Source organism: Streptomyces sp. CA-142005, assembly GCF_050942335.1.
GTDB lineage: Bacteria > Actinomycetota > Actinomycetes > Streptomycetales > Streptomycetaceae > Streptomyces.
Window position 1 is genome coordinate 280129 of the sequence record NZ_CP192078.1, and the last position, 111713, is coordinate 391841.

General features: G+C 68.7%; 104 protein-coding genes and 14 pseudogenes (2 of these 118 only partly in view). 56 read left to right on the forward strand and 62 right to left on the reverse strand.

Annotated features, from left to right (window positions below):
* Positions 1-1091, forward strand: the 3' portion of a protein-coding gene (locus tag ACQPXS_RS01460; protein ID WP_433446148.1) for an aldehyde dehydrogenase family protein. The gene continues 616 nt to the left of window position 1, outside the view; the window shows 1091 of its 1707 coding nt (coding positions 617-1707); the start codon falls outside the window, past its left edge; it ends in the stop codon at positions 1089-1091.
* Between the two features lie 17 nt (positions 1092-1108).
* Positions 1109-2590 carry a long-chain-fatty-acid--CoA ligase gene (locus ACQPXS_RS01465; protein WP_433446150.1) on the forward strand — a complete coding sequence of 494 codons (1482 nt, stop codon included), beginning with the start codon at positions 1109-1111 and terminating at the stop codon, positions 2588-2590.
* 105 nt (positions 2591-2695) lie between these two features.
* On the opposite strand, the pseudogene ACQPXS_RS01470 reads toward ACQPXS_RS01465, so the two are convergent.
* Positions 2696-2899, reverse strand: a pseudogene (locus ACQPXS_RS01470) (amino acid permease); the annotation flags it as partial.
* Positions 2900-3555: 656 nt separating this feature from the next.
* Here ACQPXS_RS01470 and ACQPXS_RS01475 point away from each other — a divergent pair.
* From ACQPXS_RS01475 to ACQPXS_RS01485, 3 genes are all read left to right on the forward strand, one after another.
* Complete coding sequence (locus tag ACQPXS_RS01475; protein ID WP_433446152.1) at positions 3556-4833, forward strand: vanadium-dependent haloperoxidase; 1278 nt, start codon at positions 3556-3558, stop codon at positions 4831-4833.
* Between the two features lie 182 nt (positions 4834-5015).
* A complete protein-coding gene (locus ACQPXS_RS01480) occupies positions 5016-5348 on the forward strand; it encodes a multicopper oxidase domain-containing protein (protein WP_433446154.1) in 333 nt (110 codons plus the stop codon).
* Between the two features lie 93 nt (positions 5349-5441).
* Positions 5442-6671, forward strand: coding sequence for a multicopper oxidase domain-containing protein (locus ACQPXS_RS01485; RefSeq protein WP_433446156.1), 1230 nt, complete (start codon positions 5442-5444; stop codon positions 6669-6671).
* Positions 6672-6696: 25 nt separating this feature from the next.
* On the opposite strand, the pseudogene ACQPXS_RS01490 reads toward ACQPXS_RS01485, so the two are convergent.
* A pseudogene (locus ACQPXS_RS01490) lies at positions 6697-7922 on the reverse strand (RNA-guided endonuclease InsQ/TnpB family protein).
* A 510-nt stretch (positions 7923-8432) separates the two neighbouring features.
* Between ACQPXS_RS01490 and ACQPXS_RS01495 the strand changes: the two are divergent.
* The 4 genes and pseudogenes from ACQPXS_RS01495 (at position 8433) to ACQPXS_RS01510 (ending at position 12385) form a co-directional block, all read left to right on the forward strand.
* A complete protein-coding gene (locus tag ACQPXS_RS01495) occupies positions 8433-8966 on the forward strand; it encodes a carboxymuconolactone decarboxylase family protein (protein WP_433446158.1) in 534 nt (177 codons plus the stop codon).
* 137 nt (positions 8967-9103) lie between these two features.
* Positions 9104-9754: a nitroreductase family protein gene (locus ACQPXS_RS01500; protein ID WP_433446160.1), complete on the forward strand. Its 651-nt coding sequence runs from the start codon at positions 9104-9106 to the stop codon at positions 9752-9754.
* A gap of 796 nt (positions 9755-10550) precedes the next feature.
* Positions 10551-11195 carry a plasmid pRiA4b ORF-3 family protein gene (locus ACQPXS_RS01505; RefSeq protein WP_433446162.1) on the forward strand — a complete coding sequence of 215 codons (645 nt, stop codon included), beginning with the start codon at positions 10551-10553 and terminating at the stop codon, positions 11193-11195.
* A 230-nt stretch (positions 11196-11425) separates the two neighbouring features.
* Positions 11426-12385: pseudogene (locus ACQPXS_RS01510) on the forward strand (IS481 family transposase).
* A 919-nt stretch (positions 12386-13304) separates the two neighbouring features.
* Here ACQPXS_RS01510 and ACQPXS_RS01515 read toward each other — a convergent pair.
* The 7 genes and pseudogenes from ACQPXS_RS01515 to ACQPXS_RS01545 form a co-directional block, all read right to left on the reverse strand.
* Positions 13305-14768, reverse strand: a complete 1464-nt coding sequence (locus ACQPXS_RS01515) for a dihydrolipoyl dehydrogenase family protein (protein WP_433446164.1) — start codon at positions 14766-14768, stop codon at positions 13305-13307.
* A 118-nt stretch (positions 14769-14886) separates the two neighbouring features.
* Positions 14887-15141, reverse strand: coding sequence for a hypothetical protein (locus tag ACQPXS_RS01520; RefSeq protein ID WP_433446166.1), 255 nt, complete (start codon positions 15139-15141; stop codon positions 14887-14889).
* 36 nt (positions 15142-15177) lie between these two features.
* Positions 15178-15261 (reverse strand): annotated as a pseudogene (locus tag ACQPXS_RS01525) (carboxymuconolactone decarboxylase family protein); the annotation flags it as partial.
* A gap of 42 nt (positions 15262-15303) precedes the next feature.
* On the reverse strand, positions 15304-15477 hold the full coding sequence (locus ACQPXS_RS01530) for a hypothetical protein (RefSeq protein WP_390684859.1): 174 nt from the start codon (positions 15475-15477) through the stop codon (positions 15304-15306).
* A gap of 218 nt (positions 15478-15695) precedes the next feature.
* Positions 15696-16160 (reverse strand): pyridoxamine 5'-phosphate oxidase family protein, encoded by a 465-nt coding sequence (locus tag ACQPXS_RS01535; RefSeq protein WP_433446168.1) that lies wholly within the window; start codon positions 16158-16160, stop codon positions 15696-15698.
* A 370-nt stretch (positions 16161-16530) separates the two neighbouring features.
* Positions 16531-17439 (reverse strand): NADP-dependent oxidoreductase, encoded by a 909-nt coding sequence (locus tag ACQPXS_RS01540; protein WP_433446170.1) that lies wholly within the window; start codon positions 17437-17439, stop codon positions 16531-16533.
* A gap of 79 nt (positions 17440-17518) precedes the next feature.
* A complete protein-coding gene (locus tag ACQPXS_RS01545; protein WP_433446172.1) occupies positions 17519-18067 on the reverse strand; it encodes a carboxymuconolactone decarboxylase family protein in 549 nt (182 codons plus the stop codon).
* Positions 18068-18209: 142 nt separating this feature from the next.
* Here ACQPXS_RS01545 and ACQPXS_RS01550 point away from each other — a divergent pair, with 142 nt between their 5' ends.
* Together ACQPXS_RS01550 and ACQPXS_RS01555 are read left to right on the forward strand one after the other, a co-directional pair.
* Positions 18210-18863, forward strand: coding sequence for a TetR/AcrR family transcriptional regulator (locus tag ACQPXS_RS01550; protein WP_433446174.1), 654 nt, complete (start codon positions 18210-18212; stop codon positions 18861-18863).
* A gap of 316 nt (positions 18864-19179) precedes the next feature.
* Positions 19180-21630 (forward strand): SpoIIE family protein phosphatase, encoded by a 2451-nt coding sequence (locus ACQPXS_RS01555; RefSeq protein WP_433446176.1) that lies wholly within the window; start codon positions 19180-19182, stop codon positions 21628-21630.
* 135 nt (positions 21631-21765) lie between these two features.
* Here ACQPXS_RS01555 and ACQPXS_RS01560 read toward each other — a convergent pair.
* From ACQPXS_RS01560 to ACQPXS_RS01580, 5 genes and pseudogenes are all read right to left on the reverse strand, one after another.
* Positions 21766-21979, reverse strand: a pseudogene (locus ACQPXS_RS01560) (transposase); the annotation flags it as partial.
* Between the two features lie 422 nt (positions 21980-22401).
* Positions 22402-23346: an NADP-dependent oxidoreductase gene (locus ACQPXS_RS01565; protein WP_433446178.1), complete on the reverse strand. Its 945-nt coding sequence runs from the start codon at positions 23344-23346 to the stop codon at positions 22402-22404.
* A gap of 105 nt (positions 23347-23451) precedes the next feature.
* A complete protein-coding gene (locus ACQPXS_RS01570; protein WP_433446180.1) occupies positions 23452-23958 on the reverse strand; it encodes a GNAT family N-acetyltransferase in 507 nt (168 codons plus the stop codon).
* A gap of 39 nt (positions 23959-23997) precedes the next feature.
* A complete protein-coding gene (locus ACQPXS_RS01575; RefSeq protein ID WP_433446182.1) occupies positions 23998-24453 on the reverse strand; it encodes a GNAT family N-acetyltransferase in 456 nt (151 codons plus the stop codon).
* Between the two features lie 1284 nt (positions 24454-25737).
* Positions 25738-26037 (reverse strand): transposase, encoded by a 300-nt coding sequence (locus ACQPXS_RS01580; RefSeq protein ID WP_433446184.1) that lies wholly within the window; start codon positions 26035-26037, stop codon positions 25738-25740.
* Between the two features lie 342 nt (positions 26038-26379).
* Between ACQPXS_RS01580 and ACQPXS_RS01585 the strand changes: the two genes are divergently transcribed.
* From ACQPXS_RS01585 to ACQPXS_RS01600, 4 genes are all read left to right on the forward strand, one after another.
* The gene (locus ACQPXS_RS01585) at positions 26380-27522 is read left to right on the forward strand and encodes an MFS transporter (protein ID WP_433446186.1); all 1143 of its coding nucleotides are present in this window, start codon (positions 26380-26382) and stop codon (positions 27520-27522) included.
* 399 nt (positions 27523-27921) lie between these two features.
* The gene (locus ACQPXS_RS01590; protein ID WP_433446188.1) at positions 27922-28521 is read left to right on the forward strand and encodes a sulfite oxidase-like oxidoreductase; all 600 of its coding nucleotides are present in this window, start codon (positions 27922-27924) and stop codon (positions 28519-28521) included.
* A complete protein-coding gene (locus tag ACQPXS_RS01595) occupies positions 28491-29234 on the forward strand; it encodes a ferredoxin reductase (protein ID WP_390684792.1) in 744 nt (247 codons plus the stop codon). Before ACQPXS_RS01590 ends, ACQPXS_RS01595 begins: the two co-directional genes overlap by 31 nt.
* 13 nt (positions 29235-29247) lie before the next feature.
* Positions 29248-29559, forward strand: coding sequence for a DUF6510 family protein (locus ACQPXS_RS01600; RefSeq protein ID WP_433446190.1), 312 nt, complete (start codon positions 29248-29250; stop codon positions 29557-29559).
* A 137-nt stretch (positions 29560-29696) separates the two neighbouring features.
* Here ACQPXS_RS01600 and ACQPXS_RS01605 read toward each other — a convergent pair whose 3' ends face one another.
* From ACQPXS_RS01605 to ACQPXS_RS01615, 3 genes are all read right to left on the reverse strand, one after another.
* Positions 29697-30026: a hypothetical protein gene (locus ACQPXS_RS01605; RefSeq protein WP_351812083.1), complete on the reverse strand. Its 330-nt coding sequence runs from the start codon at positions 30024-30026 to the stop codon at positions 29697-29699.
* Between the two features lie 284 nt (positions 30027-30310).
* A complete protein-coding gene (msrB, locus tag ACQPXS_RS01610; protein ID WP_433446192.1) occupies positions 30311-30811 on the reverse strand; it encodes a peptide-methionine (R)-S-oxide reductase MsrB in 501 nt (166 codons plus the stop codon).
* Between the two features lie 590 nt (positions 30812-31401).
* On the reverse strand, positions 31402-32067 hold the full coding sequence (locus tag ACQPXS_RS01615; RefSeq protein ID WP_365334762.1) for an RraA family protein: 666 nt from the start codon (positions 32065-32067) through the stop codon (positions 31402-31404).
* Between the two features lie 653 nt (positions 32068-32720).
* On the opposite strand from ACQPXS_RS01615, the gene ACQPXS_RS01620 reads away from it, so the two are divergent.
* The 6 genes and pseudogenes from ACQPXS_RS01620 (at position 32721) to ACQPXS_RS01645 (ending at position 37142) form a co-directional block, all read left to right on the forward strand.
* Positions 32721-33029 carry a transposase gene (locus ACQPXS_RS01620; protein ID WP_433446195.1) on the forward strand — a complete coding sequence of 103 codons (309 nt, stop codon included), beginning with the start codon at positions 32721-32723 and terminating at the stop codon, positions 33027-33029.
* Entirely contained in the window at positions 33026-33898 is an 873-nt protein-coding gene (locus ACQPXS_RS01625) for an IS3 family transposase (protein WP_433446197.1), read from the forward strand. Before ACQPXS_RS01620 ends, ACQPXS_RS01625 begins: the two co-directional genes overlap by 4 nt.
* Positions 33899-34717: 819 nt before the next feature.
* Positions 34718-35182 (forward strand): YkgB family protein, encoded by a 465-nt coding sequence (locus ACQPXS_RS01630; protein ID WP_433446199.1) that lies wholly within the window; start codon positions 34718-34720, stop codon positions 35180-35182.
* A gap of 390 nt (positions 35183-35572) precedes the next feature.
* Positions 35573-35713, forward strand: a pseudogene (locus tag ACQPXS_RS01635) (IS701 family transposase); the annotation flags it as partial.
* Between the two features lie 203 nt (positions 35714-35916).
* Positions 35917-36795, forward strand: a complete 879-nt coding sequence (locus tag ACQPXS_RS01640; RefSeq protein ID WP_433446201.1) for an NAD-dependent epimerase/dehydratase family protein — start codon at positions 35917-35919, stop codon at positions 36793-36795.
* 224 nt (positions 36796-37019) lie between these two features.
* Positions 37020-37142 (forward strand): hypothetical protein, encoded by a 123-nt coding sequence (locus ACQPXS_RS01645; RefSeq protein WP_433446203.1) that lies wholly within the window; start codon positions 37020-37022, stop codon positions 37140-37142.
* A gap of 197 nt (positions 37143-37339) precedes the next feature.
* Here ACQPXS_RS01645 and ACQPXS_RS01650 read toward each other — a convergent pair whose 3' ends face one another.
* Positions 37340-38107: an SDR family oxidoreductase gene (locus tag ACQPXS_RS01650; RefSeq protein WP_433446205.1), complete on the reverse strand. Its 768-nt coding sequence runs from the start codon at positions 38105-38107 to the stop codon at positions 37340-37342.
* 186 nt (positions 38108-38293) lie between these two features.
* On the opposite strand from ACQPXS_RS01650, the gene ACQPXS_RS01655 reads away from it, so the two are divergent.
* The gene (locus ACQPXS_RS01655) at positions 38294-39166 is read left to right on the forward strand and encodes a helix-turn-helix domain-containing protein (RefSeq protein ID WP_433446207.1); all 873 of its coding nucleotides are present in this window, start codon (positions 38294-38296) and stop codon (positions 39164-39166) included.
* Between the two features lie 45 nt (positions 39167-39211).
* Here the strand turns inward: ACQPXS_RS01655 and ACQPXS_RS01660 are convergent.
* Positions 39212-39505 (reverse strand): annotated as a pseudogene (locus ACQPXS_RS01660) (transposase); the annotation flags it as partial.
* A 380-nt stretch (positions 39506-39885) separates the two neighbouring features.
* On the opposite strand from ACQPXS_RS01660, the gene ACQPXS_RS01665 reads away from it, so the two are divergent.
* Positions 39886-41088, forward strand: a complete 1203-nt coding sequence (locus ACQPXS_RS01665; RefSeq protein WP_433446209.1) for a PP2C family protein-serine/threonine phosphatase — start codon at positions 39886-39888, stop codon at positions 41086-41088.
* A gap of 232 nt (positions 41089-41320) precedes the next feature.
* A complete protein-coding gene (locus ACQPXS_RS01670; RefSeq protein ID WP_433446211.1) occupies positions 41321-41662 on the forward strand; it encodes a hypothetical protein in 342 nt (113 codons plus the stop codon).
* Positions 41663-41905: 243 nt separating this feature from the next.
* On the opposite strand, the gene ACQPXS_RS01675 is transcribed toward ACQPXS_RS01670, so the two are convergent.
* The 10 genes from ACQPXS_RS01675 to ACQPXS_RS01720 all read right to left on the reverse strand — a co-directional run bounded on the left by ACQPXS_RS01675 (position 41906) and on the right by ACQPXS_RS01720 (position 50701).
* Complete coding sequence (locus tag ACQPXS_RS01675) at positions 41906-42625, reverse strand: hypothetical protein (RefSeq protein ID WP_433446213.1); 720 nt, start codon at positions 42623-42625, stop codon at positions 41906-41908.
* A 469-nt stretch (positions 42626-43094) separates the two neighbouring features.
* On the reverse strand, positions 43095-43922 hold the full coding sequence (locus tag ACQPXS_RS01680; RefSeq protein ID WP_433446215.1) for an alpha/beta fold hydrolase: 828 nt from the start codon (positions 43920-43922) through the stop codon (positions 43095-43097).
* Positions 43923-44445: 523 nt separating this feature from the next.
* Positions 44446-45516, reverse strand: coding sequence for an MBL fold metallo-hydrolase (locus tag ACQPXS_RS01685; protein WP_433446217.1), 1071 nt, complete (start codon positions 45514-45516; stop codon positions 44446-44448).
* Between the two features lie 102 nt (positions 45517-45618).
* On the reverse strand, positions 45619-46074 hold the full coding sequence (locus tag ACQPXS_RS01690) for a carbonic anhydrase (RefSeq protein ID WP_433446219.1): 456 nt from the start codon (positions 46072-46074) through the stop codon (positions 45619-45621).
* Positions 46075-46440: 366 nt separating this feature from the next.
* Entirely contained in the window at positions 46441-46596 is a 156-nt protein-coding gene (locus ACQPXS_RS01695) for a hypothetical protein (protein WP_433446221.1), read from the reverse strand.
* A 140-nt stretch (positions 46597-46736) separates the two neighbouring features.
* Positions 46737-47084 (reverse strand): nitrile hydratase accessory protein, encoded by a 348-nt coding sequence (locus tag ACQPXS_RS01700; protein ID WP_433446223.1) that lies wholly within the window; start codon positions 47082-47084, stop codon positions 46737-46739.
* Positions 47081-47680: a nitrile hydratase subunit alpha gene (gene nthA, locus ACQPXS_RS01705; RefSeq protein ID WP_433446225.1), complete on the reverse strand. Its 600-nt coding sequence runs from the start codon at positions 47678-47680 to the stop codon at positions 47081-47083. The genes ACQPXS_RS01700 and nthA overlap by 4 nt, the downstream gene beginning before the upstream one ends.
* The gene (gene nthB / locus ACQPXS_RS01710; protein WP_365334904.1) at positions 47677-48348 is read right to left on the reverse strand and encodes a nitrile hydratase subunit beta; all 672 of its coding nucleotides are present in this window, start codon (positions 48346-48348) and stop codon (positions 47677-47679) included. The genes nthA and nthB overlap by 4 nt, the downstream gene beginning before the upstream one ends.
* Positions 48349-49107: 759 nt before the next feature.
* The gene (locus ACQPXS_RS01715) at positions 49108-49752 is read right to left on the reverse strand and encodes a dihydrofolate reductase family protein (protein WP_433446227.1); all 645 of its coding nucleotides are present in this window, start codon (positions 49750-49752) and stop codon (positions 49108-49110) included.
* A 694-nt stretch (positions 49753-50446) separates the two neighbouring features.
* On the reverse strand, positions 50447-50701 hold the full coding sequence (locus ACQPXS_RS01720; RefSeq protein ID WP_433446229.1) for a hypothetical protein: 255 nt from the start codon (positions 50699-50701) through the stop codon (positions 50447-50449).
* A 30-nt stretch (positions 50702-50731) separates the two neighbouring features.
* Between ACQPXS_RS01720 and ACQPXS_RS01725 the strand changes: the two genes are divergently transcribed.
* Positions 50732-51031 carry a hypothetical protein gene (locus tag ACQPXS_RS01725; protein ID WP_351812630.1) on the forward strand — a complete coding sequence of 100 codons (300 nt, stop codon included), beginning with the start codon at positions 50732-50734 and terminating at the stop codon, positions 51029-51031.
* Between the two features lie 42 nt (positions 51032-51073).
* Positions 51074-51367 carry a hypothetical protein gene (locus ACQPXS_RS01730; protein WP_433446231.1) on the forward strand — a complete coding sequence of 98 codons (294 nt, stop codon included), beginning with the start codon at positions 51074-51076 and terminating at the stop codon, positions 51365-51367.
* A 206-nt stretch (positions 51368-51573) separates the two neighbouring features.
* On the opposite strand, the gene ACQPXS_RS01735 is transcribed toward ACQPXS_RS01730, so the two are convergent.
* A complete protein-coding gene (locus ACQPXS_RS01735; RefSeq protein ID WP_433446233.1) occupies positions 51574-51738 on the reverse strand; it encodes a hypothetical protein in 165 nt (54 codons plus the stop codon).
* Positions 51739-52459: 721 nt separating this feature from the next.
* Complete coding sequence (locus ACQPXS_RS01740; RefSeq protein ID WP_433446235.1) at positions 52460-54124, reverse strand: alpha/beta hydrolase; 1665 nt, start codon at positions 54122-54124, stop codon at positions 52460-52462.
* 585 nt (positions 54125-54709) lie between these two features.
* Here ACQPXS_RS01740 and ACQPXS_RS01745 point away from each other — a divergent pair.
* Both ACQPXS_RS01745 and ACQPXS_RS01750 read left to right on the forward strand, forming a co-directional pair.
* A complete protein-coding gene (locus tag ACQPXS_RS01745) occupies positions 54710-54883 on the forward strand; it encodes a hypothetical protein (protein ID WP_433446237.1) in 174 nt (57 codons plus the stop codon).
* A 172-nt stretch (positions 54884-55055) separates the two neighbouring features.
* A pseudogene (locus tag ACQPXS_RS01750) lies at positions 55056-55463 on the forward strand (hypothetical protein); the annotation flags it as partial.
* Between the two features lie 580 nt (positions 55464-56043).
* Here ACQPXS_RS01750 and ACQPXS_RS01755 read toward each other — a convergent pair.
* Positions 56044-56757, reverse strand: coding sequence for a sigma-70 family RNA polymerase sigma factor (locus ACQPXS_RS01755; protein WP_433446239.1), 714 nt, complete (start codon positions 56755-56757; stop codon positions 56044-56046).
* A gap of 931 nt (positions 56758-57688) precedes the next feature.
* On the reverse strand, positions 57689-60181 hold the full coding sequence (locus ACQPXS_RS01760; RefSeq protein ID WP_433446242.1) for a SpoIIE family protein phosphatase: 2493 nt from the start codon (positions 60179-60181) through the stop codon (positions 57689-57691).
* A gap of 1690 nt (positions 60182-61871) precedes the next feature.
* On the opposite strand from ACQPXS_RS01760, the gene ACQPXS_RS01765 reads away from it, so the two are divergent.
* Positions 61872-62327, forward strand: coding sequence for a VOC family protein (locus ACQPXS_RS01765; RefSeq protein ID WP_433446244.1), 456 nt, complete (start codon positions 61872-61874; stop codon positions 62325-62327).
* Between the two features lie 26 nt (positions 62328-62353).
* Here the strand turns inward: ACQPXS_RS01765 and ACQPXS_RS01770 are convergent, their stop codons facing one another.
* The 5 genes from ACQPXS_RS01770 to ACQPXS_RS01790 form a co-directional block, all read right to left on the reverse strand.
* Positions 62354-62494: a hypothetical protein gene (locus tag ACQPXS_RS01770; RefSeq protein ID WP_433446246.1), complete on the reverse strand. Its 141-nt coding sequence runs from the start codon at positions 62492-62494 to the stop codon at positions 62354-62356.
* Positions 62495-62630: 136 nt separating this feature from the next.
* Positions 62631-63002 carry a transposase gene (locus ACQPXS_RS01775; protein ID WP_433446248.1) on the reverse strand — a complete coding sequence of 124 codons (372 nt, stop codon included), beginning with the start codon at positions 63000-63002 and terminating at the stop codon, positions 62631-62633.
* Positions 63003-63005: 3 nt separating this feature from the next.
* A complete protein-coding gene (locus ACQPXS_RS01780; RefSeq protein WP_433446250.1) occupies positions 63006-64475 on the reverse strand; it encodes a PLP-dependent aminotransferase family protein in 1470 nt (489 codons plus the stop codon).
* Positions 64476-64711: 236 nt separating this feature from the next.
* The gene (locus ACQPXS_RS01785) at positions 64712-64921 is read right to left on the reverse strand and encodes a hypothetical protein (RefSeq protein WP_433446252.1); all 210 of its coding nucleotides are present in this window, start codon (positions 64919-64921) and stop codon (positions 64712-64714) included.
* The gene (locus tag ACQPXS_RS01790) at positions 64918-65049 is read right to left on the reverse strand and encodes a hypothetical protein (RefSeq protein WP_433446254.1); all 132 of its coding nucleotides are present in this window, start codon (positions 65047-65049) and stop codon (positions 64918-64920) included. The genes ACQPXS_RS01785 and ACQPXS_RS01790 overlap by 4 nt, the downstream gene beginning before the upstream one ends.
* Here ACQPXS_RS01790 and ACQPXS_RS01795 point away from each other — a divergent pair.
* Together ACQPXS_RS01795 and ACQPXS_RS01800 are read left to right on the forward strand one after the other, a co-directional pair.
* A pseudogene (locus ACQPXS_RS01795) lies at positions 65042-65871 on the forward strand (Mu transposase domain-containing protein); the annotation flags it as partial. The gene ACQPXS_RS01790 and the pseudogene ACQPXS_RS01795 sit on opposite strands and share 8 nt — an antisense overlap.
* A 246-nt stretch (positions 65872-66117) precedes the next feature.
* Entirely contained in the window at positions 66118-67215 is a 1098-nt protein-coding gene (locus tag ACQPXS_RS01800) for an alpha/beta fold hydrolase (RefSeq protein ID WP_433446256.1), read from the forward strand.
* Positions 67216-67481: 266 nt separating this feature from the next.
* Here ACQPXS_RS01800 and ACQPXS_RS01805 read toward each other — a convergent pair whose 3' ends face one another.
* Both ACQPXS_RS01805 and ACQPXS_RS01810 read right to left on the reverse strand, forming a co-directional pair.
* Entirely contained in the window at positions 67482-68186 is a 705-nt protein-coding gene (locus tag ACQPXS_RS01805; RefSeq protein WP_433455656.1) for a dihydrofolate reductase family protein, read from the reverse strand.
* Between the two features lie 170 nt (positions 68187-68356).
* A complete protein-coding gene (locus ACQPXS_RS01810) occupies positions 68357-68788 on the reverse strand; it encodes a MarR family winged helix-turn-helix transcriptional regulator (RefSeq protein ID WP_433446258.1) in 432 nt (143 codons plus the stop codon).
* 117 nt (positions 68789-68905) lie between these two features.
* Here ACQPXS_RS01810 and ACQPXS_RS01815 point away from each other — a divergent pair, with 117 nt between their 5' ends.
* The gene (locus ACQPXS_RS01815; protein ID WP_433446260.1) at positions 68906-70390 is read left to right on the forward strand and encodes a DHA2 family efflux MFS transporter permease subunit; all 1485 of its coding nucleotides are present in this window, start codon (positions 68906-68908) and stop codon (positions 70388-70390) included.
* A 299-nt stretch (positions 70391-70689) separates the two neighbouring features.
* On the opposite strand, the gene ACQPXS_RS01820 is transcribed toward ACQPXS_RS01815, so the two are convergent.
* Both ACQPXS_RS01820 and ACQPXS_RS01825 read right to left on the reverse strand, forming a co-directional pair.
* Entirely contained in the window at positions 70690-71055 is a 366-nt protein-coding gene (locus tag ACQPXS_RS01820) for a hypothetical protein (protein ID WP_433446262.1), read from the reverse strand.
* Entirely contained in the window at positions 71056-71820 is a 765-nt protein-coding gene (locus ACQPXS_RS01825) for a class I SAM-dependent methyltransferase (protein WP_433446264.1), read from the reverse strand.
* Between the two features lie 711 nt (positions 71821-72531).
* Between ACQPXS_RS01825 and ACQPXS_RS01830 the strand changes: the two genes are divergently transcribed.
* From ACQPXS_RS01830 to ACQPXS_RS01850, 5 genes are all read left to right on the forward strand, one after another.
* Positions 72532-74700, forward strand: coding sequence for a SpoIIE family protein phosphatase (locus ACQPXS_RS01830; protein ID WP_433446266.1), 2169 nt, complete (start codon positions 72532-72534; stop codon positions 74698-74700).
* Positions 74701-74950: 250 nt separating this feature from the next.
* Positions 74951-75196, forward strand: a complete 246-nt coding sequence (locus tag ACQPXS_RS01835) for a DUF308 domain-containing protein (protein WP_433446268.1) — start codon at positions 74951-74953, stop codon at positions 75194-75196.
* Positions 75197-75760: 564 nt separating this feature from the next.
* The gene (locus ACQPXS_RS01840; RefSeq protein WP_433446270.1) at positions 75761-76183 is read left to right on the forward strand and encodes an Hsp20/alpha crystallin family protein; all 423 of its coding nucleotides are present in this window, start codon (positions 75761-75763) and stop codon (positions 76181-76183) included.
* A gap of 245 nt (positions 76184-76428) precedes the next feature.
* Positions 76429-78954 carry an ATP-dependent Clp protease ATP-binding subunit gene (locus ACQPXS_RS01845; protein WP_433446272.1) on the forward strand — a complete coding sequence of 842 codons (2526 nt, stop codon included), beginning with the start codon at positions 76429-76431 and terminating at the stop codon, positions 78952-78954.
* 148 nt (positions 78955-79102) lie between these two features.
* The gene (locus ACQPXS_RS01850) at positions 79103-79486 is read left to right on the forward strand and encodes a hypothetical protein (protein ID WP_433446274.1); all 384 of its coding nucleotides are present in this window, start codon (positions 79103-79105) and stop codon (positions 79484-79486) included.
* Positions 79487-79690: 204 nt separating this feature from the next.
* On the opposite strand, the gene ACQPXS_RS01855 is transcribed toward ACQPXS_RS01850, so the two are convergent.
* The 5 genes from ACQPXS_RS01855 to ACQPXS_RS01875 all read right to left on the reverse strand — a co-directional run bounded on the left by ACQPXS_RS01855 (position 79691) and on the right by ACQPXS_RS01875 (position 84217).
* A complete protein-coding gene (locus tag ACQPXS_RS01855; protein WP_208030453.1) occupies positions 79691-79843 on the reverse strand; it encodes a hypothetical protein in 153 nt (50 codons plus the stop codon).
* 76 nt (positions 79844-79919) lie between these two features.
* A complete protein-coding gene (locus ACQPXS_RS01860) occupies positions 79920-80645 on the reverse strand; it encodes a dienelactone hydrolase family protein (RefSeq protein WP_433446276.1) in 726 nt (241 codons plus the stop codon).
* 180 nt (positions 80646-80825) lie between these two features.
* A complete protein-coding gene (locus tag ACQPXS_RS01865) occupies positions 80826-82046 on the reverse strand; it encodes an RNA-guided endonuclease InsQ/TnpB family protein (RefSeq protein ID WP_433446278.1) in 1221 nt (406 codons plus the stop codon).
* 638 nt (positions 82047-82684) lie between these two features.
* Complete coding sequence (locus ACQPXS_RS01870) at positions 82685-83485, reverse strand: phosphotransferase (RefSeq protein WP_433446280.1); 801 nt, start codon at positions 83483-83485, stop codon at positions 82685-82687.
* Between the two features lie 57 nt (positions 83486-83542).
* Positions 83543-84217: a formylglycine-generating enzyme family protein gene (locus ACQPXS_RS01875; protein WP_433446282.1), complete on the reverse strand. Its 675-nt coding sequence runs from the start codon at positions 84215-84217 to the stop codon at positions 83543-83545.
* 115 nt (positions 84218-84332) lie between these two features.
* On the opposite strand from ACQPXS_RS01875, the pseudogene ACQPXS_RS01880 reads away from it, so the two are divergent.
* A pseudogene (locus tag ACQPXS_RS01880) lies at positions 84333-84462 on the forward strand (IS3-like element ISMyma3 family transposase); the annotation flags it as partial.
* Between the two features lie 580 nt (positions 84463-85042).
* On the opposite strand, the gene ACQPXS_RS01885 reads toward ACQPXS_RS01880, so the two are convergent.
* Entirely contained in the window at positions 85043-85501 is a 459-nt protein-coding gene (locus ACQPXS_RS01885; RefSeq protein ID WP_433446284.1) for a carboxymuconolactone decarboxylase family protein, read from the reverse strand.
* 86 nt (positions 85502-85587) lie between these two features.
* Between ACQPXS_RS01885 and ACQPXS_RS01890 the strand changes: the two genes are divergently transcribed.
* Positions 85588-86463: a sigma-70 family RNA polymerase sigma factor gene (locus ACQPXS_RS01890; protein ID WP_433446286.1), complete on the forward strand. Its 876-nt coding sequence runs from the start codon at positions 85588-85590 to the stop codon at positions 86461-86463.
* A gap of 798 nt (positions 86464-87261) precedes the next feature.
* The gene (locus ACQPXS_RS01895; protein ID WP_433446288.1) at positions 87262-87447 is read left to right on the forward strand and encodes a hypothetical protein; all 186 of its coding nucleotides are present in this window, start codon (positions 87262-87264) and stop codon (positions 87445-87447) included.
* A 102-nt stretch (positions 87448-87549) separates the two neighbouring features.
* Here ACQPXS_RS01895 and ACQPXS_RS01900 read toward each other — a convergent pair whose 3' ends face one another.
* Entirely contained in the window at positions 87550-87714 is a 165-nt protein-coding gene (locus tag ACQPXS_RS01900) for a hypothetical protein (protein ID WP_433446290.1), read from the reverse strand.
* Between the two features lie 354 nt (positions 87715-88068).
* Between ACQPXS_RS01900 and ACQPXS_RS01905 the strand changes: the two genes are divergently transcribed.
* From ACQPXS_RS01905 to ACQPXS_RS01930, 6 genes and pseudogenes are all read left to right on the forward strand, one after another.
* Positions 88069-88431, forward strand: a complete 363-nt coding sequence (locus ACQPXS_RS01905) for a MarR family winged helix-turn-helix transcriptional regulator (protein WP_433455658.1) — start codon at positions 88069-88071, stop codon at positions 88429-88431.
* The gene (locus tag ACQPXS_RS01910; RefSeq protein ID WP_433446292.1) at positions 88428-89861 is read left to right on the forward strand and encodes an MFS transporter; all 1434 of its coding nucleotides are present in this window, start codon (positions 88428-88430) and stop codon (positions 89859-89861) included. Before ACQPXS_RS01905 ends, ACQPXS_RS01910 begins: the two co-directional genes overlap by 4 nt.
* Before the next feature lie 33 nt (positions 89862-89894).
* The gene (locus ACQPXS_RS01915; protein ID WP_433446294.1) at positions 89895-90188 is read left to right on the forward strand and encodes a DUF1330 domain-containing protein; all 294 of its coding nucleotides are present in this window, start codon (positions 89895-89897) and stop codon (positions 90186-90188) included.
* A 29-nt stretch (positions 90189-90217) separates the two neighbouring features.
* Positions 90218-90390, forward strand: a pseudogene (locus ACQPXS_RS01920) (2Fe-2S iron-sulfur cluster-binding protein); the annotation flags it as partial.
* 13 nt (positions 90391-90403) lie between these two features.
* Positions 90404-90744, forward strand: a pseudogene (locus tag ACQPXS_RS01925) (FAD binding domain-containing protein); the annotation flags it as partial.
* A 190-nt stretch (positions 90745-90934) separates the two neighbouring features.
* The gene (locus tag ACQPXS_RS01930) at positions 90935-91303 is read left to right on the forward strand and encodes a VOC family protein (protein WP_366808804.1); all 369 of its coding nucleotides are present in this window, start codon (positions 90935-90937) and stop codon (positions 91301-91303) included.
* Positions 91304-91955: 652 nt separating this feature from the next.
* Here ACQPXS_RS01930 and ACQPXS_RS01935 read toward each other — a convergent pair.
* Positions 91956-92534 (reverse strand): GNAT family N-acetyltransferase, encoded by a 579-nt coding sequence (locus tag ACQPXS_RS01935; RefSeq protein WP_433446296.1) that lies wholly within the window; start codon positions 92532-92534, stop codon positions 91956-91958.
* Between the two features lie 273 nt (positions 92535-92807).
* Here ACQPXS_RS01935 and ACQPXS_RS01940 point away from each other — a divergent pair, with 273 nt between their 5' ends.
* Both ACQPXS_RS01940 and ACQPXS_RS01945 read left to right on the forward strand, forming a co-directional pair.
* Complete coding sequence (locus ACQPXS_RS01940) at positions 92808-93077, forward strand: hypothetical protein (RefSeq protein WP_433446298.1); 270 nt, start codon at positions 92808-92810, stop codon at positions 93075-93077.
* 98 nt (positions 93078-93175) lie between these two features.
* Positions 93176-93442: a hypothetical protein gene (locus tag ACQPXS_RS01945; RefSeq protein ID WP_433446300.1), complete on the forward strand. Its 267-nt coding sequence runs from the start codon at positions 93176-93178 to the stop codon at positions 93440-93442.
* A 107-nt stretch (positions 93443-93549) separates the two neighbouring features.
* Here ACQPXS_RS01945 and ACQPXS_RS01950 read toward each other — a convergent pair whose 3' ends face one another.
* From ACQPXS_RS01950 to ACQPXS_RS01960, 3 genes and pseudogenes are all read right to left on the reverse strand, one after another.
* Positions 93550-94203, reverse strand: coding sequence for a methyltransferase domain-containing protein (locus tag ACQPXS_RS01950; protein ID WP_433446302.1), 654 nt, complete (start codon positions 94201-94203; stop codon positions 93550-93552).
* Positions 94204-94286: 83 nt separating this feature from the next.
* Positions 94287-94653: pseudogene (locus tag ACQPXS_RS01955) on the reverse strand (hypothetical protein); the annotation flags it as partial.
* Between the two features lie 173 nt (positions 94654-94826).
* Complete coding sequence (locus ACQPXS_RS01960; RefSeq protein WP_433446304.1) at positions 94827-95393, reverse strand: TetR/AcrR family transcriptional regulator; 567 nt, start codon at positions 95391-95393, stop codon at positions 94827-94829.
* Positions 95394-95545: 152 nt separating this feature from the next.
* Here ACQPXS_RS01960 and ACQPXS_RS01965 point away from each other — a divergent pair, with 152 nt between their 5' ends.
* From ACQPXS_RS01965 to ACQPXS_RS01975, 3 genes and pseudogenes are all read left to right on the forward strand, one after another.
* Positions 95546-97015 carry an MFS transporter gene (locus ACQPXS_RS01965; protein WP_433446306.1) on the forward strand — a complete coding sequence of 490 codons (1470 nt, stop codon included), beginning with the start codon at positions 95546-95548 and terminating at the stop codon, positions 97013-97015.
* Positions 97016-97275: 260 nt separating this feature from the next.
* A complete protein-coding gene (locus tag ACQPXS_RS01970) occupies positions 97276-97950 on the forward strand; it encodes a CatB-related O-acetyltransferase (RefSeq protein ID WP_433455660.1) in 675 nt (224 codons plus the stop codon).
* Positions 97896-98075 (forward strand): annotated as a pseudogene (locus ACQPXS_RS01975) (hypothetical protein); the annotation flags it as partial. The gene ACQPXS_RS01970 and the pseudogene ACQPXS_RS01975, both read left to right, overlap by 55 nt.
* On the opposite strand, the gene ACQPXS_RS01980 reads toward ACQPXS_RS01975, so the two are convergent.
* The 5 genes from ACQPXS_RS01980 to ACQPXS_RS02000 form a co-directional block, all read right to left on the reverse strand.
* Positions 98072-98467 carry a VOC family protein gene (locus ACQPXS_RS01980; RefSeq protein ID WP_433446308.1) on the reverse strand — a complete coding sequence of 132 codons (396 nt, stop codon included), beginning with the start codon at positions 98465-98467 and terminating at the stop codon, positions 98072-98074. The pseudogene ACQPXS_RS01975 and the gene ACQPXS_RS01980 overlap by 4 nt on opposite strands.
* A 120-nt stretch (positions 98468-98587) precedes the next feature.
* Positions 98588-99727 carry an XdhC family protein gene (locus tag ACQPXS_RS01985; RefSeq protein ID WP_433446310.1) on the reverse strand — a complete coding sequence of 380 codons (1140 nt, stop codon included), beginning with the start codon at positions 99725-99727 and terminating at the stop codon, positions 98588-98590.
* Positions 99720-101858: a xanthine dehydrogenase family protein molybdopterin-binding subunit gene (locus ACQPXS_RS01990; protein WP_433446312.1), complete on the reverse strand. Its 2139-nt coding sequence runs from the start codon at positions 101856-101858 to the stop codon at positions 99720-99722. The genes ACQPXS_RS01985 and ACQPXS_RS01990 overlap by 8 nt, the downstream gene beginning before the upstream one ends.
* Positions 101855-102847 (reverse strand): FAD binding domain-containing protein, encoded by a 993-nt coding sequence (locus ACQPXS_RS01995; protein WP_433446313.1) that lies wholly within the window; start codon positions 102845-102847, stop codon positions 101855-101857. Before ACQPXS_RS01995 ends, ACQPXS_RS01990 begins: the two co-directional genes overlap by 4 nt.
* Entirely contained in the window at positions 102844-103425 is a 582-nt protein-coding gene (locus tag ACQPXS_RS02000; RefSeq protein WP_433446314.1) for a (2Fe-2S)-binding protein, read from the reverse strand. The genes ACQPXS_RS01995 and ACQPXS_RS02000 overlap by 4 nt, the downstream gene beginning before the upstream one ends.
* 277 nt (positions 103426-103702) lie before the next feature.
* On the opposite strand from ACQPXS_RS02000, the gene ACQPXS_RS02005 reads away from it, so the two are divergent.
* Entirely contained in the window at positions 103703-104272 is a 570-nt protein-coding gene (locus tag ACQPXS_RS02005) for a TetR/AcrR family transcriptional regulator (protein ID WP_433446316.1), read from the forward strand.
* Positions 104273-104712: 440 nt separating this feature from the next.
* Here ACQPXS_RS02005 and ACQPXS_RS02010 read toward each other — a convergent pair whose 3' ends face one another.
* The 3 genes from ACQPXS_RS02010 to ACQPXS_RS02020 all read right to left on the reverse strand — a co-directional run bounded on the left by ACQPXS_RS02010 (position 104713) and on the right by ACQPXS_RS02020 (position 107908).
* Positions 104713-105009: a hypothetical protein gene (locus ACQPXS_RS02010; RefSeq protein WP_433446318.1), complete on the reverse strand. Its 297-nt coding sequence runs from the start codon at positions 105007-105009 to the stop codon at positions 104713-104715.
* Positions 105010-105110: 101 nt separating this feature from the next.
* The gene (locus ACQPXS_RS02015) at positions 105111-106340 is read right to left on the reverse strand and encodes a S53 family peptidase (protein ID WP_433446320.1); all 1230 of its coding nucleotides are present in this window, start codon (positions 106338-106340) and stop codon (positions 105111-105113) included.
* A gap of 1085 nt (positions 106341-107425) precedes the next feature.
* On the reverse strand, positions 107426-107908 hold the full coding sequence (locus ACQPXS_RS02020) for a hypothetical protein (RefSeq protein WP_433446322.1): 483 nt from the start codon (positions 107906-107908) through the stop codon (positions 107426-107428).
* A gap of 497 nt (positions 107909-108405) precedes the next feature.
* Between ACQPXS_RS02020 and ACQPXS_RS02025 the strand changes: the two genes are divergently transcribed.
* The 3 genes from ACQPXS_RS02025 to ACQPXS_RS02035 all read left to right on the forward strand — a co-directional run bounded on the left by ACQPXS_RS02025 (position 108406) and on the right by ACQPXS_RS02035 (position 110453).
* Positions 108406-108741 carry a hypothetical protein gene (locus tag ACQPXS_RS02025; RefSeq protein ID WP_433446324.1) on the forward strand — a complete coding sequence of 112 codons (336 nt, stop codon included), beginning with the start codon at positions 108406-108408 and terminating at the stop codon, positions 108739-108741.
* A gap of 106 nt (positions 108742-108847) precedes the next feature.
* The gene (locus ACQPXS_RS02030; RefSeq protein ID WP_433446326.1) at positions 108848-109852 is read left to right on the forward strand and encodes a helix-turn-helix domain-containing protein; all 1005 of its coding nucleotides are present in this window, start codon (positions 108848-108850) and stop codon (positions 109850-109852) included.
* A gap of 211 nt (positions 109853-110063) precedes the next feature.
* The gene (locus ACQPXS_RS02035) at positions 110064-110453 is read left to right on the forward strand and encodes a hypothetical protein (protein ID WP_433446328.1); all 390 of its coding nucleotides are present in this window, start codon (positions 110064-110066) and stop codon (positions 110451-110453) included.
* A gap of 213 nt (positions 110454-110666) precedes the next feature.
* Here the strand turns inward: ACQPXS_RS02035 and ACQPXS_RS02040 are convergent, their stop codons facing one another.
* Positions 110667-111035: an ATP-binding protein gene (locus tag ACQPXS_RS02040; protein ID WP_433446330.1), complete on the reverse strand. Its 369-nt coding sequence runs from the start codon at positions 111033-111035 to the stop codon at positions 110667-110669.
* A gap of 39 nt (positions 111036-111074) precedes the next feature.
* Between ACQPXS_RS02040 and ACQPXS_RS02045 the strand changes: the two genes are divergently transcribed.
* A protein-coding gene (locus tag ACQPXS_RS02045) for a leucine-rich repeat domain-containing protein (protein ID WP_433446332.1) crosses the window boundary here: on the forward strand, positions 111075-111713 show its 5' portion. The gene runs 81 nt beyond the window's last position; only the first 639 of its 720 coding nucleotides appear in the window; its start codon is at positions 111075-111077; its stop codon lies off the right edge, out of view.

A 111713-nucleotide genomic window follows, 5' to 3' on the forward strand; every position in this document is an offset into this window, starting at 1 on the left:
AGCGGATCTTCGCCGAGTTCACCGAGCGCGGCTGGCTGCGGTTCGTCGACGGCGGCCCGGCCGAGGGCACGTACCTCACCAGCCACGAGGGCGTGGACTCCATCCACGTCACCGGCAGCGACCGCACCCATGACGCCATCGTGTGGGGCACCGACGACCGGGCCGAACAGCGCCGCCGCGACGACCAGCCGCTGGTCGACAAGCCGTTCACCAGCGAGCTTGGCGGAGTCAGCCCGTGCATCGTGGTGCCGGGGAAGTGGAGCGCGGCGGACTTCCGCTTCCAGGCCGAGCACATCGTCACCAGCAAGATGAACAACTCCGGCCATAACTGCATCGCCAGCCAGGTACTGGTGCTGCCCCGCTCCTGGGCCGGCACCGAGCGGCTGCTCGACGAGATCCGCGAGGTGCTGCGCGAACTACCCGCCCGCAGCGACTACTACCCCGGCGCCGACCGGAGGCTGGCCGCGGTCCGCGCGGCACATCCGGAGGCCGAGAGCTACGGCGACGGCTGCCGGCTGCTGGTGCCGGACATCGCCGACCACGACGACGTGCTGCTCGGCGGTGAGGTGTTCGCCAGCGCCCTCGGCGTGGTACGCCTGCCCGGCGAGACCCCGGCCGAATTCCTGGGCGGCGCCGTCGGCTTCGCCAACGGCACCCTCCCCGGCACGCTCGGCGCGACCCTGATCGTCCACCCGGCCACCGAGCGGGCCCACCGGGCCGTGGTGGAGGCGGCCGTCGCCGGGTTGCGCTACGGCACCGTCGGCGTCAACTGCTGGTCCGCCGTGGGTTTCCTGCTCGGCTACACGCCCTGGGGCGCCTACCCGGGCAACACCCGGCAGGCGATCGGCAGCGGCATCGGCTTCGTCAACAACGCCTTCATGCTGGAGGACGTCGAAAAGACCGTGGTGCGCGCGCCCTTCGCGCCCGCCCCGCGTGGCCTGTTCACCGGCTCGCCCTCGCTGTCGCCCCGCCCCCCGTACTTCGTCACCAACCGCACCGGGCGCACCACCTTGCGACGCGTCACCGGCTTCACCACCGCACCCCGCATCACCCGACTGCCCGCCATCTTCGCCTCCGCACTCCGCGGCTGACAGGAAGCGATCCCCTCATGAACCTCAACGACTTCCTCGTCCACGCCGCCGCCGAGCACGGCCACCGCCGTGCGGTCGAGCTCGGCGACCAGGGGCTGAGCTACGCCGAGCTGGCCACCCTCGCCGGTCGCATCACCGCACTCCTCGCCGACCATGGGGTCGGCCCCGGCGACCGGGTCGGCCTGATGCTGCCCAACCTGTGCGAGTTCCCCGTCCTCTACTACGGCGTGCTGGGCGCCGGTGCCGTCGTGGTGCCGATGAACCCCCTGCTCAAGCCGCGGGAGATCGCCCACCAGGTGCGCGACTCCGGTATGGCGCTGCTCCTGGCCTGGGACGGCGCCGCCGTCCAGGCCCGGGCCGGCACCGACGACACCGCAACCCCGGTGGTGCCGATCGTGCCCGGTGGGCTTCAAGCGCTGCTGGCCGAGTACCCGGACCCGGCAGCAGCCGTCCCGCGGAAGGACGACGACCTCGCCGTCATCCTCTACACCTCCGGCACCACAGGCGCGCCCAAGGGCGCCATGCTCACCCACGCCGGGATGGCCCGCAACGCCGAGATCGGCGGGCGCACCCTGCTCCGGCTCACCCGCGATGACGTGGTGATGGGCTGCCTGCCGCTCTTCCACGCCTTCGGACAGTCCTGCGCCATGAACGCCGCCGTGGCGACGGGCGCCCGACTCACCCTGCTCGCCCGCTTCGACCCGGGCCAGGCCCTGCGCGCCATCCACGAGCGACAGGTCACCGTCTTCGAGGGCGTACCGACCATGTACGCCGCCATACTCGCCGAACACGAGCGCGGCACCGAGAAACACGACGCCAGCTCGCTGCGGCTGTGCGCCTCCGGTGGAGCCTCACTCCCGGTGGAGGTCCTCCACGCCTTCGAGGCCGCCTTCGAATGTCCGGTCCTGGAGGGCTTCGGCATGTCCGAGACTTCCCCGATCGCCTCCTTCAACCACCCCGACCGGCCCCGCAAGCCCGGCTCCGTCGGCACACCCGTCGAGAGCGTCGAGATGTGCCTCCTCGACCCGCAGGACGGCGTCGGTGAGCTCTGTGTCCGCGGGCACAACGTGATGGCCGGCTACTGGAACCGTCCCGAGGCAACCGCCGAGACCATCGTCGACGGCTGGCTGCGCACCGGCGACCTGGCCCGCGTCGACGAGGACGGCTACTACTTCATCGTCGACCGCAAGAAGGACCTCATCATCCGCGGCGGCTACAACGTCTACCCGCGCGAGATCGAAGAGGTGCTGTACGAGCACCCCGCAGTGGCCGAGGCCGCAGTGATCGGCATACCACACGTCACGCTCGGCGAGGAGGTCGCCGCCGTGGTCGCGCTGCGCCACGGCAACTCGGCTGGCCCGAACGAGCTGCGGGAGTTCGTCCGCGAGCGAGTGGCGGCCTACAAGTACCCGCGTGAGGTCTGGCTCGTCGACGCTCTGCCCAAGGGCCCCACCGGCAAGATCCTCAAGCGCCAGATCACCGCCCCGGAGAGCCGCTGAGCTGAGGCCGGACACCCGACCAGCATCCGTGCGCCGTCCCAAGGCGCACGGGCATCGGCCCAGATACCGATTCAAGGGAGAAGGGGCGCGACTACGTAGGTCTTACGAGGACGTGGCGTTGCAGTACGCCACCACAGCGGCGACGGCCAGTCCCACGATCAGCCCTGACCCCGCCGCCCGCGCGGCCGGCGCTAGGGCGGCGAAGACCCCCGCGCCGATCATCGAGCCCAGCCCGATGACGACGGCATCGAAAACGCCCAGCCTCCGCTCCAGCACAGCGGCTCCGCCGCTCTGCGACGCCTGGCTCACTCCGCAGCACCATCTGTCGATATCCGGGATCGCGAGACGATAGCTGTCGCGGATGAACTTCAGGTGGCACGCGTCGTAATCCTCAACTGCCGAAGACTCGAACGCGATGAGCAGGGCGTGCGCCGTGCCCGTACACATCAATTGCCGGTGCGTTGCGGATACGGAGACGTAGCCTGGGCGGACAGGGGGTACCCCGGCCGACGGCGGCGTCGTGAAGTCCGGGCCGAAGCAGGCCGCCTTGACTGCGTAGCGTGATGCCGGAGTTGCGGCGTGGATCGGGTACCGGCAGGCTGGATCTGGCAAGCGACCTTGATGACATGAAGAGGTGATCGGGTTGCGGGACGATGCGCGCCCGGTCAGCCCTCCGAGACGCTGGTGTGGATGACGCGTACCGCCTCATGAACCGGTATCCCGGTGAGTCCAGTCGTGATTCTTCAACGGCCGGCCCAGGCCAGGCATCAGTCGGGCGCGAACCGGCTTCGCCATCCCCGTCCCACTCCGAAGTGAACGTCCGGAGCGCTTCTTTGTGGCACGCGCTGCGGACCACCGCTAGACCGGTGGTGTGCGCTGACCTGGTGGTCCGCCCCGGCCCGAATGGGTCACGTGTACGACCACGGCCGCCACAGCCCGCCACCAGCGACAAGGAGCCGCAGAGCATGGGTGGAAAGCAGAAGACACTCGCCATACTTGCCGGAACCGCGCTGGCAACCGGACTCACCAGCCCCGCCTTCGGGGCCGGCGCCGCTCACTCACCGGCCCTGCCTACCGCGGCCACGGGATCAGGGACGTCGGTCGTGGAATGGAACCGCGAACTCATCACCATCCTCGGCGATCCGAAGGCGCAGCCGGCCACCGTCCAGCCCACGCGCAGCTTCGCGCTCCTCCAGGCTGCCGAGTACGACGCGGTCGTATCGATCACCCGGTCCGGCCCCGCCTACCTGTTCTCGGTGGCGGCGCCGCGAGGCGCCCGTGCGGATGCCGCAGCCGACCAGGCGGCCCACGATGTGCTGGTCGCCCTGTACCCGGCCAAGCGCGCACACGTGGACCAGCGGCTGAGCAGCCAACTGTCCGCCATTCCGGCCGGCCCGGACAAGCAGGCGGGCACGACGGTCGGAGCCGAAGTCGCCCGCCGACTGATCAGTCTTCGGTCGAACGACGGGTCCTCGGCGGAGCCGTCGCGGTTCCGCGCCGGCGACAAGGCCGGTAACTACCGGCCCACCCCTCCCGACTTCCCGGCACCGGTGTTCACCGACTGGGGCTCGGTCAAGCCGTTCGTACTGACGAGCGGACGTCAGTTCCGCCCGTCAGCACCGCCGCCCGTGAGCAGCGCCGTGTACGCCACCGCCTTGAACGAGGTCAAGAGCGTGGGGAGCAAGTCCAGTACCACCCGCACCCCCGATCAAACCGCGGCCGCGAAGTTCTGGGCGGCGGCACCCGTCTGGAACGTCTGGAACCAGATCGCGCAGGGCCTTGTCACCGCCCAGAACGCGAGCCTGGAAAAGGCGGTGAAAGTCTTCGCCCGGCTCGACCTGTCCCTCGCCGACACCACGATCGCGATGTACGACGCCAAGTACGCCTACCGCGTATGGCGGCCCGTGACGGCGATTCGTCTCGGCGGTACGCACTACAACCCTCGCATCGTCGGGGACCCCCACTGGTCCCCCCTGCTGACGACCGCCCCGGATCCGTCCTATCCCAGCGCCCACGCCGCCCTCAGCCAGGCGGCGGCCACGACGCTCACTGGGTTCTACGGCGCGCGGCATCGCCTCACGGTGACATCGAAAGGCGTCAGCAGAACCTTTGCCGGCTTCCAGGACGCCGCCACCGAAGCGTGGCTCAGCCGGACCTGGTCCGGCCAGCACACCTCGATCGACAACCGCGCGGGCCAGCAACTCGGCACCCGGGTAGCCGACTTCGTGTCAGGGCACCTCTGACCGTCCGCACCGGGCGACATGCGCAGCCACACACCTGCCCGTCTGAATCAGCCGGGTCGGGAAGCGGAGAAGGGAACAGATCCGTGCCCATCTCTCGTCGCGACGCCCTCAGGCTGGGTGGCGCGTTTGTGGTGGCCGGAGCGGGTGCCGGTGGGGTTGGAGGCTGCGACTCGCAGGCGAGGATGAGCGCGGTTGTCCCCTCGGGAAAGGCGGACTACACGGTGCGGATCGCGACCGGGACCATCGAACTCGCCCCGGGCACGGTCGTCTCCACCACGACGTACAACGGCCAGTTCCCCGGTCCGCTGCTGCGGTTCGCCGAAGGCCGCCCCGTCGCGGTCGACGTCCACAACGACACCAGTACTCCCGAGCTGCTGCACTGGCACGGCCAGCGAGTACCCGCCGACGTGGACGGGGCCGCCGAGGAGGGCACCCCGTACATCCCGCACACGGCATGCGGCGCCTGTCGTTCACTCCCGGACCAGCCGGTTTCCGCTACTACCACACCCATGTGACCGCACACGGTGACCTGACCCGCGGCACGTACTCCGATCAGGCGGGCCCGGTCTACATCGAGCCGAACGCCAACCCCGGAGCTTACGACCAGGATGTTCCTGACCTTGAAGGAGTTCGAACCCTCCCTCAGCCACGGCGGGGACATCCCGCAGACCTTTCTGGCCGGCTCGCCGGTGCCGGACCTGAAGCACATGGGCGAGAAGGCCACAGCCGACTCGCTGGCCCGGGGCATGCCGCGCGGCTACGAGGTCGGCTACCGCGCCTTCAGCGTCAACGGCCGCAAACTCGGCCACAGTCAGCCGATCACGGTCACGACCGGGCAACGCGTGCTGTTCCACGTCCTCAACGCCAGCGCCACCGAGATGCGCAGCCTCGCCCTGCCCGGCCACACCTTCACAGTCGTCGCCCTCGACGGCAACCCCGTACCCCGCCAAGCCAGTGTGCCCGTCCTGTGGACCGGCACCGCCGAACGCGTCTCGGCGGTCGTGGAGATGAACCACCCAGGTGTCTGGGTGCTCGGAGACACCTCGGACGACGACCGCAACGCCGGTATGGGCACCGTCGTGGAGTACGCCGGACGCAGTGGCACTCCGCAATGGATCGCGCCACCCTCATTCACCTGGGACTACCGCACCTTCGCCGACATCGGCTCCACGAATCAGCGACCCGACCACACGATCGACCTGCTGGTGGAGAAGCGCAACGCCGCCGAGAAGGGTTTCAATATCTGGCCCCTCAACGGCGTCCCCATCTCCCCGGACACCAACAAGCCGGTGCTGGACGTCGAGCGCGGCAAGCGATATCGGCTCCGGCTGCGCAACGCCTCCGATGACATCCACCCCCTCCACTTGTACCGCCACACCTTCGCGGTCACCAACTTCGCCAGCACCGCCACCCATGGCCTGCACAAGGACGTCGTCATGCTAGGCGGCTACCAAAGCCTCGACCTCGACTTCACCGCCGACCAGCCAGGACTGTCGCTGTTCCACTGCCACCAGCAAGCAGCTCCACATGGACTACGGGTTCATGATCCTTTTGCGCTGCTCCTGACGTGGCCTTCGGCTCCGGATGGGGTCGGTGGTGCCGGGACGTCCCACATCGGCTGCATGAGGCGGCGGATAGGTCTCATTGCCTTGCACGTCTCCGAGTTGGGTCTTGTTTGGTGGGAGCCGGGCTTTCAGTCCCGCCATGACGCTGCGGCCGGCCGCCATGAGCTCCTGTGCAACCCCCAAGGCCACTACGTGGTCGGCATGTACACAGAGCTGGACGAGCAGCTGGGCAGCTCCTCCTGGGCTGGGAGGCTGGCTGGTGGGAGGACGTGACTCGGTGATTGACATCCTCGCCCACCTAAAGGAGGGCGATTCCCGTCTGCCGCGCCGTTGTCGGGTGCGGCTCCGGGCGGGTTCCTGCTTCATCGCGCTGTGCCGGTAGGGGTCCCGGCCTTACCTGCGCTCCACGGGCTGACACGGCCAGTCCGGCCGCGTTCGCGACGGTGACCGCCGCGTTGATGTCTCGGTCCAGAACGGTCCCACAGGTCCCGCAGGTCCACTCGCGGACGGCAGGGGTTTGGGGCCGTCCTTGACGCCGCAGGCCGAGCAGACCTGAGAGGTGGGCTCGAAGCGTCCGATGCGCACGAACGTGCGCCCGTACCGGCTGGCCTTGTACTCCAGCATGGTCACGAACTGCGACCATCCGGCGTCGTGCACGGACTTGGCCAGGCGTGTGCGGGCGAGTCCCTTGACCGCCAGGTCTTCCACCGCGATGGCTTGGTTTTCGCGGATCAGCGTGGTGGAGAGCTGGTGGTGGAACTCCCGCCGTGCGTCCGCGACGCGGGCATGCGCCCGTGCGAGGCGAACCCTGGCCTTGTTCCGGTTGGCGCTGCCCTTCTCCTTGCGGGACAGGGCGCGCTGGGCCTTCTTGAGCCGTTTCTCGGCCCGGCGCAGGAAGCGGGGACTGTCGATCTCCCGGCCGTCGGAGAGGACGACGAAGTGCCCCAGGCCAAGGTCGATGCCGACCTCGGGTATTGCCGGCATCAGGACTTCTTCGGGGCCGGTCTCGATGACGAACGAGGCGAAGTACCTGCCCGCGCTGTCCTTGATCACGGTCACCGTGGACGGGGTGGACGGCAGGGTACGCGACCACTTCACCGTCAGATCGCCGACCTTGGGCAGACGCAGCTTTTTGCCGGGTGTGATCTTCCACCCGGCGTTCGCGGTGAAGCGGATCGCCTGCCGGGTGTCCCGCTTCGACTTGAAACGGGGCGGCCCCATCCTGGGACGCTTGCCCTTGAGGGAGCCGAAGAAGTTCCGGTAGGCGGTGTCCAGGTCCCGAAGGGACTGCTGGAGGATCACCGACGACACTTCGGCCAGCCACGCCCGTTCGGGCGTCTTCTTCGCGGCCGTGAGCCGCTTGGAAAGCTCACCGGAAGTGACGAACGGCAGCCCGGCCACGCGGGCGTCCTCGCGGACGCGCAACGCGTCGTTGAAGACCACCCGAGCACACCCGAACGCCCTGGCCAGCGACTGCCGTTGACCGGCGCTCGGGTACACGCGGAACGAGTACCGAAGCCGCATGGCGATCATCATAGATACCCACGCTGGACTCCACATCCCGATGTACGCGCGGGTCGTCACGTCATCTACAGCCTTCATGTGCACTTGGTTTTCGTCCTACTGCGCCGGCAGCTGCGCAGGGGCGCCCCTGACCGTCGTGAAGCAGTACATCGAGAATCAGAAGCGCCCCGTGGGCTGAGGTGAACAGTGCGGACCCGTGCCCCTGGTGCGGGTCAGAGCAGGTCTGAGATGGCCTTCACCCCCGGCGTAAACGCCGGAGCACTGGCCAAGATCAAAGGTAGATCAAGTCCGCGGCGTGCTCGAGGATGCGACCTCGCGTCGCCAGCCCCTTGCCCGTGCGCCCGCGAAGATCACGCGATCCATCGTTCATCTGCGTGTCACCACCCTATCCCGCAGATTGGGCTCAGCAGCCCAACACGAGCTGAATTGGGCTTGACAGCCCATTCTTCGTCGCGTTCACTGTGAGTGGGCCAAACAGCCCAGAATGATACCGACCCGAGGACCGCCACCATGTCTCGTCTCAGCACGCCCGAGCTCACCGACATCGACGCCAAGACGCAGGGCACGCTCGACACCATCGCCAAGCAGTTCGGCTTCGCTCCGGGCATGTTCACCACGCTCGCCGCCAACCCGAGGGTCCTCGAGATCGTGATGGGCCTGCAGGGCAGCATCGCTAAGCTCCTCGACGCCAAGACCCGCCACACGATCGCGCTGGCCACGTCCCGCTCCAACAACTGCGACTACTGCTCGGCGCTGCACGGATACATCTCCGCGAACCTCGCAGGCATGTCCACCGAGGAGATCGAGCTGGCCCGCACCGGCGGCTCCACCGATCCCAAGCATGCCGCCGTCGCCCGCTTCTCCCAGCAGGTGATCGAGACCCGCGGTCAGGTGGACGACGAGGACATCGCCGCCGTTCGCGAGGCCGGATACACGGACCCCGAGATCCAGGCGATCGTCACCGTCGTCGTCGTCACGCTGCTCACGAACTACCTCAACAACGTCAACGACACCGTCGTCGACATCCCCGGTGCGGGCGCGTAACCAGCCACCTCGCAACCGAGTCGACCGGCACGACGGCCAACCAGATGAAAACGACGTTCACCACGCACTGACATAAGCCCAACGCCCAAAAACCATCTCCTGACCCGATCTGCCCGAACACGAAACGAAAGCCAGACATGGATCTCAACAATCTGATCACCAAGCACCTCACCCGCTACTTCGACCCGAACAAGAAGATCCCGGAGGAGACCTTCCAGCTCCTGCTGCGCTACCTGCGCACCTCGCCGACGACGATCAACATCCAGCCGAACCACTTCCATGTGCTGGAGACACAGGCCGGCAAGGACAAGCTCGCGGACGCTCTCGTCGGCCGCTTCGAGGACAACCAGGAGAAGGTCCGCAACGCATCGCACGCGATCGTGTTCACGACCCGCAAGACGATTCCCGACGAGCACTTGCAGGAGATCTTCGCCAAGGAACGCGCGGACGGCCGCTTCGCGGACCCTGAGATCCAGAAGGGATGGGAGGCCGGAGCGTCCCACTTCGTGAAGATCCAGACGGAGAACTATGGCGGCGACGTGCTTCACTGGCTGGAGAAGAACACCTACCTGGTGGTCGGCGCGACCATGATGGCCGCCGCTTCTCTCGGAGTCGACGCCACCCCGTTCGAAGGATTCGACCGCGCAGCGATCGACGAAGCGTTCGGCCTCACCGACACCGACTACACCACCACGCTGATCATGGCGCTCGGGTACCCGGACGAGACGCGCGTCTCCCGCCAGCCGGTCTCGCGTTTCGACGCCGAGAAGATCTTCACCCACATGTGACGAACCGAGCGGGCGCGCCATCGGCGCGCCCGCTCGGCTCCGGGGGACTCGACCGCCCGGCGCCCGCACCTCTCCTCGACGGACGCCGGGCAGTCGACCTCCACTGACCTCGAGGAGGCCAAGATGCACGCAGGCAGGACAGTTCAAAACCGCGCGGCCGCGCGCGGCAGAGCTCCCGGGTTCAGAGCACACGCACCAGTGCACCGGCGACTGGGAGGTGTGGAAAGTCGGTGGCAAGGTGTTCATGCTGCAGACATCGATGCCCGGGGAGCCGGTCGTGATCCTCAAGGCCGATCCCTCAGATGCGGAGCGCTCCGCGCGTCGCACACGAGCATCTCTCGCGGCTACCACATGAACAAGAAGCACTGATCACCGGCAAACCTGGTGCGGATATCGGGCAGGCGTTGGTGGACAGCCTCGTGACCGAGTCGTACCTGCTCGTCGTCGCGGGCCTTCCCAGACACAGCCGCCCGGTCGACCCCGACACTTTCAGCTTTCTGCCGTCTGCCGACTGACCGACGCGGCGCCAGACAAAAAAAGCCGGCTCTTCGCCGATCCGGTGGGGATCACGGCGTGAGTCCGCTGGCGGCTAGCTAGTGCAGCAGCGTATTGATCTTGCGAGGGTCATGCGGCTTTGAGCGGGGTTCCGTCGTAGGTCCAGCGGAACGGTCGGGCCTCGACTTGCCGCCGGCACGCGACCCACCCCTTCGAATCCATGTATCGCGTTGATCATTGCTGTGGTCGGCGGGAGACGTTCCACCGGAGCAGGTCGAATACGGGTGGCAGGATGGCCGCCATGGCGAACAGCAGGAGCGCAAGGGCCCCGCGGACGGCGCCGGTCAAGACCGTGCACAAAATCAAGATCACCTTGCGGGAGTCCCGGCCTCCGGTCTGGCGCCGTCTGGAGGTGCCGTCCGGCATCACCTTGCGAGAGCTGCACGACGTCATCCAGGCCGCCTTCGGCTGGGAGGACTACCACATATGGGCCTTCGAAAGCGGCCGGGACCGATATAGCGTCGCTGACCGCGACCTGGGAATCGGCAGCGCCGCTTCCACGCGGCTCGGCCAGGTGGCACCCCACACCGGCGACCGGCTCCACTACACCTACGACTTCGGCGACGACTGGGAACACGACATCCTCATCGAGGACGTCACCGCCCCGGAGGCCGCGACCCTCGATGCCTCACCGGCCGCCGAGCCTGCCCGCCCGAGGATAGCGGCGGCATCTGGGGATACGACTACCTCATCGAGATCCTCGCCGACTCCCGCCACGAAGAACACAAAGACCGCCTGGAATGGCTGGGCCTCGACTCTGCCGACCAGTGCGACCCCGCAGCGTTCGACGCAGCCGAGGTCAACTCCGCGCTATCCCCTCTCGCGACCGTGCTCATCAAGTACTGACGCATCACCGCCCGACGTTGGCAGCCCGCGTCGCCGCTGACGGCGGGCACCTGACCCCGCAAGATCAATGCGGCGCTGCACCAGGCGAGCAGTTGACTCAGGGCCGCTTCGTTGGACTCGGGCGGCCGGGTGCGCCACTCCCCCAGTGTTTCCCATACGGTCTGCGCAACCGCGTACGCGTGCCGAGCCAGGCCGTCGTCCAAGTCGGCGACTTTCTAAAACTGACGATCATCGTTGACACCTGGGTCTCCGATCACTACGGAGATCCACATGCCGAAGTCCATCCCTGCCACCTCGCGGCTTGACCGTGAGGCCAAGCGGCGCCTGGCCGTCATCCGTCACGTCGAAGAGGTCACCAGGAACGTCGTGATGTCCTGCCGGTACTTCGGGATCAGCCGGCAGGCGTACTACACCTGGTACCGCCGCTACCAGGCCGAGGGCACTGAGGGCCTGCGGACCCGCTCCAAGGCCCCGAAAACGTCCCCGAACGCGACGCACGTCGAGGTGGCCGGGAAGATCATCCAGCTGCGGCAGAACTACCACTTCGGCCCCGAGAAGATCGCCATGTACCTCAAGCGGTACCACGACGTCACCATCAGCAAGTCCGGCGTATGGCGGATCCTCAACCGCCTGGACATGGGCCGCCTGCCGGCCTCCCAGCGCTACAAGCGCCACGACCGCCGATGGAGGCGCTACGAGAAGCAACTACCCGGCCACCGCGTCCAGATCGACGTCAAGTTCATCGAGCCGCTCGCCTCGTTACCCCAAGGCCGCCGCGGCGGTGGCAACAAGTACTTCCAGTTCACCGCGAGCGACGACTGCTCCCGCCTGCGCGTCCTGCGGATCTACCCGACGCTGAACCAGGCCACCGCCATCCAGTTCCTCGACTACGTGCTGCAGCGCCTGCCGTTTCAGGTCGGGGTCATCCAGACCGACAACGGCGCCGAGTTCCAGTCCGCCTTCCACTGGCACGTGCTCGACCAGGGCATCGCCACACCTACATCAAGCCCCGCACACGGCGGCTGAACGGGAAAGTCGCACGCTCCCACCGCATCGACGCCGAGGAGTTCTACCGGCTTCTGGACGGCGTCATCATCGACGATGCCGAAGTCTTCAACGACAAGCTGCGCGAGTGGGAGGGGTACTACAACTGCCATCGCCCCACACGGCGGCCTCGGCGGCCAGACACCCCACGAACGCCTCAAGCAGAAGACCACGGCCCAGGCGTAATCGGTGATCGTCAGTGGCACAAACTGGGGATTCCGTCCTCCCGCGTGACCGCCGCGCCGGCACGGTCAGGGGCTTGACCGGCAGGAAGCGCACCGGGTCCGCGCCCGGCAGTCCGCCCACCGTTCCCCGCACTTCCCGCATCTGCCTGCCAGCCGCGCGCAGGAGCGGCGCCACGGCCAGGCGCATCCGCTGGGCACGGGCAGACTCACGTCGACCGCCTGCATGCAGCCGCCCTTCGGCCGGCTCAGGACCTGAGCCTGCGCTGCAGGCGCCGCTCCGGTCGCGCCGATGACCACGGCCTGGGTGGTGTGGCGGTCGCGCCACACCACCCAGCCCGAGGCAAGGCCGGCCGCATACGGTGCGTCGGTCCGCTGGCCCCACCAGACCCTCCACCCCGGCGAGTGCTCCGACCCGCATAAGGGCCTGCCCGCGGCCTCGCAGGTCGGCACTGCGCAGGGTGGCTGGCCGCCCTCGACCAGACGCAGCAGCTCGGTGCGGCGCTCGGTGTACGGGCGGGGCCGCCGGTCGGTGTCACCGACAGCGAGGATGTCGAGGAGGGCAACCTGGACGGTGAAGTCGGCGCCGCGTCGGTAGGCCACGGCGGCCGGCTCGGCTCTGCAACCGCTCGAAGGCCACGCCAGTGCCGTCGATGAAGACCGCGACGAGCTGCCCGTCGAGGACGGCGTCCGGCAGGCCGACGGCAGCGTCTGCGACGTTAGAGAACGGGCGGGACAAATCAGTGCCGTGCCGGCTCCACACCCGTCGGGTCGCGGCGTGAGTCTGACGTCTCCAGCCGTCGTTCTCCAGACTTCGCCGTGTCTCGTGAGACACGGATGTGGGGGTGCTGGCTCGCTTTGAAGATGGACGAGACGGGCGTGCATCACCCGGACTGGAGGCGAGGGTGTCGGGTGGCGGTGGTCTATGGCGTCTCCTGATCGTGCTGGTAGGCGGCGAGGAGGAAGAGCCAGATCTCGCTGACGGTGGGGAAGGGGGCGATCGCGTGCCTGAGCCGTTTGAGCGGGACCTCGCCGGCGACCGCGACGGTGGCCGAGTGCAGGAGCTCGCTGACGCCGGGGCCGACGAAGGTCACGCCGAGGAGGACTTCCCGGTCGAGGTCGACGACCAGCCGGGCGTGGCCCTGGTAGCCGTCGGCGTAGAGGTTGGCGCCCTGGGCGGCGTTGAAGTCGAGGTCGACGGTCTTGATGCGGTACCCGGCGCGCTCGGCCTGTTCGGCGCTCAGGCCCACCGCGGCCGCCTCGGGGTCGCTGAAGAAGACCTGGGGTACGGCGTGCTGGTCGGCGGTGGTGGCGTGGTCCCCCCAGGGCGTGTCGTCCAGAGGGCGGCCGGCGGCGCGGGCGCCGATGGCGTCGCCTGCGGTCCGGCCTTGGTACTTGCCCTGGTGGGTGAGCAGGGCTCGGTGGTTGACGTCGCCGAGGGCATACAGCCAGTGGCCGTCGACACCCCGCACCAGGCAGGTGGTGTCCACGTCCAGCCACGAGCCGGGGGTGAGGCCGACCGTGTCCAGGCCGATATCGTCGGTGGCCGGGGTGCGGCCGGTGGCGACCAGGACCTCGTCGGCCTCCAACTCGCCGCCGTCGTCGAGGGTGAGGGTGACCGGTCCCTGCGGGTCCGGGCGGCGCAGGGCGGTCACCTGGACGCCGATCCGCACATCCGCGCCCGCCTCGCTCAGTCCCTGGGCGACCAGTTCGCCGGCGAAGGGCTCCATGCGGGGGATCAATCGGCGCCGGGCGAGCAGGGTGACCTGGGCGCCGAGGCCCTGCCAGAGAGTGGCCATCTCGATGGCGACTCCGCCGCCGCCGATGATGGCGAGGCGGGCGGGCACGGTGCTGGAGTCGGTGCCGTGCCGGTTCGTCCAGGGACGGGCCTCGGCGATGCCCGGGATGTCGGGCAACGCCGGCCGGCTGCCGGTGGCGATGGCCACCGCGTGCCGGGCCGTGAGGATCTGCCGGGCGCCGTCGTCACGGGTGACGCTGACGCGTCGGGGCCCGTCGAGACGGCCGTGGCCACGGAAGAGGTCGGCTCCGATGGACTTGACGAACAGGGCCTGTCGGGAGTCGTCCCAGTCGGAGACAGAGCGGTTGCGGCGGGCGAAGACGCCATCGGTGTCGATCCGGCCGGTGACGGCCTGCCGGGCACCGTCCACGCGGCGTGCGTCGGCGACCGCGAGGACCGGCCGCAGCAGCGCCTTGCTGGGCACGCACGCCCAGTACGAGCATTCACCCCCGACCAGTTCCCGTTCCACGACCGCTACGGAGAGACCGGCGGCACGGGCGCGGTCGGCGACGTTCGCACCGGTCGGGCCCGCGCCCAGCACGACCACGTCGTAAGACACGTCTGTGGGGGTTTCGTGCGGTTCGCTCATGTTCTTCCTCGCATTCCTGGGAGTGCCTGACGACGGTCGAGGCGGTGCTGACGCCGCCCGTCGGGCCTGCTCGGTCGGGCCTGGGCGGGGGCTCCCCGACCAGGCCAGGGCGCGTCGGTCAGGCGTCGGTGTGCGGGGTGACGACCGGCCATTCGGTGTCGGTATCGACGAGGACATCGAAGTAGTTCGTGAGGATGTTCAACGCCGGATTGCCCACGACCTCGGCGATCTCGGCGTCGGTGACGCCCGCGGCCCGGGCAGCCATGAGCTGCGTCTCACCGATGTGGCCGCGGCCGCGGGCAATCGCGTGGGACAGGTCCGACAGTGCGGCGGCGTCGGGGTCGGCGGACTCCGCGTGGCGGGCAAGTTCCAATCCCCCGGCGCCGACCTTGGCGACGCGCGCCCCTATGGAGGTGTGGGCGGAGAGGCAGTACGTGCAATTGTTGTACTCTGCGGTGGCAATCGCCAGCCGTTCCCCGACCGGGGCCGTGATGAGGGTCCCCGGTCCACCGCGAGGGCAGCATCCTCCCGGCGATCACCATGAGCAGCCGGACACCATCACCCAGACCGGCAGCCGGCCCGTCTGCCCATGGCCGAGCGGGATGTCCGCCTCGAAGAACCACAGGTCACACTGAGCAGGCTCGCCCGGCCGATACGTCGTCCGGGACACCGGGTCCACCGGCAAACACGCCGGTCTGAGCTCACGCACAACACGTTCCTTGAGAATCGTCATCCCCCGCTGCCAGCCGAGCCGCTCCACCAATCACCGTCGCCGGCATCGTCGGCATCTCCCGCAAAAGCTTGCGGAGCTGCACCCTGACCGCGTCCACCGCCGAGCCCCTCAGCGGACCCTCGTACCTCGCCGGCCGGCCGGCCGCAGACCACGGTCTGCGGTCGGCCCTGCGTTACAGACGTCCCGATGTGTCATCAAAGGTATGCCACACCATAGTTGGCGGCCCACTCATGCTTCAGGTCGTCCTCGTTCGCGTGCCCGAACGTGTACGCGGGAGAGTCCACCCGCAGCGCCCGGTCCACCCTGATCAGTACGGCCTCGTGGCACGGGTAGATGGGATCGCCGTGGGTGTTCAGCACCCACTGGCGGGACCAGTCGAACACCGGGTCGCCTTCCCCGCGGATCTCGGCCGTTCCCTTGAAGCGGTACCCCCGCCGGAGCAGGAAGTCGATCACGTTGACCTCAACCTGCGGATTGCGCCGCAGGTTCTCCACCGTGTTGGGCGAGGCCATGTTCATGAATACCAGGTGATCGTCGTCGTAGACGCGGACGGACCCCTTCGGCGAGAGGTTCGGAGAGCCGTCCTCGCAGACCGTCGCAACGAACGCCAGCTTGGCGCTGGTGACGATCTGCCGCATGTCCTCAGTGATTATTCCCATCGCTCCTCAACCTTTCCTGCCACTTCTGCGTGCCCCACCCTCCTGGGCCGTCACGACGCAGCCCTTTTCGAGTGCGCCCACAACAGGCCGATGGCCTGGTCCGCCGAAGCCCCGGCGCTCGCTCCGCGCTGTTGCGCGCCCTCCCCGATCGCGTTGGGCGCCCGTGTCCGCCGACACCCCGGTCAGTGATCACATCCGCGCGGACGGCCGTTCCGGGGACCGTGTCCCGGAGCCCGGAGCCCGACCGGCGGTCGGCGCCCACGGTGCCACCGTGAGCCGGCCCGACCGCCTGATGTGCCCCGCGTCTGGTGGGTACGGCCGGTGCCATGAGTCGGTGTCAGGACGGGACGGCACCCCGTCGTGGACGTGCTCAGGTCAGCACGAGCTTCTTGCCACCGGCCCGCCCGGCGGACACCCGGGCGAAAGCGGCCGGCCCCTCACGCAACGGGATCGCTTCCACGTTCTGCTTCAGCTTTCCCTCCACGACCGCCTCCGCCAGATGGGCAAGCTGAGCGGCATCAGGCCGGACGTAGAGATCCGTACTGGTGATACCACGCTCCCCCGCCGGCGCGTCCGAGGTCAGCGACACCAGACGCCCACCGTCCCGCACCAGCGACAGCGCGGCCCGCGCCGTACCACCAGCAGCGATCAGCACACCATCGAACCCACCACGGACCCGACCCGCCCAATCCGAGTCGTGGTAGTCGACGACGGCCGACGCACCCAGACCACGCAGGCGCTCGGCAGCCGAAGCGGACGCCGTCACCGTCACCTCGATCCCCTGAGCAGCAGCAATCTGCAACGCCAGCACACCGGTCGCCCCACCACCATTGGTGATCAGAAGCCGCTCGCCCCGGCTCAGCCCCAGTGCCTCCAGCGACTGGTGCGCCGTTAGCCCGGCAACCGGCAGCGCCCCCGCCTGCACCGGATCCAGCCCAGCCGGGCAAATCGCAGCACTGGCCGCAGTGATCAGCACCCGCTCAGCCCAGAAGCCACTGCCACCGGGCAACGGGGCCTCATGCGCAAGCACCCGGTCACCGACAGCAAAGCCCTCGACATCAGGACCCACAGCCACAACCCGGCCCACGCCCTCCACACCCAGCGCCGCCGGCGGACGCAGCCCCACATCCCAGCCCGCACCGTTCAGCAACCGATCCCACGGGCCGACACCGGCCGCCTCCACCTCCAGCACAAGCTGACCAGCACCAGGAGCCGGCGGCTCAGGCACCTCCAGGAGGACGACGTCCGCGTCGGGTCCGGACACTCCGCTTGCCTTCATGGTTATCCCTTCACTCGCTCCGGCCGGCCGACGGTAGGTACAGGCCGGCCGCCACAACTTCAGTCTGGGGTTTCGGCCCTCAACCGGGCGTACCGACCGAGTCGGCGGAGGGGATGTCGATGTCGGTCTGGTTGACGTTGTTGAGAAAATTGGTCAGCAGGGCCTGCACTGCGACCGTGACGATCGCCAAGATCTGCGGGTCGGTGTAACCGGCGCCGCGCACAGCCGCGAGGTCTGCGTCGCTGACTCGCCCGCGGCTCTCGACCACCCGTTGAGCGAAGCGAGCGGCCGCGGCGCGCTTGGGGTCCACCGAGCTCCCGGCGCGAGCCAGGTCGATGTCGTCGCTCGACATTCCGCTGAGTTCGGACGACACGTACGTGTGAATCGCCAGGCAGTAAGCGCAGCCGTTGGCCTCCGAGACCGCGAGCGCGATGGTGTGCCGCGTCTTCGCGTCCAGAACGCGACTCATGGTGCTCTGCAGCGTCACGACGGCGTCGAGAACGGTCGGGTTCGACGCGATGGTCTTGAACATGTTCGGGACGAAGCCGAGCTGTGTGCCGATGTTGTCGAGGATGCCTTGCGCTCCCGCGGGGACATCGTCGGAAGAGGGAGCGTTCAGTCGTGCCATAGCAAATCAACCTCCGGTAGGCGTGCGAGTAGTCCCCGAGCCAGGTCAGACCGAGCATTTTTTGGGCCGTGCGGCCCACTTCTCAGAGCTAACACCGCTCAAGACTGGGCTGTCAAGCCCACCTTGCGGTATCGTGCGACGTATGGAAGCCACGACACGAGCTCGGGTGCCTCGCAAGCTCACGGACAAGGGCCAGGCGACGCGTACCCGGATCCTGGAGCATGCCGCGGAACTCATCTACACGAAGGGTGTCCACGCGACGAACAACGAGCAGCTCCGTCGCGCAGCCGGCGTCAGCGGGTCACAGCTCAACCACTACTTCCCGACCAAGGAGAGTCTCGTCCTGGCAGTCATCGCATGGCAGGCCGATCGCGTCCTCGCATTCCATCGCAGTGAGCGATTCGCCTCCTTCAACGATCTCGACGCGTTCCGGGAGTGGGCGGATTTCTACGTCGGCTACGAGCGCGCCTACCAGGAAGGCTGCAGCCTCGGCTCCCTCGCGAGCGAGATCATCAAGACCGACCTCGACGTTCACGATGAGCTCGCGAGTGCGTTCGATCAGTGGCGGGACATCTTCCGCGACGGGCTCCAGCACATGCAGCGACTCGGCCGCATCAGCACTGACGCGGATCCGGCGCAGCTGGCCAATCTGCTGCTTTCCGCATTCCAGGGCGGCAGCCTCCTCGCTCAGGTCGCACGGGACATCACCCCGCTCAAGGACGCGTTGCAGGCAGCGATCGATTACGTGGAGACCTTCGTAAGGTCTCCCGAAGTCGACGTAGCGCAGGTTCGCTAGCCGCCGACGGTCTGAGACGGCCCATCGAACGGCGGAACGACCGCACCCTGCGCTTCCGCTTCCCCCGACGCTGAACCGGGCAGAGCAGACCTCAATCAAATTTCCGCACCGAGAATCGAGGCTGACCCACTCCCAAGCGTGGCGTCCCGAACATGCGACGTGGCGCTTCGCGGTGCAACCGATCCGACAGGCGGCGCCCGGGGCCCGCCTGGCCGTTCGGCGCGAAATGGTCCGGTCTTTTGCTCAGAGAATGGTCCACACGTGTGGGCAGACGCGCGCATACGGTCGGGTCGCGAGGCATCTGATGGGAACCACGATGATGAGCACTGACCAGACCCCGCTCCTGGAGCCGCTGGGGCTCCGCGAGATATCCGACGCAGCGATAGCGATGCTCGACGAGCAAGGGACGGTGGTCGCGTGGACGCAATCCGCTCAGCACCTTGTCGGATACTGCGCTGAGGACGTGGTGGGTCGATCCGCCACACTCGTGCTGCCGTCATCCCAGGAGGCGCTGGGGGTATCAGCGTTCGCTGAGCAGTGCCGTGCCCAAGGTGGCTGGTCCGGCACCGCGGCGGTCCGCCACCGCGACGGCCGCACGCTCAACTTGCGCGTGCGCCTCTCGCTGCTGCGGGGACAGGACGCAACCCACCGCTGGCTGGTATCCCTGACCGACGTAGGCGCGCTCTCCTCGGGGATGGTGAACGGATCGGTGCGGGAGTCGCTGTTTGCCCGCGCGCCGGTCGGCATCGCCATTCGTGACCCGCAGCTGCGCTGTACGTGGATGAACGACACGATGGAGCATGACGGCATTTCCCGTGACCGGAGGTTCGGACGCCGCCTGAAGGATTCACTTCCCGGCTTCGAGGCCGAGGCCCTTGAAGCGGTGATGCGGCAGGTGCTGGCGAGCGGCACTTCCGCGGTCCACGAGTACCGGGCATGGCCTCCGGAAGATCCGCGCCGGGAGCACGCGTTCTCGGCCTCGTTCTTCTGCCTCCAGGACGTGGACGGCAAGGCACTGGGGGTCTGCTCCTTGACCGTGGATGTCACCTGCAACCAGCGGGTGCGCGAGCGCCTTGCGATCCTCAGCCAGGCCAGCGCGCGCATCGGGAGCACCCTGGACGTCATGCAGACCGGACAGGAACTGGCCAGCCTGGCCGTGCCCCTGTTGGCCGACTACGTCACCGTCGACCTGGCAGAATCGGTTCCACTCGGCAAAGAGCCCTCTGCCCGAATCGACACGATGTACGATCACTCCCGCGTGTTCCGACGTGCCGGTTTGGCCTCGATCCACCCAGGGACCCCAGAGTCGCCGTTTGCACGAGGGGAGACAATTTCCGTCCCCTCAAGCTCGCCACTCGCCAGCGCACTGCGCACGGGAAGGTCCCACCTGGAACCGGTACTGGACGCCACCCCTGGGACATGGATCGACCACGACCCGGCACGGGCGCAAAAGATCCGTGAGAACGGGGTGCACTCCCTGATGATCGTGCCCATCCGTGCCCGGCAATCCGTGTTGGGCGTGGCCGTGTTCGCACGCACCGAGGACCCGATGCCATTCCAGCAGGATGACCTACTCATGGCTGAGGAACTGGTCACCCGGGCCGCGCTGTCCTTGGACAACGCCCGCCAGTACACTCGCGAACGCAGCACGGCCCTCGCCCTCCAGCGCAACCTGCTCCCGCACCGTTTGAGGGGCGGCGTCGCCGTCGAGGCGGCCGGGCGCTACTTGCCGGCCGACACGGACGCCGGTGTCGGAGGCGACTGGTTTGATGTGATCCCGCTGCCTTGTGCCCGGGTGGCCCTCGTCGTCGGTGATGTGGTCGGACACGGCATCAACGCCGCGGTGACCATGGGTAGGCTCCGCACCGCCGTCCGCACACTCGCGGACCTGGACCTGCCCCCCGACGAACTGCTGAACCACCTCGATGACAGCGTCCGGCGGCTGACCGGGGAAGATGACGACGCCCCGGATGAGATCCCCGCGATTATGGGCGCGACCTGTGTGTACGCCGTCTACGACCCGGCCACCCGACAGTGCACGATGGCACGGGCCGGGCACCCCCCGCCCGCGATAGTCGACGCACAAGGCCAGGTCACCTTCCCCGACCTGCCCACCGGAGCCCCACTCGGCCTCGGCCTCGGGCTGGTCCCCTTCGACGCCGTGGAGGTGGAACTGCCCGAAGGAAGCCTGCTCGCGTTCTACACCGACGGGCTGGTCGAATCCCGTGACGACGACATCGAGGTCGGCATGCACCGCCTCGGCACCGCCCTGGCACAACCCGAACAGTCCTTGGAAGACTTGTGCTCCTCAGTGATGGAAACCGTGCCGACTCAGGCAGCATCTGACGACGTCGCCTTGCTCCTTGCCCGGATCCACACACTCAAGCCGGCCGACATTGCCTCCTGGGACCTGCCAACCGAGCCGGCCGTCGTCAGCGACGCCCGGCACCTGGCCGCCCATCAACTCAGCGAATGGGGACTGGAGCATCTCGTGCCCACCACGGAGCTGATCATCAGCGAACTGGTCACCAACGCCATCCACCACGGCGCCGGCCCGATCCGGCTACGGCTCATCAAGCACCAAGTCCTGACCTGCGAAGTCTTTGACAGCGGAAAGTGTTACCCACGCCTGCGCCACGCCCGCACCGTCGACGAAAACGGCCGGGGACTGTTCCTGATTGCCCAGTTGTCCAGCAAGTGGGGCTTCCGCTCCGCAACGGCCGGCAAGCTCGTCTGGGCCGACCAAGAGCTCCCGTCCACGCTGTAAAGCGGGGATCGATGAGGGCTTCCCTCTCGGTCCCCACCGCCCGCGTACCAATGCCGCCGCGGAGATCCCACCCCCGGGCTGGTGCCGTTGAACCAACCTCCCGTACCGCTTCAGAACGCCTGTGGGCCGACCAGATGCCGGGCGCGGCTTGCCCTTGGACACGACCACCGGCTCGAACTCGGACCCCTGCGATCGCGTGGCACGTCCATGGTGGCGGACCGGCCACTGTGGTCACCGTCCTGAAGCAGCTGTCATTGCGGGAGTGGCCCGAGCACCGTCCGGCGGGATCTCCGGCCCAGCAGCCGAGGTGGTCGGCCATCTCCGCCTGCAGGGCTCGCTCCAACACCGCGTTGAATCGGGATCGCGTACATGCCGATCACCTCGCCGCCGACGCGTCCGAGCGTTCGGCGGGTCCTCCTCGATCGCGGAGTGCCCGTCCAAGCCGCTGACGGTGTCGGCTACGTATACGGCATCGGCCTCCACGGCCAGAACGGCTACGCGAAGATCGGCACCACGACATCACCGGGGACCAACGGGACGCACTACTACGCGGGTGTCGCCCCATGGGCTGGAGCTGATCGACTTCTGGCTCTCGCCTCCCCCTGACTACCTACGGATCGAGAAGCGCACCCTGCGGCGCTGCCGCACGCTCATCTCCTCCGCCACGCCCCGAAGCGAGTACTTGCGCGATCTCCCCTACGAGCGGGCATGTAGGGGACATCACCGAAGCGGCATACCTGAGGAAGAACGGTCGCCGCCTCTGGGCCCTCCTTACCGGCGAACGCGGATGATCGTCTTCCCATTGATCCGCTCGGTAGGGTTGAAGGCGGCCACAGCATCGTCGAGGGTTGCGACTTGGCCGATGTTCGTCCGTAGCTGTCCGTTCTTCACGCGCCGCGCGATCTCACTGAGTTGCGCGCGATCGGACACGACAACGAAGTCGATCGCCCGGCCGTTGGCCGGGCGCGCCTCGGGCGGCCCGGCGACGGTCACCAGCATTCCCTCGGCTCGAACCAGACCCGCGGACCGCTTCCCGATGGCACCGCCGAAGACATCGAATACCAGATCGACGCCGCCGACATCTTCCAGCGCATCGTTCTCAAGGTCGACGAACTCCTGGGCACCGAAGTCGAGCGCCAGCTGACGATGGGCAGCGCGTCCGGTACCGATGACGTAGGCGCCGGCCTCACGTGCGAGCTGTGTCGCCATCGAGCCGACCGCACCGGCCGCACCGTGCACAAGGACGCTCTGCCCCACCCCGAGGTGGCCGTGCTCGAACAGCCCCTGCCACGCGGTCAGGCCAGTCATCGCGACGCCCGCCCCTACCGTGAAGTCAACGTCGCCAGGCAACGGCGCAAGGTTGCGCGCCTCGACGACGACAAACTCTGCCAGGGTCCCGTCGCGGGTCCAGTCGGTGAGGCCGAAAACCCGCTGTCCGACCGACAGCCCCGCCGTTCCATAGCTGAGGGCGGTGACCACACCGGCCACCTCGTGGCCCGGGATTGACGGCGTGCGGTCACGGCCGAGGCGATCGATCCAGGTCGAGGGCCACTCCAGCTCATTCCCAGTGAATCCTGACGCATGAACTTCAACGACGACATCGCCGTAGTTCGCGCCTTCAAGACTGGCGAGCCCCGCCGTGTCCGGATCGGGTCGCTCCACTAGCGTCATCCCTGCCGTTCCCGCGGCACGGTCGGTCACCACGATCGCTTTCATCTGAATACCTCTCTCCGCAACAGCCCTCGTTGACCTCGATGCTCGTCCGCGCCGGCCGTCTCCGGACTCGCTGGACGACTCGAAGCACGTTTGAAAGACGGACGGCTACATCCAGTCGTGCTCGAGCGCGGCGATCTGCCTCTCGTCGTCCGGCCCGGCTGCCGAACCGTGCTGGTGGTCCGGCCCGTCTGCGGGTTCGTGCTGTGGGTTGGCGCCAGAGCCCGGATGAACCTTGTCGATGAGATCGAGGTATCGCGGGTGGCGGGCAATGAACTCGCCCACAACCGGGCAGATAATGGTGATCTTCTTTCCGCTCTCGCGGATCTCGTTCAGCACGCGAGCGATGAGCTCCGTGGCTACCCGCTTGTGGCGGTAGGCGGGGTCGACCCAGGTCGTCAACAGTACGACGCGGCCGCCGACGAACCGATATTGGAGTTCTGCGATCGCTTCGGGACCGAGGGACGCGGTCCAGCGACCGCGCTCCGCGTCGTTGGCGATATCGAGCTCCCAGGCGGACTCGGCCTCACGGAGACCGGTCTCGTCCAGAGCAGCGATGAGGGCCGCGTTGTTCTGTTCACGAAAGGCCGCCTCGGCCTCGATGTTGGTCGTCACTGTCGAACACCTTCTGTCAGCGGAGCCCAGCGGGTTGGTTCAGGACTGGTGCGTCCCTGTGGTCGCCCCCGGGTGCTGAGGGTCGATGAGGTCCGCATACTCGGGGTTGTGCTCGATGAAGGTGCGCACGATCGGACACGTGATGGTGACCGTCATTCCTCGCGTGCGCACGTCGTCGAGGACGCGTCGGATCAGCTCGGTGGCGACGCCCTGTCTGCGGTACTCGGGGAGCACTGAGGTGGCCATGAGCACGAGTCGGCCGTCGCCGGCTTCGTTGTAGGGCAAACCGGCGATCTCGGTGTCGCCGACGATGGCCTCGTAGATACCGGTCTTCTCGTCGTTGACGACGTGGAAGTCGAACGCGGGGGCGTGGGGATGATCGATCACCTCGTCGAGGACGACCTGGTCCTGACTGAGGGTGCCTTTCCCGCCGGGGTGTCCGGCCTCGTCGGGGTGCTCGATGGCGTAGCGGGTCCGTTCGGTTGGCTCGGTCATGGGCGTGTTCCTTCGTTGCTTGCTGGTTCGGGGGGTACGCCGTGTGCTTACGGGCGAACACGGATGATCGTCTTCCCCTTGACCCGCCCGGTGGGGTTGAAAGCGGCAATGGCCTCGTCGAGGTCCGCGACCCGTGCGATGTTCGTCCGCAACCGACCGTCCCGGACCCGCTGCTCGCCGCCGCGCGCTCCCCCTGTGGCCCCGATGGGTGCGCCACTGCTTAGGGCAACTGAACAGGACGATTACGTCCACATCAGGAGGGCGGAGCACCGTTCGACAAGCATCAGCGGTGACCCCGTGTTGCGGCGCTGGTCGGCAGGGTTCGACAGTGCGAGCAGCGCGAAGCCCTGGGTCTGACGTGGTCAACGTTGCACCTGCCCGCGCCTGGGCGACACACCTCCCGATCAGAGCCTGTCATGTCCAAGAACGAGAGGCCTGCGGTAGGCCACAGCGTCCGCATCACTGCAGCCCACATCGCGGAAGCGGCGACGAGGGCACCATTCACCTACATCGACGGGGCAACACAGGTATTCACTCACGACGGGCGCACCACCTACGTCGAGAAAGGGAGCCAATCGACCGGAGAGGGGGGGAGTAGACGATCAAGGGCGGTTTTGGTCTTTCTGGCCACCCACCTACCGTGCCACCTACGACGTCTCGGATCACAGGTGCCGATGGCGATGTCGCCACCGGTGAATCGCGGAGGGACGTTCGAGGGACGGTACCTCCGAGTTCGCCTGATTCCCGGGACCAGGCCTACCCTCGCGCTCTTCTTGCGAGAGATCTCCGTAGAGGCTGTATCCGTTGTATTCCCAGAATAGGCGCTCCGGTCCCAGAAGCCTGGGTCGTTGTCTGACCTCGTCAGGCCTCGGGTCCACGTCGCGCACCGTGGGAGACGGCCCACACTGTGTGCCCGACATGCGCCCACCCTGGTGGACACCCACCCGAGCCCGGTACGGGAGCCCTGCTACGGATACGGTAGGCCGTGCTTTAGTGGACGTTAAGTCCGTTTCTGGTAGCGGACTCGTCCGGGTTGGGTGAGGAAGCCTTGTCGGGCGAGGCGTCCGAGGCGGCTGCGGGTGACGTTGACGGTCGCCTCGTCGGCGGGAGCAAGCCTGCATCGCGGTCTTCTCATCCACGCTGAGCACGACGGAGTGGGGCAGGCAGTGTGGATAGAGGGCGCAGACCTCGGCGGGCTTGGTGTAGAAGTTCGGATCGTCCGGGCAAGTGAGCCAGCCACGTACTGAGCTTGTTCCGCTTTGACGGACACCATCGTTGTGGTGGTCAGGCCGCTGAGGCGGCCTCGTAGGCGGCAGGACTGCGGTAGCCGAGGCTGCTGTGCAGTCGGTGCAAGTTGTACCAGCCCTCGATCCACTCGAAGACCGCGGTGTGGGCGGCGGCCCGGCTCGGCCAGGGGCGGTCGTCGTTGAGTTCGTTCTTGAGGGTGGCGAAGAACGACTCGGCCAGCGCGTTGTCCCAGCACTGACCGGTGCGGCCGACCGAGAGTTGGATTCCCAACTCGGCTGCCAGGAGGGCGAATTCATGGCTGGTGTACTGCCCGGGTTCAACCAGTCGTAGCAACATGCCTGATCAGAGAGGATTCGGGCGCGCGTCGCCTGATCCTTGTCCGTGAGCTTGCGAGGAACCCGTGTTCCCGTCGTGGCTTCCATACGTCACACGACACCGCAGACTGGGCTTGACAGCCCAGTCTTGGATGGTGTTACCTCTGAGAACTGGGTTGCCAAGCCCATAAATGCTCGGCCTGGCCTGGGCTCGGCGACTACTCGCACAGCTACCGGAGGTTGATCCGTTATGTCGCGACTGAATGCGCCCCCTCTCGACGACGCAGATGTGTCACCAGTGATCAACCGGCCTCGCCAGGGCAGAACGCTCCGGCTGGCATTCTCATCTGGGATCGTCTCCCTGGTGGCCTCGTTTGCCGCGTCGGCCGCACCGATCCCCCTGTTCAACACCTACCGGGCCGAGGACGGGTTCACCAACGCCGGCATCTCGCTGGCCTTCGTCACCTACTCCGTCGGCATTATCGCCGCACTGCTGGTGCTGGGACGGCTGTCCAATCATCTGGGCCGACGGCGCACCGCGATCGCTAGCCTCGGCCTGCTCCTGCTGGGCTGTCTGCTGCTGCTGAACGTGCACGACATCGGCACTCTGCTGGCCGGTCGGCTCCTGATGGGCGTCGGTACGGGGTTGGCCAGCAGCAGCCTCACCTCCTACATCGTCGACGCCGCGCCCACCAGGTCGGCATGGTTGGCCTCCGTCGCGTCCAGCCAGGGACCCATGCTCGGCCTCACCCTCGGCGCCATCGCCGCCGGCGCCCTGGTCCAGTTCGCCCCCTGGCCACGCGAGCTCATCTACCTAATTTGCGCCGGTCTCCTCGTACTGTCTGCCGCACTCATCGTCATCAGCCCGGAGACCGCGAAGCCGATGCCGGGCGCTTGGCGATCACTGCGGCCCCGGGTCCGCGTACCGGCTCGGGTCAGGCGTCTGCTCCCTGTCGCGGCCGTGGTGTTCGTGACCGCCTATGCGACCGGGGCTTTCTACCAGTCCTTCATGCCCGCACTGGTCGAAGATCAACTCCATACCCGCAGCCCGCTCATCCTGGGACTGGTGTTTGCCTGCTACATGGCCCCCAGCGTTCTCGGCGCTCCCATCGGCGGCCGGTTCACACCAGCGGCAGCCCAACGCATCGGCATGATCATCGTCCTGATCGGATGGATCGGCAACATTACAGCCATCGCCATCGGCACACTGCCGTTGTTCATCGCTGCAACCATCGTCACCGGCGTCGGTCAAGGCATCGCCGTCAGCGCCGCCACCCGCGGCCTGCTGCACGGCAGCGCCCTGGCCGACCGGGCGCCGATCTTCAGCGCGGTCTACCTCCTCTGCTACAGCGGCGCCGCCTTGATCAGCCTCATCTTCGGCCAGCTCTCGAACGCCTTTTCACTACCCCAGATCGGCGTCGGATACGGCGCCCTTGCCGTCATCGCCACCCTGTTCACGGTCCTCGCCGCACGCAACCCGCATACGGACCCGACCAGTCAACGGTGAGTAATCACATGCCGAACCTCACCGTCACGTTCCTGGGCACGTTGGATGTATGGATGCACACGAAGTGATGTACGGGCAGGGCCTTTGTGCACGTCAGCGGCATGTCTTCGCGGCGGTGTCATGCACGGCGTTCCTCCGGGAGCGTTGGCCGCTGAGTTCGATACCGGTCCGAACGCGCTGTACAAGACCATCTTCGACGCGCAGGAAGCTGCGGGCTCAATTGGCGGCCGCCGGGCACTTCGACCGACTGCGCAACGTCTGGACCGACGTCGCGCCGAAGGCCGGAGGTGCCACTGAGGGCTGTGGGAGAGGAGGAAGACAAGAGGCGTGTGTTCCCCGTCGCTGATATTTTTATAAGAGCGCTAGCCCTGCTTACGACGAGCCGATTGGACGGCCAGCATGGCGATCATCTCGCGCGGTTTCCACGGCCGACGGCCGCCCGCGGGCAGGAAGCTGCCACCCGGACAGTACGAGACCACGGGCTTTCCGGTCCTCTCGGCCGGGCCCACGCCGCGGATAAGCACAGACGAGTGGGAGCTGTCCGTCACCACGGAGACCGGGAGGCGGCACAACTGGGACTGGACCGCCCTCACGAAGCTGCCGTCGGAAACTCCGACGGCAGACCTCCACTGCGTGACCAAGTGGTCGAAGTTCGGCACCCGGTGGCAGGGGGTGTCTTTGGACGTCCTGCTCGCCGATGTCGAGACGGCTGCCGAGTACGTTCTCATCTCCTCCTACGGTGGCTACACCACGAACCTCCCGCTGGAGGATCTTCTGGACGGCAAGGCCTGGATCGCGTACGGCTACGACGGCCGGCCGCTCGCCCCCGAGCATGGCGGTCCGGCCCGACTGCTCGTCCCGCACCTCTACCTCTGGAAGTCCGCGAAGTGGGTGCACGGACTGGAGTTGCGGGAGAACGACATCCCGGGGTTCTGGGAGAGCGCCGGCTACCACAATTACGGAGACCCGTGGCAAGAACAGCGGTATCGAGGAGACTAGGCGACCGGCTCCGATGGAGGGTCGCCGAGGTGGCAGAACGTCGCGCTGAGTCCGCGACGGCCGTCACGCTGGTGCTGGAGGTGCCGGAATGGCCCGGCCATCTGGCAGGCCAGCATGTGGACATCCGGCTGACCGCGGAAGACGGCTACAGCACACAACGCAGTTACTCCATCGCTTCGGCCCCGGACGGAACGCGCCTGGAACTGACAGTGCAGCGCGTCTCTGATGGCGAGGTCTCTCCCTACCTGGTCGACGAGCTCATGCCCGGTGACCAGCTGGAACTGCGGGGACCGGTCGGAGGCTGGTTCGTCTGGCAGCCGGAGCAGCAAGAACCGGTCCTGCTCGTGGCCGGAGGCTCCGGGCTGGTGCCGCTGATGTGCATGATCCGCTCGCGGCATGCAGCCGGCAGCCGGGTTCCCTTCCGGGCGCTGTACTCCCTGCGATCGCCGGCCGAGCTGCTGTACGGGCCAGAAATCCGCCAAGGAACACCAGGGGTGGACGTCACACACATCTACACCCGGGAAGCGCCACAGCAGTCCGCGCGCCCCCCGGGCCGCATCACACCCGACGACCTGGTACGCCACGGATGGCCACCGGACTTCGCGCCCACCTGCTACGTCTGCGGACCCACGGCGTTCGTCGAGAAGGCAGCTGCCTACCTGGTGCTCCTCGGACACGACCCCCAGCGAGTCCGCACAGAGCGCTTCGGCTGAGGAGAGGACTGAGATGACGGCAGGCACACCGGCAGACACCGGTATCCCACGCGACGCAGAGGGCGGCTACATCGACGGCAACGCGCTGGCCGGCCCTCTGGCCGAACTCTTCGCGGTCGACTTGACAGCAGCGACCAGCCAGTGCGCGCACTGCAGCAACACAGGGCCCGTCGCACTCCTGCACGTATACCGCGAGGCACCGGGACTGGTAGCCCGCTGCCAGCAGTGTGAACAAGTCATGCTACGTCTGGTGCGCGCACCGGAGACGGTCTGGCTAGACATGAGCGGCATCACAGTACTGGCGATCCCCGTCGGCGCCGACTGAGGCACGCATGGCCTCCCCTGCGGAGGGGCACGCCGTCGGCGCGGCAAGCTCGGTGGTGCCCGCCACGACCGGACGGCGGGGCCGCTGGAAGCTGGTGGGCCACCGCTCGGGTTTGTCACCTCAAGCGCAACCTGGGGCTACTGGAAACGGCCGTCGAAGCAGGTACCGCTCCTCAGGTCGGAGAACCGAAGGCCGACGACTGCTCCCCCTTCCACCACCCAGCGCAGGTCGTAGGACGCTTGGTAGGAGGGCGGCCAGAAGGAGCAGAAGTGCCCATTCTCGTCGACGGACCAGGTGCCCTCCGTCTGGCGTCCTGCCTCGAAGTAGGAGGTGCTCCCGTCGGGTTGGAAGGTCTGGGTCGTGCCATCGCCGTAGGCCAGGCGGCCTGCGGTGACAGCGGTGGGGATCTGCTCAGGCAGCACGATGGCGCCGTCTTCTGCGTGCAGGTTGTCGATGTTCCTGGTCACTGTGCGGTCCTTCTCCCTGGCCCGACGGTTCCATTGCTCGTGAGGTCCGGCGGGCGTCTTCTGGCTCACCGCGGCGAAGATGATCCCATTGGAGGGGGTCTGCTCTATCGTCTTGGCCGCCTCCGATTCGAGGGGACTCGACCCCTTGGGCGCCGCAGCACATGAGCGCTTTCCGTACTGCTGTACACGGGTATCGGCTGGGGCCCTGCTGAGCCCCGAGCCGCAAGACGGGGCGCCGAGCCGCCGTGCCGTTCGAGCTCCGGGGGCCTTGCCCCGGTTGCCGGTCATCGGCCCTCGGCGGCGTCTTCTTCCGTCGTCTCGAAGACGCTCAGGTCTTCTTCCGTCGTCTCGAAGACGCTCAGGTACTGGCCGTAGCCCTCCTGCTCCAGATCCTCCAGGGGGACGAAGCGCAGCGAGGCGGAGTTGATGCAGTACCGCAGTCCTCCGCGGTCGCTGGGCCCGTCCGGGAACAGGTGCCCGAGGTGGCTGTCCCCTTGAGCCGACCGTACTTCGACACGGACCATGCCGTGGCTGGTATCGGGCCTTTCGACGACGTGGCCGGACTCCAGAGGCCTCGTAAAGCTGGGCCAGCCGGTCCTGCTGTCGTACTTGTCGACCGAGGCGAAGAGGGGCTCCCCGGACACGATGTCCACATAGATACCGGGTGCCTTGTTGTCCCAGTAGGCGTTGGAGAACGAGGGCTCCGTCTCGTCTCGCTGGGTCACGCGGTACTGCTGGTCGGTGAGCTGTGAGATGCGCTGTGGGCTCTTGCTGTACTCCGGCATGGCTACCTCCCAGACGGTGCTGGAGTGTCTCTTCTGCCCTATTCGCGTCATGCATCGCCCGACTCTTACCTTTGTTGCAGGGGTGCAGGGGCCGCGGGTGAGGGCCTGGCCGGGGCGCGATGCACGGGCGGACCGCTGACGTGGTGGTCAGAAGCGGCCGCCCGTCGCGAGCCCGGCTGCGTCCCCTCACGACCGGGACGGGAGGACGAGGAAGGCCCAGTCTGCCCCCATCGCTCGTGCCCGGCCCGTAGCGGCGGCGCCGCGCTGCAGGTCGCCCCAGACAGGCCGGGCACGGATGTGGACGCGTGCTTCCAGGCGGCAAGGATCGCCCTGGCGCCGTCACGTCCAGCGACCGGCGACGGCCCACTGGTCGTCGCGTGCACCGTGACGCTGGGTCCCGACCACCTGGCGGTCTGGGCTTACGCGAGTGACGTCGCCCTCGTCGGCACCGCGTGGGACCTCGTGCAGCGCCAACGGGACGCACCGGGTCCAGCAGAGGGCGTCCAGCTCGGCAGGGTGCTGATCTCGTATGCGTTGGGCACGACGGGAAGGGGCCTCCAGCAGCCGCCACTTCCCGCGGGGCTGCGCCGCTACTCACCTGGCTGCGCCTGTTCACCTCTGATGCCCTTCGCGGCCTCCGCTTCCTCGGCTGAGATGTCCTCGGCGATGGCAAGCACCCGCCGCAGGCTGGCGGAGGGAATCACGACGCCACCGGCGCTGTCCATGTAGATGTAGTCACCGGGACTCACGCAAACACCGGAAATCTCGACAGCCACAGCACAGGCGTACGGCATCACCGTGTCGCCGCCCCATCGGACCGCCTCCCCCCTGCACCAGGTAGCGAAGCTGTAGCCACGCAACTGGCCGAAGTCACGTAGCCGGCCGTCGGCGAGGACGCCGGCCAGCCCGGTGCTGTCTGCCCTGGCAAGCTTTGTGCCCCCGCCGTGGGACACGTCGGCGTGTCCTCCGCTGGAGAGCACGAGCACCTGGCCCGCCCCGGGCGGGTTCCCGAGTGCTCCGTAGAAGTAGTACCGGAAGTCATGGCCCCCTGCCGCCAAGTCCTCGCGGTAAGGGAGAAAGGAGATGGTGGCTGCAGGCCCGAAGAGATAGCGGAGAGGGTCGGGGCTCGACATCGCGGGTATGTGCGCTCGGTGGCCATGGACCCGGTTCATGGCGTCGACAAGCGTGGCGCACCCCAGGCGGGCTGCCTTCTGAGCCAGTGTCTCGTCCTCCATCAGCTTCCTCTCAAAGGCCATGGGCTCTGTCCGGCGTACCGCCGGGCCGCCGTCAGGTACCTCGGCTGGCCGTAGCCGCGTGAAGGCTGCGCGTGCCCGGCTTTCTGCATGCTGTGTGCCAGAGCCTCCGTCCGCCGGGCCGAGACCCGAACCGCCGGCACTCCTCCGCGGTGGCCAGCGACGAATAGGTACGCCAGAGAACTGCGCCCAGCGTGTAAGGGTTCTTACTGTCACTCGCCCTTTCAGTGTCGCGTTCACAGGTTTGCCGGGCATCTTGGCCACCGTTCTCGCCCGGCCTCCTGTCGGGGCCGCGCCACGTCCTCTTGCTCCCATGTCAATCAGGCTGCTTGCCGAAGGGAGTCCCGGTGAGTGCCGATGTGGGCATCGTTGAGGAGGGCGCGGTAGACGACGCCGGAGAGTCGCCGTCGCAGTGCGCGTATGGCTTCGGTGCTGGTGTTGCCCGCTTCCTTGCGTCGCTGAAGGTAGGCGCGGGCATCGGGATGGTATTGGGCCTGAGTGATCGCGATGCGGGTGCGGGCGAGGCGATGTGGCCGGGGCCGTCGCGGCCTATCCGATGCAAACGCCGCAGCAGCGCAGGGCGAACAGGTGGGCTTGATCCGCTTTGACGGACACTCCTGATCAGGGGCTTCGGCCTCGGAAGGATGATGTCCATCATGGAGAGTATGGGGAAGAAGAAGCCGAGGCCCAGGCGCTCGTTCACGCCGGAGTTCAAGGCTGAGATCGTCGACCTGTGCCAGCGCGGCGACCGGTCCGTGGGTCAGGTCGCGAAGGACTTCGACTTGACCGAGACCGCGGTGCGGGACTGGGTGCGCCAGGCCGAGGTCGACGCCGGCGAGCGCGACGGGCTGACCAGCGACGAGCGCGAGGAGCTGGCCCGGCTGCGGCGGGAGAACCGCAGGCTGCGCGAGGACGTGGACATCCTCAAGCGGGCCACGGCTTTCTTCGCGCAGGAGACCCGGTGACGGTCCACCCGTTCATCGAGGCGGAGAAGCAGGCAGGCCACAACGTCAAGCGAGCGTGTGAGCTGCTCAAGGTCTCCCGTGCCGCCTTCTACGCGCGCCGCAACGGCGAGCCCGGTCCCCGCGCTGTCCGCGACACCGAGCTGACCTCAAAGATCACCGAAATCCATGCGTACTCCAGGGGAAGCTACGGAGTCCCGCGTGTCCATGCCGTGCTCCAGCAGGGCGGTGACCGGTGCGGACGGCGCCGGGTCGCCCGGTTGATGCGTCAGGCCGGCCTTGAGGGTCGGCACCGCCGTCGACGTCACCGCACCACGGTGCCCGACCCGAATGCCGCTGTGCGGCCGGACCTGGTTCTGCGTGACTTCCAGCCCGATCCGACCGGCCTCGACGCGCGCTGGTGCGGCGACATCACATACATCCCGACCGAGGAGGGCTGGCTCTACCTGGCCACCGTCATCGACATTGCCTCCCGTCGCGTCGTCGGCTGGGCCACCGCCGGCCACCTGCGCACCGAACTGGTCGCCGACGCCCTACGGGCGGCCTGGCGGACCCGCCGTCCATCGGGTCCGGTGATCTTCCATACGGATCGCGGCTGTCAGTACACCAGTCGTGAATTCGCGGCGCTGGCAACAGGATTCGGTGTCCGCCTGTCGGTCGGCCGAACTGGGCAGTGCTGGGACAATGCGCTCGCAGAGTCGTTCTTCGCCACCCTCAAGCGGGAGCTGATCAACGACCGGCCCTGGCCAAGCCGCACGGCTGCCCGCTCAGCTATCTTCGAGTGGATCGAGGGCTGGTACAACATACGCAGGCTGCACAGCAGCCTCGGCTACCGCAGTCCCGCCGACTACGAGAACGCCCTGGCGGCTTGACCACCACAGCGAGGGTGTCCGTCAAAGCGGAGCAAGTTCAAGGTACCAGCCGCGCTCAGCGCAGGAAGCCTCGTCCGCAGCGGCCGCGCCACGGAGGGCTTCAGCGCCGACGGAAGCACCCTCTACACCGGGAGCGGCTCCAGAGAAGGGATACCCGGTCGGTCGGCGCCGACGACCACGACCGATTCTGCTCCTCCAGGCCCTCCGACCGCGGGGCCGCCTACGACCACCTCGGATGGTGCGGGAGCGGCAAGTCCACAGCCTCTGCCTCTCGGAAACCAGCGGCGAAGCCCGCTTCCGGGTCCTCTGAGACCCCCGCCGGCACACCGACAAGTCGACGCTCAGGTGCAATGCCTCCTGCCTGACTCGCGCGAGGTAGTGGGCGAGCGCTCGCTTAGAGCGCGTCCGCCAACTTCATTCGGTCACCACACCATTGCCGCGCGGACACGAGCCGAAGCCGGCCACCGTGCCACGAAGCTGTCCTTTGACACAGTCGGGCGCCTCACCGTGTGTTGCGTTTGGAGACCACAGCCCAGGCACGTCGGCGCGACCAGCGCCCCGGGCGCAGCTGGTGCTGGGACGCTGGGGCCGGCGTCCTGCCCTCGAGTAACCGTGATGCGCTGTAGCCGCGCCGGCCGACCCTGGGATGCCTGTGGCGCAAGCCCTTGACATGATGGGAGAAGTGTCAAGAACGTCCCTCCCGCTCGGCCGAGTTACTCGGGTAGAGCCCGCCTCGGGCCTGCCGCTGCGCCGCGAAGCGCAGACGCCACCACGGACCGGCCGGTGGGGGCAGCCCCTGTGCGAAGACAGGAGAATGCCATGGCCGCGCACACCGCTATCGCCAGGTTGCACTCCGGAGGGATCACGGCGAGCCGATTCGGACTCGTGCTGAACCTCGCCAGCATCGGACGGCTCAAGTTCGAGGATTACGAGGTGGAGAACATCCGTCCTGTGGTCGTCTCGAGCCCACTGCTGCGGCGGCCGCTGAGAGGGCTCGGAGAGACGAGACTGGCCAGAGCCATCGGAATCACTGAGATCACGATCGCCGGGATGATCTCCACCGGACGGTGGGCGCCCAGAGTCTCGGCAGCCGGCAGCCTGCTCGCGGCCGGGATGTTCACCGTCACGCTCAGTTTCCTGATCAGCACTCCGGAGGCGTGGCACCAGCGAGGCCGAGAGCCGAAGCTCTCGCCCGCGGGCCAATTTCTGATCAAGGACGTGGTGCTGCTGGGTGCTTCCCTGATCACCGCCGCGGAGTCGCTGAGCAGATACCGACGAGCGTAGCCTGTCACGGCTCCCCAGCCGCCCGTGACGTCTCGGACATCCAGGGACCCTTTGAACTCATAGGCGGGCCTCCATTCGCATAGGCCGTATCGAGACCTTCTACAACCGACGGCGATTGCGGAAGCATCCACTCTGGGCTACCTCACCCCACTGCGAGATCCGGCAGCGTCACGAGCAAGGACACGCCCTCGCGGCGTAAGCATCAAGTGTCCAAGATCATGGGGAAACTTCAGTCCCTGTCGAACGTCCAACCCCTCCGGGCATACCTGGATCCTATGGTTCGGTTCCGGATCAGTCTCGTGTTCATCACCAACTCCTCTTGCGCCAAGCAGAGTTTGCGCCTGCCACGGGTTCGGGAGCACGTCGCGGGGTAGTCCGGCTGCGGGCACCGGCTGGCACCGCCACATGACCCTGGCCATGGCCGCCCACGCCTGCCTGACCGTCCTGCGGGCCCGCGAGCTGGATGCCGGGAAAGCAGAAACGGTTCCTCCCAGCTCATCCACCTCAGCCTCGCCGAGATACGACGGCTGATCACCCGCCTCACCGACGGCCGACACACACCCGTCGAGCACATCCTGCACTGGTCGACCTGGCGCCGACGACGACAACACCAGGCCAGCATCAGCCACTACAAGCGGCGCGGGCACAGCCCCTGACCTGGCCATCAGTCACGACAAACCCAGTTGCAGTACTAGGCTGGGCTCGCACCGCCGCCCCCTGGAACTGGAGTTCTCATGCGTGTCTTCGTCGCCGGCGCCACCGGCGCTGTCGGCAGTCTGCTCGTCCCGATGCTTGTTGCGGCTGGGCACGAGGTCACCGGGACCTCACGGTCCCTGGCCGGGATCGAGCGGATCAGAAGCCTCGGAGCGACGGGAGTCCATGCGGACGCGCTCGACGCGGAGAGACTGCGGCACGCGGTCTGCGCGGCAGCACCGGAGGTAGTGATCCATCAGCTCACCGACCTCTCCGGCGCGGACGGGGCTGCCAACGGCCGAATGCGCCGCGAGGGCACCCGGAACCTGGTGGAGGCCGCGAAGGCGGCTGGGGTCGGCCGGATCGTCGCACAGTCGATTTCCTGGGCGTATGCGCCGGGCGAAGGGCCGGCCGAGGAGGTGGTACCGCTCGACGGCACGGAAGCTCAACCCCGAGCCCGGATGGTTGCCGCCGTCAGGGCCTTGGAGGAGACGGCGGCCGAGTTGGAGACTGCGGTCTTGCTCCGCTACGGCCTGTTGTACGGGCCCGGCACCTGGTACGCACCGGGCGGCGCTTTCGCGGCGGCCCTGGCGGGCGACCGGTCGGCGCGCTTCCTGGGGAGCACCGCGGTGAACGACGCGGTGAGCTCCTTCGTCCACGTCGCCGACGCGGCAGGCGCCGCGCTGGCCGCGCTCGACTGGCCAAGCGGACCGGTCAACATAGTGGACGACGAGCCCGGCCCCGCCCACGAGTGGCTTCCGGCCCTGGCCAAAGCCCTCGGCGTGCCCGCACCCGGCCGGGTGGTGGGTCGGCAGGAGTGGGAGCGCGGTGCTCTCAACGCGCTTGCTCGCAGCCGGGGTTGGCAGCCCGAGTGGCCGACCTGGCGCACCGGTTTCGCCGCCCAGCGCGACATCCTGTGAGTCCTCCAGAGCCCTGCCGAGGTCCTTCACCACCACCAGCGCCGTCAGCATGAGCCTCCTCTACCAAGCCACAGAAGGGTCGTGGTCACCCACCGAAACGGGATCCTGTCCGCGATGGCACTGCGGACCATCGCCTTCGCCGTGGCCACCTTGCATCGCCTGCACCCTTCATCTGCTGCCGCAGGCTCTGGGGTACGTTCGCGGACCACGGGGTGACGTCGGCGATGGTGCTACGCGCACTGACCGGTGAACGCGAGCTGCTGCCGCGCCTACTGGAAGCCGACGCGCTGTCCCTGTCGCAGAGCGAGTCGGCCCGCAAGCGGCTGGGCCTACCCGTCGGGGCCTGATCCGCTCCGTCGTCGGACCGCTGACCGCTCACCCGCTCCGCCCGCTGCGGCCGGACCCCCCTCGCCCGTGCGGCCGACAGGGCGTCACGGCGGCCACACGGCGGGAACGCCGGAGGCCCGGCACTACATGTGTGGCGCCGGGCCTCCGCTGGAACGGGGAGGTTAGGACGGGCAGATCATCAACGCGATTCTGCTGTTCATCGCTGTTCCTGCCGGCTCGGGAGCATCGCGAGGGCCTGCGAGCGCTGAGCCACCAGTTCGTCGTAGGTGCCGTCGCGCTCGGCCCACCGGTGCACCAGGACGCGATTGACGAGGATCTCGCGCGGAGTGGGCTCGGTCCCCAGCAGGTCCATCACCTCGGTGGCGAAGTCGTCGAGCGGCAACGCGTGCGGGTTCACCTTCTCCTGTCCTGCCGTGGCGACGGCCGGGGGGACGAGCTCGACGACGCCGACACCGGTGCCGTCGAGCTGCGCACGCAGTGCCTCGGAGTAGGCGTGCACCGCGGCCTTGGAGGCGGCGTAGCTGGGCATGGGCGGGAAGGGCAGGAAGGCGATGCCGGAGGTGACCGTGACGAAGGTGCCGGCTCCCCGCCGGACCAGGTGCGGAGTGAACGCGTCGATGACCCGGATGGTGCCGAGCAGGTTGGTGTCGACGGTCGCCTCTGCCGCCTCGAAGTGCGCGGGGTCGCGCAGGTCCTCCAGGAGCATGACGCCCGACATCGTCACCACCGTGTCCAGCTCGGGGTAGCGGGCGAGCACGGCGTCACGGGCGGATGCGACGGAGGCGCCGTCGGTGACGTCGATGCCGAACGTGCCGAAGCCTTCCCCGGAGAGTTCGGAGAGTGCCTCCGGGCTGCGGCCGCCGACGGCCACGGTGCTGCCCGCCGCGGCGAAGCGCCGGGCCAGCTCTCGCCCGATACCCGAGGTCCCGCCGACGATCATAACGGTGCGGTTGGAGAGATCCATGAGATCTTCCCTTCGGTCCAGGGCGCCGACGGCGGGCAGGCCGCGGCGCAGGAAAACGGTGTTCCCTGTCTCTTTGAAGGCAGTGACCGCAGTGTTGACGGCCTGCGCCGGGTGTGGCAGTGCCCCCGTCTTCCCTGGTCCTGACAGGGCCCCTCCGAGACACACGCACCGCATTACGGTGTCGGTATGAAGGATGAGGAATCCGGCAACCGGCTCGGCAGCTACCTACGTGCCCGGCGTGAGCTGGTCTCCCCGGCGCAAGCAGGATTCCCGCCCGGCGGCAACCGCCGCGTGCCCGGCCTGCGCCGTGAGGAAGTCGCCCTGCTCGCCGGAATCAGCCCCGACTACTACCTGCGCCTGGAACGGGGCCGTGACAAGAACCCCTCACCGCAGGTCCTCGAATCACTCGCACGCGTCCTGCAGCTCGACGACATCGAGCAGACGTATCTGCTCGGCCTCGCTGCGGCACGCCCCAGGGCGCCGCGCCGCAAGCGGCCAGAGCACGTACCGGCGCGGGTGCACCAGCTGCTCGCCCATCTTCAGATCCCCGCGTTCGTCGAGGGGCGCGCGTTCGATGTCCTGGCCTCCAACCCCATGGCGGTCGCGCTCTCCCCCCGCCTGCGCCCCGGCCAGAACCGGCTTCGTTCTCTCCTCCTCGATCCCGAGGAACAAGCCTTCCACCAGGACTGGACGAAGGCCACAGCCGATTTTGTCGCCGCCCTGCGCACCACCATCGGGGACGACACGGACGACCCCCGGTTCGTCGAGCTCGTCGGAGAACTCGCACTGTCCAGCCAGCGGTTCCGTACCCTGTGGGCCCGCCACGACGTCCGCAGTCTCGACGGAGGCACGACCACGGTCCACCACCCCGTCGTCGGTGAACTACGCCTGCACCGCGACAAACTCCCTGTCGACGACGTCATCCTCGTCGTCTACTACCCCGACAAGGACAGCGACAGCGACGAGAAACTGCGGCTCCTCGCCGCACTCTCACACACCGAGTCGGCCGACACAGCACACAGCAGACCGGCGGATGACCCGCACCCGAGGACACCCTGACGAACAGCCACCGTCCCCGCGTCGCAACCAGAAGGCCCGCACCCTTCCGCACCGCCGGACGATCTGCGAGTTCGCCAGCGCCCACACGCGGGCTTTCGTCCACTCGGTAAAGCGTCGGTGAGCCGTCGCGCCGGACGGCCCGAACGAGGCGGTCGGCAACTGCTGCCACGTGCAGCCCGAGGTCGCCACGAAGACGATTGCGGCCAGCACTTCGCGGTCACCGTGCCGACGTCGGCCACCACCCTGAGGTCGCGACGGCGCCTCTGGCACCACCCGCTGGAACAGCTCCCACAACTCGTCCGGCACCAGCCGTTCAACGATCGTCGCCACGACCGGCAGCTTACCCAGCCAAATGAGATGAGCTCTTACTGGTCAGACATGGTTTCGCTCATGGTGAGGGGTGGATACGGAGCCCTCGGTCTTGTGCCTGTTCTGCGGTCGAGGTGTGTGCACCAGGGTCTCCGTGGTCCCCCCATCGCGGCGAAGCTCCCGACGTCGTAGGGCGGCTGGCGTGAAGGGCGTTCGGGGGGCCGCTGAGCCGTCGTCTCTCCCATGTAAAGGGCACTTGCCATCCAAGCCGCCTCCGAGAGCCCTGGCGGCAGCCGCGGGCGTCCCGGCCGGTGCCGTCGAACGGTCCAGGGGGATCCGGAGAAGGCATAGGCTCCAGGCGAAGATCTCGCTGTGGGACATGCACTACAGCCGGGTGTATACCGATACGTATGGGCGCGGGGCGTGTGCCGGTGGACCGCCTCCCGGAGCAGCAGCTGGGCCGCAGGCTGGTGGCAATCCCCCTTGCGCTGATCGTCGTGATCACCGTGGTGGACATTCATTCCCCGCCGGACGTCCACCTGGGCCCCTTGCTGGTGATCGCGCCGGCCCTGACCGCGTCCCTGGCCGGGCCGCGGCTCACCGCCCTCGTCGGAGCACTGGCCGTGGCCGCCCAGGTGCTCATCGCCGTGTTCCACGGCGGACTGACCACACCCAACCACCTCTCGCAGATCACCGCCTTGACCATGCTGTCCGCCCTGGTCGTCTTCGTCTGCCACGTGCGCGAGCGGCGCAGCCGGGAGCTGAACCGGGCACGGTCGGTGGCCGAGACGGCGCAGCTCGTACTGCTGCGGCCGCCGCGCCGCCGGATCGGCCCGCTGCGGGTGGCGTGGCTTTACCTGGCGGCCGAGGACGAGACCCGAATAGGCGGCGACCTGTTCGCGATCGCCCGCTCCGACCGCGGCACCCACGTGATCATCGGCGACGTCCGCGGCAAGGGACTGGCCGCCATCGGTGAGGCATCCATGGTGCTGGGCGCGTTCCGCGAGGGCGCGCACCACTACGACAGCCTGCCCGAACTCGCCGCGGGCCTGGAGGCGAGCGTCTGCAGGCATCTGCAGGACATCGCAGACACCCAGCACGACCCTGGCGAGCACTTCATCACCGCCCTTCTGCTCGACATCCCCGACCACAACACGCAGGTCGAGATGATCAACATGGGCCACCCGCCGCCCCTGCTGCTGCACGACGGCCAGGTCACCGTCCTGCACGCGCGACGTCCCGTACCCCCCTTGGGCATGTGCGAGCTGTCCGTGCCCAGCCACCGCGCCGACCCCTTCACCTTCGAAGACGGCGACACGCTGCTGCTCTACACCGACGGCGTCATCGAAGCCCGCTCGCCCAAAGGAGCCTTCTACCCCCTCACCGAGCGCGCCGCCTCCGCGCCCACATCCGGGCCCGAGGCCCTGCTACGCCACATCCACCGTGATCTGCTGGAACACGTCGGCCACGAACCGGGAGACGACGCCGCTCTCCTGGCCATCGAACGCTACGGCACCCACCACCTCCACCGACCGCACCCCACGGGCCGCCCCGTCGACGGCCGCCGTCTACTCGACTCCGGCTCAAAGCCGGTTGCGGAGGACCCTTCCTGAGCCCCGGACCCATGCTGTCCTGATCGTCTTGTCGACGCCCCGCAGGGCGACAAAGCCGGCAAGGGGAAGAATTCGAACAACCTCAGAACGGAGAAGGAGCCAGCAGACCGACCAAGAGAAGATCAAAGGGAGAGGGAGTCATGACGACGCAAAGGTGCCAGACGTCGGCGACTTTGGCGGACGCGACTCCGACCGTGGCCAGGCAGCCCGACGGTTACGGCGAGTCGGGCAGGTGGCGGAAATAACTGTTCTCTTCGGTGCCAAGCCGGGCGGGGCGGAGAGGTTCCGCCAGAACACCGCCAAGATCCAGGACGACGCCTTTCGCTACGAAAAGCTCGTCGGCACGGTCCAGACTTCCGCGTCACGTTCATCAACAACGACACTCAGGTCATCGGCGCGGTCACCTATGACGGTGACTTCAAGTGTCGCGGAGGGTCATCCCAGGGCGGCCGATCCGCACATCGTCGACTTACTGGCGACGAAGATCGTGGAGGCCGACATGTGGTACGCCTCCAATCCGACCATGACGGTCCAGGACACCGCCAAGGCAGAAAAGATCACGCAGGCACGTTGAGGACCTGCTCACGGGCGACAACGACGGCACAGGCATCTTCACGGTCCCGCAGCGCCCCGTCCGGCGTCGCCTGCACGGCGTCGAGCGCTTTGTCACCACGCGGGGCGGCGAGTACTTGTTCCTGCCGAGTCTCAGCGCGTTGGGCCGGCTGGCCAACCTCGGCGGCTGAGCGGGCCGTTGAGACGGTACGGCGCGGCGCAGCCACCAGTCCCGCTCGGCCCGCGCCACGAACAGACCCCGGTGTCAGGTGAACCGAGCGTCGCTGACGTCGATGGAGACCATTGTCTGTTTCAGGATCGGGCGGTTCTCCGCATCTCTTCGGTAGGCCCGGCGTTTGGTGGGCAGACGGATCCCGTCCGCCTCCACGGCGTCGTAGACGTACTGTGCCGCGGCGAACCCGCCCGCGATGTCGACGTGATAGTCGTGCCGACGCAGGAGATACTCGGGTCCGAAGTAGAAGTCCTGTTGGGTGCTGTGGCTGGCGATGTGGGGCGGGAAGGTGGCCCGCAGTCCCCGCCAGAGTTCGTCTCCTTCCCGCCATGGTTCGATCTCGGTGACGGCGAAGCCGGGCATCGAAAGCAGGAAGGGCGTGGTGAGATACGTCCACAGCGTGTAACCGTTGAAGTAGGCGCGGTCCAGTGGGTCCCACGGGGTGTTGAGATCGTGCCCTGCGAACGACTTCCGCGGTTCGTCGCGTTCGGCCACGACGCGCCCGTCGACCTTTTCGATGCCGACTCGGTCGGCCGTGAAGTCGGTCTTCTGGTCGGGGGCGCCGAACGGCATCACAGAGGCGTGCTGTTCGTGCAGCCAGACGGTCATCTCCCGGGGGGTGGGGTCCTGTGGCATCCCCTTGATGACGAACATGTCGCCACTGCTGACGATGGTGGCGCGAACCGTGGTGAGTGCGTTCCAGCGATCGAGGCCACCATGGGCATCGAGGACCTCTGCGAGCAACGCGTTCATGCCGGTCTCCTGCTCGGTCGTGCCAGACGCCGGTGGCCGGAGCAGCGTCGATCCGGCGGCCCGGCTCGCCGGCGGGGGGGTCGGTGAATGCCGGCGAGGTTGATTGCGCCTCCGATGCCGACGACACAGCCGCAACCGGGTCATCCGGTGGTCCTTATCAGCCTGGCGATCCTCGTGCATCGGTTGTTGCAGCGACGCATGTGAGACGATCCTCGGCTTTCACTGTGGCGGTCAGTCCCATAGCGTGCCGCTTCCTGCCTGTCGCCTTCGTCCCCGCCGTCTTCGAAGACGAAGTGGTTCGGTACCGTGCGCGTGCACTTCTGCGAGCGACACCGCTTCAGCGAGGCATGAGTGACCTTCCCTCTCTCAGCGCCCGAGGAACTCCGTGGCCGCTGCGGACAACAGCGATGCCGATACCGGCACCCTCACCAGCATTCCGGCTGTCATCGGAGCGCCTGAACCCACCTGGTCAGCCGCGGGCGAATTCGAGGAGGTCGGCATTGAACCGTTCCGCGAACTCGGGAACCATCGACAGACCGTGCGGGGCACCCGAGTAGACCTTGAAGGTCACGTCCTCGACGAGCTGTGACGATTTCTCCGCGGAGGCCACAATGGGGACGATCTGGTCGTCATCGCCGTGAATGATCAGCGTGGGAATGTCGAACGTCTTCAGGTCCTCGGTGAGGTCGGTCTCCGAGAACGCCTTGACGCAGTCGTAGGCGGCCTTGATGCTGACCGTCATGCTCCAGAGCCAGAACTCGTCGCGGGTTCCCTGGGAGACGGTCGTTCCTTCGCGGTTGGCGCCGTAGAAAGGGGCACTGAGGTCCTTGTAGAACTGGGAACGGTCCGTCAGCACGCCTTTCCTGATCTCGTCGAAGACCTCGATCGGCAGCCCCTCCGGATTCGCGTCCGTCCTGAGCATCAACGGGGGGATCGCACCCAGCAGGACCGCCTTGGCGACACGGCCCGTGCCGTGCCGGCCGATGTAGCGCGTGACCTCTCCGCCACCGGTCGAGTGACCGACCAGGATCACGTTGCGAAGGTCGAGGGCCTCGACGACGGAGGCGAGATCCTCGGCGTACGTGTCGAGGTCGTTCCCCTTCCAGGGCTGCCCCGAGCGTCCGCCCCCGCGCCGGTCGTGCGCCACAACCCGGAAGCCGTTGTCCGCCATCAGCATCAGCTGCGGATCCCACGTGTCCGCGATCAGGGGCCAGCCGTGGGAGAAGACCACCGGCTGACCCGATCCCCAGTCCTTGAAATAGATCTGCGTGCCGTCCTCGGCACTGGCGAAGGCCATTATCGCCCCTCCAACACCTATCCGAAATTTCCGGTTCACAAGAATTCAGCGCCCGGGCCGCGAGCGGAATGTCACGCCACGACCGGCAGCGGACGCAAAAGGCGACGGAGAGGCCGGCAGCGGAAGCGGCCGATGAGCACGTCGTATCAGCCACGCTACTCGCAAAGCCCCACTCCAGCGCGCCGGGCAGACCGCGGCGACCGGACAGGGAACGACGGGTGCGCGACAACGGTGTCAACAAGCTCCGAACTCGGTCGGGCCCGCTCCATGCTCCGGTCCCGAGCAGCTGCTGCGCGGCCGCGTGTACGGTCAGGACCAGCAGACCTACGCCACGCTCACAGGCGGCCCACTGGACGGATTGCTCCGGCTGCTGAGCTGGACGAACACCACCAACGCCACGGCGACGTCACCGGAGGCCCTGGACATCGACGACTGCCTCTTCGCATCCAGCCCGGCCGTTCACTTCGCGTACCGTCGACGCCGCATTTCCTGTTGCACCGGAGCCGGGACTGCTGAGCCGGTATCAGGCATCGCCTCCCTGTGGGGCGCTGAGTGTGTAGGTGGTTCCGACGCTGGTCTGCACCCATGCGTCCGGGAGGGCTGCGGCGAGGGTGTGCTGGGCGCGCCAGCCGGTGCAGTGACTGGGGACGATCAGCTCGGGTGCGAGTTCGGTGAGCGCGGCCACCGTCGGGCCGATGACCGGCTCGAAGGCGGGGCCGCTCAGGTGGAAGCCGCCGATGAGGGCCAGCAGTTTGGTGACGCCGGTCAGCCTCATGGCGTGCCGGATGATGTTGACCACCCCGGCGTGGCCGCACCCTGTGATGATGACGAGTCCCCGGCCGCGCACGTTGATGACGAGTGCCTGGTCGTCGATGACGGCGGGGTCGTGTCGCCAGCCGTTCCCGTCCCAGGCTTGGTGTGCCGGCGGCATGCCGTGCTCGAACTCGGTGACGCGGTCCACCTCGCCGGTGATCAGGATGCCGCCGGCCAGCAGCGACGGCTGCCGCCGCTCGATCACCTCAAACCCTTCGCGTTCCAGGGCACCCCGTGACAGCGTGGGCATCTCCAGACCCTGGCCGGCGGGTAGTGCCAGGCGGCGGCGGGTCCAGACCGCGGGGTGGACGGTCAGCGGCAGGCCGGAGCGACCGCGCAGCCGGGCCAGGCCGTCGAAGCCGCCCGCGTGGTCGAAGTGTCCGTGGCTGAGCACGACGCCCTGCAGGTCGCCGGCATCGATGCCAAGACGCTCGGCGTTCACCGCCAGCCCGTCCGGTGACGCGCCGGTGTCGAACAGCAGTGTGCTGCTCGCGTTCCCGCTTCGGACGGTGACCAGGGCGGAGAAGCCATGCTCGGCACGCAGCCCCGCGAGGGTCTCGCCGTCGGCGAACTGCCGCGCGGTGGTCCGCCCGGTGCCCACCGACGCCCGGGTGACGCCTTCGGCGGATGCCAGCAGGGCGTCGAAGGTGTTGTCGACCATGGTCGTGACCCTGACTTCGTCGGCCTCGGGCAGCGTCACCGGGTCGACAGCCGGCCCCTCCGCGGCGCGAGGCGCTGACCACGCCGCCTCGGCCGCCGAGTGCCCGTGATCGTCGCACATGCCAGAAAGCGCCTCCTCGCCGATACGACCGGCCGGGGCAGCGTACCCCGGTACAAGCCGCGGGCTCACGGCGGTCGCGCCGGCCGCAGGCGCCGCGCGCTGTCATGCTTCCACTGGCGCAGGCGGGACGACGGCGTCGATGAGCCCGGTGGCCAGGTCGTACACGAGCCCTGAGACGAAGACTCCGGCCCGAAGCCTCTGCTTGAGGGTTTCGACGTCGACGCGGACGGCGGTGGCCGGGTCGGTGACCGCCTTCGCCTCCAGGTCTCCGGCCGGAACTTCGAAGTAGTCTGCCAGCGGTTCGGGGAACGCGGCCAGGTCCGTGATGCCGCAGTCGGTGTGGTGCAGGACCGCGTAGTGGTTGTCACCCGGGCGAGGGCCGCCCGTACGGGACTGCACGACCTTGGAGAGCATCTCCAGCGTCCGGAGTGTCGCGGGCGTGACCCGCCCTCCGACGTTGCGGATCACCGCTGCCTCGCCGAGCTTGAGCCCGAGCACGTCGGACGGGTCGACACGCGGGTCGACGCATCCGATGACCGTCAGACCGCCACTGGGCATGAGCTTGAGATGGGCGAATGATCCGCCGTCTCCGAACCCGGCGTTCCGCTTGGCTGGCTCGTCCGTGTCGATCACTGTGCCGGTAACCCCGTCTTGCTCTGAGCGTGGCCCCCTGGTGACGCCGACGGCGACCTCCCGTTGCCGCCAATCCTGGCCCACCGCCTCCCATGCCACTCGGCTTTGCGGCACGTCGTGATCAGGCAGGTCGACGCATTGCGTGTTCGACACGACATGTCGGCGCCGAGGTGTGATTCGTCGGGCGGCGGTAATGAACGGAATCCCCGCCGACCAGGACACTCTGAGTGACCGCGGTTGATGCGGCGCTGCATGGAGCCCTGTGGCCGGCCGCGATGCGCTGTCAGGGAGTCACACCGGGGTCGGCAGGTCCATGGGCGCGGGTTCGGCCGGGTCGACCACGGCGGTGCTCTCGGTGAGGTGGCCGTCGGTGAAGGCGAAGGCGAGGAGGGAGGGCGGGGCCGTCCCTGCTCCAGGAGATGACGCCGGTGTGGACGGTCGCCGCATGTCCTCCTGCCGGGCTGCCGGCCACTCGCGCGGGGGTTGCGACTTCGGTGGCCCCGAGCGGAGCCCTTGCGTTCACTCGCCCCGAAAACTCCCGGAAGATCAGCTCGCCGGCAGGGAAGTCTGCCCGGAAGGCGCCGGAGTCAACGCGCCTGGTCACGGTGGTCGTGACCCGGGGAGCGTTGTGCCAGGGCTTGGGCGCGTGTGATGACCTCGTCCGTGGACACGGTGCCGAGGCCGGCGAGCACGTCCTCCAGGGCGCCCAGCCATAGTCGGTAGTACTGGTATGGCTCGCCGTGCTCCCCTGGGGCTGCCCAGGCGGTGATCCGGGCGATCAGCGCGGTCTGGAAGTCCGGCCAGCGGAAGACGCCCGCCTCGTACAGGGCGACGGCCATGCCGAAGGCACGGCTTTCCCACGGCGCGGCGAACACGAGCTCACCGTTGGAGCGGGGAGGCGCTGCCGGTCCCTCGACGTCCAACGGCGTGCTCATGGTGTCGCCACCTTGGCTACGCCGACCATCGCATCCCTGGTGATCAGCGGCACGAGTTCTTCTTCCGTGAGGCGCTCGGTGCCGGGTGGGCGCTCGGGCAGTACGAGCCAGCGCACCTCGCTGGTGGAGTCCCGGACGATGATCTGCACATCGTCGTCGAGCGTGAGTCCCATCTCGGCCAGCACCGTGCGCGGCTCCCTGACCACGCGCGCGCGGTAGGCGGGGTCCTTGTACCAACTCGGCGGCAGGCCGAGTACCGGCCACGGGTAGCACGAGCACAGCGTGCACACCACGACGTTGTGGGTGGTCGGGGTGTTCTCGACCACGACGATGTGCTCACCCTGCTGTCCCGAGAAGCCGAGTTCCTTGATCGCGGCGGTGCCGTCTTCGAGCAGACGCCGCCGGTAGTCGGGGTCCGTCCACGCCCTGGCGACGACCTTGGCGCCGTTGAGTGGACCCACGCTCGTCTCGTAGCGGGTGATGATCGCGTCCATGGCCTTCGGGTCGATCAGGCCGCGCTCGGTGAGCAGTTGTTCGAGCGCCTCGGTGCGCAGCGCCACGGAAGGGCTCTCGTCAGAGCCGCCGGTGGTGGTCATGCGGTGGACTCCAGATAGCTCTCGTACATGTCCACGGTGACGGTGAAGGGTTCGGCGTCGGCGCCCCACAGTTCGCGTGAGTCGAACCGCACCGAGTAGACGTGTTGGGGATTCTCGCCCATGAAGTGGGCATTGGTGTCCGGCAGTACATGGGCGGGCTGGATGATCTCGACGACTCCACTGTGTCCCCGGACGTAGCGCGGCAGACGAGTGTGCCCGGGCACGGACATGTTCCTGGCGCGTACACGCTCGCCTACGTCGAATTTCGGTGAGGTCTCCACGGACCGCAGTGAGCCCTCGGCGGTGGGTGTGTACCGGGGCAGGACAGGTTCCGGGACCGGTGGCTCCTCCACGTTTTCGCCGTGCAGGTTGCGGGCGCGGGCTTCGACCGCACCGGGCGCCAGGACGGAGTGTTCAGTGAGCATCAGTTCTCCGGCGTTCAGCCATCGCCCGAAGTAGCCGTCGTCCAGGTAGGCGGCGCGGTCCAGGCGCTCCAACGCGTGCCGGAAGGCATCCGTGTTGACGCCGCCGCAGGCAACGCGGCTGGAGAGAATCGCCAGAGCGAACGCCTTGCGCTCCCAGTCCTGCGCGAAGACGCGCTCCTCGCGATCCGGTGGATGAACGCGTCCCCAGCCCCGGGTGCCTCCCATGTCGGCAATTCCATCCATGGCACGGCCTCTCATTTGCCGCAAAAGCGAACATGTTCATCGTATTTGGCTGATGTCTATGGCGTCACGCCGCACGCCGTACTGCATTCGTTCACTGCGTCGGTGACTAGGCGGCTTGGCCCGGTCATCGGGTCCGATGCGTGGTTGAGCCGGGCCGCGATCTGCGCCTCCAGGCGGAACGCTCGGCGTCCGCTGCCTTTTCGGCATGCAGCAGTTTGACGGCCACGGGCCGCCCGAGGAGGTGGTCGCAGGCTCTCCAGACCTCGCCCATCGCGCCGCGTCCCAGCAGCTCCTGCAACTCGTAGCGGTCCGCCAGCAGACCCTGCCCGCACACCCCGATCATCGCGTTGCTCGTAGTCCCCCGGGCCCGATGGTTCGGTCTGCGGTCATCGGGTCCCGGTTGCCCGGGTCGACGCACGCTCCCGCTCGGACCGGGCGCCGGGGTGCGCAGGGGGCAGGCAGGCGACGGGGGATTCACCTGCCTGCCCCTCGGTGCGCGACCACCCGCTCGGATTCGGGGGCGAGCGGGTGCCACGTGGCCCCTGGGTCCCCGGGCCCACTCCTACAGCGCACTGGAGTGCCGGGCCGTCACACCCCTGGAGCGCCCAACGCCCCACGGCTCTGCGAGCCGGGAGAGCGGGGGCAGGCCCGGATACGGGGGAACCGAACCTGCCCCAGCACGTCGGCGCCGGCAAACCTCCCCCCCCCGGAGGATGGGCCCCTCGCAGCCGCAGCCTGAACTCGAGTGGGCCCCTCGCGTCACCGCCGCCAGAACAGGTGGTGCGTCACGCCGCTCGGGCTGGGCACGACCTCCAGGTGGAACCGGTCGAGCAGCTCATCGGGGGACTCCCAGAGCCGTAGTCCGGACCCGAGCTTTACCGGCGAGACCGCCACATGCATGGTGTCGACAAGGCCGGCATCAAGGAACTGCCGGATGGTGGTGACCCCGCCGCCGAGCCGGACGTCCTTGCCCTGCGCCGCTTCCCGCGCCCGTTCGAGGACGGTGGCCGGGTCGCTGTCGACGAAGTGGAACGTGGTGTCGGAGAGCGTGAACGAAGGACGCGTGTGGTGGGTCATGACGAACACCGGAGTGCAAAACGGGGGCTCCTGCCCCCACCAGCCGCGCCACCCATGATCGTGCCAGGATCCGCGCTGGGGCCCGAACTTGTTGCGGCCCATGATCTCGGCACCGATGTTGTGTGCGAAGTCTCGCGTGAAGTAGTCGTCCAGGCCCCGGCTCCCCCCGGGATCCGTGCGCATGGGCCAGCTCGCCGTGGCTCCGGCCCAGGCGAACAGCCTCTCGGGATGGTCGAGGCCGAACGGCCGCTCGAGACTCTGGTGCTCACCGGCACCGATTCCGTCACTCGAGACGTTGAAGTTCATGACTCTCAGCAATTGATCCACGTGTGTCCTCGTCATATCCAGTCGCGGCATCGTGTGGCGAGGCGCCGCACATCATGACGTCGAACAGGACGTGGCCGAATCGACAGCGGCCCGCACCTTTTTTCCAGCGGCGCATCAGGAAGCGGCCGCGGTAGGGGTGTGACCGTCGCGGGACGCGGAGGGCACCGAGGTGGACGGAGGCGGCCGCCGCGACCACTCAACATGCGTCGCAACCGACGTCACCGCCTGTCCAACCATTCCAACCGCCAGCCCGGCGAACCTTCCCGGTCAGAGCACCAGCCAGCCGATCAGAGGTGTTGCACGGACTCGGTAAGCCACGCAGGAGGCGCCGCTTGTGGCGGCGAATGGACCCGTTTCCGGCGGTGGACCGGGGCTGCGCCAAGATCCCCACGCTGATTCACGGCCGCGTGCCCGGCGGTCTGAGCAGATGGCCGCCAGGCCATAAGGAATCGCCCGCCTCGGCCCAGGCAAGGTGGTGGCGTACCTGGTTCAGAACCGCCTCGCGGTCTTGCGGGCCGTAGGAGGTGCATTCCGGGGGGCCGGTCGACGTTCACGAACCCCGGCTCACGCATCGGCTCGAAGCAGAAGTCCTCGAACTCGGCGTCCGTCATGTCGTCGTACGGCATGCCTGCGTCATCCACCACTCGGGGAGCGGATCGATCTGCGGTGTTCGAGTCAGCCGGCCCCTCCCCTCTCACCCCGCCCCGGCGACCCCCTCTGACGCCAGCTGCCGCGCGGCGGCCAGGATGCAGTCGCGCGGCACCAGGACCACAGTCTCGTCCTCGCCGATCGACGCACCCACCTCGTTCATCCGCTCCGCCTCCGGCGCGGTCAGGAGGTGGAGCTTGCCGATCACGAGGAAGTCGCCGTCCTCCAGCTCCAGGACGTCGGGGCAGCTGTTGTTCGCTCCGCACCCGCGCTGGGCGGGCGTCGAGCCGATGCGGCGCATGAGGCTCCTTGCAGTGACAGGATCGGTGATATGAACACCAATACGGACTGGGCGTACCGGGTGTTCGAGCCGCACGGGTCCGAGGGCTGGCGCCCCTACGGCAGCGACCCCGAACAGTGGCACGGCGCGATCACCGCTCCGGACACCGACGAGGGAGCCAAGCGCGCCATCGGCCGCATCGTCGCCGACCTCATGACCGAGTGGGAGAGGGCCGGCCTGCGTCACGCGATGCACGTGCGGGTCTTCCTCTGGCACGACGAGGCGGGCGAGATGAAGGACGCGGACTTCGTCGTGGAGGTGCGGCCCCGGTCGGACTTCGATGCAGCGTGATCTCCGGCGCAGGAGGCTCCTTACGGGGACAGGATCAGTGTCATGGGTACCGAGAGGACGTGGGCGTACCGGGTGGAGGAGCCGCACGGCTCCGCCGGCTGGCGCCCCCTCGGCGGCCGCTCCCCTCGCTGGCGGGGAAAGATCACCACCGATACCGCCAGGCAGGGCGCCGAGTACGTCGCCGCGCTCGTCGTCACCGACCTGGCGACCGAGTGGAAGGTGAACGGCATCTGCGAGCAGCACACGCGCGTGATCGTGTGGGCAGACGAAGAAGGCACCGGCCCGGACGACGCCGTCTTCACCGTGGAGATCCAGCCTCACGTCGGCCCAGAGTGACCAACCGCGGCGAAACCCGCGTCGAGCAGGGATACCAGTCCGTGGGCTGGGAGAGACGGATCAAGGAATGCCCAGGTGAACCCCCTGCCGCGGAGACACACGCCGTTACGTGGACTCGCCAAGCCACGCAGCAGGTGCCGCTTTTTGTGGCGGCGCCTGGACTGTCACCTTGTGGACCGGGGCTGCACCAAGATCCCTGCGCTGTTTCACGGCCTGGTGCCAGGCGGGCCGGGCAGGTGGTCGCCGGGCCATAGGGAACCGCCTGTCTTGGCCCAGGCGAGGTGGTGGCGTACGTGTTCCAGGAGCGCTTTGCGGTCCTGCGGGCCGTAGGAGGTGCACGCCTGGGTGGTCGGGTCGACGACGCGGGCCATGCCGTCGGGGCCGCTGCACAGCAGGCCCCGCTCGACCGGCGCAAGTCCCAGGCCGAGTGCGGCGCAGCCCTGGTTGCGTCCTGCACGTAGGGCTTCACGCGCTGGTAGTTGCCGGTGAAGCCGTAGTCGCTGACCAGCCCTTCGTGGATGACGGTGGCCTTCATCAGGATCTCCGGCCGCAGCAGCGCGTCGATCAGCGGGGCTACCTCATCGATGATCCGCCCGCGATGCTGCCCATTCGGCGAACGGCGCGGTGGCGCGGCCGGTCCCTTGGCCGAGAGGTACTTGCGACCGTCTTGCGGTCCAGGCCCGTCTCCCTGGCGATCTCCGACAGGCTCATCGCCCCGGACTCCAACCGCCCCCGAAAACGTCGCGGTCCCAACCAGCGATGCGGGTCCAAGACCATCCTCAGCCGCCCTCTGCCACACCGACCTGATCGACAGCAGAGTGCCTGGCAATGAGCCCAAGCGCGTCAGAAACCGGCCCCATTCATTCGTACGCGGCTGGGGACGTTCATGTGTACGCCGACAGTTGGCCAGGGATTGCGTGGGGCTTCGATTCGATCGGAGGACAACGCAGACGATGGGGCTTGAGGAGTTGTCGGACGGCCTGCGACCTCATGTGGCCTGTTCGTAAATGCGGGCTGCCAGGAGCTCTTCGGCCATGCTCGCCCAGGTGACCGGTTCGATGTTGCTCGCTGTCGGGGACGTGTGCAGTTTCGCTATCTCGTGTGCAGCGTCATCGGCGCATTCCGGCGGGTGTGGGGGTCTGCGGGCGCTGTGCCCACAGGTTTGTTCCCGTTGTCGGGTGCGTCAGTACAGACCGTGCCGACCCTTGGAAGACGCCCGTCGAGCAGGTAGTGGTCGACAGCGTTGTCGATGCAGGCGCTCCCTTGTCCGTAGGCGGTGTGACCATCACCGTCCCAGGTGAGTAGTCGGCCGGACTGGAGCTGGCGGGCGAGTGCTTGTGCGTCGTTGTACGGGGTTGCGGGATCGCGCGTGGTGCCCACGACCAGAATCGGTGCGGCACCGGGCGCGGTGATGCGATGCGCGGTCTGGTTGGCCGGGACGGGCCATGAGGTGCACGACGAGAGATTCGAGACCCAGGCTTTCCCGAACTGAGGCGCCACCCGGACGAATTCGGCAAGAGATGCCTTTGTCCGGTCGGCGGTGTAGCGGCCGTCGAAGGTGGAGCTCAGGCAGTGGACCGCTGTCTCCGACTGGTCCCCCAGGTTGCCGGGAAGTACAGCGACGAGGACTTTCAGCAGCGTGGTGGTGTCACCGGCCAGCACCTCCCGGAGCATTTGGCGGAGCGCCGGCCAGTGGGGATACCTGAGCAGGACAGCGGTCATGGTGAGCACCACTTGCCCATTGACGATGATGTCCTTGCCTTGCTGCAGGGGGGAGCGATCCAGCCGGGCGACCAGGGAGTCAAGGGTGTGGCCGGCCTCCTTGACGGAGTGCCCCACCGGGCAGTCGTCGCGGGCGGCACAGTCGGCCGCGAACGCCTCCCAGGCGACCTGGTAGCCCCGCGCCTGGTTCAGGTAGAAGCTGGCGGCGTTGCGTGAGGGGTCGACCGCTCCGTCGAACACCATGCGCCCCACGCGGGAGGGGAACAGTTCGGCGTAGCTCGCCCCCAGGTAAGTGCCGTAGGACCAGCCGATGTAGTGCAGCTGTTCGTCACCGAGGAGTGCGCGCATCAGGTCCATGTCCCGAGCCGCGTCCAGGGTGCCGACGTGGGGCAACAGCCGCCCGGCGTGACGGGCGCATGCGGCGGCGATCTTCGTCCACAGTGCGACATCCTGATCGATGTCCGCGTCCGTTGACGTGCTGCTCATGCCCGCTTCGCCGGTGGCCGTGGACGTGTCGGTGCCGCAGTCGACCAGGGTGCTGTGGCCGACACCGCGGGGGTCAAGGGCGACCAGGTCGTAGGCCGCGTTCAGGGAGGCGTACCTATCGGGCGTGGCGGTGAGGGCATCGATGGCCGATACACCGGGGCCGCCGAAGTTGAACAGGAGCGAACCGATCCTCGTGGCGCCGGTCCTGGTGGCCTTCTTGCGGGCGGCTGCGAGGTTGATGTCGCCCGCGTCCGGGTGAGCGTAGTCCAGGGGTGCTTTCACAGTCGTGCACTGGAATGCGGGCGCATCGGGGCAGGTCTTCCAGCGCAGTTCCTGCCCGTAGTAGCGCTGCAGCCCCGGCGGCACCGGGACCGTGGAGGCAGCGTTGGCCGCTCCCGGCGGAGTGTGTACCGGGCTCAGCCGTGCGCTTGTCTGTTCCGGACCGATGGTCGCACAGGCGGTGAGCAGTAAACCGCACGTGGTCAGCACCGCGACGGTGCCGTGCAGAGCGCGTGCCGGTATTCGGCCGGATTGCCGGACAGGGTTCATCGCCACGTCCTTCTGTTTGCGCCGATTGAATCCAGAGCGTCGGACGACGGAGTCGGGTGATCTCGAATCTGGTTCCGGGCGCCCCGTCGAGTACGGCCCTGGTCCCTCTCAGAGCGAAATGAACACAGTCCGTAATTATAATATTACTTTCAGTGCTCCAAGAGGCAGATCCTGGAGGCCGAACGGGTGACGAAGGCCTGGTCCAGTCGAGCCGGTCTCGACCGTGCGTGACATACCGTCAGTGCGGTGCTGGCAGCGGACGAAGCAGCCGGACATTACGACCCATGCCGGTATCTCCTCGCGGGCACTTTCCTCGGTTGACGGACGGCTCGGCCGGCTCCCGCCGCACGTGCGGCGCTGGGGCACCGACCTCGGAATGTGGAGAGTCAAGCCACCTGAATCCGCAGACTTGGGGTCGAACTCCGGGGCGGTACACGAGCCCGGCGGTTGCTCTGCGCCTGATCTCCGAGAAGGAGGGACCCCGGGGGTGGTGGCGTTCTCGGTGGCCGCGGTAACCGCCTGCGGCTCCAGCCCCCGTCGACACCGCCTGCCGCCACGTCCTGGGCATCCGTCGGCGGCGTCTCCATGGCACCCATCGGCACCGACCGGGAGGTCACCTTCCCTGCCGGCAGCGGCCCCACCGACGGCCGCGTCGGCACTCTCAAAGACCTTGCCGACCTCCTGGCCACCTGGGGCATCGCCCCGCTGCGCTACGATGACGGTGGCCATGACAAGCTGACTCTTCGGCACTTTTCGTGAAGCCGTTGATCTTGGGGTAGCTCTCCCTGGTGAGGGATCATGCTTCTGGCCTGCTGAAAGTCCTGTTCCCGTCCTGACCTCCGTGGTCATCGATCAGTTGGTCCGGGTCGGCAGCGCAGTATGCATCACCGCCAGGTGCACGACACCTACGGCCAGGTGACCCGACTGCGGTACTTCCTCGGGGCGGGTGCACAGCCGGTACGCACGAAGACTCGCCGACACGGCTACCGGCGGGCAGCCGACGGCGATCGATCTGGAGGTCCGCCGCTTCTTCTGCGACAACGGCGGCTGCGGGAAGAAGGCATTCGCCGAGCCGCTCCAAGGTCTCACCTTCCGCTACGGACGTCGGACCGTACTGCTCCAGCGATCCCTGGAACAGGTGGCTTTGATACTGGGCGGGGCAGGCGGGCGAACGCCTCGCAGCCCACTTGTCCATGCCGGTCAGCGGCTCCACGCTCCTGCGGCTGATCCGGCGCTTGGATCTGCCCGCGGTTCCCGAGGTAGAGGTGCTGGGCGCCGACGAGTTTGCCTTCCGGCGGGGCCGGAAGTGGCAACTCATCTATCGATCCGAGTGCCCTGACTGCTCGGCCAAGGCCCAAGGTGGCGTCTCCCCCATGGCCGCCACGAACGGCGGCGCCCGCACGCCGGCAACAGTGACGGAAGCCGACGGGGTACAGAGACAGTTACGCGGGTGGCGCGACACAGGCGGCCAAATCCGCGCTGGTCATGACCAGAACGTATGCGCGCGTCCGCCCAAACGTGTGGGCCATTTTCTGAGCAAAAGACCAGGCCACTTCGCGTCGAACGGCCGGGCGGACCCCTGGGCGCCGCCTGTCAGACATGTCGGGCCTTTCCTGAATGATCGTTGGTTCGCTGAGGGGGCAGTGAGCTGTTGTCGCTTGGCTGCGCACGGGCGCGCTCTGGCGTGCATGAGTGAGTGTCCGGGCTCCGGCGGGCGGATACCCGGGATGGGGACAGAGGTTCCCATGTCGGATGGGTGACCTTTTGTGTGATGGTCGTTTGAGTCGGGCAGTGGGTTCGTTGCTCATGGCGTGCGGGGGGCCGCCCCGGGAAGACGACTTGCCAGGCCCCGGGACATGTGCGGCCCGCGGTGCGGGCCCCTTCGGTCAGCGCTGCGGGCCGACGTCACCGCAGCTGCATCAGCCCGCAGCGCTGAGATGTCCGCTGGCTATCAGCTGAGCTCGCAGTTTCTTACGGGCGTCGAACATCGTCTTGTAGAGCGCGTTTCGGTTCGTCTCCAGCTCACTGGCGAGCGTTTCCAGGGGGACCCCGGTGACGACGGCGGTGAAGACCTGCCGCTGGCGGACGGTCAGTGCTGTCTCGACTGCCTCGCGCGCGGCTTCGACCAGCTCTCGCGCCTGCCAGTGGCTGACGGGGTCGATACCGGTGCGGTCGGGCACTTGCGCCCATTCGTCCAAGTCGAACCGGGTATTTGAAACACGCCAGAAATGGCGGCCCAGCTTACTGGACACTTCAAGTACGACGAATCGGAACGCCCATGTGGTGAACTTGGCGTCGCCTCGAAATTCCTGGATTTTGTGCGTGATCCTCATCAGTGCGTCGGCGGCCGCCTGGTGGGCGAGATCGTTCAGCTCGGGCCCGGTAATTCCGTAACGAGGACCCCGGCGGAGTACTTCGTCCATGGCGATCCGCACCAGCAGTTCGTGCAGCTGCGTGCAGGCCTGCTCGTACTGCGGCCCGCGACCGCCCTCGAGCGCGTCCGCCCAGGCGGCGGACTCCGGGTCGAGCTGCTCTCGGCCCGTGGCGGGCCTTGCTGCCAGGGCGCTGCCGCTGGTTCCGGCATGTCCACCCTGAGCCGAGCGGCACGTTTTTCTAACATCCGCAGAGTGCATGGTTCTCAATCTCCAGGTCATTTCGTGCGGACAAGCCGGTCACGAGACCATCTGCAGGACCTCTACGCGAAGTCGCTGTCTTTTTCTTTCGCCGTGCGCGCATCCTGGGATTTCACGGACGGAGATTCCGGCGTGTTTCGACGAGGGACTCGCGCGCGCCGTGGGGCACGCTTTCCCAGGTCTGCAAAGAGCTGGCCGTCCGGGAAATCGGCCAGCCAGGCGGTGGGCGACGGTGGTGGCGAAAGCTGTCTTTACGACGCCGGCCAGTCCGCCGACCGTGTAGATGGCCGCAGAGGACGACGCCTCTGCATCGGCGACCAAGCGCTCGACCCGTTCCTGCTCTCTGTCGCGGCCGACGAGGCTCGGCAGGGCGGCTGGAAGCTGAGCCGGAGCGTGATGCGGGGGCATCTGTGGCGCGCCCTTCGGGCGGTCGGCGTTTTGCGAGAGTTGGAATCGTCCGGGGACAATGCGCTCTTGGACTTGCCGCAGTTCCGGCGACGGGCTGACGCCGAGGCGTTGACGCTCTCGAGGCCCTGGGTCAGCAGGCTCGCCGCGGGCACCAGGTCGCCGGCGCTGCGGGCGTCCCTCGCTCTTGCCGTCATCTCCTTGAACCTGTTCAGGTCCAGAGCGTCCCGTTGGATGTGCAACAGGTACCCCCCGTCGGCCGGGCCCACGGAGCTGTCGCTCTGCTCCCCCGGTGCCTGCCTGAGCCTGTAGACGTACGTGCGCACGGAGCCTACGGCCGACGGTGGGGCGTCGTCGCCCCACATGTGATCCACCAGTTTCGGGAGGCTTGCTGGCCTGCCCACCCTGAGCAACGGCGAAGCGAACACGGCGCACTGCCTCGGCCGACCGGCTCCGGCCTCGACCCCCTGCTTGTGTAGCCGGACTTGGCCGAGCACCGAGAACTGGACATCCACGTGCATAGTGCTTACCGCCTGGCTGGCAGTTGCTGATCAGCCCAGATGATCTTGCCGTCCGGGATGTGGCGGCTTCCCCATCGGCGGGACAGTTGAGTGATGAGGAAGAGGCCGCGGCCGTGTTCGTCGGTGCAGCTGGGGTGCCCCACAAGCGGGTGGCTATGGCTGGCGTCGGAGACTTCACAGGTCAGCGTCTCGTGTCGGATGAGGCGTAGGCCGATCGTGCGGTCGCTGCTGCAGTCACCGTCGCAGTCGCACTTGCCGTGGATGATGGCGTTGGTGAACAGTTCGCTGACGATCAGCTCTGTGGACTCGACTAGGTGTTCCAGTCCCCACTGGGTCAGCTGCCGGGCAGCGAGAGTCCGGGCACGGCTGACGACGGCGGGGTCGCTGGGGAACTGCCAGGAGGCAACCTGGTCCGCGTTCAGCGAGCGGGTCCGTGCGAGAAGCAGAGTGACATCGTCGCTCGGCGGCTTGGCCCTGAGCGTGTCCACCGTCGAAGAGCACAGATCGTCCAATGTGAGGTCGGGCCGTGCGAGGGCCGCGCGCAAACGGTTCATGCCAGCGCTGATGTCCTGGTCGCGGGCCTCGATCAGGCCGTCGGTGTAGAGGGCGAGCACGCTTCCTTCGGCGAGTTCGAAAGTTACGGACTCGAAGGGGACCAGTCCGAGGCCGAGCGGTGCTCCGGCGGGCAGGTCGGGGAAGGTGACGTGGCCGTACGGGTCGATGACCGCGGGCGGGGGGTGGCCGGCCCGTGCCATGGTGCAGGTACGGGTGACCGGGTCGTAGACGGCATACAGGCATGTGGCAGCCATCGTGGTGGTGGCCGGGTGCCGGGGGTCTTCCGCCTCGGTGAGGCGGAAGACCTGCTCGTCGAGGCGGGACAGTACTTCGTCGGGAGGCATGTCCATGTCGGCGAGGGTGTGCATGGCGGTGCGGAGTTGGCCCATCTTCGCCGCCGCGTTGATGCCGTGTCCGACGACGTCGCCGACGACCAGGGCGACGCGGGCGCCGGAGAGGGGGATCACGTCGAACCAGTCGCCGCCGATGCCGTGGTGGCTGTCGGCCGGCAGGTAGCGCCAGGCCACATCAGCGGCGGAGCCGCCCGTGGGACGGTGGGGGTACAGCAGGCGCTGCAGGGCGAGAACCGCGGAGCGTTCGCGCACGTATTGGCGGGCGTTGTCCAGGGCCAGCGCTGCCCAGCCGGCGAGTTCCTCGGCCAAGAGCAGGTCGTCCTCCTCGAACGGCCTGGGGTCCTCCATCCGCACGAACACCGCCATGCCCAGCACCGCGCCCCGGGCGTGGATCGGGACGACCATCAACGAGTGCATGGCATGCTCGCGGATCTTCTCCGCCCGCGCCGGGTCGTGGTGGTCGAGCCATGTGCCCGGGGACGTGTCCAGCATCGGCTCGAAGTGGGACTTCCCGGAGCGCAGGACACCGGCGAAGGGCGAAGTGGGCGGGACGAAGACCGGCTCTCCGCGAGCGAACGGGGACTCCGGCGTTCCCGGGTGGATCGAGGCCAGGCCCGCACGGCGAAAGACGGGGATGCGCTCGTGTTGTGGGCCGAGATGGGCCATGGGCTCCTCGCCGTGTTGGACGGACTCCGCCAGGTCGACGGTGGCGTAGTCCGCGAGGAACGGCACGGCGAGGGCGGCCAGTTCCTGCGCGGTCTGCATGACGTCCAAAGTGGTGCCGATGTGCCTGCTGGCCTCGCCGAGGATTGCCAGACGCTCTCGCGCCCGTCGGCTGTCGGTGACGTCCACGCTCACGACACACACGCCCAGAGCGCGCCCCTGCGCGTCGTCGAGGCGGAAGTAGGACGCTGTCAATATGCGACTGCTTCGCACATTCGCCGGCAGGAAGGCCTGGTAGTCCACGTTGATCGCCGGGTCGCCGCTCTCCAGCACCTGGCGCATCACTGCCTCCAGCGTTTCGGCCTCCGTCCCGGGCGCCGCCTCCGTCAGCCTGCGGCCCAGCCGCTTGGAGAGAGGGATGCCGTCCTTGGAGCCCTGGGTGTCGTTCACCCGGATGCAGCGCAGGTGCGTGTCCCGTACGACGACACCGATCGGCAGGCAGCTCGGCAGCGTAGCGAGGAGCGGCTCCGCCACTGTGGCCTCGGCCTGCCACGCGGGAAGAAGGGCCTTGTCGGTCGCGCAGACCACCCACCAGTCCCGGCCGTCCTGCCCGGACAGCGATGACACGCACAAGCGCACATCGATGCTGCGGCCGTCGCGGTGGCGCACCTGCGCAAGGTCGGACCAGCAGCTCCGCAGGGTGCTCTCGTGTACGGCTTGTGCAGCCTTCGCTCGGTCGTCAGCGGCCGCCAACAGGACACCGACGGACCGCCCCACCACCTCCGCAGCCGAGTAGCCCACGAGCCGCTGAGCGGCCTCCGACCATCCGACCACCGTCCCCTGCGCGTCGAGGAGAAATATCGCTGGGCAGACTGTCTCGATGGCCGTCTGAGCCTCGGCGACTGCTGTCCCTGCGGAACTGCCCATTGCTCTTCCCTTTCCGTCTCCCCCGGCGATGCAGTCCCCCGACTGCCCGACTGTCTGGTGGATGGATAGGTCCAGGGCAGGAGTGATCGAGCTACCAGGCACGGCAGGCCACAGCCCGTTCACACTGCCCCGACCGTGGCTGCGGCGGTGGTCTCGGCCCGTGAGACGTGCTCCGGCAGGACCCCCGTCGGGGCCTGGGCGCAGCCAACGGGCCGTCGGCTGACACCGAGGGCAGCAACACGGCCGTCCGGTGACTCCCCCCGCTTGCTCTCACCCGCACCTCACGCGTCAGTCGGATCCGCAGATCGGTGGTCTACGGCAGGACCGACCTGGCGGGCGGGGCCGATCGAGCCCCCGCTGCAGGGCCCCAGAAAGCGATCACCAGCGCAACGGACAGTCCGATGACGTACGGCACCAGGCGCACGCAGCGGGCATGAGCGATGTAGAACCCGGCCGCCAACATGATGACCGTCATGCCGCCGGCCTCGGCGAGACAGACTGACGCGGGCCGCAGCAGGGCGCAGGCACGATGGCCGCGTAGCCGATCGACGTGAGGGAGACCGCAGGCCCCACTCCAGGCGCCCAAGACCCGTCCCCGCCATTTGGGCCCCCACGTAGGGACCGATGCTGCGCCCGGGGAAGGCGCCAGTGAGCCACAGGGAGACCGTCACGGTGCCGTCCAGGCGGATCAGGCCGGAGGCCTCCAGGGCGAGCTTCGCCCAGTCCAGACGGCGCGTATGCTCGGGGAGGCGCTGTGGCCTTCCGTGTGCTTCCTTCGTACTCATGCGTGCGACGCTAAGCACCCAGTGGCACCGGAGCACGGTCCATTTCCATGACAGATTCCTGGACCAATTCTGCGGACAAAGCAAGATCGCGATCTACGGAGCTGGCACGCTAACCCGCTCCCGGCCGTGGGCGCTCCGAGCGTGCGACGTGGCGCTCCGGCTTCGGGTGTAAGCGGTCCGACTGACGGCACCCAGGGGCCTGCCTGGCCGTTCGACGCGAAGTGGCCCGGTCTTTTGCTCAGAAGATGGCCCACACGCATGGGCGGACGCGCGCATACGGTGCGGTCATGACTGCAACAACGCCCACCGCGATGAAGATCGGTGCCTTCCCTTTCATTCGGTGACCTCGACGAGCTCTGCACCCAGCACCCGCGAGTTCGGGTAGCTCATCGGCAGGGCTGGGGTCGTCACCGACGGACTACAGGCGTCGGCAGGGCGGCTCACGGGGAGTGATGCCCGGCGGCGTGGGCACGTTGGACGAAGGGACCGAAGTCCTGGAGCTAAGGAAGCACGCCTGTACGACGACCCCGTGGTACTGCTGAACACGGTGGGCTTCGACGACGGGCTGATACTCCAGCTCCGGCAAATGGACGAGCAGGCGTTGCTGCCGTTGCCCCTTGGACAGCCGGTCTTCGCCGGCGGCACGGCCGCCGGCGCACTCGCCACCATGGAAAAGTGCGTTGGAACGGATGGCGGGATCGTGACGGCACGGCTTCCCGCCCGAGAGATCGCGGCGACTCCGGCACAGGCGGCCTGGCACTTGAGGCCGACAGCCCAGCACCTCGAATCTCGGCAGGGACGCTCCGGAACCGGACAGAGGCGCGTCCGCTCCGCCCTCGGAACCCCTTCCCAGGGCCTGTGGTGAAAGTGGATCGTCTGCCAGACCTGTCTGGGATGCTCCGAGCATGGAGAGGACAGTGCAGCTGACGATCGAGTGCTCCGGTCCGCAGAGAAGGGTGTCTTTCTGGGCCGAGGCCCTGGGCTACGTGCCTGAGCCTCCGCCGGGCGGGCACGCCACGTGGCGTGCTTACTGGACGGCGATGGGGGTGCCCGAGGCAGAGTTGCCGGCCGGTGCCGGGGATATTTCGGAGTCGATCATCGAGCCCGCGGGACGTGGACCGAGGGTGTGGTTCCAGCAGGTTCCGGAGCCGAAGGCCGCCAAGAACCGGTGGCACTTCGACCTGAAGGCCGGTGGGGGCCGTGACGTTCCACTGGATGTCCGCACGCAGCGGGTCACGGCTACGGTGGAACGGCTGGTCAAAGCCGGCGCTACCGTGCTGCGGATCAAGGATGAGCCGGACATGGGGCTCTACGCCGCCGCCATGCAGGACCCCGAGGGCAACGAATTCGACGTCGTCTGAGACTGAGGCTTTTGCGACGGTGCTGGTCACAGCCACTCGCACACGGCTGCGACCAGCACCGTCGCCTCGTAGCGGACGGAGAGCTTGCCGTACCTCGCGGGCACTGCCCTGTGCGTTTCAAGTCGATTGATCCCGTACTCGATCGCATGGCGCTCGCGGTACTCCACCGCATCGAAAATGCGGAGGCCGACCGCTACGGGAGCTGAGCTTCTGACGGTTGCGCGCCTGGTCGGCCTTGTCCGGGATGGTGCAGCGGATCCCCCGGCGGCGCAGGTATGTCCGGTTCTTCCAGGAGGCGTGCGCCTAATAGGCATGTGAGTTGGCCGTTGGGCCGATCCAGGCAGGGGCCGGGGCGACGTCTGGGATATACGCAGCGCCCGCAGCGCTTTGACAAGAGGGACGGTGTTCCAGCCCCTGCCGTATCGCGATCCGGTGCGACGTGCCGTCCCACTGCCATCGGCGGAACACGTCGTAGACCCGGCCCCACGGCCGCCCGTACTCGGCAGGCACGTCCCGCCACGGAACACCGGTCGGCCCCGGAACCGTATGCGGTCGATCAGCTGCCGCCGGAGCCAGATGGGCGGCCGTCCCACCTTCGCTCCCTTGGACAACAACGGCTCCAGCACCGCCCACTGTGCGTCCGTGAGATCTCCCCGCGCCATGAACCACGATCATTCATCACTCAAGATCCACTTTCGATACACGCCGAGAGGGCAGCACCCTGCACAGTGCGTCCAGTGCGCCTGCCCACGCGCTGTCCGAGGGCGCCGCGTAGTTGACCACCAGGGCGTCCCGTTCGGGCAACTGCCATCCGCAGTCCGCCACTTCGTAGCGGAACTGCGCCAACCCCCTGATCGGCAGACCTTGCCGGGCCGCGGCCTGGACCACCGAGCTTTCGGTTCCGCGCGGGAGTTCGAGGACCGTCTGCAGTCCTGCAGCCATCCCGGTCACACGAATGCCGGGAGCCCTCTGGCGCAGGACCTCGACCAGTTGATCGCGGCGACGCCGGTAGCGCAGCCGCATCGAGCGCACATGACGGTCGTACGCACCCGAGGTGATGAATTCCGCCAGCGTCAGCTGCTCCAGGGCGCTCGTCATGTAGTCGCCGTGCCCTTTGGCCGCCACGATCTGCGGGATGAGTTCCTCCGGCAGCACCATCCATCCGAGCCGTACCCCCGGCGCCAGGGACTTGCTCACGGAACCGAAGTACACCACCCGCTCCGGATCGAGGCCTTGCAGGGCCCCCACCGGCTGACGGTCGTAGCGGAACTCCCCGTCATAGTCGTCCTCCAGGATCAGGCCGCCCGTTGCACGTGCCCACTCGACGGCAGCCGTGCGCCGGTCCGGGCGGAGCGCGACCCCCGTCGGGTACTGGTGCGCCGGGGTCATCAGCACCGCCCCCACTTCGCGCAGTCGCGCGAGGTCGTCGATGCGTGCGCCATGGTCGTCGACGTAGAGGGGCGGGGTGTGCAGACCGGCGTTCGCCAGCAGGTCGCGAAACAGGTCGAGCCCGTAGGCCTCGACTGCCACCCCTCGCACCCGCCGTACCCTGAGCACCTGCGCCATCAGCGCCAGACCGTGATGGAAACCGGAACAGATGACGATCTGATCCGGCTCGGCGTACACCCCGCGGGCCCGCGCCAGGTAGTCCGCGAGTGCGGTGCGCAGCTCCATCCGGCCGCGGGCGTCGCCGTAGCCGAAGGCGCCGTGTGGCGCGGCGGTCAAAGCCCGGCGGGCCACGGTGAGCCACTGCGTGCGCGGAAAGGTCGCGAGGTCCGGTGCACCGGTCCACAGGCCATACCGAGGACGGGGCTCGTCCGGCCTGGCGCGAGGAGCGCCGGGCGCGGGCCTCTGCTTCTCGACCCCGGGGGCCACCCGGGTCCCGGAGCCCTGCTGGGCGGTGAGCCAGCCCTCAGCGACCAGCTCGGCGTAGGCCTCGACCACGGTGTTACGCGAGACGCCGAGATCCGCGGCGAGTGAGCGGGAGGCCGGCAGCCGACTGCCGGGCGCCAGACGCCCCGTGCGCACGACCTCCCTCAAGGCGTCCGTGAGCCCTGCGCGCAGCCCGGGTCCACGCAGCTCCAGATGCAGGTCGGCACCGAACGCGGAGGGCGGACCGGCCGCGGAATTGGTCCGAGAATCTGCCATGTAAATGAACCATACCCCCATACCATCGGCTGGCCAGTCGTCCTACTGGGCCGCGCTGCGCGCCACCGCAGCCTGGTCGCGGTGACGATCGCGCACCGTGTCGTTCCCCGAGCGTGTTCGCCGCAAGCGCCGGCTGGTCGGCGTGATCGTTTGCCAAGCTGGGAGTCGAGACCCCTGGTCGCGCTCACGGCGATGCGGGATGACCAGGCGGGTGCCACGGTAGCCCCCGTCGGAAATCACCGAGGCGTCGCCGACGGCGGCCCCAACACCCCGCGTCCGCGGGGTGTTCCGGTCTGATCGCCCAGGAGCGTGGGGTTGTCCAGCAGGGCGTGGGCGACCTGCTCGGCGGCGCCGGGCGCGTCAGCGCGCAGCGCGGCGAGCAGCTGCCCGTCGGGCCCGCCCCAGCGCAGCCAGGCGGCGGCTGGCGGCCGGGGGGAAGGCCTCACAGCGCGGTGCGGTGGGTGATCAGCGAGGAGTTCGCGGTGCCAGGAGGGCGACGCTCGCGCACCCCTGCGTTGAACCGGCGCTCCCGGCAGAGCTTGTAGGGGTTCAGTCGGCCGGGGTCCAGGGCCATTCAGCGACGAGTCTACCGGCCGTGGGTGCCCGAGCCGGGGCTGTGGATCCAGTACGACTTCGGCAACGGACCGACCATCGCCGGCCGCAAGACCATCTTGTGGTGCGCCTGGCTGGCCCGGTCCCGGTTCCAGATCGTGATCCCGATCTGGGACAAGACGCTGCCGACGGTCACCTCGGGTCTGGACGCGACGTTCCGCCGCATCGGCGGAGCGCCAGCCTACGTCCTGGCGGACAACGAGAAGTCGGTCACCACCGGCCACGTCGCCGGGATCGCCGTCCAGAACCTGGAGATCGTCGAGGTCGCCCGGCACTACGGCACGACCATAGGCGCCTGCCTGCCCGTGGACCAGGAGACGAGGGGCGGTTCCGAGGCAACGGTCCGCATCGCGAAGGCCGACCCGGTGCCGGAAGACGTCAACCTGAGCGAGCACTACAAGACCTTCGGCGAGCTGGAGGCGGCCTGCCGGCAGTTCTGCGACGAGGTCAACTCCCGCATCCACCGGTCCACTCGGCGCAAGTCGGTAGAGCGGCTCGCCGAGGAACGGCAGAGGCTGCACACCCGCTGCCCAGACGGCCGTTCACCGCCGCGTTCGGCACCATACGGCGGGTGAACTGGGAGTCCACGGTCTCGGTCGAAGGAGTCCGCTACTCCGTTCCGCACGAACTGATCGACAACCGGGCCTGGGTCCGGTTCCACGGCGACGAGCTGATCATCACTGCAGTCGGCGAGGACGGCTCGGCCCGCGAGGCCGCCCGCCACCGTCGCGGCCAGCCGGGCCCATACACCACTTCCAAGGGCGCAACCCCGACACCTGAGCGGCGGCGCGTACTGCTTCTGTGCCGTATGCCACATGAGTCGTCTTGTGATGAGCCGCACTCGCGCCCAGAAGTGCAGGTCGCGACGGCATTCCGTTGCCTCCGGGGCGGATGTGGCCGAGCGAGGTGTGACGTAGCCAACTCCAAATAAATCGACTTGTCGATTTAGATTCCTTCAGCGCGCATGAGGTTACGAGCGCGTTAACCGACGAGTCGCCGGGGGCGCGTGCGCCCCTGGAGAGGAGTCACTGTGGCGAGCATCCCTCCACAGCCTGGCGAGCGCGCGCAGCTGCGTGTGATCGATAAGTCCATCCCGCGCCAGTACCGGGTCGTGCACGGCCACCGCTGGGCGTTCCGCATAGCCGGCAAGGGCCCGGCCGTGCTGCTGATCCATGGCATCGGTGACTCGTCCGACACCTGGGCCGATCTGATTCCCGAGCTGGCTCGCCACTACACGGTGATCGCTCCCGACCTGCTGGGCCACGGGTCCTCCGACAAGCCCCGCGGCGACTATTCGGTGCCCGCCTATGCCAACGGGATGCGGGACCTGCTGGGGGTGCTGGGCATCGATAAGGTGACGCTCGTCGGGCACTCCCTGGGCGGCGGGGTGGCCATGCAGTTCACCTACCAGTTCCCCGAGCGCACCGAGCGGCTGGCGCTGGTGAGTACCGGCGGGGCGGGCCGCGGCGTCACCCCGGCGTTGCGCGCGGCCTCGCTGCCCGGAGCCCATCTGGTCCTGTCCTCACTGCGGCTTCCGATGGTGCGGACGCAGACCGTCATGGCGATCCGGCTGCTGAAACTGCTCGATACCGGGCTCGGTCAGGACGCCCCGGATCTGCTGCGGCTGGTGGACGCGCTGCCCGATGCGGCCTCGCGTGATGCGTTCATCCGCACGCTGCGCGCAGTGGTCGACTGGCGCGGCCAGGTGGTGACCATGCTCGACCGCTGCTACCTGACTGCCGGCATGCCGACCCTGCTGGTCTGGGGCTCGCGCGACCAGGTGGTGCCCGCGCGGCACGCCGAGACGGCGCACGCGGCAATGCCCGGCAGCCGCCTGGAGGTTTTCGAGGGCGCGGGCCACTTCCCCTTCCACACCGATCCGCAGCGGTTCCTGGCCGTACTGGAGGACTTCATCGCCACGACGGAGCCGGTCATCCGGAGCGCGGAGGAGTGGCGGGAGCTGCTGCGCTCGGGCGGCCCTGATGCGGGGGCGCCGACGCACCCGCGCACGGCGGTTCCCGCAGCCAGGCGCGAGAGTCCCACCTCTCTGCGAGGCTCAGGACCGTCCATATCCCGGTCCACTGCCGGGACACAGGCTCCGCCGCCGCCCCGCAGATCACTGCGGTAGCCGCCGCTGCCTTCGGCAGGCCCGGCACCGGTGTGCCCCGGTCCGCCGTGACACGCAACGTGACCTGGTCGTCGAGGCGCAGGGACGGGAGCTGCCCACCCGCCCTGAGACGGAGGTCGCCCCAATTCAGGGGTGCCATCGGCGTGGCCCGGTTGGGGGCTGCCTTGAGGCGCACAACCGTCGGCAGGTCTGCTGCACGTGTGGGTGGTTGGTGGTTGTGGGCGAGTACTGGGGACTGCAGTGTTAACCCGCCCACATCTGCGCGTTCATCCGCTGGAACGCTCGTGTCGACCGTGCTGAGGTTCCCGTGGTCTCTCTTGCCCTTTGCGCCAGAAAAGGTGGTGCATCACGCCGCTCGGGCTGGGCACGACCTCCATGTGGAACCGGTCCAGCAGCTGTTGGGGCGAGTCCCACAGGCGTAGCCCCGACCCGAGCTTCACCGGTGAGACGGCCACATGCATGGTGTCGACGAGGTCGGCGTCGAGGAACTCCCGGATGGTGGTCACGCCGCCGCCGAGCCGGACGTCCTTGCCCTGCGCGGCCTGCCGCGCTTGCGCGAGAACGGTGGCGGGGTCGCCGTCCACCAAATGGAACGTGGTGTCGGAGAGCGTGAACGATGGACGCTTGCGGTGCGTCACGACAAACACCGGCGTGTGGAAGGGCGGCTCGTCACCCCACCAGCCGCGCCACTCGTGGTCGCGCCACGGGCCGCGCTGCGGTCCGAACTTGTTGCGGCCCATGATCTCGGCGCCGATGTTGCGGCTGAAGACCCGGATGAAGTAGTCGTCGAGGCCCCGGCTTCCCCCGGGCTCGGCGCGGATGGGCCAACTCGCCGTGGCGCCGGCCCAGGCGAAGAGCCTTCCCGGATCGATGTTGTGGCCGAAAGGCCGCTCCAGGTTCTGGTCCTCGCCGGCGGCGACGCCGTCGCTCGAGACGGTGAAGTTCTGCACGCGCAGCAGCTGATCACACAGTCGTGCGGCCCACCGCGAGGCAACCGTTCGGCAGTCGATCCCGGCCGGCGACGCGCCCGCCACCACCAAGAAAGCTGCCCCCAGCGCCATCCCACCACCCAATCGACGCCCGGAAGCGAGTAACGACCAACCGCCCCATCCGCGATGGTGCGACAGCGCCGGTGTCTTCGTCAGACGGTGTGGGCGCGGATGCGCGCGAGCAGGGTCCGCAGGTGTTCGCGGTCGTCCTCGTCCAGGGCCGCGGTCGCCTCGGCGAGAGCGAGGCGGTCGACCTCCTCCGCCTCGCGGTGGCAGCGCAGCCCCTCCTCGGTGAGCCGGACCAGCAGCGCCCGCCGGTCCTGCGGGTGGCGAATCCGCTCCACCAGGCCGTCGCGTTCCAGGCTGTCCACGATCGTGGTGGCGGTGCGGGCCGCGATGCCCGCCATCTCGCTCAATTCCCGCATCCGCAGCGGCTGCCGGGCCCGCGCCAGCATGCGCAGGGCGCGCAGTCTGGCCACCGAAGCGCCCTTCTCCCGCAGTCGGGCCTCCACGAACTGCCGTAGTCGGTGCGTCGTCTCGTACAGCTCGTCGACCAGGACGTCGCTGCTGCCTTGCACTGCCATGGTGCCCAGTCTCCCCTGCCCCGCGCCGCTCTTGCACCTGTCCCGTGTCGGCCGGGCCACTGCTGCACCGTGAAAAAGCGATGTCCTGAGCAAGCACATAGTGAGTATGCTCAGCATATGCGACGACGTCCTCCCGTGCCCTTCGCCGCCCCGTCGTTCCGACTCAGCCAGCGTCTGGTCGTGCCCGTCCTTTGCGTCAGCGTCACCTTCGTCGCGATCGTCGACGGAGCGATCACCACCGTGGCACTGCCCTCGATCGCCCGTCAGTTCCGGCTGACCACCGCCGCCTTGGACGGCGTGGTCGTCGTCTACCCGGTCTGCCTCGCCATGGCCATCCCGGCCTCGGCCTGGCTGGTCGAGCGGTTCGGCGGCAAACGCGTCCTGCTGACCGCCCTGGCCGGTTTCCTCGGCTCCTCGCTGCTGTGCGGGGCAGCGCTCGGGATCGGTCAGCTCGTCGCCTACCGAGCGGTGCAGGGAGTGTCGGCCGGCGTCCTCTTCCCGGCCTCCACCGCGCTGCTGTTCGGCACCTTCACCCCGGCCGAGCAGATACGCATCTCCCGTTACATGATCGTTCCGCAGCAGATCGCCCCGGCCGCCGCCCCAGTCCTGGGCGGGCTGCTCGTAGACCACCTGTCCTGGCGGTGGGTCTTCTACGTCAATCTGCCGGTGGGCCTGCCCGCGCTGCTGTTCGGCGCGCTGTTCCTGGCCGGCGGCCGCGGCAGCCGACCAGGCCGCTTCGACCTGCCCGGTCTGCTGCTGAGCGCGGGTGGCCTCGGCACCGTGATGTTCGGCCTGTGCGAGGGGCCCAACCGCGGCTGGTCCTCCCCCACCGTCCTCACCTCCCTCGTGTCCGGCGCGGCCCTGCTGGCCTCCGCCGTCGCCGTAGAGCTGCGCACGGCCCATCCCCTTCTGCGGCTGCGCCTGTTCACCGACCGGCTGTTCCGGGACACCAACCTGATCAACCTGGTAGGCCTGATCCCCATCATGGGCGCCCTCTACCTCGGTCCGCTCTTCCTCCAGCAGGCCCAGGGCCGTACGGCGCTGGAGTCGGGCCTGACCACCTTCCCCGAGGCATTCGGCGTGCTGCTCACCGTCCAGCTCGCCGGCGCCCTGTACGCCAGGGTCGGTCCGCGCGTGATCGTGGGCTGCGGCCTGACCGGTGTCGGCGCGATGCTGCTGCTCTTCGCCGCCTGCGACACGGACACCGGTCTGTGGACTTTCCGCGGCTTGATGTTCCTGTTCGGTGCCGCGATCGGCTGCTTCTTCATACCCACTACGGTCGCCTCGCTGGCCACCGTCGAGCGGGCGGATCTGCCGCAGGCCACGATGCTGAACACCGTCGTACGCCAGACCGGCGGCGCGCTCGCGCCAGCGGCGGTGACCACGGCACTCGTGCTCGGCACACCGCCGGGCGCCGAAGCCGTACCTCCGCTGCTTGCCTACCAGCACGCCTATCTCGCTCTGGCCGCGATCGCGGCGGCGACGGCGGTCTTCGCCTTCACCCTCCCCGACGGCCCCGCCCGCGCCGCCGCCCGCGGCCCCGTCGGCGCATCCGGCCGGCCCGCCCTCCTGCGCCACCGCCGGGACCGGGTCGGCTCCTGAGCCCTCCGCGGATCAGGCCTCCGCGGATCAGGAGCCGGGCTGATCGTCGTGGTCCTGATGATCGTCCGACCCGGCTCGACGACAGGCGCATAACGGCTCAACACGGGAAGTGAACCTCGCACCCTTGCAGTGGCCGTTGACGTGGTCGTGCTGTTCAACAGCGTGCGGTGGGCCCCAGGGCAAACGGAACTGACCTCACAAGGCCGGCGGCGCTGATCGAGCCCGAGAACGCTACGGGCGCAATGTGCTCCACGCTGCCACGCTCCTCGTCGTCCGCCAGTCCGAGGACTTTATCGCTGTCAGGTGGTCGTAGCTGTGAGTGAGGCGCGAGTGGCAGTGGTGGCCTCGTCAATGAGTCTGACGGCGATGGATCGGGCGTGGGCTGCGGGCTCGGTGCTGTTGAAGATCATATTGCGGGCTATGGCGCCGTCGTAGAGCAGTGCGAGCTCTTCGCCCAACTGTTCTGGGTCGCGGGCGCCCATCTGCTGGGCGAGGGCGGCAAGCCGGCGGGTGAACTCGTTCTTGTATGAGGCAGCGAGTGCACGGACCGGGTGGTCGGGGGCGGGAATCTCGACCGCGGCATTGATGAAGGGGCCCCCGAAGTCGACCCCGACGCCTGACCGCCCATCCCCACACCCTCCGCAGGCACCCTTGGAATTGATCATCTAGGGCATTCCGCGAGCGACGGGCTCAGCGGTACCGCGCCGCGCCACGAAGACGAACTCCCTGCCCGGCCGGTCGGGTGCGTCGCGTACGTCCTCGACGACGAAGCCGTGCTCGTGCAAGTCCCGCTCGATCTCCGTACGTTCGCGGAAGCGAAGTGTCGATTCCGAGGTCAGTACGTCCCCGTCCGCAGCGAAGACGTGCGTACCGCGGAAGCTCACCAGCGGCAGGCTCACGTCTGTCAGCTCGGCCCAGGTCTCGACGTGGCCGACGCCCGGGATGTCCGTCATGCGGTATGTGGTCTCGCGCGTCCACTCCGCCCACTCCTCCCACACGCGCTGCGCCGGATCGCGCGTCTCGAAGACAAGCCGCCCGCCGGGCCGCAGCGCCTCGTACGCGCCGCGCAGCGTCGTACGCCACGCCTGCGGATCGACGATCGCCTGGGCGACGTTCCCGGTCATCGTCACCAGGTCGATCTGCATGGGCGGCAGGCCCCCCGCGTCGCCGTCGAGCCAGCGCACCCTCTCCGCACCCGGCTTGCCACGCGCGACGTCGACGGCCGCCCGCGCGGGATCGATCCCAGTGACCGTAATCCCGTGCTCGGCGAGCATCAGCGCGAACACCCCCGTACCGCACCCGATGTCCAGCACGGACCGCGCGCCGAACTCCTCCACCATCGCGAGATACGCGTCGAGATCGCTGCGGTCCGGATCGAGTGGGTCGTAGATGGCCGCGAGGCGCGGATGCCCGAACATTGCGTCAACCATGGAGGCGAACGTATGTGGCCCCGAGCCCGCACAGCCACTGCTTTTCGGGTTACGGCACCAAGCGGACGCGGTGAAGTGCGCCGCCGATCCCGACGCCCCCCTCGTTGCCGCTGCGGTGGAGGCGGATGCGCAGGATGGCGCGCTGGTGGGTCAGGGTGGTCACCCGGCGCTTCCGGGGTTCCCCAAGCGCCTCATGCTGTCTCGCCACCCCGTCTGGCGGAGAACTTTGATGCCGGGTTCAGGGACGCATACGCCTCGCGGCACGCCGCCCACCTCACTGCGGGGATGGCTTGCCCACGCCAAGATGTCGAACATAATTCGAACAAACCGGTGACTCTTGTCAGGTGTGGACCTGAGTGTCGGGGGCGCACGAAGGCCTGCCAGGCACGCGCTTTGTCTGCGGCCTGGACTCTGTCCGACTTTCGCCTCGCCGCGCGACCGTCGCCCAATATGGGCGTAGTGTCCCGGTATGGGTGACGCTCTGTGCGGCTGGTGCAGGGCTGCGCCGCAGGAGCCGATGAGGCATTACCGCCTGCGCCGCCAGCCGGCGCATCGGCAGGCACCCTGGCAGCTGGTGCGAGCGGCGGTGCCGGCCGGCCGGGAGGCCGGCGACGGCAGGTCGCCGATCGGTGCCGGACTTGGGATCGGTGGCAAGGCCGCTCGCGCTCGCTGCAGGTGCACGCGACCTGGTCCTTCCGGCGTCCGTTGGAGATGAGGGGCGTGCAGCAGCTTGCCGACTTCGCCCCTGGCTCCGGCCCTGGCCTGGAGCAGCTCGATGCTCCCCTGGCAGATGTCATGCGGGACACCGGTGCCTCGGTGGGTCTGCTGTATCTGCTGCCGCCCGGTGAGCGGGTGCTGCAGCTGACGGTGATATCCGGGGTATCCCAGCAGATCGCGGCCCCCTGGGCGCGGGTCACGGTGGGCGCGCCGCTGCCGGCGGCGGACGCGGTACGACAACGGCGCATGGTGTGGCTGAGCAGCCAGGAGCAGGTGGCACGCTGCTACCCCCAGCTCGCGCTCGTGCTGCCCTACGAATTCATGTTGGCTGCTGCCCCGGTCAGCTGTGGCACCAGCGTATGGGGGGCCCTGGTACTGCTGTGGCCCATCTGGCACCCGCCGCAGCTGAGCTCCTGTGAACGGGATGCGCTGGACAGGTGCTGCGAGTGTGAGGGTGTGCTCCTGCAGCAGGCTGCCGGGCAAGGGCAGCCGTTGTTGCCCGCAGACCAGCCGCGGGTTTTGGCTCCCTTGCGCTCCGGCCGCATGGTGTCGGGCGAGGCACCGGCCGCATTCGACTTCGCTGAACGGCTGCCGCAGGGCTGCTGCGCACTCGATCTGGACGGGCGGGTCACGTTCATCAACACCGCGGCCGGCGACCTGCTCGGCGCGGGGGTCGGCGCCTTGCTGGGCAGCCGTCCCTGGGAGAGTCTGCCGTGGCTGCACAACCCCCTGTTCGAAGACCGGTACCGGGCGGCGGTGGTCAGTCGCAGGCCCACCTCCTTCACCATGCTTCGCCCGCCGGACCAGTGGCTGCACTTCCAGCTCCATCCCGATGACAGCGGCATCAGCATCCAGATCACTCCGGTCCCGGCCGAGGACGCCAAGCCCACGATGCCGTGGCAGCACGCCCCATCGGCGCCGGAAGTCGGGGCGACAGCCCTGTACCACCTCACCCATCTGGCGGCCGGCCTCACCCAGGCCATCGGTGCGGACGACGTGGTCGAGCTGGCCTGCGACCAGATCGTCCCCGCATTCGGCCCCCATGCCCTCGCTCTGCTGACCCCGGAGGAAGGTCGCCTGCACGTCGTCGGCGCCTTCGGCTTCAGCGCCGAACTCACCGAAATCTTCGACTCCCAGCGCCTGGTCTCCGACACTCCCGCCGTCCGGGCCCTGCACACGGGCGACCCAGGCTTCTACGCCACCTTCGCCGACCTCAAACGCACCTATCCCCCAGCCGTCCACAAGGACGAGCTGCCCGCCTGCGCAGTCCTGCCCCTGATCGCCTCCGGCCATACCGTCGGCACGCTCATCCTCGGCTACGACCGGCCCCGGCCCTTCCCCGCGCCAGAACGCGCCATTCTGGCCTCACTGGCCGGACTGCTCGCCCAAGCCCTGGACCGCGCCCGCCTCTACGACATCAAGCACCAGCTTGCCCGCACCCTACAATCCGGTCTGCTGCCCCACACTCTCCCCAAGATCCCCGGTCTGGATGCCGCAGCCCGCTACCTGCCCGCCGGCCACGGCAGCGACATCGGCGGCGACTTCTACGACCTCATCCCCTGCGGCGAAGCATCCGCAGCCGCGGTGATCGGGGACGTCCAGGGCCACGACATCACCGCCGCGGCCCTGATGGGACAAGTCCGCATCGCCGTCCATGCCCACGCCATCGCCTGCACACCCCCCGGCGAGACCCTCGCCCGGACCAACCGTCTCCTCATCGACCTCGACGCCGGCCTGTTCACCAGCTGCCTGTACGCCCACCTCGACCTCGCGCACCACCGCGCCTGCCTCGCCACCGCCGGACACCCCCCGCCCCTGGTCCGCCGCCCCGACGGCCACACCGAGATCCTTCACATGCCCCCTGGCCTGCTCCTGGGCATCGATCCCGACGCCGCCTACCCCACCATCGAGATCCCGCTCCCACCCGGCGCCCTCCTCGCCCTGTACACCGACGGGCTCATCGAAGCCCCCGGCACGGACATCGGCGACGTCACCGCCGACCTCGTCACCTGCCTTGCACACGCACCCCACCAAGCCATCGACGCCCTCGCCGACACCCTCCTCGACCACTGCGCCACGCCACGCCAAGACGACATCGCCCTGCTCCTTCTCCGGGCAACAGGACCCCACAAGGCGATCCGACGCGCTGGCCTGCGCGAGTGAGTCGGTGTCTCGTGAGACACATATCAGCCTGGAGAACCGGGGCTGGTGTGGCCGAGTTTGGCGAGGTCGGCGGCGCGCTGCCCGGCGGGCTGGAGTTCGGCCCAGGGGTGGAGGGCGGCGCCGGTTTCGTGGGTGATGGTGCGGTGCGGTTCGGTGCGCGGGGCCGGTGGCAGGGAGGCGCTGGACGGCTTCGGGGCCGTGGTCGCGGCGGGCGGCGGCGAGTTGCTCGAGGTCCCGGACCATCGAGCCGGTGACGGTGTTGCGTTCGCACGCGTGGTGGTGGCGGGCCTCGGCCATCGTGTCGGTGGCGGCGGGTGTGCTGTTGTGGCTGCGTCCGGAGGCCGGTGCGGGGGCCATGGCGCTGGTTCTGGGTGTGTATGCGCTGATCGCGGGCGGCCTGTGGCTGGCTGCCGCCTGGCGGGAGTACCGCACCCGCACCGGGCACGGTGCCCGGTCGTGGACCGGGCCGGCGTCCGGTGCCCGCGTGGGCCACTGACCCTGCCCCCAGGGGTAGCCCAGGCGTGGCGCACTGCAGGCCCGCGGGGCGTGCGGTGCGCCATGGATGCTGGAAGGCAGGTGAGCATCGTGACGCGGCGGCACTCGACGGCGCGGCGGCACCTGGACGGCGGCGATCTGGTGGTGCGTCTGCCGTGGCGGTGGGCGCCGGCGGCGCGACGCCGCAGCGTGCGCCTACTACTTGGGTTCGTGGACAGGTCCGCCTGGAGCCGCACTGGTGGCGCGCGGTGCGCCTGCACCCCGGGCGCCACTACCGCTTCCGCCCGGGACGCTGGTGCGTGGGCGAGCTGGTGCACGCCAGGGGGCCGGGACTTCGCCGTCCTGCGCGCCTGAGGACCGGTGCTCGTGGTGACGAGCTTCGGCCACGACGCCCCGTATCCCCGCCCGGCCGTGTCCACCTCCGATCCGGAGACCGACGCGGCCAGGCTGCGACAGATCACCGCCCCGCAAAAAGTTGAGCCGACAGTTGTCAACTTTCCGGCGCAGTGGTACATCAGAAGTAGAGCGGATCGGACGCGGGAATGACGTGAAGGAGGGATGACAGATGCTGATGCGTACGGATCCCTTCCGCGAGCTTGACCGGCTGGTCGAGCGGGTCTGGGGCACGGCCGCGCACCCGGCGGGCATGCCCCTGGACGCATGGCGTGAAGGTGACACGTTCTTCGTGGAGCTGGACCTGCCGGGCGTGGACGCGGAGTCGATCGATCTCGATGTCGAGCGCAACGTCCTGACGGTGAAGGCCGAACGCAAGCCGGCGTACGGCGAGAACACCGAGACGGTGGTCACCGAGCGGCCCGCGGGGACGTTCAGCCGGCAGCTGTTCCTCGGCGAGACCCTCGACACCGACAAGATCGAAGCCTCCTACGAGGCCGGTGTGCTGAGGCTGCGGATCCCGGTCGCCGAGCAGGCCAAGCCTCGCAAGATCGCCGTCAGCGGCGGCAGCGACCGCAAGGAACTGGGCGGCTGACGCCACAGCGACTCCATCTCTTCAAGGGCCTCGGGCATCAGTCCGGGGCCCTGACGCCGTGTTTGACCCTTCGCGCGTAGGCGACCGCGGGGCGCCGGCAGGTGACAGGCCCCGTGGCCCCGTAGCCCGGCCCCGCATCGCACCGCAGATCGCGACGCCGAGGGCGGGTGAGCGCGCGGTGGGCGGGGTACGCGGCTGCAACGTCGTGAGACGGCGGCGTGATCAGGCGGGAAAGGGGTGCACAGATGACTTCTGCTTTCGGGTTCGGACGGTCTCCGTTCGAGGAGTTCGATGATCTTTTCGCCCGCTTCTTCGGTACCGGACCGGTGTCCGGGCAGCGGCGCCCGAGGCAGGTGGACATCGGCAGCCTGCTGTCGGAGCGCGCCCGCGAGCTCGTCGTCCGGTCCCGTGCCATCGCGGCTGCGGACAAGAGCGAGGAACTGGATTCCCGGCACCTGCTGGCCGCCGCGCTCGAGGTGGACACCACACGCCGGATGCTCCACGAAGCGGGTGTCGACGTGGAGCGGCTCCGTGAGCGTCTGGGCACCGGCCCGACACTGACCGCCGAGGCAGCCCAGGGCGGCCCTGCGGAGCTGTCGCCGTCGGCCAAGCGGGCGCTGCTGGACGCCTACCAGCTCTCCCGGCAGCTGGGCACCTCCTATATCGGCCCCGAGCACATCCTCCAGGCCCTGGCCTCCAATGCGGAGTCGTCGGCCGGGCGTGCCCTGACCGAGGCCGCCGGCGGCCGGCAGACCTCCCTCACTTCATCCGCCGCGCACTCCTCCGAGCAACCCCGCAGGCCGAGCAGCACGCCGACGCTGGACGAGTTCGGCCGCGACCTGACCGAACAGGCCCGCGCCGGGAAGCTCGATCCGGTGATCGGCCGGGACGAGGAGGTCGAGCAGACCATCGAGGTCCTCTCCCGGCGCAGCAAGAACAACCCTGTCCTCATCGGTGACCCCGGCGTGGGCAAGACCGCCATCGTGGAGGGCATCGCCCAGCGCATCACTGCGGATGACGTACCGGCCACGTTGAAGGGCAAGCGGCTTGTCGCTCTGGACCTGGCCGGGATGGTCGCGGGTACCAAGTACCGGGGTGAGTTCGAGGAGCGGCTGAAGAAACTACTGGAGGAGGTGCACGAGCACGGCGACGAACTGGTGCTGTTCCTGGACGAGCTGCACACCGTCGTCGGTGCCGGCGGTGGCGGCGAGGGCGCCATGGACGCCGGGAACATGCTCAAGCCGGCCCTCGCCCGCGGTGAGCTGCACCTGATTGGTGCCACCACGGTGGACGAGTACCGCCGGCACATCGAGAAGGATGCCGCCCTGGAGCGGCGCTTCGCGCCCATCCTGGTCGGCGAGCCCACAGTGGACGACACCGTGGAGATCCTGCGCGGCCTGCGAGACCGCTACGAGGCCCACCACCAGGTCCGCATCACCGACGAGGCGCTGGTCGCGGCGGCCGAGTTGTCCGACCGCTACATCACCTCCCGGTTCCTGCCCGACAAGGCGATCGATCTGATGGACCAGGCCGCCGCCCGCGTGCGCCTGCGCGCAAAGACGGCTCCGGCCGACACCCGTGAGCTGGAGGATCGCATTGCGGCGCTGGGCCGGGAGAAGGACCAGGCCGTCGCCGACGAGGACTACGAGCGTGCCAAGGACCTGCGCGACCAGATCAAGCAGGCCGAGCGGGAACTGGCCGCCGCGCAAGGCCAGGCGGAGGACGAGCGGGAGCCGAAGGTGACGGCGGAGGACATCGCCGAGGTCGTCTCCCGCACCACCGGCATCCCCGTCTCCCAGCTCACCCAGGAAGAACGCGAGCGGCTGATGAAGCTGGAGGAGCACCTGCACCAGCGGGTCGTCGGACAGGACGAGGCCGTCACCGCGGTGGCCCGCGCGGTGCGCCGGGCCCGCGCCGGCATGGCCGACCCCAACCGGCCCGTCGGCTCCTTCCTCTTCCTCGGCCCCACCGGCGTGGGCAAGACCGAACTCGCCCGCGCGCTGGCCGCCGCACTCTTCGGCGACGAAGGACGGATGATCCGCTTCGACATGAGCGAGTTCCAGGAGAAGCACACCGTCTCCCGCCTGGTCGGCGCCCCGCCCGGCTACGTCGGCTACGAGGAGGCCGGCCAGCTCACCGAGCGGGTGCGCCGCCAGCCGTACGCGGTGCTGCTGTTCGACGAGATCGAAAAGGCCCACCCGGACGTCTTCAACGCGCTGCTGCAGATCCTGGACGACGGCCGGCTCACCGACGCCCAGGGCCGCACCGTCGACTTCAAGAACACCGTGGTCATCATGACCTCGAACATCGGCGCCGACCGCATCCTGAGCGCGGGCGTCGCCGACTACGCCAAGGTCCGCGACTCGGTGATGCCCGCGCTGCAGCAGCACTTCCGTCCGGAGTTCCTCAACCGGATCGACGAGATCATCGTCTTCCGCGGCCTGGAACGGGGTCAGCTGCGGCAGATCGTCGACCTGCTGCTGGAACACACCCGCCGCCGCCTGCACGCCCAGGACATCACCCTGGACATCACCGACGGCGCGGCCGACCTGCTGGCCAACATCGGCCACCAGCCCGAGTTCGGCGCCCGCCCGCTGCGCCGGACCATTCAGCGCGAGCTCGACGACCGCCTCGCCGACCTGCTGCTGTCCGGCACCCTCAACCCGGGCGACCGCGTCCGGGTGGACGCCGTCGACGGGCGGCTCGAGCTGCAGCCAGTATCGGCTGGTGCTGCGGAGCAGGACAGCAGCGGCGGACAGTCGCCGGCCTAGGAGAAGGGGCTGTCCGGGCAGGGTGCCTTGTCCGGACGGGGAACGGGCCGCGCGCCTTCGGTGCGCGGTCCCTGTTCTGCTGCGCTCCTCGACGAGGGGCGGCCGCCGTGCCGCTGGGAGCACCGGAAGCCTGGGAAGGGAGACGCGTGTGCAGGAGCCGCCCGAAATCTCCGGTGACGCCGTGCGGGGTATCGCCACGGGCGAGGACGGGATCGACGCCTCGCTCGCCCTGGTCGGCCTGCGCGGGCGCCTGCGTCTGCTGCTGGGGATGGTCCGCGCGAACCGGCCATGGCGCCTGGTGCCGCACATGGCCAGCGCCACTGCCGCGGCCGCCGCGACCGCGGCCTTCGGCCTGTTCTACTCGAGAATCTGGAGCATGGCCGACGAGCTCCCACCGGCCCGGCTCACGCTGATCATGTCCCTCGCCATCGGCGTCATGGTCGCCTGGCCGCTGCTGCACCACCACCTGTGGGACACGGCCGCGCGCAGACGTCCAAGCGGCAGGTGGTGCTGTACCACGCCGCCACCCTGACCGCTTTGTTTCTTCGGCGTGCTGTGCCTGTACGTACTGCCGTACACCCTGGCGTTGGTGTCGGCATTCATCGTCATCGACTCCGGCTGCCTCGCCTCCCGGCTCGGGCACTCGACCGGCGTCGGGGAGTACGCAACGCTTGCCTGGCTGTCGTCCTCGATGGGCATTGTGGCCGGTGCTCTCGGCACGGCGGCGAGGCCGGCATCAGGACCCGGGCAGGCGTTCCGGCTCCCCGCCGTCGGCGTCGAACACCTTGGTGAAGGTGGCCCCGCACCGGCAGCGGGAATGCTCGATCAGCTCGCCGTCGGCCGACACGCTCAGCCCCTGGCTGAGCCGCACGTGCACATGATCACCCATGAGGAGCTCGCGGGTTGCCGAAAAGCCCCGGTCGACCGGCTTGGCTTGCGGTCCGGGATCGTGGTTGCCGACCAGATCACTCCGTTATGGGCAGGCACTCGGCGAGCAGGTCGACGACGTCCCGCCAAGCTCGCTGCGCGTGCTGAGGGTGAAAGCCGACCCCAGGAAGCACGATGTGGTCGACCGGTGGGTGGTGGAAGGCGTGCAAGGCGCCGCCGTAGACGACGAGGCGCCAGTCAACGCCCGCAGCCTGCATCTCGGCAGTGAATGCGTCCCGTTGCGCGGGCGGCATGATCGGGTCTTCCGACCCGACCCCGGCCCACACCGGGCAGTGAATGCGCGCCGTCTCGCCTGATCGGCCCGTGGTCAGTCCGTTGACTGTCGCGATCGCGCGCAGGTCGACGCCGTCGCGCCCGAGTTCCAGCGCGATTGCGCCCCCGGTGCCGTAGCCGACGGCGGCGATCCGGTCCGGGTCGGTCCGCGGCTCGGCGCGGAGCACGTCGAGCGCCGCGTGGCCGATGCCTCGCATCCGGTCGGGGTCAGCGAGCAGCGGCATGCAACGGGCCAGCATCTCCTCAGGGTCGCCCAAATAGCGCCCGCCGTGGAGATCGAAGGCCAGGGCCACGTATCCCAGCTCGGCGAGCACATCGGCCCGGCGGCGCTCGATGTCGCTGAGCCCCACCCCCTCGGGCCCGACCAAGACCGCGGGCCGACGGTCGACACCGGCCGGGAGCGCGAGATGCCCGATCATCGTCAGGCCGTCGGCCGCGTATTCGATCGTGCGCGTTGTCACCGTCGTCATGAGCCTGGACTGTAGTGATCGTCGAGCCCGGTCGGGCCGGTGTTCTGCCGCTGGCAGAAGGCAGGTCTCGGGCGTATTCCGGAACCACCCCGTCAGCGGTTCAGCTCAGAGCTTTGAAGGCTCCCCTCCCTGAAGGGAAGGGGATTCTCCACCCTCCAGGGTTGAGCGGGGATTTACGGCTCAGGCCGCCACCGGAGCCGGCGGCCCCGGCGGTCTCACGCCCTCGACACCGTCCGGGTTCCAACCTGCCCGGACCAGCATCACGCGGGCGGAGTTCTTGTCCCTGCAGGACACGACTCCACACACGGTGCAGGCATACGTTCTCATCGACAGAGGCAGTGCGTGCTTGGTTCTCGCTCCGCACTGCGCGCAGTCCATCGTGGTGTGCGCCGGGTGCACAAGACGCACGTCCCGCGCGTGTTTGCGGCCCATCTCGCACAGGGCACGCTTCGTCGCGGCGATGGCGGCATCGGCCGCCTTGCGGGCCATGGTCGTCTTCGCCAGGAACCTCGGCCGAAAGTCCTCCACCGCAACCCCGTCATGGCCGCGCATCACCCGCTTGGCCCACTTGCGGCCGGTGTCCTCCCGCTGCCTCGCGATCTTCTTGTGCAGCTTCGCCGCCTGGGCCTGCGCCTGCCGGTAGCCCGCGGATGCGGGCCGTCCCTTCGGAGGCCGCCGCCGGGCCATCATCCGCTGGTACCTCGCCAGCCGCTGCGCGGCCCGCCTGCCGTGCTCGGCATGCGGCAGATCGTAGGCGTCGTCGGTGGTGGTGGCGGTCTCCTTCACACCCCAGTCCACGCCCAGGACGCGGCCGGTCTCACAGAGCGGCTCAACCTGAGCCGGGACGACGAAGGACGCATACCAGTGGCCGAGGCTGTCCTGGTACACCCGCACACTCGACGGGTCCGCGGGCAGCTCCCGCGACCACACCACCCTCAACACGATCTGGCCCGCAAGGTGCAGACGGCCGTCCCTGAGGCGGAAACCGCGCTTCGTGTAGTTCAGGCTGGGCCGCGCCTCACGCTTCTTCTTCCACCTGGGCATCCCAGCCCGGCGCTGCTGCGGCAACCGGTCCTTGATGTCCTTCAGCGCCTTCGCCCTCGACCTGGCGAAGTCCCGAATCACCTGCTGCTGCGGCACGCTCGCACCCTCAGCCAGCCACGGCGACACCCCGCGGGCCTCGGTCAGCATCTTGTCGAGCTGAGCCGGACCACACGTCAGCTTCTCGCCACCCGCTATGCCCTGCACGTGGACCTGCTGGGACTTGGCCACGCATTCGTTCCAGATCCAGCGGCAGCGATCCCACTCCGCTTCAAGCGCGCGCCGCGCGGCAGCCGACACGCGCACACGGAAGGTGTACCGGGCATGCCCGGCGTCCTTCGTGGTCGCCTCCGTCGTCATGCATCCGAACCTACCCCGAAGGACTGACAGTCGAGAGTTCTCGATCATCGCGGGCGACAACACCGCCGTGCGGGGTGGACACCGGATCGCCCTGACGGCGATCCGGCTATCCCTGCCCTGCCCCGCAGGAGTCCGATTCCTCCCCGGCCTGAAGGCCGGGGCATCCTCGGAGAAACCCGGTGAACAAACCGCCGTCCGCCCGAAGGGCGGGCGCACCGGACGCCGCTGCTCGCAGACGGGGTCTGTTCACAGGCTCTAATCGACTGTCGCCGGTCCTCGAGGAAGCCAGCCTGTTGGTCATCTTGCGTGATCTCCTGGGGCGTATCGGCCCCATGTCCCGCCTGTCTCTCTGATGAGGCGGCTGGTGGTCTTGTCGTGGTAGCCGACGGCGTCCGCAACGACGGGGCCGGGTAGTTCGAGGAGTTGCTGTCGGATGGCAGCACCGCGGGCAGCGGCGGCCGGGACCCCGACCTCGTTGTGTGCGCGGTGCGGTACGTCGGCCTACTGCGAGGCGGTGCGGGCGTTCCGGACGGCTGGGACCCGCGTCTCGGCGCGGGCCCGCAGCGCGACCCGGATGCGCCCGGACTCCGGCCGCAGCAGCGCGACCCGGAAAGTTTGTCCTAAAACGTCCGGGCCGGTCAGTTCAGCAGGGCAGCCGTGAACGTCTTGCGGTGGTCCACCAGCCAGGTCTGCACGCGGTCCCAGCGTTCCCATCCACCACGCTCAGCCAACGCCTGGAGATAGACGGGGTCTCCGCTGGCCACGCGGCGGGCGACAAAGGCCCGGCAGACCTCCGTGGCCTGCTCGATGACGCCAGGCAACTCGGCGCGGCCCCCCGCCGAGAGGCCGTAGCCGTCGGCAAGAATCCGCAGCCGTGCGGCCGCGTCCAGCCCGGGGGGATAGAGAACGGCCGCGGACTCTGGATCAAGCATGGGCACCCAGTAGCGGGCGGTCATGGCGATGTCCCAGAGGGCACGACCCGGGGCCGCCAAGTCGAAATCGATCAGGGCCGCGGCACGACCGTCGCGGAAGACGACGTTCTCCGGGCACACATCGTTGTGGCACAACATCCTTCCCCCCTCCGGGTCGGCGAGGTCCGGGGGCCACTCGGCACGGGTGTCCACCGCGACGGCGGCGCTGCTCTCATGCAGACGCCGCAGCAAGCTCCCCACCGATTCGAGAGCAGAACTCGTCATCGCCCAGTCCGGGAACGGCGGCAGAGCCACGTCGCCAGGGATGAAAGTCAGCTGCTCGCGGCCGCCCGCGGTGAGACCGACGGGGCCGGGCGCCGAATCGAAGCCGCGCTCCTTCAGCGCAAGGAGATAGGCATGCAGGGCGCGCGCGTTGCGTGGTGCCGGTCGCTCCACCAACTCCCCCCGGCGGAAGACCGCCCCCGCGTTGACCATCCCGCCGACCAGCGCCTCGTCTTCAGCAGTCATGAGCATCACGCTATCGCCGGATCGACCCCGCGCGGGCGGGGCTGCACACAACGTGGATCAACGCATGACGGAACGCGCGACGCGGAATCCCACGTCGTCGACCTGGAAAGTCGGGTGGCTACGGCGCCGCGCAGAGGCCCGGCAACTCCAGTGCTCATCGAACCAACCACCGCCACGGAGCACCCGGTAGGCGCCATAGACCTCGGCGTCGTAGACGTCCCAGCACCAGTCCCAGACGTTGCCGAGCATGTCGTAAAGCCCCCACGAGTTGGGGTGTTTGCCGCCCACGTCGTGGATGCGTTCGTGCGAGTTTCCGCGGTACCAGCCGATCTCGTCGAGGTCCCCGTAGCGGGGCCCGGTCGTCCCGGCACGGCAGGCGTGCTCCCACTCGGCTTCGGTCGGCAGTCGATACCCGTCGGCGGACGCGTCCCACTCGATGACTTCGGCCTCGGCATGGATGTGGTACGCGGGCGTGAGGCCGGCCCACTGGGACAGGGCGTTGCAGAACCGCGTCGCGTCCCACCAGGAGACGCACTCGACGGGCAACTGGTCCCCACGGGTGGTACTCGGCCGCTGGCCTGTGATCTGTGTGTACAGCGCCTGGGTGACCGGGGATGCCGCAAGCTGGTAGGGCGCAAGTTCGACCGACCAACTGCGCTGTGTCCGCCGGTCCGACAGCGTCACCTGCCCCGGCGGGATGGCGACCATCTCGTTCCCCATCATCAGGTCCATGATCAGGAGATCCTAACGAGACCTGTCGGTGCGAAGCGACAGAGCCGCTGATGGTTGTCCTCGGCTGAACCGCCCCGGGGCCGATGAAGGCTCGATTCCCTGAGAGGGTCGAGTCATGGCACGTCCGTCCCCCTGTCCTGCTGAGCTTCGTGAGCGTGCGGTGCGCATGGTCGTGGAGATCCGTCCGAACTATCCGACCGGGTGGGCCGCGATGAAGGCAGTGGCGGCGAAGCTGGGGATCGGGGGGTGCCGTCCGGCGCGGCCAGGAACTGAATGTTGCCGCCGAAGCTCTTGTGCTTCTGGGAGAACCACAGGTGGTTGCCGATCTCCCGGACCCCGGCCAGCCGGTCGCAGGCGATCAGCGTGCCGTCTAGCACCACGTGAGTCATCCCCTCGGCGCGGCGGAGGTCCAACGCCTCCTGCAGGTCGGGAGCTTGGGCGGCCAGCACGCTGATGCCCTCATGGAGGTAGCGGTAGCCGGTGGTCTGCGAGATCCCGGCGTCCCGGGCCAGGTAGTGCACGCACCCGTGTTCTCGGAACCAGCGCAGCACCAGTACCGCCTGGCGGAACGGGCCCAGGGCGCGAGAGCCCTTTCGGCGTGCCGATCCCGCGCCGGTGGGCGGCCGGCAACTGGGCGAGGAACTCCACGATGTGGCGTGGGACGTCGAGCGTGGCAGCATAGGTGACCAACGTGAAGCCTCTGGTTCGAGCGGACATGATCTTGGCAGACCAGTCCTGCCAGAGGCTTCACGCCTGTCCCGGCCTCGCGGCGCATCCGAAGATCATTTCGCTGGGGAACCTCAGTGGGTAAGAGCCAAGGTGGGCTCAGCCCCAGGTCTTGCCTGCCGGTTCCTTGATGGTGCGGTTGATCCGGTTGAAGAAGTTGGTCAGCGCGATCTCCAGGTTGATCGCGCCGATCTGCTCCTCGGTGAAATGGGCGTTGACCTCTTCCCAGATCTCGTCGGTGACACCCGGCGCACCATCCTGCAACCGGGTGGCGGCCTCGGCCAGCGCCAGTGCCGCGCGCTCCGCATCGGTGTAGAACGGCGCCTCACGCCACGCCGCTACGTTGTGCAGCCGCTCATCGGTGTCACCGGCCTTCTTCCCCCCGGCGACACTGGCGTAGACGCACGCCGAGCAGCTGTTGATCTGGCTGACGCGCAAGTGGACCAGCGCGAGCAGCTTCGGGTCGACGCCCCCGGCGGCGATCGCCTTCTGGAGGTGCTGGATCGCGGTCCACACATCGGGGTTGTTCGTGTTCTTGTTCTTGAGCCGGTTTTCCATGTGGGAGTGGTCTCCTTCATCGGGTTACGTTGCGGCGCCTGTGCGCGTCATCCCTATGACGGAGCAGCTTCCACGGAGGTAACAACATGGCCGGCACCGATCCCGCGGACCCGATCGTCGATGCCTTCGAGTCCCACCGTGACCGGCTCCGCGCCGTCGCCTACCGCATGCTCGGATCACATGCCGATGCGGAAGACGTGGTCCAGGAGGCGTGGCTGCGTCTCTCCCGCCAGGACACGGACACCATCGGCAATCTCGGCGGCTGGCTGACCACCGTGGTCGGCCGCATCTGCCTCGATGTCCTGCGGTCGGGCCGGACGCGCCCAGAAGTCTCCTTCGACGACCAGCTACCCGAATTCACCGTGATGCTCGACGACGCTCCCGCTCCGGAAGACCTCACGGCAATCGGGGACTCCGTCGGCCGCGCGCTCCTCACGGTCCTCGACTCGCTGCGCCCTGACGAACGACTGGCGTTCGTGCTGCACGACGTGTTCGCCGTGCCCTTCGCGGAGATCGGCACCATTCTCGGCAAATCCGCCGACGCGACGAAAATGCTCGCCAGCCGCGCCCGCAGGAAGGTACGAGCCGCCCAGCAGCCGGCAAGCGCCGGACGACAGCAACGCGAGGTGGTGCAAGCCTTCCTGGCCGCAGCCCGCGACGGCCGGTTCGAGCAGCTGCTTCAGGTTCTCCACCCCGAAGTGAAGTTCACCGTCCACACCCCGAACGGCACGTTCGTCACGCTCGGGGCCACCGAAGTCGCCACCCGCGCGCGAGTGGCCGGCAGCGCGGCACGCGGACATGCGGCGACCGTCAACGGCCGCCCCGGCGTCATCTCCTGGAGCGAGGACGGCACCCCGCTTTCCCTCCTGGCCTTCGCTGTCGCCGACGGCCACATCACCGAGATCACCGCCGTGGTCGACCCGGCCAAACTCGCGCTCATGGACCTGCCGGACCCGGCGTGACTCCCACCGGCGAAGGCCGCGCATACTCGAAGTGGTCCACGCCTGAACCGCAGAGACGTTGAACTTGGCCTCTGAGAAAACCTCAGTGGCACGACAAAGAACTGGACCTGCAAGCTCCTCGACCAGAAGAAGCACGTTCTCCAGAGCCACAGCGGGACCTTCACCGGATGGACCTGCGCCACACCGACGTACTACTACACGTCGGGCACCCGTATCTACACGTGCGTCCGCGCCCAGGCCGGATACAAGGACGGTTCCGCCTCCGCCTTCGATGAGATCTGCGGCTAGCGAGACGAGCGAGCACCACACGAGCACGCGTTCCAGGGGCGCTCGCCAGCGCCCCTGGAACCCACCGCAGTCGACGGCCCAGGGGGACAAACCATGCAGAGCAGAAGACACCTGCCCGCCATCCGCGCACTGGGGGCCGCCGCTGGCCCGACAGGCGCCTTTGGCGTCGCGGCTCCACAACCCCCGCTTCTGCGTCAACCTCGCCTTTCCTCCGCATCGTCACGCCTCCAACCCGGTTGTCCTGGAACACCTTCCGGGAGACCAAGCCGCCGAGCTCGATCTGGGCGTCTACATCGCGACAGACGGCGCTCCCTCGGAGTTGCGTGCATCGCGCGCGTCCTACGCGACGCCTGTCCAATTGACCCAGGTCACTGGCGACGCAGGAGCCACAAGCAGCAAGAAGCTGCCGACCGGCCTGGTGACGGACTGCCCTCGCAGAGCCGCCGTCACCTTCTCCTGCCGGGCGCCCTGCCCGGCCTCCCGCGCAACCGCGCCGGTCTGGCGGACCAGATGAAGCACCACGGGCTCCCCGTACGCGCTGCACACAACGCCGCGCTGATGGAGGCCATCACAGACGTGGCGCCCATCGTCGTCGCCGATCTCTTCGGTATCAGCAACCCCGACCGACCGCCGCTGGTCCCAGGCGGGAACAGCTGGGCGCCCTACCTCGCCGCCCGGCAGCGAACACGGCCGTAGCGACCGGCCAGAACGGCCGGCCGGCACCGTCACACCGGTGCCGGAACGAGATCGGGCCCTCAGTCGGGCCGATTCCCGCCTGCGGCGCCTGGCCGTCATCAGCTACGGGCCGCTCGCGCGTGCGGGTCTGATGCGTTCGTGGAACAGGCGGTGGCCGCCGGAGGCTTCGAGGGCGTCGACCTGCCACTGGATCTCCTGGGTCCGGGGCGAGACGCGGGCGTACGCGAGTCCGACCTCCATCGGCGTGGACGCCGCCGCGGGCTTCACGGCATGCGGCAAATCTCCGCAGGGCGAACCCGAGCCGGGCGCCTGGACGCGCACGCGGATCCGCTCACAGGGCGCAGTCGAGAACGGGCGGCCCGTCGTACTGCGAGCCGGTCGAGAACAGGTCGCGCAACCGCGGGCGCGTCACTGTGCAGGTCGCACAACCCCACGACCCGTTCCGGACGGCCCGACGTTGAGCAACCGCCCGCGCCAGTCGGCCATTTCCATAAACTATGAATATAAAACTGCTATGCTTCGAGCATGAGTCGTCAAGACACCGCCCCGGGCGCGTCCACCGCCATCGGGGCAGCCCTCTACGACCTGGCCACCAGGGCCGCGAGACGCCTGCCCCGGGACATGAGCCTGACGTCCGCCGCCACCCTGGCCACCCTGGACCGGACCGGCCCGCGGCGCATCACCGATCTGGCCGCGGTCGAGGGCGTCACCCAGCCCGCGATGACCGCCCTGGTCCGGGTGATGGAGGAGTCCGGCCTGGTCGAGCGGCGGGGCGACGCATCCGACAAACGGGTCACGCTGGTGTGCCTGACCGAGGCCGGCGCCTCCTATGTCCGGACGCGGCGCCAAGCGGGCGTCCACGCGTTCGAGCGGTTGATCGGCGAGCTCACCGGCGACGAGGCCGAGGCGCTGGTGGCGGCCCTTCCGGCGCTGAAGCATCTGGCAGAGCTCGAAAGCCAGGGCCGCGAAGGGCCGAAGCAGTGACCGGGCAGCCGGTCGGCGGCGTCGCGGTGAAAGCGTTCCCGATGGCGCGTTCCGAGGCGCGGCTGCTGGTCCCCGCCCTGATGTTCATCGCTCTGGTCGTGGCGGCGGTCGCCGGCCTCGGGACGCCGCTCATCACCAGCGTGGCGACCTCGTTCCACGTCTCGCTCGGCAGCGCGCAGTGGACGCTGACCGTCGCGCTGCTCAGCGGCGCCGTCGCCACGCCGGTCCTGGGCCGGCTCGGAGCCGGCCCGCACCGGCGGGCCACGATCCTCGCCACGCTGGCGGTCGTCGTCGCCGGCAGCACGCTCACCGTGCTGCCGCTGCCGTTCGCGTGGCTGCTGGCCGGCAGGGCGGCCCAGGGCGTCGGGCTCGGGCTGACGGCGCTGATGATGGGCGTGGCCCGGGACCACCTCCCCGAGGAGCGCAGCGCGGCCGTGATCGCCCTGATCTCGGTGGTCTCGATCATCGGGGCCGGCGTCGGCTACCCGCTGGCCGCGCTGCTCGCCGAGCTCGGCGGGGTACGGGCCGCCTACGGCCTCGGCCTGGTCGTCACCGCCGCCGCCCTCCTGACCGCGTGGCGCTCCATGCCCGAAGCCCCCGAAGGCCGCTCCGCCCACGTGGACGTGGCAGGCGCGGTCGTCCTGGCCGCAGCGCTGCTCCTGGTGCTGTTCCTCGCCGGCGAACGGAATCTGTGGAGCCGGCACCTCGCCGTGGCGGCGGCCCTCGCCGTCGTCGCGGTGGTGCTGCTCTGCGTCTGGGCCGTCATCGAGCTGCGCAGCACGACGCCCCTGGTCGATGTGCGGGCGGTGCGGCACCCGGCGGTCGCCGGGGCGAACCTCGCCATGTTCGTCGGCGGAACCGGCATGTACCTCCTGCTCACGCTCATCACCCGGTACGCGCAGACGCCGCACGGCGCCGGCTACGGCTTCGGGCTGACGACGTTCGTCGCCGGGCTGGTCCTCATCCCGTTCTCGGTGCTGGGGTTCGTCGCCGGCAAGCTCACGCCGCGGGTCCGGACGCGGATCGCCGACCCCCTGCTCCTGGCCGCCAGCGCCGTCGTGGTCGGCAGCGGGTTCGCCCTGTTCGCGGCGGCCCGGTCGGACCTGTCCGAACTGTTCGCGGCGATGGGCGTGCTCGGCTTTGGCGTCGGCGGCTTCTCGGCCGCGATGCCCGGCGTCATCCTGGCCGTCACCCCCAAGAGCGAGACGTCGAGCGCCATGAGCTTCAACTACGTCGTCCGCAGCGTCGGGTACTCCCTGGGCAGCGCCATCGGCGGTCTGATCCTCGCCGCGGGCACCGGCCCCGGCCACCTCTTCCCCGACGACAGCGCCTACACCACCGCGGCGCTGGTCGGCATCGGCGCCCTGGCGATCACGACGCTGACAAGCCTCGCTCTCGCCCGCCGACGCTCGTCCGAGACCAATCCGTAAGTCAGATGCACTCATCCCAACACTGGAGGTTCCATGCCCAAGGGCTACTGGGTCAGCGTCTACCGCACCATTTCAGACCTTGAGAAGCTGGCTGCTTACAACAAGCTGGCCGCTCCGGCCGTCGCGGCCGGGGGCGGTCGGACCATCGTCCGCGGCGGTCGGGTCGTGGCGTACGACGCCGGAATCGCCGAGCGCACCGTCCTGGTCGAGTTCGACAGCTTCGAGCAGGCCGTCGCGGCGCACGAGAGTGCGGCCTACCAGGAGGCGCTGGTCGCCCTCTCCGACGGCGTCGAGCGCGACTTCCGCATCGTCGAAGGCATCGACTGACCGAGGTCCAGTCGGATCTGCACTGAACCTTCCAGTGCGGCTACTGCACCCCGGCCAGATCATGTACGGCGTCGGGTGCATCAAGGAGGGCCACACGGGCTCCCCGGAGGAGATCCGGGAGTGGATGAGCGGCAACACCTGCCGCTGCGGCTGCTACTTGAAGATCGTGCGCGCGGTCGAGCAGACCGCGCGCAGGAAGTAGTGGTGCGGCCGCCATGTATCCCTTCTCCTACACCCGTGCCTCCGACACTCGTGAGGCCCTCGACGCCGGTCGCCGAGGCGGCCGTTACATCGCCGGGGCACCACCCTGGTCGACCTCTTGCGCGAGACCGTGGAGCGCCCCGAAGGCCTGGTCGACATCAGCGGCCTGCCGCTGCGGGAGGTCAGAGCGACCGAGGGTGGTGGACTGCGGATCGGTGCGCTGGTGCGGATGGCCGAAGCTGCCGCTCACCCCATGGTCCGCGCCCTGTATCCCGCGATCTCCGAGTCGCTGGAACTGAGCGCGTCCGCCCAACTGCGGAACATGGCGACCATCGGCGGATTGATCCAGAGGCGTTGACACCGGTCAATGAGGCTGCGCCATCTTGAAGTGGCTGTTCAGCAGAGAGGTGACTCCGTTTCGGGCTGCTCGTACCGATCACGGACGGCAGTCTGGGGTCTAGATCGTCTGGCGGGGCGGTTTGCCGATGAGTTCACCGTCCTCGAACGGTCTACCCAGCGACACGACCGTTCTCGACAGGAGTGCCATGTCCACCATCCAGCCAGTGATCCTGACTGCCGACCACGACGTCCTGCTCGGCTTCTATACGAAATTGTTCGGCGCCGAAGAGATCTTCCGAGTGCCGGCGGAAGGCCCGGCCTTCTACCTCGGCTTGCGCATCGGCGACACCGACCTCGGGCTCGTGGCCAAGGAAAACCCGGGGACCGGGGCGGCACCGCGGATCCTGCTCAGCATCGGTGTCGACGACGTCGACGAGACGCTCGGCCGGGTGGAGGCGCTGGGCGGCTCGGTCCGCAGCGGCCCCAACGACATGCCGTGGGGACAGCGCGTCGCCCACATCCAGGACCCCGACGGCAACCCGCTGAACATCACCCAGCCGATCCCGGCCCGGTGACGCTGTTCCGGGTGCTTGTGCCGGTCGTTGGCTACCTGCGGCACAGATCAATTGTCGGTAATGGCTTCGAGGGTCGTCGGCACGAGTAAGCCGCGCAGGAGGTGGGGTGGCTCGAGCGGGGTCGGTGCGGAAGCTTGGTGAGGATCCGCCAGTTCTTAAGGTGGCAGCGCAGGATGCCGCCCAGAGCCAAGACTTCTCCTCGCTGACGTCGCACGATGCCCTGGACCGCGGCCGAAGGCAGGCCTTCGACCGGAACTGGAAGGTCTGCAGCCACAACACAGCCGCCGCCACGATGGTGCCGACCGACACCCCCTGGACTTCGGCACGGTCAAACTGGAAGAAGCCTGCCCCGCCAAGGACCACACGGTGCCACCGGCGGCCGCAGGCACGATGCCGAACTCCAAGGGAAAGTCGGTAAAGGCGGCTCGCACTGCCCTCGACACCAGCACGTCGATGAGCGTCAAGGACAGCACGGCAGAGGATCGTTGGGTGCTGGTGGAGAGCAACCGGCACGTATGCAGCCGAACTCCGGGCGCCGGCGCCGAGTCGAAGGGGCGGCACGTGACCTTTGCCCGGTTCGCCGTTGTGTGTGGATGAGGCGCAGTGATCGGTTGCTTGGGGTGAGCCGATACCGGGTGCCGAGCGACGGAACTCAGTGGGCGGGAACCGGCTCGGACGACGGCCGCCACTCCCGCCTGATCAGCCCGTAGACCCACGAGTCAGAGACCTCGCCGTTGACGACGCAGTCTTCCCGCAACGTCCCTTCCCTCACGAAGCCGAGCTTCTCGAGCACGCGGGCAGAAGCCACGTTGCGCGTATCGGTCTCAGCTTGGACGCGATTGAGGTCCAGCGTGTCGAATGCCCACCGCAGCAGAGCGCGCGCGGCCTCGGTCGCGTAGCCGTGGCCCCACGCCGCGTCGTCGTAGCAGTATCCGAGCGACGCGCTGCGGTAGTCCGGATTCCACCTGCTCAGGCTGCACCAGCCGATGAACGCCCCGTCGGAGACACGATCCACGGCCAGCCGCGCCCCGCTGCCCTCCTGTGCCATCTGCCGGCAAGCCGTGATGAACTTCTCGGCGCGCGAGCGTTCGGTCCACGGTGGCGCGTCCCAGTAACGCAGGATGTGGGCGCTGCTGTGCAGTGCGAAGAGGTTGTTCGCATCCGCGTCGTCGAAGGCACGCAGTCGAAGGCGAGCGGTGAGCAACGAGGGGGTGGGCAGCGACGTCCTCATGTTCCCTCCCTCATCGGTGGCCGATCAATCAGACATCCGTTGCGGGCCACTCGCAACGGGTTTTCTCGGCGGGCTGGCAGACGTGTCCGCTCATCGGCGCGACCGAGCGCCCCCACAGCGCGGCACTTGAGGTGATGCCCGGGCTGGCCTTTCGGTTGGGCTGAGCAGGCTGATTGCGGCCCGCGGGAGGGCTGCGGCCGGGGCAGGGTGAACAGCCCCTGCTCGGTCTCGGCCAGGTTCCCCCGCTCGGCGAGCCGCTGGAGCTTCAGACGGATGTTGTTGATGTGGCTGGGAGCGATCTCCACGTCCATCGCCTCACACACCGCCCGCGCCGACAGCGGGGATCGGCCGCCGCGCGTAGCGGTCGACGAGGGGTTCGAGGTAGTCGGCGTGGGGGCCTTCGAAGGCCTTGAGGTCGGCCGGGGCGTGATCGAAGGCGATCTGGTCGAGCTCCGGGGGGCCTGGCCGGCGGCAGTTCAGCAGGCGCTCGGCTGGGCACCCGCCGAGCGCCTGCTCACTCCCCCTCTGAGTTATCTGTGCTGATGGTGATCGCAGTGCGAAACGGGTGTTGCCGGTCGGCGCTTCCGACTGGTGGGGAGGCCCTCGGAGCGCCGTCTCCGAGGCCCCGTACAGTGGCGCGCATGTCGCCCAGACCCAGACCGAAGCTGATGCTGCAGTGGTTCGCCATGCCTGTGCTTTGCGCCGTCACGCTCGTCGTCACTCACAAGCTGAGGACCGGCCACTGGTACGTCCCATACATACCTGTGGTTGCCCTGTTCTCGATCGCCACCTTCGGGTTCTGGTACAACAGCGACCCCGAGCGCGTCCTGCGTGCGAAGACGCGCAAGACAGAGCGGGAAGCTCAGCTCCGCAGGGAGATCGAGGAAGCCCGCAACCTGCCGAGCTGAACCGTCTTCAGCGCTGTATGCACGACGACGGCGTCGGCTACGGCACCGGCGCCGCCGGTGCGCGTCCATGGTGAGTTACAGTCAATATCGGTGGATCTAAGCTGTGCTCACGTCAGCGTGGGCTTGCGGGCCAGGATCTGGATCCCCGTTGACTCATGCCCGTTCATGGTGGCCACCGTGATGTTCCGGGTGTCGACGGTTTCGAACCCGGCGAGCAGGGTGGAGAGCCACTCGCGGGAGTGATGGCGACAGACCGCACCGTCGCCGGTTTCGAACACGCCATAACCGCCGTAGCGATCGGCATAGCGGCTGTAGCGGCTGCGGTTGCGTTCGTCGCCTTGCAGCAGAAGGTCGCTGATGTAGAGGATCCCGCCGGGCTTGAGAACGCGGTTCAGCTCGGCGATCAATCGGTGTTGGGCTTCATCGCCGGGGACACACGTCAGGACGGCGAAGAGCAGGACCGCGTCGAAGCCCGCGTCCGGGTAAGGCAAGACCGGTGGTCCATCCAGGGCTGCAAAGCGCATGGTGGGGTGCAGGTAACGTGCCCGTTCGATCATTCCTGGCGAGGTGTCGGCCCCCGTGAGGTCGTCGAAGCCGTGCCGTTCGAGCGCCTCCATGATGCGGCCGTAGCCGCATCCGTAGTCGAGGATCGCGGCCTGCCTGCCGATCCCGTTGAGCCAGGGCAGATGCAGCGGGTGGGTGAACGTCTTCGTGGCAGCGGCGGCGTCCCAGTAGGAGACCTGGCTGTCGAAGCCGGACATGACGGATGCCTCCCTGGGCACTTGACTGAAGCCGATCATGCTGCCACGGCGCTGGGACGTTCGACGAGTTGGCCCCGCTCTTGGATCTTGGGGGACTTGCAGCACCAGGGCGGCAGGATCGCCGAGAAGAATCGCTTGCGCTCACCCGTCTGGGCATCGACACGCTTGGCGTTCACCCGCGGCGCTTTCACTTCGACCAGGTCGGCCGCGGTAGTGACCTCCCGTGGCTGGTGACAGCCGTTACGAACCGCGAGCCGCCGCCCGGCACTCGTCTCGCTCGTCGATCAACTCGCCTATATGGGCGTTGACTTCCGTCTCCAGCGCGGCGGCAAGCATCCGTCGGGCACCTTCCCGGACGATGTGATCCAGTAGCGACGAACCGCCGCTCGTGGCGCCATCAGCGTTGCTCCACCCACGAGCTCGCCGACGAACCCGACGCCTACGACCCACGCATGGACGTCGACTTCACCCCGATCCGCGGCGACGGCCCGCCGACCGACGGATTCAGCCAGGCCGCGTGAGCCAGCCAAGGGCCGGATGCCGAGCAGGCCGGGCGCGTGTCGGCGAGCACCTCACGGTGCCGTGGCACCGCGGCCGAGGGCTGATCGGGGACCGAGTTGTGGTCACAGCAATCGCTCGACCAGCCCGTCGATGTAGTCCGGGGTAAGAGGGCCCATGCCGAACAAGACGCGGATATACATCGGGGCCAGGATGTGGTCCAGCACGTCGAGCACGTCGGGTGCGCGCTCGCCACGGTCGCGGGCGCGATCGAGCATGGACTGCAGTTGCCGCATGCGTTCGGCACGGAGGTCGTCACGAGCCTGCAGGCCCTGCTGACCGTTGCTCGACAGAGCGACGGCTAGGTGCAGCACCGCCGGGCCGTCAGGTCCGGTGATCTCGCGGGCCACGTTGGCCGCGTAAGTGCGCAGGTCGCCGGCCAGGCTCCCGGTGTCGGGCATCGGCGACTGCGCATTGAGGCGGGTGAGCGCCACGTCGGTGAGCAGGGTTTCCAGGCTGCCCCACCGGCGGTAGATGCTGCTGTCGGCTACGCCTGCGCGGGCTGCGACCTCACCGACGGTGAAGTTGCCGTAGCCGCGCTCGCTGATCAGGTCGGTGACGGCCTGGTGCACCTGCGCGCCGACGCGGGCACTGCGCCCGCCGGGACGCCGGGCTCGCTGTCGTTCGTTCATGCACCCCACCTTAACGCAGTCAGGACTTGCGTTTGTGAGGCAACCCTTCTTATAGTCACCTAACGCAGTCGCTGACTGCTTTAGAGCGCTCTGGCGTATCGCCAACCGCGTCGACCGCGGCGGGGCGCAACTACCGATCGAGGGGGATCCTCATGGCTGCATCGCATGCGACCGTAGGCAGTCGATCAAGCCGGGCCGTGCTGCTCACGGTGAGCTGCCTAGGCCAGTTCATGGTCCTGCTCGACAACACGATTGTCGGAGCGGCGCTGCCCGATATGCAGCACCGGCTGCACACTCAGTTGACCGGTCTGCAATGGATCGTCGACGCGTACGTACTGCTGGTCGCCATGCTGCTGCTGTCCGGCGGTGTCTTCGCCGACCGGTTCGGCCGCAAGCGGGTGTACCTGACCGGCGTGGCGGTGTTCACCGCCGCGTCGCTGCTGTGCAGCCTCGCACCCTCGCTCGGCTGGCTGGTCGCCGGCCGGGTGCTGCAGGGCATCGGGGCCGCGGCGCTCAGCCCTGCCTCGCTCGCCCTGCTCGCCGCCGCCCATCCCGTGCCGCAAGAACGAATCAAGGCGATCGGGCTGTGGGCCGGATTCAGCGGAATCGGTCTGGCCGCAGGCCCCGTGGCTGGCGGCGTGCTGACAGAAGCCTTCGGCTGGCCCGCCATCTTCCTGGTCAATCTGCCCATCGGCGTGGTCCTGCTGCTGGTCGGCCTCCGCCACCTCGGCGAGTCCCGCAATCCGAGCGCCCCCGCGATCGACATCCCGGGCACGATGCTGTCCGTTCTGGCGGTGGGGGTACTGACCTACGGGCTGATCGAGGGTGGTGCCCGCGGCTGGACCTCACCGGTCATCCTGGGCAGCTTCACCGCCGCGGTGATCCTCCTCGCCGCCTTCGTCGCCGTCGAAGCACGTCGCCCCGCTCCGGTGCTGCCGCTGCGGCTGTTCCGGCAGCGCCTGTTCACCGTGTCCAACACCGCCATGGTCGTGGTGGGGTTCGCGCTCATGGGTTCGTCGTTCTTCTTATCCCAGTACTTCGTGTACGTCCAGGGCAGCTCGATCCTGCGCGCCGGCCTGCAGACCCTGCCGGTATCCCTCGCCATGGTGATCGTCAGCCCGTACGCGGGCCGGCTCGCCGCCCGGTATGGCTTCCGCATCGTGGTTACCACCGGCCTGGCGCTGGCCGGCCTAGGACTGCTGACGCTCGGTATGGTGCACGCCGACACCGGCTACGGGAACGTGTGGTGGCGGCTGGGACTCGCCGGCATCGGCTTCGCCCTGGCCATGTCCCCTCTGACAGGCGCCGCCATCCAAGCAGTCAGCCCGCACGAAGGCGGCCTCGCATCAGGCATCAGCAGCACCACCCGGCAGATCGGCGCGGTGCTCGGCGTCGCGGCACTCGGAGCCATCGTCCGCACCCGGCAATCCGGCGGCGCCTCCTTCGAGACCGGCCTCAACAGCGCCTTCCTCGCTGCCGGCACCGTCACCTTGGCCACCGCCGTGTTCACCGGCCTGTGGCTGGCAAGGTCCAAGCCCGCGCAAGGCTCCGCGGCGCCGCATCGTTCCACCGATCCAGATGCGGTCACCACCTCGAACGAGGCATCCGTGAACAGCCGTTGACCATGACAACCGCCTTGGCCGGGCGAAGCGGCTGCGCGCCGAGGGCGTCGACATCACCATGCCGCTGCCGAGGACCCATGGGCGAACGCTACTTCCAGGTCACCGACCCCAGCGGCGTGATCTCCAGTTCATCGAGTGGGAAACCCGCCCAGCCCCGCGAACACCTGAAGCACCACCTGGCCGGGGTGATCCGGCCCTGGCCCGGCGACGCCCCGCCAGGGCCGTGTGCGACATCCCGCAACCACGCAAAGATCCCGGCCTTGTCCCCTGACCCGACCACTGTGCACCCGCTGCCCGCCCACGAACGCGTGGTGTTCCTCAACCCGCCGGTCACCTCACCGAACATCACCGTGGGCGAGTACACGTATGACGACGACCCGGACGGCGCCACGGACTTCGAGCACCGCAACGTCCTCTACGCCTTCGGGCCGGAGCGTCTCGTCATCGGCAAGTACTGCGCGATCGCCTCGGGAACCACGTTCCTGATGGCCGGCGCCGAGCACCCGACGATGGGGGTGTCGACGTACCCGTTCACCGTGTTCGGCGGCCGGTGGGCCGAGCGGACGCTGGACATCGTCACCGCCATGCCCAGCCGCGGCGACACGGTCGTCGGCAACGACGTCTGGTTCGGGTACCGGGCGACCGTCATGCCCGGCCTACGGATTGGCGACGGCACCATCATCGCGGCCGGCCCCGTGGTCACCGTCGACGTCCCGCCCTACACGATCGTCGGCGGCAACCCGGCCCGACCGATCCGCCAGCGCTTTGACGACGCCGACGTCGAGCGGCCGCGGCGCGCCACGTGGTGGTACTGGCCCGCCGACCGGGACACCCTCCGACATCGAACGCATCGCCACCGAGCACGGACAGGGGAAGTCCTTTTGAGGGCCAGCTCAACCTCGAACAGCACCACGGCCGCACACCCGCCGGCGTAGTCGCCCGCATGATGCAGCGCATCCTCACGCTGACCACCGCCATTTGGCACAACGACCAGAGCGGACAGCCCGTCCTGCGCTCCCTGACCGCCTACGACCACCAATCCTTGGGAGTGATCATCTAATGGGACGGTGCCAGGGAGCGCACGACGTCGAACTCGTTGCCCTCGGGATCGGCCATGACCACCCAGTTCCGGCCAGAGCCCTGGCCCACGTCCACCTTGGCGGCGCCAAGGCCAAGCAGCCTGGCCACCTCGTCGTCGGTACTGCCGTCGATCGGGCTGACGTCCAGGTGGAGCCGGTTCTTCACGGTCTTGCCCTCGGGCACCCGGATAAAGAGCAGGGTGGGCGGCATCTGGCGGGCCCGAACCTCCTCGACGGTCGGCTCCCAGGAACCGATCTCGACCTTGCCCTCGCTCCGGTCGATCACCTTGAAGCCCAGGACCGCGCACCAGAAGGCCGCCAGCCGCTCCGGATCGTGACAGTCGACAACCAACTCAGTGAACCTACTGGTCATTACTCCCCCAGACAGTGCGGACGGGAGCTCAGCCTATGGGGCCGCGCCACCCCTCCGGTCCGGAATCGCTACGACCACCAACCCTGGAATCGATCATCTGGTAATTCATCGGTCGATTGCTCATCCCCCCGTCGCTCCGGCGGTCTGAAGGTCGCGGTGGATCGGTGTCCGGGAGCCGGTCAGCGGTACGCCGGTGCCGCCCCGTCTGGCGGCGACGATCTCCGCCGCGATCGACAGGGCGGTCTCCTCGGGCGTACGGGCGCCGAGGTCGAGGCCGATCGGAGAGCGCAGTTTGGCCAGCTCCCGCGCGCTCACGCCTTCGGCGCGCAGACGCCGGTTGCGGTCCTCGTGGGTACGGCGCGAGCCCATCGCGCCGACGAACGCGACCGGCATGCCGAGGGCCAGCTTGAGCAGCGGCACGTCGAACTTCGCGTCGTGGGTGAGGACGCACAGGACCGTGCGGGCGTCGGTTCCGGTGCGCCGCAGGTAGCGGTGCGGCCAGTCGACGACGATCTCGTCGGCGTCGGGGAAGCGGGCCCGGGTGGCGAAGACCGGGCGGGCGTCGCACACGGTCACGTGGTAGCCGAGGAACTTGCCGGCTCTCGCCAGCGCCGAGGCGAAGTCCACCGCACCGAAGATGATCAGGCGCGGTGGCGGCACGTTCGCCTCGACCAGCAGGGTGAGGCCGCCGGGGCAGTGCGAGCCGTCCGCGGAGATCTCCACCGTGCCGGTGCGGCCCGCCTCCAGCAGGGCGCGGGCCTCGGCCGCCGCCGTGCGGTCCAGGTCCGGGTGGCCGCCGAGATTGCCCTCGTGTGTGCCGTCGTGCCGCACGAGCAGGGCCCGGCCCAGGAGTTCGGCCGGGCCGCGGGCGACCCGGGCGAGGGCCGCCGGCCGGCCCTGGGCGGCGGCCGCCACGGCAGCCGCGATGACCGCCCGGGCGGGCGCCTGGCCGGACACCGGCGTGACCAGCACCTCGATCGTGCCGCCGCAGGTCAGTCCGACGGCGAAGGCGTCCTCGTCGCTGTAGCCGAACCGTTCGAGCACGCTCTCCTTGGTGCGCAGCGCCTCCAGGCACAGGTCGTACACCGCGCCCTCGACGCAGCCGCCGGAGACCGAGCCGATGACGGTGCCCGCACCGTCCACGGCGAGGGCGGCGCCGGGACCGCGCGGTGCGCTGCCGCCGACGGCCACTACGGTGGCGACGGCGAACTCCCGCCCCTCCTCGATCCACCGGTCCAGTTCCTCGGCCAGGTCAAGCATCAAGCACTCCCGCTGCCGCGGTCAGGACCCGGTCCGGCCGGATGGGCAGGGCGCGGTGGCGCACGCCGGTCGCATGCCAGACCGCGTTGGCGATGGCTGCCGCGGCGCCCACGATGCCGACCTCGCCGATGCCCTTGATGCCGACCGGGTCGTTCGGGTCGGTGTCGTCGATCCAGTCCGCCTCGACGTGCGGGACGTCGGCGTGGGTGGCCACGTGGTAGCCCGCGAGATCGGCGCCGACGGGACCGCCCGAGGCGCGGTCCCGTACGGCCTCCTCGTGCAGCGCCATGGAGATGCCCCAGATCATGCCGCCCACGAGCTGGCTGCGCGCGGTGAGCGGGTTGACGATCCGGCCCGCCGCGAAGATTCCGAGCATGCGCCGCACGCGCACCTCGCCGGTGGTCACGTCCACGGCGACCTCGGCGAACTGGGCTCCGAAGGAGTGGCGTTCGGCGGGCGCGAGAGCGCCGACGGCCTCGGTGGTGTCCGAGCGCACCGTAATGCCCTCCGGGGGGATGTCGGCGCCCAGGCCCAGCCTGTCGCGCAGTTCCTCGGCCGCGGCCGTGACCGCCCAGGACCAGGAGCGGGTGCCCATGGAACCGCCGGCGATCATCGCCGGTCCGAAGTCGCTGTCGCCGATGCGGACGCGGACCCTCTCCGGGGGCACGCCCAGCGCGTCGGCGGCGACCAGGGTGAGCGCGGTACGGGCGCCGGTGCCGATGTCGGCCGCGGCGATCCGCACGGTGAAGCCGCCGTCCGGGTGCGCGGTCACGGTCGCCGTGGAGGGCGCCGCGCCCGCGGGGAAGGACGCCGCCGCGGTGCCGGTGCCGAGCAGCCAGCGGCCGTCCCGGCGCAGGCCGGGGCGCGGATCCCGGTCCGCCCAGCCGAACCTGCGGGCGCCCTCCCGGAAGCAGGCGGCCATGTTGCGGCCGGCGAACGGCAGGCCGGACACCGGCCCCCGCTCGGGGTCGTTGCGCAGCCTCAGCTCGACCGGGTCGATGCCGCCCTTCTCGGCGAGTTCGTCGAGCGCCGCCTCCAGAGCGAAGGAGCCCGGCGCCTCACCCGGGGCCCGCATGAACGTCGGGGTGGGCACGTCGAGCCGGACCACGCGGTTGGCGGTGTGGTGGGCGTCGGCGTCGTACATCACCCGTGCCACTCCGGCGCTCGGCTCGACGAACTCGTGCACGGTGGAGGTGAGGCTGAGGGAGCTGTGCTCCAGCGCGCGCAGCCGGCCCTCGGCGTCGGCGCCGAGCCTGACCCGCTGGATGGTGGGACTGCGGTAGCCGGCCAGCGAGAACATCTGACGGCGGGTCAGGACGACTCGCACTGGGCGCTGCAGGACGGTCGCGGCCATGACGGCGGCCACCTGGTGGGCCCGTACGCCTTTGCTGCCGAACCCGCCGCCGACGTGCTCGGAGCGCACCCGCACCGACGCCGGGTCGAGCGAGAAGAGGTTGGCAAGTTCGCCGATGACCCAGGTGGCACCCTGGTTGGAGTCGACCACCTCGAGCCGGCCGCCGTCCCAGTGGGCGGTCGCCGCATGCGGCTCCATCGGGTTGTGGTGCTCTTCGGGGGTGTGGTACTCGGCGTCCACGACGAAGGCCGACGCGGCCAGTTCAGCGTCCAGGTCGCCCTTCTCCGTCACCGCCGGCATGTGCCCGTCCACCGGGTAGGCGCCCGGGTGGCCCGCGGAGAAGCCGATGTCGTGGGGCTCCTGTTCGTATGTCACCACGAGCGCGTCGGCGGCCTCCCTGGCCTGCTCGGACGTCTCGGCCACGACCAGCGCCACCGGCCAGCCCAGATGCGGCACCCGGTCGTGCTGGAAGACGGCACAGGTCGGGTCCGGCTTCATGCCCAGCAGACCGGTGTAGTCGGTGTTCACGCGCAGGGCGTTGCGGTGGTCCAGGACGGCGAGGACGCCCGGCATGGCGAGGACGGGGTCGCTGTCGATGGCGCGGATGCGGCCACGGGCGACCGTGGAGAGCACCAGCCAGCCGTGCGCGAGGTCGGCGAAGGGGATCTCTCCGGCGTAGCGGGCCGCGCCGGTGACCTTGTCCCTGCCCTCCACGCGGGTGTGGGCGGTGCCGACGGAAGGCGCCTGCGCGTGTGTCGCGGTGGTGACGGTGGTCATCGGGCGGCCTCCTGTGCGAGTCGGGTGAGCTCGGCCACGACGAGGTTGCGCATGAGGGTCACCTTGTATCCGTTGTGGGGCAGTGGCCGTGCCGCCGCCAGTTCGGCGTCCGCCGCGGCGGCGTAGGTCTTGGCGTCGGCCGCTGCGCCGATCAGGACGCGTTCGGCGGCGAGGGCCCGCCAGGGCCGGGAGGCGACGGCGCCGAAGGCCAGGCGCGCGTCGCGTACAACGCCGTCCCTCACGTCGAGCGCGGCCGCGAGCGAGCCGATGGCGAACGCGTACGAGGCGCGCTCGCGCACCTTGCGGTAGCGGGAGTTGGCGCCGACCGGGGCGGGCGGCAGGACGACGCCGGTGATCAGGGCGCCCGGCGGCAGGGCGGTCTCGTGGTGCGGGGTGTCGCCGACGGGCAGGTAGAAGTCCGCCAGGGGCGCCTCGCCCGACCCGTCGGCGGTCTCGAAGTGGACGACCGCGTCGAAGGCGGCGAGCGCGACGGCCATGTCGGAGGGGTGTACGGCGATGCAGTTCTCCGACGCGCCCAGGATCGCGTGGTTGCGGTGCTCGCCCTCGACGGCGGGGCAACCGCTGCCCGGGACACGCTTGTTGCAGGGCCTGGTGACGTCGGTGAAGTAGCCGCAGCGGGTGCGCTGGAGCAGGTTCCCGCCGACCGTGGCCATGTTGCGCAGCTGTCCGGAGGCGCCGGCCAGCACCGCCTGGGCCAGCGCCGGGTAGCGGCGGCGGACCTCGGGGTGCGCGGCCAGGTCGCCGTTGGTGACAGTGGCGCCGATGCGCAGGCCGCCCTCCGGTGTCGGCTCGATCTGATCCAGCGGCAGTTCGCGGATGTCGACGAGCCGGGCAGGGCGTTCGACGCCGGCCTTCATGAGGTCGACGAGGTTGGTGCCGCCGCCAAGGAAGCGGGTGTCCGGATCGGCGCCGAGCAGCGCGACGGCACCGGCGATGTCGGACGCGCGCCGATAGTCGAACTCCCTCATGCCACGGCCTCCTTCGGCTGCGTCCCGAGGCCCGCGCGCCCCGCGTCCGGCTGCGCCTCGGCCGCCTGGGCCACGGCCTCGACGATCGAGACGTAGGCGCTGCACCGGCACAGATTTCCGCTCATGCGCTCGCGGATCTCTTCGGCGGTCAGCGGCGGTGGTCCGGCCTCGGGCCGGATGTCGTCGGTGACGGCGCTGGGCCAGCCCGCCGCGTGCTCCTGGATCATCCCGATCGCCGAGCAGATCTGTCCCGGAGTGCAGTAGCCGCACTGGAAACCGTCCAGGTCGAGGAACGCCTGCTGCACGGGATGCAGCTGATCGCCCTCGGCGACGCCTTCGATGGTGGTGATCTCCCGGCCCTCGGCCGCCACGGCCAGTTGCAGGCAGGACACGGCCCGGCGGCCGTCCAGCAGGACCGTGCAGGCGCCGCACTGTCCCTGGTCACAGCCCTTTTTTGAGCCGGTCAGCGCGAGGCGCTCGCGCAGTGCGTCGAGCAGGGTGGTGCGGTGGTCGACGGGCAGTGTGTACTTCTCGCCGTTGATGTTCAGGGTGATGACACTGGACGTCGATGAGGCCATGAGCAGCTTCTTTCGCATTTCCAGGGCAGATGGGGCGTTTCAGCAACGGGGGTACCGGGCGGGTGCGCAGGGTGTGTGCACTGTGCCACGGAGGTGGAAGCGGCGATGCTGTGGTGCTGGAACCGAAGGGGACCGCGGACTGCCACAGGGACGCGTCCGCAGCTATCGTGGACAACAACCGGACAGCTGTCCGTTAACTGGAAAACGTAACGGACAGCTGTCCGGTTAGCAAGGGCGAGGTTCGGCCACGAACCCTCAGGGAGGACGAGTGCCGCAGATGAACGACGCACCCCGGCGCTCGGACGCCCAGCGCAACCGCGAACGCATCCTGGAGGTGGCACTCGCCGAGTTGTCCCGCTGCGCGGACACGCCGCTGAGCGCGATCGCCAAGAAGGCCGGCGTCGGCCAGGGCACCTTCTACCGCAACTTCCCCAGCCGCGAGGCACTCGTCCTGGAGATCTACCGGCACGAGATGCAGCAGGTCGCCGACAGTGCCGCCCACCTGCTCCGGACCCGGCCGCCCGCGCAGGCCCTGCGCGCCTGGATGGACCGGCTTTCGGAGTTCGCGATGACCAAGGCCGGCCTGGCCGACGCGATCCGGCAGGTCACCAGCGCGCCAGGCAGTCCGGCGAAGCCGGCCCCCGCGCCGGTGATCGACGCGGCGAACCTGCTGCTCCGCGCCAACGAACAAGCCGGCACCATCCGTTCCGGCGTCACTGGCGACGATTTCCTCCTCGCTATCGCGGGCCTGTGGCAGCTCGACCCTCGCGACGACTGGCGGGCCCGCGCCACCAGGCTCCTCGACCTCGTCATGGACGGCCTGCGCATGGGAGCGCCCGGCCGGTGAGCACCGCACCGCCGACCACCAACGGGCGCGAGTGCCACCCGTCCCGCACGGGAGCGTCCGCCGGCATCGGCGCGGGGGTGGCCGGTGTGGTGATCTCCGCTCCGTCAGGCTCCCGGGCCATCGGGACATCCCTCGACCACCGTGGTCATCGGCCGGCGGCGAGGGCCTGCCCGCCATGGTCGACCACCCTGCACGCCGGGCAGTGAGGAAGGGGCCCGACAGGACCCTTGTTGCGGGCATGGACCGGGTGGGTCACGCCCACCTTGCCATGATCCGCGAGGAGTCGTGCCCTCGGTGCAGTCGGACTGCAGCCGCCAACGCCTTTGCCGCCCGTCTGAGCAGCCGACGCTCTGCCAGGGCTGCGCGGCCGCCGTGGGCCTGGCGGACATACGCGACATGATCGACCGCCGGCGGGCCGGCGGTCGGCCTGCTGCAGGTGCTCATGGACGAAGCGACCCACTGAAGGCACCGTTCGGCCCCACGCGGGACGGGACAGTCGTGGGCTGCCCGAAATCCGGCACGAGCACTCTGACGCAGACACGCCTGGTCGGTCCGGGATCGTCGAGAAGCTCGTCCATGTGGTGGCAAAGCGCGCCGCCGATCGTCTCACCGGTATGGCCGAGAAAGGTGATCTCCACCGTCCGGGCACGGAAGGCCCCGCCCGCAAATTGGCCGAATTCACGCGACTCCACCTGCGACAGCGCAGGCAGCCGAAGCGACGCGGCCAGGTCCTTCACCTTCCGGCGGCGTACGTCTACGTGTAGATGTACGAGCCGCCGTCCCGGCGCGGGGCCGGCGGTGGTACGCCGGGCGCCCGCGCCTCGGGGACAGGTTGCGGTCAGCCCGCTTTGGCGAGGGCCGGGACGAAGCGGGCGGCGTCGATCGTTCCGACACCGGTCGCCATGTCGTAGCCCTTCACCGCGGTGTAGCCGGTGACTCCCGCGTAGCTGTTGTTCGTGCCGTCCTTCACGTCCACGATCCCGGTGGACGGGTTCGACGAGGACTTCGCGTACAGCGAGTACAGCGCCTTGTGGATGTCCCCCAGCCGGTGCCCGGCAACCTGGTCGGCCAGGGCCACGATTCCTGCGAAGAGCGGGCTGGCCTCGCTGGTGCCGACGTAGACCTCCCAGCCGACCCTCTTGGGGTCGTAGCTGGAGTACACCCATCCGCCGCCCTTCAGCGCGGCGGACATGGAGACGTCCGGGGTGCTGCGGTGATTGCCGGCCACCCCGTTTTGATACGAGGGACGGGCGAAGACGTGGGACTGGCCGCCGCCGCTGGCGCCGTGGTCGTTGTAGACGCTGTCCGGCGCGGTGCGGTTGCCGTTGGCGTCCAGGTGCAGCTGGGTGCCGCCGACAGAGACCACCAGGGGGTCGTCGGTCGGCCAGGCGTTGACCCTGTACGGATAGGTGGTCTGGCCGTTCGAGGTGGTGTCGGTGGGTCCGCTGTCGCCGGAAGCGTCGGTGACGGTCACCCCGTGCTTGGCCGCGTCCTTGTAGGCGTACCGCAGGTTCTGGATGCTGGAGAAGTCACCCTTGCTGAAGCCGGGGAAGTTGTTCTCCGCCACGCCCCAGCTCTGGCTGATCACATCGCCCACGCCGCGGTCGATGAGCGACTTCTCGGCGTCCATGACTTCCCGCAGGCCGGTGGTGCCGTCCCCGATCCGGCCGACCCCGGTCTCCGCCAGGACGATGTGCGCGTCCGGGGCGACGGCATGCGCCATCTCCACGTCGAGGGTGGTCTCCCCGGCCCAGCCGAGCTGGTCGGGGTCGCTGGGGTCGAAGCGCGGAACGTTGCCCCACTTGACCACGTCGACATGGGTGCTCTTCATCCCGAACCGGGCGCTGTAGACATCCAGGTCCTTCTGGATGGTCGGCGAGCCGAACGGATCCACGATGACGATCGTGCGCCCCTTGCCGGTCACTCCTGCCTTGTACAGCGGGTTCAGGTTGTACGCCTGCCGGTACTGGAGCGCGTTGTAGCAGTCGAACCCCCACTTCTCCCGGCACTGCGCAGTGGTCATCAGACTGCCGGGCGCGCTCTTCGACTGCTGCCCGGCCGCCGGCACGGGCTTGACTTCTTGCGCCGGTTGCACGGGTGCTGCGACGGCGACGGAACCAGACAAAAGTGTTGTTATCGCTGCGAAACTGGTGAGACTGGTGACCCAGGCTGCGGCGACCGGAGTGCGCCGTCGCGCATGAATCCTGCGCATAGATGCTCCTCGTAGTGGACTAGACCACGCTCGGCCGTTGACTGCCGATCCCACAACGAGGCCGTCCATGTGGCAAGGGATTGCCCCTGTGTGCCTTGTCACTGCTTCATCCGATTCGCGGCCCTATGTCCATGCCGAGTGGATCCCGCACGGCCTGGGCGACTCATCGAGGGCGCGCGTGCCGGCCTGGTTGCCGCACGGCTTCAGCCCAGGTGGCGGCGGGACCTTTGCGTGTCGGGTTGCCTCCTGCGCAGCCGCGACCGGTCTGATGTCCGCTATATCGGTTATATGAGATAGCTCACGTCTGGCTTCCAGCCTCTCCATGACACGGCCCACCGGATCGGCTGGTCCGACTGGCGTCGCCGCCATCACGAGCGGTCACGCACCAGCCACTACCGGCGACAAGCCGCTGTCCTGTCAACTTGACCCGGTCCTGAAGGACCGGTCTTGCAGGTAGGGCGCGGCAGGGTTCGAGGCAGACGGGCAGGGTGCGGACAACAGCGGCCTCCGGTTTCGGCCGGATGATGTGCTGGAGCTGGAGTGTCCATTCACCGAGACCGCGGTCACCGAGATCTCTCGCTTCCACGTCTCCGTAAGGTGGCCGTGGTTGGAGGTGGACCCGCAGGCGAAAAACTTCAGGTGGAACGGCCAGAGGGCGCTTCCAACGTCCGAGGCCCACGACTGGGAGATCTTCTGCACTGAACCAGTGGGGGCCACGCTGAAGTCGGGCCTTGTCGAGTGGGAATCCCCCCGACCGTGGTGCACGTCCTGGCGGTCCATCACTTCGATCCGCCTCTGGTGACCGGGATGCTGCCGCGGCCTGCGTCCTGCCTGGAACTTCTGCGACAGGGCGAAACCCATGACCCCGAATTCGAAGACCAGGGCTACGCACTCGACCCGGCGGGCGGTGAACCGATCCACATCCAACTGCTCCTCCGCCCCTACGCCTTCCTCGAACCAGACGATGAGGTCGCCGACCAGGACGGGCGCGCCTGGCGGGCGGCCGGAGTCCGCGCCGTCATGCTCGTCCACTTCGGCGACAGCGGATGGACCCGCTGGGACCCGCAGGGCGAGCGCTGGGCCGTGCCGACCGTGCGCATCGGCTCGCGCGCGGGAGCCGACCTCCTGGCACGGATCGCCCGCCGCTCCACCTCGGTCACCTTCTCGGGCACCGCACGCAGCCCGTACCTGTACGACGTGATGCAGGTGTCCGCGCAGCAGATCCCCCAGCATGTCCTGTACACCGTCTCCGAGCGGAACAGCGCGGTCGTACGGAGCACGTACGCGGACAACGGCGGTGCCGGCTGGGCGAGCGAGCAGCGCTTCGGCTGGCGGCCGTACCAGAACACGGCCTGGCTGCAGTACACCCGGTTCGTCCCGACCGGCTTCACGCGTACCGAGTACGTCAGTGCCGGGGACGCCACGTGGCAGCACCTCGTGCACCACACGAGGACGTTCGACGTCGACATGCCGCTCGCCGTCGGGATGCGTGACACCCCGCGGACGTACCGGGCCGGAGCGCAGCCGGCCGAGACGTGGCAGGGTGCCGTCGTGCGGCCGTCCATCCCGATCGGAACCACCACCCCGACCGTGCGCGAGGGCAACGTGCTGCGGCTGAGGATTCCCGAGTTCACGGACGCGCAGTCCGGACACTGGTCGCGGGCCGAGCAAGGCGACGGCGGCGGAATCGGGGTGTCCGGCGTGAACCAGGCCGGCGACACCACGAGCGCCGTGCTCTACCGCGACGGCCACAAGCTCATCGAGACGGACAGCGCCTGGACGGACATGGAGGTGCCCGCCGATGCGGCCCGGTACCGACTGGAGCTGACGACGTCGCGGAACCTGCCGGACTGGAAGTACGGCGTTCGCCACCGCCACCTCCTGGTCCTTCGCGTCGGCCCGGACGGACACGGCCACGCCGTTGCCGCTCCTCCAGTTCGACTATCAGGTGCCGGTCGACGCGCACAACACACTGCGTGCCGGACGTACCCACACCATCGGCGTCCACGTCCGCGCCCAGGACGGGCTCTCCGCCCCGCATGGAGTGACCATCCGTGTCGAGGCCTCCTACGACGACGGGCGCACCTGGTGGACGGCCGAGGTGACCGACCGCGGCCACAACGCCTTCCGGGCCAGGGTCGCCGGGCCGTCGCAGTCGGCCGCCGTCGCCTGGGTGACCCTGCGCGTCACGGCTCGCGACGCCGCCGGGAACACGGTGCGTCAGACGGTGCAGCGCGCCTACGCCCTGCAGCGTTAGGGGCCACTGCCTGGGGGCGTGCGGCCTGTCGTGCGCCCCCTTGCTCCACCTCTCCGATGTAGTACGGTATTCAACTGTCGAGGCGGAGGATCCGGGGAGGGCGTTCGTGGTGCTGGAGGTCGCCGGCGTCTCGCCCGAGGAGGAGGCCGTCTACCGACTGCTCGTCACGTCCGGCCGGGCCACCACGGCGGACCTGGCCCAGCGTGCCGGTCTGCCCCACGCGGACGCCGCGCGGATTCTCGGCTCACTGGCCTCCAAGGGCCTGGCAAGCCACACCGACGGCACACCCCGGGTGTTCCGGGCGGCTCCCCCGGACGTGGCGCTTCTGCCCCGGCTCAAGCGCAGCGCCGACGCGCTGGAGCTGGCCCAATTCGAGGCCGCCCGTCTGATCGAGTCCTACCGGGACACGATGCGCAGGCACGACGCCGGCCAATTGCTCGAGGTCATCACCGGGGCGGAGGCCCTGCGTCAGCACCTGAGGCAGATCCAGGCCGGCGCGCAGGACGAGATGCTCTGGTTCTGCAAGGCTCAGTACGTTGCCATGCCGTCGGGCAGCAACGCCGAGGAGTTCCAGGCGTTGGCCCGGGGCGTACGCTACCGGGTGCTGTACGAGAAGGCGTTCTTCGAGGACGAAGGAGCCGTGGACAACGTGGTCACTGGTGTGCGGGCCGGGGAGGTCGCCCGAGCCGTGCCGCACCTGCCGCTGCGCCTGGCGATCGCCGACCGCTCCGTCGCCATCTTCCCCCTCGTGGCGGGTGGGCCGCACGGCAGCCCGGAGGAGCCCACCACCGCACTGGTCCGGGACAGCAATCTGCTCGCGGCCCTGATCGCTCTGTTCGAGCGCTACTGGGAGGACGCCGTCCCCCTGAACGTGGACGGTGCCGGCGCCATCTCGGGGACGGACGGAGCCGGGCCGTCCGATGCGCTCTCCCCCATCGACCGCAAGCTGTTGTCCCTGCTGGTGGCCGGAGTCGCCGACAAGGCGATCGCCTCACAGATGCAGCTGAGCCGGCGGACCGTCCAGCGCCGGATCCAGGCCATGATGGAACGCGCCGGCGCGGCGACCCGGATGCAACTCGCCTGGCAGGCCGCACGTCGCGGATGGCTGTGAGCCAGAGCGCCTCCTCGGAACTGAAGCGGGCCTTCGAGAGGACTCCGGCGGGTGGCAGAATCGTCGCGTGATCACTCGGCTCGGTCGCGTGGCATCCTTGTCAGCGGACCTGCCGGCCAAGTGAAAGTTGAGTCGTACGTTGATCGGTGTCGTGCGGGGAGCCACCGGGTTCCGGGGGCATGGCGATGGCCCGTTGCCGCAGGTGGACTTCGTGGCCTTCAAGACCACCTGCCATGCGGTGGCCCGGTCAATTCGGGGCACGGTCGGCGAAGTGGCCCCAGCCGGAATCACGCCGAATTTCCATACGGCTCTGATCACCAGTCCAGACATTCGGTCGACCGTCTTGTGCCATGAGGTGCTCCCGGTCGTTGCCTTTGTGGCAAGCCCTCCGCTCACTGGTGTGCCTCTGGCGGACTTCACACCCCCACCGGCGTGGGCGGGGACGTTTGAGCTGGGCGGGTTCCGGCCGCTGGACGTCGAAGAACTGCGCACGCCGTTGGCCGAGGCTGACACCAGCGAGCTCGCCGAAGCAGAGCTGAAACAGGTGCGTTACTGGCGTCCCAGCACGGTCGGCGAGCTGATGTTCAACTGGTGGGACTGATCCGGGTCATGTGATCGAGGGTTTGTCAGTACGGTTGTTTGGCGGGCTTGTTGGGGCGGTAGCTCGGGCCGTTCACGATGCCTGGTGGCTGGTATCGATGAGCCGGTCCAGGAGGGACTCGGCGACGACCGGGTCAGGGAAGAGGGGGCACCAGTCGCTGGCGCCTGGTCACGGGTGATGATCAGGGACCGGTCCTGTCGTTCGGAGACGAGTTCATAGAGGTCGTCCGCCTGAGCCGTGGAGAGCTGACGCATGGCAAAGTCGTCGAGGATGAGGACGTCGGGTCGGTCGGACGAGTTCGCGGATCCGTTTTTCCCAGGTGCGGTCCGCGTGACCGCCAGCGAGGTCGGCGAGGATGCGGCTGGTCTTGGCGAAGCGGACTTGGACGCCCTCGCGGACGACGAAGTGGCCGAGGGCCTGGGTGATGTGGGTCTTGCCGACGCCGACCGGGCCGAAGAGGATGACCGACTGGCCCGCGTGAAGCCGGCGCGGGGCTCCCCGGTCTCGGATCTGGGCTGCGGGCAGTTTCGAGGAGGCGGTGAAGTCGAACTCTTCCAGGGTGACCTGCTGCTCTACCCGCAACACCGGACCGTGCGTAAATCCCGGCGAAGGAACCACACCATGGCGCACACGCTGAACCTCTGGCGTCGGCAGTTGGGCGAAGTACCCTCGTCGGTCTGGGAACGCACCGACCTCGACGTACTGATCCTCGCGGACAACGGACTGACGCATCTCCCGCCCGAGATCGGCGGGCTACGACAGCTGACCACCCTGGATCTCGGCCACAACCGGCTCACCACGCTGCCCGCAGAGCTCGGGCAACTGACCGGCCTGAGCAGCTTCCTCTACCTGCATGACAACGACCTGACCGAGATCCCCGACGCCCTGGGCGACCTCACCCGGCTGCGCTACCTCAACGTCGGCGAGAACCGGATCACTGCCCTGCCCGAGACCCTCGGCCATATGACCGGACTGATCGAACTCAGGGCGCAGCACAACCAGCTGGTCTCACTGCCCGATTCGATCGGCTCCCTCCGCGATCTGAGGGAGCTCTGGCTCCGGGGCAACGCGATCACCGACCTGCCGTCGTCCACGGCCTCCCTCCACGCGCTGCGCCACCTGGATCTGCGGGAGAACGCGCTCGCCGAACTCCCCGAGGCGATCGCCGCCCTGCCCCTCCTGCGGCAGGTCGACGTACGGAGCAATCACCTCACGCGGCTCCCGGAATGGATCATCGACATGCCCGCATTGGAGAAACTG

Bases quoted from the DNA above. Each gene is read 5' to 3' on its own strand.
- ACQPXS_RS01465 (WP_433446150.1), top strand. From the start codon at position 1,109: ATGAACCTCAACGACTTCCTCGTCCACGCCGCCGCCGAGCACGGCCAC.
- ACQPXS_RS01475 (WP_433446152.1), top strand. From the start codon at position 3,556: ATGGGTGGAAAGCAGAAGACACTCGCCATACTTGCCGGAACCGCGCTG.
- ACQPXS_RS01480 (WP_433446154.1), top strand. From the start codon at position 5,016: ATGAGCGCGGTTGTCCCCTCGGGAAAGGCGGACTACACGGTGCGGATC.
- ACQPXS_RS01485 (WP_433446156.1), top strand. From the start codon at position 5,442: ATGTTCCTGACCTTGAAGGAGTTCGAACCCTCCCTCAGCCACGGCGGG.
- ACQPXS_RS01495 (WP_433446158.1), top strand. From the start codon at position 8,433: ATGTCTCGTCTCAGCACGCCCGAGCTCACCGACATCGACGCCAAGACG.
- ACQPXS_RS01500 (WP_433446160.1), top strand. From the start codon at position 9,104: ATGGATCTCAACAATCTGATCACCAAGCACCTCACCCGCTACTTCGAC.
- ACQPXS_RS01505 (WP_433446162.1), top strand. From the start codon at position 10,551: ATGGCGAACAGCAGGAGCGCAAGGGCCCCGCGGACGGCGCCGGTCAAG.
- ACQPXS_RS01515 (WP_433446164.1), bottom strand. From the start codon at position 14,768: ATGAGCGAACCGCACGAAACCCCCACAGACGTGTCTTACGACGTGGTC.
- ACQPXS_RS01535 (WP_433446168.1), bottom strand. From the start codon at position 16,160: ATGGGAATAATCACTGAGGACATGCGGCAGATCGTCACCAGCGCCAAG.
- ACQPXS_RS01540 (WP_433446170.1), bottom strand. From the start codon at position 17,439: ATGAAGGCAAGCGGAGTGTCCGGACCCGACGCGGACGTCGTCCTCCTG.
- ACQPXS_RS01545 (WP_433446172.1), bottom strand. From the start codon at position 18,067: ATGGCACGACTGAACGCTCCCTCTTCCGACGATGTCCCCGCGGGAGCG.
- ACQPXS_RS01550 (WP_433446174.1), top strand. From the start codon at position 18,210: ATGGAAGCCACGACACGAGCTCGGGTGCCTCGCAAGCTCACGGACAAG.
- ACQPXS_RS01555 (WP_433446176.1), top strand. From the start codon at position 19,180: ATGATGAGCACTGACCAGACCCCGCTCCTGGAGCCGCTGGGGCTCCGC.
- ACQPXS_RS01565 (WP_433446178.1), bottom strand. From the start codon at position 23,346: ATGAAAGCGATCGTGGTGACCGACCGTGCCGCGGGAACGGCAGGGATG.
- ACQPXS_RS01575 (WP_433446182.1), bottom strand. From the start codon at position 24,453: ATGACCGAGCCAACCGAACGGACCCGCTACGCCATCGAGCACCCCGAC.
- ACQPXS_RS01580 (WP_433446184.1), bottom strand. From the start codon at position 26,037: ATGTTGCTACGACTGGTTGAACCCGGGCAGTACACCAGCCATGAATTC.
- ACQPXS_RS01590 (WP_433446188.1), top strand. From the start codon at position 27,922: ATGGCGATCATCTCGCGCGGTTTCCACGGCCGACGGCCGCCCGCGGGC.
- ACQPXS_RS01600 (WP_433446190.1), top strand. From the start codon at position 29,248: ATGACGGCAGGCACACCGGCAGACACCGGTATCCCACGCGACGCAGAG.
- msrB (WP_433446192.1), bottom strand. From the start codon at position 30,811: ATGCCGGAGTACAGCAAGAGCCCACAGCGCATCTCACAGCTCACCGAC.
- ACQPXS_RS01615 (WP_365334762.1), bottom strand. From the start codon at position 32,067: ATGGCCTTTGAGAGGAAGCTGATGGAGGACGAGACACTGGCTCAGAAG.
- ACQPXS_RS01620 (WP_433446195.1), top strand. From the start codon at position 32,721: ATGGAGAGTATGGGGAAGAAGAAGCCGAGGCCCAGGCGCTCGTTCACG.
- ACQPXS_RS01630 (WP_433446199.1), top strand. From the start codon at position 34,718: ATGGCCGCGCACACCGCTATCGCCAGGTTGCACTCCGGAGGGATCACG.
- ACQPXS_RS01640 (WP_433446201.1), top strand. From the start codon at position 35,917: ATGCGTGTCTTCGTCGCCGGCGCCACCGGCGCTGTCGGCAGTCTGCTC.
- ACQPXS_RS01645 (WP_433446203.1), top strand. From the start codon at position 37,020: ATGGTGCTACGCGCACTGACCGGTGAACGCGAGCTGCTGCCGCGCCTA.
- ACQPXS_RS01650 (WP_433446205.1), bottom strand. From the start codon at position 38,107: ATGGATCTCTCCAACCGCACCGTTATGATCGTCGGCGGGACCTCGGGT.
- ACQPXS_RS01655 (WP_433446207.1), top strand. From the start codon at position 38,294: ATGAAGGATGAGGAATCCGGCAACCGGCTCGGCAGCTACCTACGTGCC.
- ACQPXS_RS01665 (WP_433446209.1), top strand. From the start codon at position 39,886: ATGGGCGCGGGGCGTGTGCCGGTGGACCGCCTCCCGGAGCAGCAGCTG.
- ACQPXS_RS01675 (WP_433446213.1), bottom strand. From the start codon at position 42,625: ATGAACGCGTTGCTCGCAGAGGTCCTCGATGCCCATGGTGGCCTCGAT.
- ACQPXS_RS01680 (WP_433446215.1), bottom strand. From the start codon at position 43,922: ATGGCCTTCGCCAGTGCCGAGGACGGCACGCAGATCTATTTCAAGGAC.
- ACQPXS_RS01685 (WP_433446217.1), bottom strand. From the start codon at position 45,516: ATGTGCGACGATCACGGGCACTCGGCGGCCGAGGCGGCGTGGTCAGCG.
- ACQPXS_RS01690 (WP_433446219.1), bottom strand. From the start codon at position 46,074: ATGCCCAGTGGCGGTCTGACGGTCATCGGATGCGTCGACCCGCGTGTC.
- ACQPXS_RS01695 (WP_433446221.1), bottom strand. From the start codon at position 46,596: ATGCGGCGACCGTCCACACCGGCGTCATCTCCTGGAGCAGGGACGGCC.
- ACQPXS_RS01700 (WP_433446223.1), bottom strand. From the start codon at position 47,084: ATGAGCACGCCGTTGGACGTCGAGGGACCGGCAGCGCCTCCCCGCTCC.
- nthA (WP_433446225.1), bottom strand. From the start codon at position 47,680: ATGACCACCACCGGCGGCTCTGACGAGAGCCCTTCCGTGGCGCTGCGC.
- nthB (WP_365334904.1), bottom strand. From the start codon at position 48,348: ATGGATGGAATTGCCGACATGGGAGGCACCCGGGGCTGGGGACGCGTT.
- ACQPXS_RS01720 (WP_433446229.1), bottom strand. From the start codon at position 50,701: ATGCGCCGCATCGGCTCGACGCCCGCCCAGCGCGGGTGCGGAGCGAAC.
- ACQPXS_RS01725 (WP_351812630.1), top strand. From the start codon at position 50,732: ATGAACACCAATACGGACTGGGCGTACCGGGTGTTCGAGCCGCACGGG.
- ACQPXS_RS01730 (WP_433446231.1), top strand. From the start codon at position 51,074: ATGGGTACCGAGAGGACGTGGGCGTACCGGGTGGAGGAGCCGCACGGC.
- ACQPXS_RS01735 (WP_433446233.1), bottom strand. From the start codon at position 51,738: ATGGCCCGCGTCGTCGACCCGACCACCCAGGCGTGCACCTCCTACGGC.
- ACQPXS_RS01740 (WP_433446235.1), bottom strand. From the start codon at position 54,124: ATGAACCCTGTCCGGCAATCCGGCCGAATACCGGCACGCGCTCTGCAC.
- ACQPXS_RS01745 (WP_433446237.1), top strand. From the start codon at position 54,710: ATGGCACCCATCGGCACCGACCGGGAGGTCACCTTCCCTGCCGGCAGC.
- ACQPXS_RS01755 (WP_433446239.1), bottom strand. From the start codon at position 56,757: ATGCACTCTGCGGATGTTAGAAAAACGTGCCGCTCGGCTCAGGGTGGA.
- ACQPXS_RS01760 (WP_433446242.1), bottom strand. From the start codon at position 60,181: ATGGGCAGTTCCGCAGGGACAGCAGTCGCCGAGGCTCAGACGGCCATC.
- ACQPXS_RS01765 (WP_433446244.1), top strand. From the start codon at position 61,872: ATGGAGAGGACAGTGCAGCTGACGATCGAGTGCTCCGGTCCGCAGAGA.
- ACQPXS_RS01775 (WP_433446248.1), bottom strand. From the start codon at position 63,002: ATGATCGTGGTTCATGGCGCGGGGAGATCTCACGGACGCACAGTGGGC.
- ACQPXS_RS01780 (WP_433446250.1), bottom strand. From the start codon at position 64,475: ATGGCAGATTCTCGGACCAATTCCGCGGCCGGTCCGCCCTCCGCGTTC.
- ACQPXS_RS01790 (WP_433446254.1), bottom strand. From the start codon at position 65,049: ATGGCCCTGGACCCCGGCCGACTGAACCCCTACAAGCTCTGCCGGGAG.
- ACQPXS_RS01810 (WP_433446258.1), bottom strand. From the start codon at position 68,788: ATGGCAGTGCAAGGCAGCAGCGACGTCCTGGTCGACGAGCTGTACGAG.
- ACQPXS_RS01815 (WP_433446260.1), top strand. From the start codon at position 68,906: ATGCGACGACGTCCTCCCGTGCCCTTCGCCGCCCCGTCGTTCCGACTC.
- ACQPXS_RS01820 (WP_433446262.1), bottom strand. From the start codon at position 71,055: ATGATCAATTCCAAGGGTGCCTGCGGAGGGTGTGGGGATGGGCGGTCA.
- ACQPXS_RS01825 (WP_433446264.1), bottom strand. From the start codon at position 71,820: ATGGTTGACGCAATGTTCGGGCATCCGCGCCTCGCGGCCATCTACGAC.
- ACQPXS_RS01830 (WP_433446266.1), top strand. From the start codon at position 72,532: ATGAGGGGCGTGCAGCAGCTTGCCGACTTCGCCCCTGGCTCCGGCCCT.
- ACQPXS_RS01840 (WP_433446270.1), top strand. From the start codon at position 75,761: ATGCTGATGCGTACGGATCCCTTCCGCGAGCTTGACCGGCTGGTCGAG.
- ACQPXS_RS01845 (WP_433446272.1), top strand. From the start codon at position 76,429: ATGACTTCTGCTTTCGGGTTCGGACGGTCTCCGTTCGAGGAGTTCGAT.
- ACQPXS_RS01855 (WP_208030453.1), bottom strand. From the start codon at position 79,843: ATGGGTGATCATGTGCACGTGCGGCTCAGCCAGGGGCTGAGCGTGTCG.
- ACQPXS_RS01860 (WP_433446276.1), bottom strand. From the start codon at position 80,645: ATGACGACGGTGACAACGCGCACGATCGAATACGCGGCCGACGGCCTG.
- ACQPXS_RS01865 (WP_433446278.1), bottom strand. From the start codon at position 82,046: ATGACGACGGAGGCGACCACGAAGGACGCCGGGCATGCCCGGTACACC.
- ACQPXS_RS01870 (WP_433446280.1), bottom strand. From the start codon at position 83,485: ATGACTGCTGAAGACGAGGCGCTGGTCGGCGGGATGGTCAACGCGGGG.
- ACQPXS_RS01875 (WP_433446282.1), bottom strand. From the start codon at position 84,217: ATGGACCTGATGATGGGGAACGAGATGGTCGCCATCCCGCCGGGGCAG.
- ACQPXS_RS01885 (WP_433446284.1), bottom strand. From the start codon at position 85,501: ATGGAAAACCGGCTCAAGAACAAGAACACGAACAACCCCGATGTGTGG.
- ACQPXS_RS01890 (WP_433446286.1), top strand. From the start codon at position 85,588: ATGGCCGGCACCGATCCCGCGGACCCGATCGTCGATGCCTTCGAGTCC.
- ACQPXS_RS01895 (WP_433446288.1), top strand. From the start codon at position 87,262: ATGAAGCACCACGGGCTCCCCGTACGCGCTGCACACAACGCCGCGCTG.
- ACQPXS_RS01905 (WP_433455658.1), top strand. From the start codon at position 88,069: ATGAGCCTGACGTCCGCCGCCACCCTGGCCACCCTGGACCGGACCGGC.
- ACQPXS_RS01915 (WP_433446294.1), top strand. From the start codon at position 89,895: ATGCCCAAGGGCTACTGGGTCAGCGTCTACCGCACCATTTCAGACCTT.
- ACQPXS_RS01930 (WP_366808804.1), top strand. From the start codon at position 90,935: ATGTCCACCATCCAGCCAGTGATCCTGACTGCCGACCACGACGTCCTG.
- ACQPXS_RS01935 (WP_433446296.1), bottom strand. From the start codon at position 92,534: ATGAGGACGTCGCTGCCCACCCCCTCGTTGCTCACCGCTCGCCTTCGA.
- ACQPXS_RS01940 (WP_433446298.1), top strand. From the start codon at position 92,808: ATGTTGTTGATGTGGCTGGGAGCGATCTCCACGTCCATCGCCTCACAC.
- ACQPXS_RS01945 (WP_433446300.1), top strand. From the start codon at position 93,176: ATGTCGCCCAGACCCAGACCGAAGCTGATGCTGCAGTGGTTCGCCATG.
- ACQPXS_RS01950 (WP_433446302.1), bottom strand. From the start codon at position 94,203: ATGTCCGGCTTCGACAGCCAGGTCTCCTACTGGGACGCCGCCGCTGCC.
- ACQPXS_RS01960 (WP_433446304.1), bottom strand. From the start codon at position 95,393: ATGAACGAACGACAGCGAGCCCGGCGTCCCGGCGGGCGCAGTGCCCGC.
- ACQPXS_RS01965 (WP_433446306.1), top strand. From the start codon at position 95,546: ATGGCTGCATCGCATGCGACCGTAGGCAGTCGATCAAGCCGGGCCGTG.
- ACQPXS_RS01980 (WP_433446308.1), bottom strand. From the start codon at position 98,467: ATGACCAGTAGGTTCACTGAGTTGGTTGTCGACTGTCACGATCCGGAG.
- ACQPXS_RS01985 (WP_433446310.1), bottom strand. From the start codon at position 99,727: ATGCTTGACCTGGCCGAGGAACTGGACCGGTGGATCGAGGAGGGGCGG.
- ACQPXS_RS01990 (WP_433446312.1), bottom strand. From the start codon at position 101,858: ATGACCACCGTCACCACCGCGACACACGCGCAGGCGCCTTCCGTCGGC.
- ACQPXS_RS01995 (WP_433446313.1), bottom strand. From the start codon at position 102,847: ATGAGGGAGTTCGACTATCGGCGCGCGTCCGACATCGCCGGTGCCGTC.
- ACQPXS_RS02000 (WP_433446314.1), bottom strand. From the start codon at position 103,425: ATGGCCTCATCGACGTCCAGTGTCATCACCCTGAACATCAACGGCGAG.
- ACQPXS_RS02005 (WP_433446316.1), top strand. From the start codon at position 103,703: ATGAACGACGCACCCCGGCGCTCGGACGCCCAGCGCAACCGCGAACGC.